General features: G+C 70.9%; 108 protein-coding genes, 1 tRNA gene and 3 pseudogenes (2 of these 112 cut by a window edge). 67 read left to right on the top strand and 45 right to left on the bottom strand.

The features are described from left to right. The 3 genes from HHX31_RS16745 to HHX31_RS16735 all read left to right on the top strand — a co-directional run. Nucleotides 1-602: the 3' portion of a bifunctional 4-hydroxy-2-oxoglutarate aldolase/2-dehydro-3-deoxy-phosphogluconate aldolase gene (locus HHX31_RS16745; RefSeq protein ID WP_211589794.1), read on the top strand. It extends 31 nt beyond the left edge of the window; 602 of the gene's 633 nt are visible here — the last part of the coding sequence; its start codon lies beyond the left edge, outside the window; the stop codon is at nucleotides 600-602. Beyond that, the gene (locus HHX31_RS16740; RefSeq protein WP_211589793.1) at nucleotides 599-1543 is read left to right on the top strand and encodes a sugar kinase; all 945 of its coding nucleotides are present in this window, start codon (nucleotides 599-601) and stop codon (nucleotides 1541-1543) included. The genes HHX31_RS16745 and HHX31_RS16740 overlap by 4 nt, the downstream gene beginning before the upstream one ends. A gap of 143 nt (nucleotides 1544-1686) precedes the next feature. Then, nucleotides 1687-2166, top strand: a complete 480-nt coding sequence (locus HHX31_RS16735; RefSeq protein ID WP_211589792.1) for a hypothetical protein — start codon at nucleotides 1687-1689, stop codon at nucleotides 2164-2166. 22 nt (nucleotides 2167-2188) lie between these two features. On the opposite strand, the gene HHX31_RS16730 is transcribed toward HHX31_RS16735, so the two are convergent. After that, nucleotides 2189-6409, bottom strand: coding sequence for a BTAD domain-containing putative transcriptional regulator (locus HHX31_RS16730; protein ID WP_169949187.1), 4221 nt, complete (start codon nucleotides 6407-6409; stop codon nucleotides 2189-2191). A gap of 222 nt (nucleotides 6410-6631) precedes the next feature. On the opposite strand from HHX31_RS16730, the gene HHX31_RS16725 reads away from it, so the two are divergent. The 3 genes from HHX31_RS16725 (at nucleotide 6632) to HHX31_RS16715 (ending at nucleotide 8502) form a co-directional block, all read left to right on the top strand. After that, on the top strand, nucleotides 6632-7210 hold the full coding sequence (locus tag HHX31_RS16725) for a peptidase inhibitor family I36 protein (RefSeq protein ID WP_169949186.1): 579 nt from the start codon (nucleotides 6632-6634) through the stop codon (nucleotides 7208-7210). Nucleotides 7211-7375: 165 nt separating this feature from the next. Then, on the top strand, nucleotides 7376-7924 hold the full coding sequence (locus HHX31_RS16720) for a dihydrofolate reductase family protein (protein ID WP_169949185.1): 549 nt from the start codon (nucleotides 7376-7378) through the stop codon (nucleotides 7922-7924). Between the two features lie 38 nt (nucleotides 7925-7962). After that, nucleotides 7963-8502, top strand: coding sequence for an NUDIX hydrolase (locus tag HHX31_RS16715; RefSeq protein ID WP_311931835.1), 540 nt, complete (start codon nucleotides 7963-7965; stop codon nucleotides 8500-8502). Between the two features lie 49 nt (nucleotides 8503-8551). Here the strand turns inward: HHX31_RS16715 and HHX31_RS16710 are convergent, their stop codons facing one another. Further along, entirely contained in the window at nucleotides 8552-9064 is a 513-nt protein-coding gene (locus tag HHX31_RS16710; RefSeq protein WP_169949184.1) for a MarR family winged helix-turn-helix transcriptional regulator, read from the bottom strand. Nucleotides 9065-9153: 89 nt separating this feature from the next. Here HHX31_RS16710 and HHX31_RS16705 point away from each other — a divergent pair, with 89 nt between their 5' ends. Beyond that, the gene (locus HHX31_RS16705) at nucleotides 9154-11421 is read left to right on the top strand and encodes an LLM class flavin-dependent oxidoreductase (RefSeq protein WP_169949183.1); all 2268 of its coding nucleotides are present in this window, start codon (nucleotides 9154-9156) and stop codon (nucleotides 11419-11421) included. Nucleotides 11422-11600: 179 nt separating this feature from the next. Next, a complete protein-coding gene (locus HHX31_RS16700; protein WP_169949182.1) occupies nucleotides 11601-12212 on the top strand; it encodes a DinB family protein in 612 nt (203 codons plus the stop codon). A 27-nt stretch (nucleotides 12213-12239) separates the two neighbouring features. On the opposite strand, the gene HHX31_RS16695 is transcribed toward HHX31_RS16700, so the two are convergent. Continuing rightward, nucleotides 12240-12830 (bottom strand): TetR/AcrR family transcriptional regulator, encoded by a 591-nt coding sequence (locus tag HHX31_RS16695; RefSeq protein WP_169949181.1) that lies wholly within the window; start codon nucleotides 12828-12830, stop codon nucleotides 12240-12242. Between the two features lie 272 nt (nucleotides 12831-13102). On the opposite strand from HHX31_RS16695, the gene HHX31_RS16690 reads away from it, so the two are divergent. Then, a complete protein-coding gene (locus tag HHX31_RS16690) occupies nucleotides 13103-13972 on the top strand; it encodes an alpha/beta fold hydrolase (protein ID WP_169949180.1) in 870 nt (289 codons plus the stop codon). Between the two features lie 116 nt (nucleotides 13973-14088). Further along, complete coding sequence (locus tag HHX31_RS16685) at nucleotides 14089-14880, top strand: metalloregulator ArsR/SmtB family transcription factor (protein WP_169949179.1); 792 nt, start codon at nucleotides 14089-14091, stop codon at nucleotides 14878-14880. Nucleotides 14881-14963: 83 nt separating this feature from the next. On the opposite strand, the gene HHX31_RS16680 is transcribed toward HHX31_RS16685, so the two are convergent. The 3 genes from HHX31_RS16680 to HHX31_RS16670 form a co-directional block, all read right to left on the bottom strand. After that, nucleotides 14964-15809, bottom strand: coding sequence for a carbohydrate ABC transporter permease (locus HHX31_RS16680; protein WP_169949178.1), 846 nt, complete (start codon nucleotides 15807-15809; stop codon nucleotides 14964-14966). Between the two features lie 10 nt (nucleotides 15810-15819). After that, a complete protein-coding gene (locus HHX31_RS16675) occupies nucleotides 15820-16776 on the bottom strand; it encodes a carbohydrate ABC transporter permease (protein ID WP_169949177.1) in 957 nt (318 codons plus the stop codon). Nucleotides 16777-16848: 72 nt separating this feature from the next. After that, the gene (locus HHX31_RS16670; RefSeq protein ID WP_169949176.1) at nucleotides 16849-18126 is read right to left on the bottom strand and encodes an ABC transporter substrate-binding protein; all 1278 of its coding nucleotides are present in this window, start codon (nucleotides 18124-18126) and stop codon (nucleotides 16849-16851) included. 741 nt (nucleotides 18127-18867) lie between these two features. Here HHX31_RS16670 and HHX31_RS16665 point away from each other — a divergent pair. Beyond that, nucleotides 18868-19353 carry a hypothetical protein gene (locus HHX31_RS16665; protein ID WP_169949175.1) on the top strand — a complete coding sequence of 162 codons (486 nt, stop codon included), beginning with the start codon at nucleotides 18868-18870 and terminating at the stop codon, nucleotides 19351-19353. Nucleotides 19354-19691: 338 nt separating this feature from the next. Here HHX31_RS16665 and HHX31_RS16660 read toward each other — a convergent pair whose 3' ends face one another. Together HHX31_RS16660 and HHX31_RS16655 are read right to left on the bottom strand one after the other, a co-directional pair. Further along, nucleotides 19692-20942, bottom strand: a complete 1251-nt coding sequence (locus HHX31_RS16660) for a hypothetical protein (RefSeq protein WP_169949174.1) — start codon at nucleotides 20940-20942, stop codon at nucleotides 19692-19694. 207 nt (nucleotides 20943-21149) lie between these two features. Beyond that, on the bottom strand, nucleotides 21150-22343 hold the full coding sequence (locus tag HHX31_RS16655) for an MFS transporter (protein ID WP_169949173.1): 1194 nt from the start codon (nucleotides 22341-22343) through the stop codon (nucleotides 21150-21152). An 87-nt stretch (nucleotides 22344-22430) separates the two neighbouring features. Here HHX31_RS16655 and HHX31_RS16650 point away from each other — a divergent pair, with 87 nt between their 5' ends. From HHX31_RS16650 to HHX31_RS16640, 3 genes are all read left to right on the top strand, one after another. Continuing rightward, nucleotides 22431-23111 carry a FadR/GntR family transcriptional regulator gene (locus tag HHX31_RS16650; protein WP_211589791.1) on the top strand — a complete coding sequence of 227 codons (681 nt, stop codon included), beginning with the start codon at nucleotides 22431-22433 and terminating at the stop codon, nucleotides 23109-23111. A gap of 223 nt (nucleotides 23112-23334) precedes the next feature. After that, nucleotides 23335-23655 carry a type II toxin-antitoxin system Phd/YefM family antitoxin gene (locus tag HHX31_RS16645; protein WP_249346036.1) on the top strand — a complete coding sequence of 107 codons (321 nt, stop codon included), beginning with the start codon at nucleotides 23335-23337 and terminating at the stop codon, nucleotides 23653-23655. Beyond that, entirely contained in the window at nucleotides 23652-24074 is a 423-nt protein-coding gene (locus HHX31_RS16640) for a type II toxin-antitoxin system VapC family toxin (protein WP_169949171.1), read from the top strand. The genes HHX31_RS16645 and HHX31_RS16640 overlap by 4 nt, the downstream gene beginning before the upstream one ends. A 227-nt stretch (nucleotides 24075-24301) precedes the next feature. Here HHX31_RS16640 and HHX31_RS16635 read toward each other — a convergent pair whose 3' ends face one another. Genes HHX31_RS16635 through HHX31_RS16625 form a run of 3 tightly spaced genes read right to left on the bottom strand, consistent with a single transcriptional unit; the run spans nucleotide 24302 to nucleotide 28297 of the window. Further along, the gene (locus HHX31_RS16635; RefSeq protein WP_311931830.1) at nucleotides 24302-26488 is read right to left on the bottom strand and encodes a bifunctional polysaccharide deacetylase/glycosyltransferase family 2 protein; all 2187 of its coding nucleotides are present in this window, start codon (nucleotides 26486-26488) and stop codon (nucleotides 24302-24304) included. Further along, nucleotides 26485-26991 (bottom strand): hypothetical protein, encoded by a 507-nt coding sequence (locus HHX31_RS16630; RefSeq protein ID WP_169949170.1) that lies wholly within the window; start codon nucleotides 26989-26991, stop codon nucleotides 26485-26487. The genes HHX31_RS16635 and HHX31_RS16630 overlap by 4 nt, the downstream gene beginning before the upstream one ends. A gap of 49 nt (nucleotides 26992-27040) precedes the next feature. Then, nucleotides 27041-28297, bottom strand: a complete 1257-nt coding sequence (locus HHX31_RS16625) for an ISL3 family transposase (RefSeq protein ID WP_211589790.1) — start codon at nucleotides 28295-28297, stop codon at nucleotides 27041-27043. A gap of 1852 nt (nucleotides 28298-30149) precedes the next feature. On the opposite strand from HHX31_RS16625, the gene HHX31_RS16620 reads away from it, so the two are divergent. The 18 genes and pseudogenes from HHX31_RS16620 (at nucleotide 30150) to xerC (ending at nucleotide 45255) form a co-directional block, all read left to right on the top strand. Further along, nucleotides 30150-30443, top strand: a complete 294-nt coding sequence (locus HHX31_RS16620) for a tyrosine-type recombinase/integrase (protein ID WP_249346035.1) — start codon at nucleotides 30150-30152, stop codon at nucleotides 30441-30443. A gap of 504 nt (nucleotides 30444-30947) precedes the next feature. Continuing rightward, nucleotides 30948-32519 carry a 3'-5' exonuclease gene (locus tag HHX31_RS16615; protein WP_311931828.1) on the top strand — a complete coding sequence of 524 codons (1572 nt, stop codon included), beginning with the start codon at nucleotides 30948-30950 and terminating at the stop codon, nucleotides 32517-32519. Further along, nucleotides 32516-33049: pseudogene (locus tag HHX31_RS35950) on the top strand (DarT ssDNA thymidine ADP-ribosyltransferase family protein); the annotation flags it as partial. The gene HHX31_RS16615 and the pseudogene HHX31_RS35950, both read left to right, overlap by 4 nt. 164 nt (nucleotides 33050-33213) lie before the next feature. Then, complete coding sequence (locus tag HHX31_RS16605) at nucleotides 33214-35058, top strand: ADP-ribosylglycohydrolase family protein (RefSeq protein WP_169949167.1); 1845 nt, start codon at nucleotides 33214-33216, stop codon at nucleotides 35056-35058. A 231-nt stretch (nucleotides 35059-35289) separates the two neighbouring features. Further along, nucleotides 35290-36132, top strand: coding sequence for a Scr1 family TA system antitoxin-like transcriptional regulator (locus HHX31_RS16600; protein ID WP_169949166.1), 843 nt, complete (start codon nucleotides 35290-35292; stop codon nucleotides 36130-36132). A gap of 96 nt (nucleotides 36133-36228) precedes the next feature. Next, nucleotides 36229-36645 carry an ATP-binding protein gene (locus HHX31_RS16595; RefSeq protein WP_169949165.1) on the top strand — a complete coding sequence of 139 codons (417 nt, stop codon included), beginning with the start codon at nucleotides 36229-36231 and terminating at the stop codon, nucleotides 36643-36645. An 8-nt stretch (nucleotides 36646-36653) separates the two neighbouring features. Next, nucleotides 36654-36920: a hypothetical protein gene (locus HHX31_RS16590; RefSeq protein WP_169949164.1), complete on the top strand. Its 267-nt coding sequence runs from the start codon at nucleotides 36654-36656 to the stop codon at nucleotides 36918-36920. A gap of 146 nt (nucleotides 36921-37066) precedes the next feature. Beyond that, nucleotides 37067-37909, top strand: coding sequence for a sigma factor-like helix-turn-helix DNA-binding protein (locus tag HHX31_RS16585; RefSeq protein WP_311931827.1), 843 nt, complete (start codon nucleotides 37067-37069; stop codon nucleotides 37907-37909). Continuing rightward, entirely contained in the window at nucleotides 37909-38775 is an 867-nt protein-coding gene (locus tag HHX31_RS16580; RefSeq protein ID WP_169949163.1) for a protein phosphatase 2C domain-containing protein, read from the top strand. Before HHX31_RS16585 ends, HHX31_RS16580 begins: the two co-directional genes overlap by 1 nt. A 326-nt stretch (nucleotides 38776-39101) precedes the next feature. After that, a complete protein-coding gene (locus HHX31_RS16575) occupies nucleotides 39102-39293 on the top strand; it encodes a hypothetical protein (protein ID WP_169949162.1) in 192 nt (63 codons plus the stop codon). 245 nt (nucleotides 39294-39538) lie between these two features. Further along, nucleotides 39539-39952, top strand: a complete 414-nt coding sequence (locus tag HHX31_RS16570) for a plasmid replication, integration and excision activator (protein WP_169949161.1) — start codon at nucleotides 39539-39541, stop codon at nucleotides 39950-39952. Further along, nucleotides 39952-40221: a hypothetical protein gene (locus HHX31_RS16565; protein ID WP_169949160.1), complete on the top strand. Its 270-nt coding sequence runs from the start codon at nucleotides 39952-39954 to the stop codon at nucleotides 40219-40221. The genes HHX31_RS16570 and HHX31_RS16565 overlap by 1 nt, the downstream gene beginning before the upstream one ends. Next, nucleotides 40221-40523 (top strand): hypothetical protein, encoded by a 303-nt coding sequence (locus HHX31_RS16560; RefSeq protein WP_169949159.1) that lies wholly within the window; start codon nucleotides 40221-40223, stop codon nucleotides 40521-40523. The genes HHX31_RS16565 and HHX31_RS16560 overlap by 1 nt, the downstream gene beginning before the upstream one ends. Nucleotides 40524-40611: 88 nt before the next feature. Next, nucleotides 40612-42039, top strand: coding sequence for an FtsK/SpoIIIE domain-containing protein (locus HHX31_RS16555; protein ID WP_169949158.1), 1428 nt, complete (start codon nucleotides 40612-40614; stop codon nucleotides 42037-42039). Beyond that, nucleotides 42036-42191, top strand: a complete 156-nt coding sequence (locus HHX31_RS16550) for a hypothetical protein (RefSeq protein ID WP_169949157.1) — start codon at nucleotides 42036-42038, stop codon at nucleotides 42189-42191. The genes HHX31_RS16555 and HHX31_RS16550 overlap by 4 nt, the downstream gene beginning before the upstream one ends. Further along, nucleotides 42140-43853, top strand: a pseudogene (locus HHX31_RS16545) (replication initiator). Before HHX31_RS16550 ends, HHX31_RS16545 begins: the two are co-directional and overlap by 52 nt. After that, nucleotides 43850-44095: a helix-turn-helix domain-containing protein gene (locus tag HHX31_RS16540; protein WP_169949156.1), complete on the top strand. Its 246-nt coding sequence runs from the start codon at nucleotides 43850-43852 to the stop codon at nucleotides 44093-44095. The pseudogene HHX31_RS16545 and the gene HHX31_RS16540 overlap by 4 nt, the downstream one beginning before the upstream one ends. A 92-nt stretch (nucleotides 44096-44187) precedes the next feature. Then, complete coding sequence (gene xerC, locus HHX31_RS16535) at nucleotides 44188-45255, top strand: tyrosine recombinase XerC (RefSeq protein WP_249346034.1); 1068 nt, start codon at nucleotides 44188-44190, stop codon at nucleotides 45253-45255. A gap of 59 nt (nucleotides 45256-45314) precedes the next feature. Here the strand turns inward: xerC and HHX31_RS16530 are convergent. From HHX31_RS16530 to HHX31_RS16510, 6 genes are all read right to left on the bottom strand, one after another. Continuing rightward, nucleotides 45315-45387, bottom strand: a tRNA-Ala gene (locus tag HHX31_RS16530). Between the two features lie 122 nt (nucleotides 45388-45509). Next, the gene (locus HHX31_RS16525; protein WP_169949154.1) at nucleotides 45510-46226 is read right to left on the bottom strand and encodes an HAD family hydrolase; all 717 of its coding nucleotides are present in this window, start codon (nucleotides 46224-46226) and stop codon (nucleotides 45510-45512) included. Between the two features lie 39 nt (nucleotides 46227-46265). Then, entirely contained in the window at nucleotides 46266-46385 is a 120-nt protein-coding gene (locus HHX31_RS33675; protein WP_208802288.1) for a DLW-39 family protein, read from the bottom strand. Between the two features lie 292 nt (nucleotides 46386-46677). Further along, complete coding sequence (locus HHX31_RS16520; protein WP_169949153.1) at nucleotides 46678-47076, bottom strand: ATP-binding protein; 399 nt, start codon at nucleotides 47074-47076, stop codon at nucleotides 46678-46680. A 142-nt stretch (nucleotides 47077-47218) separates the two neighbouring features. Then, the gene (locus HHX31_RS16515; RefSeq protein ID WP_169949152.1) at nucleotides 47219-48124 is read right to left on the bottom strand and encodes a helix-turn-helix transcriptional regulator; all 906 of its coding nucleotides are present in this window, start codon (nucleotides 48122-48124) and stop codon (nucleotides 47219-47221) included. Between the two features lie 79 nt (nucleotides 48125-48203). Next, nucleotides 48204-48452 (bottom strand): DUF397 domain-containing protein, encoded by a 249-nt coding sequence (locus tag HHX31_RS16510; protein ID WP_169949151.1) that lies wholly within the window; start codon nucleotides 48450-48452, stop codon nucleotides 48204-48206. A gap of 296 nt (nucleotides 48453-48748) precedes the next feature. Here HHX31_RS16510 and HHX31_RS35135 point away from each other — a divergent pair, with 296 nt between their 5' ends. Then, nucleotides 48749-49150 carry an ATP-binding protein gene (locus tag HHX31_RS35135; protein ID WP_169949150.1) on the top strand — a complete coding sequence of 134 codons (402 nt, stop codon included), beginning with the start codon at nucleotides 48749-48751 and terminating at the stop codon, nucleotides 49148-49150. Nucleotides 49151-49398: 248 nt separating this feature from the next. Beyond that, a complete protein-coding gene (locus HHX31_RS34370) occupies nucleotides 49399-49716 on the top strand; it encodes an STAS domain-containing protein (RefSeq protein ID WP_169949149.1) in 318 nt (105 codons plus the stop codon). Nucleotides 49717-49734: 18 nt separating this feature from the next. Here HHX31_RS34370 and HHX31_RS16495 read toward each other — a convergent pair whose 3' ends face one another. Further along, nucleotides 49735-50670, bottom strand: coding sequence for an aldo/keto reductase (locus HHX31_RS16495; RefSeq protein WP_169949148.1), 936 nt, complete (start codon nucleotides 50668-50670; stop codon nucleotides 49735-49737). A gap of 107 nt (nucleotides 50671-50777) precedes the next feature. Between HHX31_RS16495 and HHX31_RS33670 the strand changes: the two genes are divergently transcribed. The 9 genes from HHX31_RS33670 (at nucleotide 50778) to HHX31_RS16450 (ending at nucleotide 59568) form a co-directional block, all read left to right on the top strand. Beyond that, nucleotides 50778-52082 (top strand): NUDIX hydrolase, encoded by a 1305-nt coding sequence (locus HHX31_RS33670; protein WP_211589788.1) that lies wholly within the window; start codon nucleotides 50778-50780, stop codon nucleotides 52080-52082. 111 nt (nucleotides 52083-52193) lie between these two features. After that, the gene (locus HHX31_RS16485; RefSeq protein WP_169949147.1) at nucleotides 52194-52631 is read left to right on the top strand and encodes a CBS domain-containing protein; all 438 of its coding nucleotides are present in this window, start codon (nucleotides 52194-52196) and stop codon (nucleotides 52629-52631) included. Between the two features lie 2 nt (nucleotides 52632-52633). Then, a complete protein-coding gene (locus HHX31_RS16480; protein WP_396711157.1) occupies nucleotides 52634-53914 on the top strand; it encodes an ArsB/NhaD family transporter in 1281 nt (426 codons plus the stop codon). A 74-nt stretch (nucleotides 53915-53988) separates the two neighbouring features. Then, nucleotides 53989-54228 (top strand): heavy-metal-associated domain-containing protein, encoded by a 240-nt coding sequence (locus HHX31_RS16475; protein WP_249346033.1) that lies wholly within the window; start codon nucleotides 53989-53991, stop codon nucleotides 54226-54228. Continuing rightward, entirely contained in the window at nucleotides 54225-55154 is a 930-nt protein-coding gene (locus HHX31_RS16470) for a hypothetical protein (protein WP_169949145.1), read from the top strand. Before HHX31_RS16475 ends, HHX31_RS16470 begins: the two co-directional genes overlap by 4 nt. A 24-nt stretch (nucleotides 55155-55178) precedes the next feature. Beyond that, nucleotides 55179-57416: a cation-translocating P-type ATPase gene (locus HHX31_RS16465; protein WP_169949144.1), complete on the top strand. Its 2238-nt coding sequence runs from the start codon at nucleotides 55179-55181 to the stop codon at nucleotides 57414-57416. A 255-nt stretch (nucleotides 57417-57671) separates the two neighbouring features. Continuing rightward, nucleotides 57672-57971, top strand: a complete 300-nt coding sequence (locus HHX31_RS16460) for a hypothetical protein (RefSeq protein WP_169949143.1) — start codon at nucleotides 57672-57674, stop codon at nucleotides 57969-57971. A 154-nt stretch (nucleotides 57972-58125) separates the two neighbouring features. After that, on the top strand, nucleotides 58126-58599 hold the full coding sequence (locus HHX31_RS16455) for a MarR family winged helix-turn-helix transcriptional regulator (RefSeq protein ID WP_169949142.1): 474 nt from the start codon (nucleotides 58126-58128) through the stop codon (nucleotides 58597-58599). Between the two features lie 135 nt (nucleotides 58600-58734). Continuing rightward, the gene (locus HHX31_RS16450; protein ID WP_169949141.1) at nucleotides 58735-59568 is read left to right on the top strand and encodes an alpha/beta fold hydrolase; all 834 of its coding nucleotides are present in this window, start codon (nucleotides 58735-58737) and stop codon (nucleotides 59566-59568) included. Nucleotides 59569-59730: 162 nt separating this feature from the next. Here HHX31_RS16450 and crcB (HHX31_RS16445) read toward each other — a convergent pair whose 3' ends face one another. Genes crcB (HHX31_RS16445) through crcB (HHX31_RS16435) form a run of 3 tightly spaced genes read right to left on the bottom strand, consistent with a single transcriptional unit; the run spans nucleotide 59731 to nucleotide 61045 of the window. Beyond that, complete coding sequence (gene crcB / locus HHX31_RS16445; protein ID WP_169949140.1) at nucleotides 59731-60102, bottom strand: fluoride efflux transporter CrcB; 372 nt, start codon at nucleotides 60100-60102, stop codon at nucleotides 59731-59733. Next, nucleotides 60099-60440, bottom strand: a complete 342-nt coding sequence (locus HHX31_RS16440; RefSeq protein WP_169949139.1) for a DUF190 domain-containing protein — start codon at nucleotides 60438-60440, stop codon at nucleotides 60099-60101. Before HHX31_RS16440 ends, crcB (HHX31_RS16445) begins: the two co-directional genes overlap by 4 nt. After that, on the bottom strand, nucleotides 60437-61045 hold the full coding sequence (crcB, locus tag HHX31_RS16435; protein ID WP_169949138.1) for a fluoride efflux transporter CrcB: 609 nt from the start codon (nucleotides 61043-61045) through the stop codon (nucleotides 60437-60439). Before crcB (HHX31_RS16435) ends, HHX31_RS16440 begins: the two co-directional genes overlap by 4 nt. A gap of 369 nt (nucleotides 61046-61414) precedes the next feature. Here crcB (HHX31_RS16435) and HHX31_RS16430 point away from each other — a divergent pair, with 369 nt between their 5' ends. Beyond that, entirely contained in the window at nucleotides 61415-62608 is a 1194-nt protein-coding gene (locus HHX31_RS16430) for a hypothetical protein (protein WP_169949137.1), read from the top strand. Between the two features lie 36 nt (nucleotides 62609-62644). After that, nucleotides 62645-64450, top strand: coding sequence for an AfsR/SARP family transcriptional regulator (locus tag HHX31_RS16425; protein WP_169949136.1), 1806 nt, complete (start codon nucleotides 62645-62647; stop codon nucleotides 64448-64450). Here the strand turns inward: HHX31_RS16425 and HHX31_RS16420 are convergent. The 6 genes from HHX31_RS16420 to HHX31_RS35130 all read right to left on the bottom strand — a co-directional run bounded on the left by HHX31_RS16420 (nucleotide 64397) and on the right by HHX31_RS35130 (nucleotide 71942). Next, on the bottom strand, nucleotides 64397-65830 hold the full coding sequence (locus HHX31_RS16420) for an MFS transporter (protein ID WP_169949135.1): 1434 nt from the start codon (nucleotides 65828-65830) through the stop codon (nucleotides 64397-64399). The two genes, HHX31_RS16425 and HHX31_RS16420, sit on opposite strands and share 54 nt — an antisense overlap. 88 nt (nucleotides 65831-65918) lie before the next feature. After that, nucleotides 65919-67118 carry a cytochrome P450 gene (locus tag HHX31_RS16415; protein WP_169949134.1) on the bottom strand — a complete coding sequence of 400 codons (1200 nt, stop codon included), beginning with the start codon at nucleotides 67116-67118 and terminating at the stop codon, nucleotides 65919-65921. Then, nucleotides 67115-68380 (bottom strand): glycosyltransferase, encoded by a 1266-nt coding sequence (locus HHX31_RS16410; protein ID WP_211589787.1) that lies wholly within the window; start codon nucleotides 68378-68380, stop codon nucleotides 67115-67117. Before HHX31_RS16410 ends, HHX31_RS16415 begins: the two co-directional genes overlap by 4 nt. Then, on the bottom strand, nucleotides 68377-70527 hold the full coding sequence (locus HHX31_RS16405; protein WP_169949133.1) for a prolyl oligopeptidase family protein: 2151 nt from the start codon (nucleotides 70525-70527) through the stop codon (nucleotides 68377-68379). The genes HHX31_RS16410 and HHX31_RS16405 overlap by 4 nt, the downstream gene beginning before the upstream one ends. After that, on the bottom strand, nucleotides 70524-71732 hold the full coding sequence (locus tag HHX31_RS16400; RefSeq protein WP_169949132.1) for a radical SAM protein: 1209 nt from the start codon (nucleotides 71730-71732) through the stop codon (nucleotides 70524-70526). Before HHX31_RS16400 ends, HHX31_RS16405 begins: the two co-directional genes overlap by 4 nt. A gap of 84 nt (nucleotides 71733-71816) precedes the next feature. After that, nucleotides 71817-71942 carry a hypothetical protein gene (locus HHX31_RS35130; RefSeq protein WP_283244500.1) on the bottom strand — a complete coding sequence of 42 codons (126 nt, stop codon included), beginning with the start codon at nucleotides 71940-71942 and terminating at the stop codon, nucleotides 71817-71819. Nucleotides 71943-72114: 172 nt separating this feature from the next. Between HHX31_RS35130 and HHX31_RS16395 the strand changes: the two genes are divergently transcribed. The 5 genes from HHX31_RS16395 to HHX31_RS16375 all read left to right on the top strand — a co-directional run bounded on the left by HHX31_RS16395 (nucleotide 72115) and on the right by HHX31_RS16375 (nucleotide 77313). Beyond that, nucleotides 72115-72327 carry an aroma-sacti cluster domain-containing protein gene (locus HHX31_RS16395; protein ID WP_169949131.1) on the top strand — a complete coding sequence of 71 codons (213 nt, stop codon included), beginning with the start codon at nucleotides 72115-72117 and terminating at the stop codon, nucleotides 72325-72327. Next, complete coding sequence (locus HHX31_RS16390) at nucleotides 72324-75389, top strand: AAA family ATPase (RefSeq protein ID WP_169949130.1); 3066 nt, start codon at nucleotides 72324-72326, stop codon at nucleotides 75387-75389. Before HHX31_RS16395 ends, HHX31_RS16390 begins: the two co-directional genes overlap by 4 nt. Beyond that, a complete protein-coding gene (locus HHX31_RS16385; protein ID WP_169949285.1) occupies nucleotides 75389-76258 on the top strand; it encodes a S8 family serine peptidase in 870 nt (289 codons plus the stop codon). Before HHX31_RS16390 ends, HHX31_RS16385 begins: the two co-directional genes overlap by 1 nt. After that, nucleotides 76245-76871 (top strand): GAF domain-containing protein, encoded by a 627-nt coding sequence (locus tag HHX31_RS16380; RefSeq protein ID WP_169949129.1) that lies wholly within the window; start codon nucleotides 76245-76247, stop codon nucleotides 76869-76871. Before HHX31_RS16385 ends, HHX31_RS16380 begins: the two co-directional genes overlap by 14 nt. A gap of 157 nt (nucleotides 76872-77028) precedes the next feature. Continuing rightward, nucleotides 77029-77313 carry a DUF1540 domain-containing protein gene (locus tag HHX31_RS16375; RefSeq protein WP_169949128.1) on the top strand — a complete coding sequence of 95 codons (285 nt, stop codon included), beginning with the start codon at nucleotides 77029-77031 and terminating at the stop codon, nucleotides 77311-77313. On the opposite strand, the gene HHX31_RS16370 is transcribed toward HHX31_RS16375, so the two are convergent. From HHX31_RS16370 to HHX31_RS16350, 5 genes are all read right to left on the bottom strand, one after another. Continuing rightward, nucleotides 77294-79090, bottom strand: coding sequence for an IucA/IucC family siderophore biosynthesis protein (locus tag HHX31_RS16370; RefSeq protein ID WP_169949127.1), 1797 nt, complete (start codon nucleotides 79088-79090; stop codon nucleotides 77294-77296). The genes HHX31_RS16375 and HHX31_RS16370 overlap by 20 nt on opposite strands. Further along, nucleotides 79087-79659, bottom strand: coding sequence for a GNAT family N-acetyltransferase (locus HHX31_RS16365; RefSeq protein WP_169949126.1), 573 nt, complete (start codon nucleotides 79657-79659; stop codon nucleotides 79087-79089). Before HHX31_RS16365 ends, HHX31_RS16370 begins: the two co-directional genes overlap by 4 nt. Then, on the bottom strand, nucleotides 79656-80951 hold the full coding sequence (locus tag HHX31_RS16360) for a lysine N(6)-hydroxylase/L-ornithine N(5)-oxygenase family protein (RefSeq protein WP_169949125.1): 1296 nt from the start codon (nucleotides 80949-80951) through the stop codon (nucleotides 79656-79658). Before HHX31_RS16360 ends, HHX31_RS16365 begins: the two co-directional genes overlap by 4 nt. Beyond that, a complete protein-coding gene (locus HHX31_RS16355; protein ID WP_169949124.1) occupies nucleotides 80938-82434 on the bottom strand; it encodes an aspartate aminotransferase family protein in 1497 nt (498 codons plus the stop codon). Before HHX31_RS16355 ends, HHX31_RS16360 begins: the two co-directional genes overlap by 14 nt. 87 nt (nucleotides 82435-82521) lie before the next feature. After that, the gene (locus tag HHX31_RS16350) at nucleotides 82522-83547 is read right to left on the bottom strand and encodes an ABC transporter substrate-binding protein (RefSeq protein ID WP_311931826.1); all 1026 of its coding nucleotides are present in this window, start codon (nucleotides 83545-83547) and stop codon (nucleotides 82522-82524) included. A 132-nt stretch (nucleotides 83548-83679) separates the two neighbouring features. Between HHX31_RS16350 and HHX31_RS16345 the strand changes: the two genes are divergently transcribed. The 6 genes from HHX31_RS16345 to HHX31_RS16320 are packed head-to-tail and all read left to right on the top strand — an operon-like array spanning nucleotide 83680 to nucleotide 90045. After that, a complete protein-coding gene (locus HHX31_RS16345) occupies nucleotides 83680-84720 on the top strand; it encodes an iron chelate uptake ABC transporter family permease subunit (RefSeq protein WP_311931825.1) in 1041 nt (346 codons plus the stop codon). Next, on the top strand, nucleotides 84717-85757 hold the full coding sequence (locus HHX31_RS16340; protein WP_311931824.1) for an iron chelate uptake ABC transporter family permease subunit: 1041 nt from the start codon (nucleotides 84717-84719) through the stop codon (nucleotides 85755-85757). The genes HHX31_RS16345 and HHX31_RS16340 overlap by 4 nt, the downstream gene beginning before the upstream one ends. A gap of 56 nt (nucleotides 85758-85813) precedes the next feature. Then, the gene (locus HHX31_RS16335) at nucleotides 85814-86650 is read left to right on the top strand and encodes an ABC transporter ATP-binding protein (protein ID WP_169949283.1); all 837 of its coding nucleotides are present in this window, start codon (nucleotides 85814-85816) and stop codon (nucleotides 86648-86650) included. After that, nucleotides 86647-88752, top strand: a complete 2106-nt coding sequence (locus HHX31_RS16330; RefSeq protein WP_169949121.1) for a penicillin acylase family protein — start codon at nucleotides 86647-86649, stop codon at nucleotides 88750-88752. Before HHX31_RS16335 ends, HHX31_RS16330 begins: the two co-directional genes overlap by 4 nt. Further along, nucleotides 88742-89323, top strand: a complete 582-nt coding sequence (locus HHX31_RS16325; RefSeq protein WP_169949120.1) for a GNAT family N-acetyltransferase — start codon at nucleotides 88742-88744, stop codon at nucleotides 89321-89323. The genes HHX31_RS16330 and HHX31_RS16325 overlap by 11 nt, the downstream gene beginning before the upstream one ends. A gap of 14 nt (nucleotides 89324-89337) precedes the next feature. Next, on the top strand, nucleotides 89338-90045 hold the full coding sequence (locus tag HHX31_RS16320) for a (2Fe-2S)-binding protein (RefSeq protein WP_169949119.1): 708 nt from the start codon (nucleotides 89338-89340) through the stop codon (nucleotides 90043-90045). A 6-nt stretch (nucleotides 90046-90051) separates the two neighbouring features. On the opposite strand, the gene HHX31_RS16315 is transcribed toward HHX31_RS16320, so the two are convergent. Continuing rightward, entirely contained in the window at nucleotides 90052-90969 is a 918-nt protein-coding gene (locus HHX31_RS16315; RefSeq protein ID WP_169949118.1) for an RNA polymerase sigma-70 factor, read from the bottom strand. After that, the gene (locus HHX31_RS16310) at nucleotides 90966-92180 is read right to left on the bottom strand and encodes an NAD(P)/FAD-dependent oxidoreductase (protein WP_169949117.1); all 1215 of its coding nucleotides are present in this window, start codon (nucleotides 92178-92180) and stop codon (nucleotides 90966-90968) included. The genes HHX31_RS16315 and HHX31_RS16310 overlap by 4 nt, the downstream gene beginning before the upstream one ends. 198 nt (nucleotides 92181-92378) lie before the next feature. Between HHX31_RS16310 and HHX31_RS16305 the strand changes: the two genes are divergently transcribed. Genes HHX31_RS16305 through HHX31_RS16295 form a run of 3 tightly spaced genes read left to right on the top strand, consistent with a single transcriptional unit; the run spans nucleotide 92379 to nucleotide 95565 of the window. Next, entirely contained in the window at nucleotides 92379-93833 is a 1455-nt protein-coding gene (locus HHX31_RS16305) for a serine hydrolase (RefSeq protein ID WP_169949116.1), read from the top strand. Then, complete coding sequence (locus HHX31_RS16300) at nucleotides 93830-94909, top strand: histidine kinase (protein WP_311931823.1); 1080 nt, start codon at nucleotides 93830-93832, stop codon at nucleotides 94907-94909. Before HHX31_RS16305 ends, HHX31_RS16300 begins: the two co-directional genes overlap by 4 nt. Continuing rightward, a complete protein-coding gene (locus HHX31_RS16295) occupies nucleotides 94906-95565 on the top strand; it encodes a response regulator transcription factor (RefSeq protein WP_169949115.1) in 660 nt (219 codons plus the stop codon). Before HHX31_RS16300 ends, HHX31_RS16295 begins: the two co-directional genes overlap by 4 nt. Nucleotides 95566-95615: 50 nt before the next feature. Here the strand turns inward: HHX31_RS16295 and HHX31_RS16290 are convergent, their stop codons facing one another. From HHX31_RS16290 to HHX31_RS16260, 7 genes are read right to left on the bottom strand one after another with little or no spacing between them, the layout of a single operon-like run. After that, on the bottom strand, nucleotides 95616-95825 hold the full coding sequence (locus HHX31_RS16290) for a hypothetical protein (protein ID WP_169949114.1): 210 nt from the start codon (nucleotides 95823-95825) through the stop codon (nucleotides 95616-95618). A 56-nt stretch (nucleotides 95826-95881) separates the two neighbouring features. Next, on the bottom strand, nucleotides 95882-96550 hold the full coding sequence (locus HHX31_RS16285; RefSeq protein WP_169949113.1) for a response regulator: 669 nt from the start codon (nucleotides 96548-96550) through the stop codon (nucleotides 95882-95884). Continuing rightward, complete coding sequence (locus tag HHX31_RS16280) at nucleotides 96547-99132, bottom strand: DUF4118 domain-containing protein (protein ID WP_169949112.1); 2586 nt, start codon at nucleotides 99130-99132, stop codon at nucleotides 96547-96549. Before HHX31_RS16280 ends, HHX31_RS16285 begins: the two co-directional genes overlap by 4 nt. Before the next feature lie 6 nt (nucleotides 99133-99138). Next, nucleotides 99139-100002: a potassium-transporting ATPase subunit C gene (locus HHX31_RS16275; protein ID WP_169949281.1), complete on the bottom strand. Its 864-nt coding sequence runs from the start codon at nucleotides 100000-100002 to the stop codon at nucleotides 99139-99141. A gap of 14 nt (nucleotides 100003-100016) precedes the next feature. Continuing rightward, the gene (gene kdpB, locus HHX31_RS16270) at nucleotides 100017-102161 is read right to left on the bottom strand and encodes a potassium-transporting ATPase subunit KdpB (protein ID WP_169949111.1); all 2145 of its coding nucleotides are present in this window, start codon (nucleotides 102159-102161) and stop codon (nucleotides 100017-100019) included. Continuing rightward, nucleotides 102161-103822: a potassium-transporting ATPase subunit KdpA gene (gene kdpA / locus HHX31_RS16265; protein ID WP_169949110.1), complete on the bottom strand. Its 1662-nt coding sequence runs from the start codon at nucleotides 103820-103822 to the stop codon at nucleotides 102161-102163. The genes kdpB and kdpA overlap by 1 nt, the downstream gene beginning before the upstream one ends. After that, complete coding sequence (locus tag HHX31_RS16260) at nucleotides 103822-103911, bottom strand: K(+)-transporting ATPase subunit F (RefSeq protein WP_169949109.1); 90 nt, start codon at nucleotides 103909-103911, stop codon at nucleotides 103822-103824. The genes kdpA and HHX31_RS16260 overlap by 1 nt, the downstream gene beginning before the upstream one ends. Nucleotides 103912-104232: 321 nt before the next feature. Here HHX31_RS16260 and HHX31_RS16250 point away from each other — a divergent pair, with 321 nt between their 5' ends. The 7 genes from HHX31_RS16250 (at nucleotide 104233) to HHX31_RS35695 (ending at nucleotide 110056) form a co-directional block, all read left to right on the top strand. Further along, nucleotides 104233-104679, top strand: a complete 447-nt coding sequence (locus HHX31_RS16250; protein ID WP_169949107.1) for a DUF3147 family protein — start codon at nucleotides 104233-104235, stop codon at nucleotides 104677-104679. Beyond that, nucleotides 104676-105161 (top strand): DUF3147 family protein, encoded by a 486-nt coding sequence (locus HHX31_RS34365; protein WP_169949106.1) that lies wholly within the window; start codon nucleotides 104676-104678, stop codon nucleotides 105159-105161. The genes HHX31_RS16250 and HHX31_RS34365 overlap by 4 nt, the downstream gene beginning before the upstream one ends. Before the next feature lie 227 nt (nucleotides 105162-105388). Beyond that, nucleotides 105389-106663 (top strand): cytochrome ubiquinol oxidase subunit I, encoded by a 1275-nt coding sequence (locus tag HHX31_RS16240; protein ID WP_169949105.1) that lies wholly within the window; start codon nucleotides 105389-105391, stop codon nucleotides 106661-106663. Between the two features lie 43 nt (nucleotides 106664-106706). Continuing rightward, nucleotides 106707-107720 (top strand): cytochrome d ubiquinol oxidase subunit II, encoded by a 1014-nt coding sequence (cydB, locus tag HHX31_RS16235; protein WP_169949104.1) that lies wholly within the window; start codon nucleotides 106707-106709, stop codon nucleotides 107718-107720. 104 nt (nucleotides 107721-107824) lie between these two features. After that, the gene (locus tag HHX31_RS16230) at nucleotides 107825-108694 is read left to right on the top strand and encodes an MEDS domain-containing protein (protein ID WP_169949103.1); all 870 of its coding nucleotides are present in this window, start codon (nucleotides 107825-107827) and stop codon (nucleotides 108692-108694) included. After that, nucleotides 108684-109487 (top strand): STAS domain-containing protein, encoded by an 804-nt coding sequence (locus HHX31_RS16225; protein WP_169949102.1) that lies wholly within the window; start codon nucleotides 108684-108686, stop codon nucleotides 109485-109487. The genes HHX31_RS16230 and HHX31_RS16225 overlap by 11 nt, the downstream gene beginning before the upstream one ends. A 35-nt stretch (nucleotides 109488-109522) precedes the next feature. After that, a complete protein-coding gene (locus HHX31_RS35695) occupies nucleotides 109523-110056 on the top strand; it encodes a hypothetical protein (RefSeq protein ID WP_169949101.1) in 534 nt (177 codons plus the stop codon). A 122-nt stretch (nucleotides 110057-110178) separates the two neighbouring features. Here the strand turns inward: HHX31_RS35695 and HHX31_RS35690 are convergent. From HHX31_RS35690 to HHX31_RS16205, 3 genes and pseudogenes are all read right to left on the bottom strand, one after another. Further along, nucleotides 110179-110361 (bottom strand): annotated as a pseudogene (locus HHX31_RS35690) (theronine dehydrogenase); the annotation flags it as partial. A 54-nt stretch (nucleotides 110362-110415) separates the two neighbouring features. After that, nucleotides 110416-110544, bottom strand: a complete 129-nt coding sequence (locus HHX31_RS16210; protein WP_396711103.1) for a glycoside hydrolase family 15 protein — start codon at nucleotides 110542-110544, stop codon at nucleotides 110416-110418. A 235-nt stretch (nucleotides 110545-110779) separates the two neighbouring features. Then, a complete protein-coding gene (locus HHX31_RS16205) occupies nucleotides 110780-111160 on the bottom strand; it encodes a helix-turn-helix domain-containing protein (protein WP_169949100.1) in 381 nt (126 codons plus the stop codon). Between HHX31_RS16205 and HHX31_RS16200 the strand changes: the two genes are divergently transcribed. Next, the gene (locus HHX31_RS16200; protein ID WP_283244516.1) at nucleotides 111139-112101 is read left to right on the top strand and encodes an NAD(P)-dependent oxidoreductase; all 963 of its coding nucleotides are present in this window, start codon (nucleotides 111139-111141) and stop codon (nucleotides 112099-112101) included. The genes HHX31_RS16205 and HHX31_RS16200 overlap by 22 nt on opposite strands. A gap of 118 nt (nucleotides 112102-112219) precedes the next feature. Here the strand turns inward: HHX31_RS16200 and argG are convergent, their stop codons facing one another. After that, on the bottom strand, nucleotides 112220-112762 hold the 3' portion of the coding sequence (gene argG, locus HHX31_RS16195) for an argininosuccinate synthase (RefSeq protein WP_169949098.1). It continues 906 nt past the right edge of the window; only the last 543 of its 1449 coding nucleotides appear in the window; the start codon falls outside the window, past its right edge; it ends in the stop codon at nucleotides 112220-112222.

Genomic DNA, 112762 nt, shown 5'->3' with positions numbered 1-112762 from the left:
GCGCCCGGCGGCTCCTGGCCATCGTCCGGGGCGACGACCCGGCGGCGGCGCTGCGCAGCATCGCCGTCCTCGCCGAGGAGGGCGTGACGCTGATGGAGGTCTCGCTCAGCGGCGCCGACGCGCTGTCGGTCATCAGGCAGGCGGCATCCGCCCTGGGCGACGGCGTGCACCTCGGCGCGGGGACCGTGCTGACCGCGCGGGACGCCGTCGCGGCCCGGGACGCGGGCGCGACGTTCGTCGTCACACCCGGCCTTGGCGAGGGAGTGGACGAGGCGCTGCGCCTCGGCCTGCCCGTGCTCGCCGGGGCGATGACCCCATCCGAGGTGATCGCCGCGACCGCGCGCGGCGCGGCCGCCGTCAAGCTCTTCCCCGCCTCCGCGGGAGGGCCCTCCTATCTGCGCGCGCTGCGCGACCCGTTCCCCGCCGTGCCGTTCGTCCCGGTCGGCGGTGTCGGCCTCGACAGCGTGCCCGCCTATCTGGAGGCCGGCGCCGTCGCGGTCGGCCTCGGCTCGCCGCTGCTCGGCGACGCCCCGCACGGCGGTGACCTGGACGACCTGCGCCGCCGCGTGAGAAGGGCGCTCGACACGGTGGGCGCCGCGTGAGGGCGGACGTCCTGACCATCGGCGAGGCCATGGTCACCGTCCGCTCCGCCGGGCCGCTGCGCCTCGGCGGCGGCTCGCACGTGTCCATGGCAGGCGCGGAGGCCAACGTCGCGATCGCCCTGTCCCGCCTCGGGCACACGGCCCGCTGGGCGGGCGCGCTCGGGCACGACGAGCCTGGCGAGCTGGTCCTGCGCACGCTGCGGGCCGAGGGCGTGCTGACCGACCACGTCGTGCGGCGTACGGACGCCCCGACGGGCCTGCTGCTCAGGGACGTGGCCGCCGGGGGCCGGGCCCGCGTGCACTACTACCGGGGGAACTCGGCCGCCTCGACGCTGTCGTGGGCCGAGGTGCGCCCGGCCGTCGACGCGGGTCAGGCAGGCCTGCACCTCACCGGCATCACGCCGGCGCTCGGGCCCGCGCCGCTGGAGGCGGTCGCCGCCGCCGCCAGGCAGGCGCGCGGCTCCGGCGCCTGGGTGAGCCTCGACGTCAACCACCGTTCCCTGCTGTGGTCCAGGGAGGAGGCCACGCGGGCACTGCGCCCGCTGCTGCCGTACGTCACGGCGCTCGTCGCGTCCGACGACGAGCTGGACCTGGTGGCGGACGGCGACGGTGAACGCGACCGCGTGGCGGCCCTGCTGGACGCCGGTGTCGAAGAGGTCGTCGTCAAGCGGGGCCCGGCGGGCGCGAGCTACCACGACGCGCGGACCTCGTTCGACGTCCCGGCTCGTACGGTGCCCGTGGTGGACGTCGTCGGCGCGGGCGACGCGTTCACCGCCGGGTATCTGTCCGGACGGCTCGACGGGCTCGACGCGTACGGCAGGCTCGAACGGGCGACCCTGCTGGGGGCCGCCAGCGTCTCCTGCGCCGGGGACTGGGAAGGGCTGCCCACCCGCGCCGAACTGCCCGCCCTGGACCTGCCGGAAGGGGAGACACTGCGCTGACGCCGCCGGTGATCTCCGCGAGCCCCGGCGCGCCGATCCGATGGGCGAGCCACCGGGCGCGGCACGTGACGGGGATGGAACCTCGCGCCGCCTCCTGACGTATGGGGAACGACGTCGCGGGTTCCCTCATGGAGGAGGTCGGTGTGGCTATCAGACGGGGCCTGTGTGTCCTGGGCGCACTTGTCGCGGCAGCCGGATGCTCGGCGGGTGGCCAGGCGCCCGAGGCCGGGGACGCCGGGCGTCCGACCGGCCCGTGCGCGTCCGTCGTCAGCCGGGACGCGCTGCCGGCCTGGGCGCGCGGGGGCTTCAGCGACGACGGATCGGGGATTCCGCACGTGTTCGGCGAGCGCGGCGACATACTCGCCGTGCTGTTCGAGTATCCGCCGAAGGCGTCCACCGATCCCGACGAAAGCAACAAGATCCTGTGGGTGTCGCGGCTGCCGCAGGAGCCGATGCGGCCGCTGGAGATCGAGGCGCGTCTCGACGGGACGACGACCTCGGTGACCCGAGAGCTCACGGGAGGCGCCGGGCCCTCGGCGGTCAGCCTGCCCACGGCCGGCTGCTGGCGCCTGACCTTGAACTGGTCGGGGCACACCGACACCATGGCGCTCACGTTCGTCTGACCGCGCGCCGGCACGTGGTCCCTCAGCACGTCGGGCGGTAGTCGAGCGTGGGGAAGTAGGCGGCCCACTCCGCGCGGGTGAGGTCGCGGCCGATCTCCGTGCAGAGCCGCTCCACGAGCGCTTCGGGCCGGAGCCCCCAGCGGATGATCCGGCCGTCCTCGCCACCGGAGATCAGGTCTCCGCCTGCGGTGAAGGCGAGGCCCCTGATCGGAGCCGTGTGGCCGGTCAGCGTGGCCGACGGCCGCATCGTCCCGAGGTCCCAGACGACGATCGTGCGGTCGTCGCCCGCGGACGCGAGCGAACGGCCGTCCCGGCTGAAGGCGAGGACCTGGATCGGAGCCGTATGGCCGGTCAGCGTGCCGCGCCCCGCCCCGGTCCGCGTGTCCCAGAGCTTGACGGTGCGGTCGGCGCCCGCCGTGGCGATCGACGTGCCGTCCGGGCTGAAGGCGACGTCGAGCACCGAGCCCTGCCCGGTCCTGAGGGCGCGGACCTCCCGGTTCCGGGCGAGGTCCCAGACGGTGAGGTCACCGGCGGGGCCGGTCGTGGCGAGCAGCGGCTCGCGAGGGGCGAACGCCAGCGCGGAGACGAGGTATCCGCCCGGGAGCGGCGCCTCGACCGGCTTCGCCGGATCGCCGACGTCCCAGCGGAACCGGCCGAGCGCGGTGGCGACGAGGAAGCGCCCGCGCGGATCGAAGCCGACGTCGGTGGACGCGCCGAGCCCCTGGTAGGCGGCCTTGCCGAGCCTGCGTCCGCTGGCGGCGTCCCAGAGGGTAAGCGTGTGGCTGCGGGTGACGGTCGCGAGCCGGCGCCCGTCCGGGCTGAAGGCGACGGCCCGCACATGGTCGGAGTGGCCGCCGATCGTGGCGACCGGGTTTCCGCGCTCGTCCCACAGCCGGACGGTCCTGTCGCTGCTCGCCGACGCCACGAGCCGGCCGTCCGCGCTGATCTCGATGTCGTTCACGGCCTGGCTGTGTCCGCTGAACGGGGGAACGGCGCGCTCGCGGACCACGATGGTCCGGCCGAGCCCGCCCGAGGCGAGCGTCGAGCCGTCGGCGCTCAGGGCGAGGGACAGCGTCTCCGTGCGGCTTCTGTCCTGGTAGGTCGCGACGGGCTGCCGTCGCGCCACGTCCCAGATCGTGATCAGGCCGTCCTCGTCGGCGACGGCGATCCGGCCGGCGACCGGAGCGGACATGTCCCAGGTGTACGGCGAACTCTTCGGCAGCCCCGGCAGCCGGGTCACATGGTCGTGCGCGATCCGCCAGAACCGCACTCCGTAGTGCGACGAGCCCGTGGCGAGGGTTCCGTTCGCGGGATCGAAGCCCAGCCTGTGGACGTTCACGGCGTCGAGCGCCGCGACCTTCGCCCCGGAGGAGACGTCCCACACGAGGGGGTTCTCGGTTCCGCCCGTGGCCGACACCAGCGACGCCTGGTCGGGACTGAAGGCGAGCGCCACGACCTCCTCCCGGTGTCCCTTGAGCGTGCGCATGGTCCCGTCGCGCAGGTCCCACAGCTCGACCGCGCCCTTGCCCGCCCCGACCGCGATCCTCGTGCCGTCGGGGCTCAGCGCCATCGCGTCGGTGAGCCTGTCCTCCTGCCGCCGGAACACGGGCAAGCGGGAGGCCACGTCCCAGACGACGACCACGCCCCTGCTCGATCCGAGCGCGGCGTCCCTGACCACGGAGGCGAGCAGCCTGCCGTCGCGGCTGAACGCCGCCGCCCTGGCGTGGATCTCCCCCGGTCCCGTACGGGTCAGAGCACCTGGGAACGTGGCGACCCGCTCGCGGGCCCGCACGTCCCAGAGGGCGACGGCTCCGTCGGTGCCGGCCGACGCCAGGCGCGACCCGTCCGGGCTGAACACTAGGCCGAAGACCGCCGGCCCTTCCTGGTTGAGCTCGATGCGGCGGCGCGCGGCGGCCGACACGCTCAGCAGCGCGCCCCGTGTCTCGGGCTCGGGGTCGAGCCGGAACGCCGCGATCGCCAGCAGACCGGCGAGGTCGGGGTCGGTGCCGAGGAGCGATCGCGCCTGCAGCGACTGCTGCCGCGACAGGGCGACCAGTTGCTGGTGGGCGGCCTCCCTGCCCTGGAGCACGGCCACGCCGCCGCCGAGCAGGGCGAGCAGGAAGAGCACGGCCATCCCGGCCAGGAGGCGTTGCAGCAGCCGGGTGCGGCGCCGCGCCGTGGTGCGCTCGCTCTCCTCCAGCGCGCGGCTGGCCAGAAGGAAGGCGCTTTCGGTGTCGTTGAGCTCCTGCGGGTGATCATCGGCCCAGGTCCTGGCGACGAGAAGCTGGGCGCCCCGATACAGGGCCCCCTGGTCACGGCCCAAGTCCGACCACAACTGGGCGGCGTCGGTGAGCCGCCGGTGGACGAACAGGTTCTCGCGGTCGCCGGTGAGCCATTCGTGAAGCCGCGGCCAGGCCCTGATCAGCGCCTCGTGTGCCACGTCGACCGTCTCCTCCGCGAGGACGACGAGTCGCGCGGCGGCGAGCCGGTCGAGCACGCGTGCGGTGACGCCGGGGTCGGCGACGCCGACGAGTTCCGCCCGGGCGATGGGACGCCTGGTGTCCTCGGTGCCGTCTCCCAGCGCGGTCAGCCGGAGGAAGATCCGGCGTGCCGCCCGCCGCTCCGCCGGGGCGAACTCGCCGTAGACGCGTTCCGCGCTCTGCGCGATCGCGCCGCGTACGCCGCCGGCGGCCTGGTAGTCCGGCAGCGTGAGCCTCGATCCTGTGGCGTTCCGCCAGGTCTCCAGCAACGCGTGCGAGACCAGCGGCAGGCTGCCCGGTTCCTCGGCGGCGTCGGCCAGCACCGTGGCGAGCAGGTCGGGCGCCACGGTGAGCCCCGCCCGTGCGGCGGGCCGTACGACGATCTCCCGGAGGTCCGGCGACGACATCGGCCCGACGAGCATCTGCGCCTCCCCGCCGAGCGCCTCGACCAGGGCGGGGTGCTGGGTCAGGTGGGCGAGGAAGTCGGCGCGCACGCCGAGCACGAGGGCGACGCGGCCCGCGTCGAGGGCGATGCCGAGGAGCACCTCGACGAACCGGCGGCGCTCCGCGTCGTCGGCGCAGAGCGTGAAGGTCTCCTCGAACTGGTCGACCACCAGCAGCAGCCGGGCCTGCGACGTCCCGCGCAGTGCGACGGCCAGGGCGTCCGGATCCCGGGCCAGGTCGTCGCGCAGCGCCACCGGGTCGCCACCGGTCGCCTTCGCCACCACGTCGGCCAGCGTGTCCAGCGGGTGTTCGCCCGGCGTCATGAGCAACCCCCGTGCGGGCGTCCCCTGACCGTCCCCGTTCGGCATGGACCCCAGCAGGCCGGCGCGCAGCAGAGACGACTTGCCGCTTCCCGACGCGCCGAACACGCCGACCACGGGCAGCCGGCCGGCCAGTTCGCGGAGCCGTTCGACCAGGTGGGAACGGCCGAAGAACCACTCCGCGTCCTCCGGCTGGAACGCCATCAGGCCCCGGTATGGGCAGTCGTCCGTCTTCCGCCGCTCCGCGGCCGGGGCGAGTGCCGGGAGGAGGTCCTCGTCCCCGCGGAGCATCGCCTCGTGCAGACGCCGGAGCATGGGGCCGGGCTCGATGCCGAGCTGGGCGTTCAAGAGGTCGCGGGCCCGGCGGAAGACCTCCAGCGCCTCGGCCTGGCGCCCGGACCGGTACAGCGCGAGCATGAGATGCCCGTGCAGGCTCTCGCGGTACGGATGCTCCTCGACGAGGCCGGCGAGTTCGGCGGCCACCTCGGCGTGCCGTCCCAGCGCGAGTTCGGTCTCCACCAGCCGCTCGTACGCGATGAGCCGCGACTCCTCCAGCCGCCGGGCCTCGTCGGCGACGAGCGGGCAGTCGGCGAACTCCGCGAAAGCCGGCCCCCGCCAGAGGCTCAGCGCCGCGCGCAGCCGGTCTCGGGCGGTTTCGAGGTCGCCCTCATCCAGGGCCGCGCTCGCCTGTGCGGCGAGGCCGTGGAACCGGGTCGCGTCGAGCGCGTCGGTGACGATCGCGTACCCGCCGGGCCGTCCTGGCAGGACGTGGGCGCCGTACGCCCGCCGTAGCTGGTGGATGTAGAGGTGGACGTTGCGCCGCGCGGACGCCGGCGGCCGGTCGCCCCAGACGGCGGTGATCAACCAGTCGACGGACACCGGCTGGCCCGCTCTGGAGAGCAGCGCGGCCAGGGTGAGCCGGAGTTTCGGCGCGCCGCCGACAGAGACCAGGTGACCATCGCGGGAAACGCTGAGCGGCCCCAGGACGTGAAATTCCACTCAGATTCCGCCTCTGTCCGGACGAGTGCAGAATCCAGGATCTCCGCCCGATTTGTCAATGATCCAGTCAGGGCGGTGGACCCTGGCGGAGCCGGGACGATTCGCGGGCGAAATCGGCCTCTATCAGGGGCTATACGCCCCATATACCGGCCCATCTGATGCTCGACCCACTCCCGCCCCCTGTGCGGGGCGAACTCTCCGGTTTCGTTTTGTGGAGGCACCATGCGCAAATCGAGGATCGTCGCCGTCCTGCTGGCCGGCATCGCGGCCGCGGCGGTCACCCTTACGGGGACCTCCGTGCACGCGGCGAGCGCGGCGGACGACCCGTCCCTGCTCCACCGACAGGCCCGCTCGGACACGGAGCTGCGTCAGCAGGTGGAGCTTCAGCTCAAGGTCGCCCCGGGAGGCGTCCAGACGAGCCGCAACGAGGTCTCCTACGACAAGGGCAGGTTCGTGGTGACCTACGCCCTCCCCGGTCAGGCCGCCCTGGCGGCCGGGGTCGCCGACTGCCCGTCCGGCTCGTTCTGCTTCTACGACGGGAAGGACTACGGATACCCCCGGGGAAAGCTCCGCGACTGCGGCTGGCAGGACCTCGCCACCTGGGGATGGAACGACCGCACGACCTCAGTGCACAACAACACCAACTGGCAGCTGGCCTTCATCGAGCACGATGACCTGGGTGTTCCGGCGTACGGCCATGGCTACGACTACTCGCTCTGGAGCTCCAGCCCGCATGCGGGCTGGAGCTACGTGGGGAACGCGAACAACAACCGCGCGGACCACGTGCAGCTGTTCTGCTGACGACGCCCCGACCCGGGCGGGCTCCTTCCTGGCCCGCCCGGGCCCGAGTCCTCCAGCCCGGGGCCTGGAGGACTCGGGCGCAACCGACAAATAAATTTGTCTTGACAGCTGAACCTGTCGGATGGGAGCCTTGGGTCACACGAGCACGAGACAGAGGAGATTCAGATGCGCAAGATCGTCGCCAGCTTCTTCATGTCCCTCGACGGCGTCGTCGAGGCGCCCGACCAGTGGCACTTCCCCTACTTCAGCGACGAGATGGGCGCGGCCGTCGGCGCGCTGATGACGGAGAGCGACGCGATGATGATGGGCCGGGTCACCTACGACGCCTGGGCCGCCTACTGGCCCGGCAAGACCGACAAGGACGACCCCTTCGCCGACTTCATCAACAACATCCGGAAGTACGTCGTCTCGTCCACCCTCGACACCGCCGAATGGCAGAACTCCACCCTCGTCAGCGGCGACCTGACCGAGGAGATCACGAAGCTCAAGCGGCAGCCGGGCAAGACCATCGGCATCAGCGGCAGCACGAACCTCGTCCGCTCGCTGATGCGGCACGGCCTGCTCGACGAGCTCAGGCTGCTGGTCCACCCCATCGTGGTCGGCAAGGGCCAGCGGCTGTTCGAGGAGGGCCTGGAGATCCCGATGAAGCTCACCTCCTCGGAGACCTTCCCCACGGGCGTGCTGTCCCTCGCCTATCAGCCCACGGAGAAGTGACCACCACGGCCGTCCGGCCGTCGGTAGTATCCGGCCACGTGACCGAAGCGCAGCCCGTGATCCGCCAGGTTTCCTCTCGCGTCGTCTACCGCAACGCCTGGATGACCGTGCGCGAGGACGCGATCGAGCGCCCCGACGGCTCCCCCGGCCTGTACGGCTACGTGGTCAGGCCAGACTTCGTCCTGGTCGTGCCGGAGGAGGACGACGGCTTCCACATCGTGGAGGAGTACCGCTACCCGATCGGCCGCCGCACCTGGAGCTTCCCCCAGGGCGTGGCCGAGGCGGACACCCGCGAGGACGAGGCCAGGCGCGAACTGGTGGAGGAGACCGGGCTCCGGGCCGACCTGCTGCGTTATCTGGGGCGCATGGACAACGCCCACGGGATGACCGACCAGGGGTTGCACGTCTACTGGGCCACCGGCCTCACCAAGGGGGAGCCCCGCCGCGAGCACACCGAGCAGGACATGCGCCAGCGATGGGTGCACCACGGCGAGTTCGAGCGGATGATCCTCGACGGAGCCGTCAGCGACTCGTCGTCCGTCGCCGCCTACCTGCTCTGGCGGCTCCGCCGCGGCTGACCGCGTGGCCGTGGGGCACCGCCGCGCCTGATCCCGTACGGGAACCTGGTCACGGCTCCCGGGTCAGCGCGGCCGATCGCGCGACGGCGGCGCAGCGGTCCTCACCGGGGGCCGCCCCGCTGGCGGCGTGCTCGAGCAGCGCCATCAGCACCCGCCGGTCCTCGGCCGGGAGCCCGGCGAGCAGTTCCTCCTCGGCCCGCGCCACACGCGCGTCGAGGTCGGCGAGGACGCGCCGGCCGTGCTCGGTCGGCACGATGCGCCGCGCGCGGCGGTCGGCCGGGTCCTGCCGGCGCTCCAGGAGGTCGCAGCCCTCGAACCTGTCGAGCAGATACGTCATGACGGTGCGGTCGATGCCGAGGCGGGCGGCGAGCGCGGCCTGGGTGGGCGGGGCGTCGTGGACGACAGCGGACAGCACCTGGTAGCCGCGCACCCCGTGCGGCAGGTCACGTGAGATGTCCTCCACGCGCGCGCTCCACTCCCGCAGCAGCACGGTGAGGGACCACCCGAGCACGGACCCCGGCGTGGACGGCGTCGGGGTTCCGGTCTCTTCGTGCGTGGTCACACCGTCCACCCTAACCCGGAATACGCTGATCCTCCGACCAGTTGTGCCGCATATAGTCTGTGTCGCAGATTATTTCTTGGAGGCCCGGCATGACGGACTACGGCCACGATCTGGCTTTCGGCACGTTCCTCACCCCGCAGAACCGGGACCCCGGGGAGCCGGTCCGGCTCGCTCAGGCCTCCGAGGCCGCGGGGCTCGATCTCGTGACGTTCCAGGACCATCCGTACCAGCCGGGGTTCCTGGACACCTGGACCCTTCTGTCCTGGGTGGCCGCGCGGACCGAGCGGATCACGGTCTCCGGCAACGTGCTGAACCTGCCGCTGCGCCCGCCCGCCGTGCTGGCCAGGGCCGCGGCCTCGCTCGACCTGCTCTCCGACGGCCGGTTCGCGCTCGGCATCGGCGCGGGCGGCTTCTGGGACGCGATCGAGGCCATGGGCGGCACCCGCCTGACCCCGGCGGAGTCGGTGACCGCCCTGGAGGAGGCGATCGAGATCATCCGCGGCGTCTGGGACGTGCGCGAGCGCCGCGTCCTGCGCGTCGACGGCGCGCACCACCACGTCTCCGGGGCCAAGCGCGGCCCCGCCCCCGCCCACGACATCCCGATCTGGGTCGGCGCCTACAAGCCGCGGATGCTGCGCCTGGTGGCGCGCGTCGCCGACGGCTGGCTGCCCAGCCTCGCCTATCTCAAGGACGGCGACCTGCGGCGCGGCAACGAGGTCATCGACGAGGCCGCGGCGGCGGCCGGACGCGACCCGGCGCAGGTGCGCCGCCTGCTGAACATCGGTGGCGAGGTGTCCGAGACCCGCGAGGGCTTCCTGCGCGGGCCGGTCGATCAGTGGGTGGAGGAGCTGACCGCGCTGGCGCTGGAGGACGGCGTCGGCACGTTCATCCTGGGCTCCGACGACCCGCGGCTCATCCAGATGTACGGCGAGGAGATCGCCCCCGCCGTCCGTGACGCGGTGGCGCGCGAGCGGGCCGTCGCCGGCACCGTCCCCGCGGCCGCCCGCCGTGGCACGGCAGCCATCGCGCTACGCCGCGACGGGATCGACTACGACAAGGTCCCGGCGAGCCTCGCGGCCGAGGCCGTCGAGCCCGGCGACCGCGCGTACGAGTCCGTGCGGCACAACTACCTGCGCGCTGGGTCTCCCGGCCTGGTGCTGCGCCCCCGCACCGTCGGCCAGGTCGTCGATGGGCTCGCGTACGCCCGGTCGCAGGACGTCCCGCTCGGCGTGCGCTCCGGCGGGCACGGGATCAGCGGCCGTTCCACGAACGACGGCGGCATCGTGCTCGACGTCGGCGCGCTCGACTCGGTGGAGGTCGTCGACCCGGCCACGCGCCGGGTGCGGCTGGGCGCGGGCGCGACCTGGGGCAGGGTCGCGGAGGCGCTGGTGCCGCACGGATGGGCGATCAGCTCGGGCGACTTCGGCGGAGTGGGCGTGGGAGGTCTCGCGACGACGGGCGGCATCGGCCTGCTCGGGCGAAAGTTCGGCCTGACGATCGACCACGTCGTCGCCGCGGAGGTCGTGACCGCCGACGGGCGGGTGCTGCACGCCTCGCCGGAGGAGAACCCCGACCTGTTCTGGGGCCTGCGCGGCGCCGGGGGCAACCTCGGGGTGGTGACCTGGGTCGAGATCGAGGCGATGGAGCTCGGCGAGGTCGTCTTCTCCCAGATGACCCTGGACGCCCGCGACACGGCCGGGCTGCTGCAACGCTGGGGGGCGGCCGTGGAGAAGGCGCCGCGTGAGCTGACGAGTTTCCTGATCCTGTCCCCGCCGCGCCGCGGCCAGGACGCGGTCGCCCAACTCCTCACCGTCTACGCCGGCTCGGACACCGCCGCCGCGGTGAACGAGCTGGAGCGGCTCGCCGAGGCGGGCCCGCTGCTGGGACACGAGGGATACCTGCTGCCCTACTCGGGCGTGGTGCGGCCGGCCGACAGGCACCACACCGGCGGCGGCGACCCCGCCGTACGCTCCGGGCTGGTCACCCACCTGGACGGCGACGTGAGCCACGCGTTCGAGAGGATCGCGCGCTCCGGGCTGTCCTACTTTCTCCAGATACGCGCCACCGGCGGGGCCGCGCACGACCTGGCTCCCGACGCCACCGCCTATCCACACCGGCACCAGAACTTCGCGCTCACCGCCATGGGCATCACCCAGTCGGGTCTGGACGCCGCGTGGGACGCCGAGGTCGCGCCGTACACCGACGGTCTCTACCTGTCCTTCGACACCGACACCCGGCCGGAGAGGCTGGCCGACGCGTTCGGGCCGAACCTCGCCCGGCTGCGGCAGGTCAAACGCGCCTACGACCCGGACAACGTGTTCCGCGCCAACTTCCCCATCCACCCGGCCGACGGCTGAGCGTCCCGCTCGAACCGGGGCAGCCCACTCCCGGACGTGGCCGAGCAGTTCCGGCGGGCCCCGACGACGCGGAAGTCCGCGCGGTGGGTCCGGAGCAGGGAGAGCGGCCGCGGCGTCCGGGTGCCGGTGTTCGCCATGCCGGCGATCGTCCCGCCGGTTCAGGTCAGGAGGTGACCGCTATGGCTCCTAGCGTGGTCCTCGACCGAGAGCGGAACAACGGAAGGCAGACGACTGTGACCGTCAACGAGCTGAGCACTCCCGGCGTCACCGGCGCGCCCGCCACCAGCGGCGAGCGCGCGGACCTGCTGGCGGCGCTGGCCCAGAGCCGGCACTTCCTGCGCCTCACCACCAGGGACCTGACCGACGAGCAGGCGGCGCGGCGGACCACGGCCAGCGAGCTGACCCTGGGCGGCCTGATCAAGCACGTCACCCTGGTCGAGCGGAGCTGGGCGAACTTCATCCTGGACGGTCCCTCGGCGATGGGCGGCGCCTCGGCCATGACCGAGGCCCAGCGAGCGTGGTGGGCCGACCAGTTCCGGATGCTGCCCGGGGAGACGCTCGCCGGTCTGCTGGCCGACTACGCCGAGGTGGCCCGCCGTACGGACGAACTGGTGGCCACCCTGCCCGACCTGGACGCGACCCAGCCGCTGCCGGAGGCCCCGTGGTTCGAGGCCGGGGCGCGATGGTCGGCCCGGCGGGTGCTGATGCAGATCATCTCCGAGACGGCCCAGCACGCCGGCCACGCCGACATCATCCGCGAGTCCCTGGACGGCGCCAAGAGCCTGGCCTGACGCGCGGTTCCCGGGACGGGCACGGCCTCACGCCGAGGGCGTGCCCGCCCGCGGCCCGTCCGCGGTTCGTTCCGTGAGCCGGACCGCCGCCTTCCTCGCCGCGCTCAGGATCTCCTCGGAAAGGGGGGAGCCCGCCGTCGCCCGGGCGAGCAGCAGAGCGCCCACGAGCGTGGACAGGGCCGCCAGGCCGGTCTCCCCGGGAGCGATCCACCCGGCCATGTCGCGGACTCCGGCGGCGTAGGTGTCGCGCAGTCCCGGCTCCCGGGCGAAATCACCGGCGAACCCGGCCGCCGGGCATCCGCTGCCGTGATCGTCACGTGCTTCCGGCGACAGATAAGAGTCGACCAGCGACGACCACGCGGCATCGTGACCACCCTCGCCGGCGTCCAAGGCCGCGAGACGCCGCAGCATGTCGGAGAACGCCTCGGCCGCCGCCTCGTCGACGAGCGCCGCCTTGGAGGCGAACTGCTTGTAGAAGCCGCCCTGCGTCATGCCGACCGACCGCATGACGTCGGCGACGCTCGCGTCGTGCACCCCCTTCTCGCGGAAAAGCCGCGAGGCGGACTCCACCACGCGCTGTCGATTGGCCCGTGCCTCGGCCTGCGTGACACGACTCATCTTCGACCCCTCGTCGCTCCATCACGAGACCGTGTCGGAGGCCTGTGCGGGCCGGACGTGGGATACCTCACGAACCCTCCCTGCATGATCTTTAAGATTATGATTGTAATCTATGGGGGGTCGCGATGCCTCCATACGCGTGTCCGACTCCAGAGATGCGCGGGTTCACCACGGGGCCCGCTCCCCCCCCTCTGGCTACCCTGGTGTCCGCTTTTTCACGAGAAGTCCGATTACCCCAGGCCGAACGCCGGCCGGAACCCGAAGGATGACGAATGAGCCCCAGCACATCCCTCCCCCTCGCACAGGAGATCAGCATCGAGGGCACGAGGCAGGTCTTCCATGTCGCGGGCACCGGTCCTGTGTGCCTGGTGCATTCGGGCGGCCCGGGCATCGCCTGGCAGTACATGCGGATGCCGGCCCTAGAAGAGCACCTGACCATGGTCTACCTCGAACCGATCGGCACAGGATCCTCCGGCCGCCTCGACGACCCCCGCGACTACCGGATCGACACGTACGTCCGGTTCGTCCATGGCGTGGTCGAGCACCTGGGCGCACCGACCGTCTTCCTGCTCGGCCACTCGCACGGCGGGTTCGTCGTCCAGCGCTACGCGCTCGATCACCCGGACCGGGTCGCCGGAGCGATCCTCTACTCGACCTCGCCGGTCACGGGAGAGGAGTTCTGGTCGGACGCGATGGCGAACATCGCCCGGTTCCCCGAGCGGCTCCCGCACCGGCCCGCGGCCGGCGAGATCCCGGCGGCGTTCCAGCGAGCGGTGGCCGCGCAGGACGACGAGGCGTACACCACGTCCCTGAGGGAGATCCTTCCGGCGTACTTCGCCGACTACTGGGCGCACGAGCAGGACCTGGAGCCGTTGCGCGCAGCCCTGGAAGCGTGGATCGACCCGATGCGCGGCGAGGAGCCCGCGCCGTTCGACGTGCGGGACGAACTCTCCGGCTTCAAGGCGCCCGCGCTGATCGTCGCCGGCGTGCACGACTTCTTCGGCGGCACCCGCTGGGCGCGCGTCGCCCACGAGGGCATCGCCGACTCCCATCTGACGGTGCTCGAGAACAGCGGGCACATGGGCCATCTCGAACAGCCTCAGGAGTTCGCCCGCGCCGTCCTCCAGTTCGTACGCGCCTGAGCTCGCCTGGCGCAAGGCAGTCCGCAGGTCTTGACATGCAGCCATCTGGCTGCCTAAATAAAGGCACCCAGAAGGCTGCATATCGATGGGCTGACGACCCGGGCGGGAGGGCGGGCATGGACGAGGTGTTCAGGGCACTGGCCGATCCGACCAGGCGCGCGCTGCTCGACTCGCTCAACACCCGCAGCGGGCAGACGCTGCGCGAGTTGTGCGCCGGACTCGACATGGCCAGGCAGTCCGTCAGCAAGCACCTCGCGGTGCTGGAGGAGGCCGGCCTCGTCGCCACCGTACGGCGGGGCCGGGAGAAGCTGCACTACCTCAACGCCGCGCCGGTGCACGAGATCGCCCACCGGTGGATCAGCCGCTACGACCGGGCCAGGGTCGAAGCCCTGGCGGACCTGAAACTCGCCCTGGAGGAGACCTCGATGGACGCGCCGACCTTCGTCTACACCACCTATATCCGCACCACCCCGCAGAAGCTCTGGCAGGCGCTGACCGAGCCCGCCTTCACCCGCCGCTACTGGGCCACCGAGTTCACCACCGACTGGTCCGCCGGCTCGCCGATGACATGGGACAACCACGGCGTGCTGCTCAGCGACCCCGAGCAGGTCGTGCTGGAGGCCGAGCCCTACAGCCGGCTCTCCTACACCTGGCACGCCGTCACCCCTGAACTCGCCAAGCGCTTCGAGTGGGACGACGAACTGCTCGCCCGGCTCTCGGGCGAGGCCCGCTCGAAGGTCACCTTCACGATCGAGGAGACCGGGCAGGTCGTGAAGCTCACCGTCGTGCACGACGGCTTCGAACCCGGATCGAGCCTGGCCGAGATGGTCAGCCACGGCTGGCCGAACGTGATCGCGAGCCTGAAGACGCTGCTGGAGACCGGCGAACCGCTGCCCGCCGACGCGTGACCTCACCCGGCCCCGCCTCGACCTCCTGCCCTGTCTCGCCCCCAGCCCCGGCTCGAGCCCCTGCCCGGTAGGCGGCGGCGCCCTCAGCCCTTGAAGGCGCCGTTCATGATCCCGGCAACCATGCGCCGCCCGACGAAGACGAACAGGACGAGCAGCGGGAGGGTGGCGAGGAAGGAGCCGGACATGGCGAGCCCGAGGTCGATGTTGAAGCTGTTCTGCAACGCCTTGATCGCGATCTGGACGGTGTACATCTCCGGCGACTTCAGCACCACGAACGGCCACAGGAAGTCGTTCCACGCGGTGACGAAGCCCAGCAGACCGAGCACGAAGGCGGCGGGCCGCACCAGCGGGAACGCGACGCGCCAGAAGATCTGCCAGGTCGAAGCCCCGTCGATGCGGGCCGCCTGAAGGATCTCGTCACTGATCGCGGACGATATGTGCTGACGCATCCAGAAGATGCCGAAGGCGTTGGCCAGCCCAGGGACGATCAGCGCCTGGAGCGTGTCCACCCAGCCCAGCGACGAGATGATCATGTACTGGGGGACGATGGCGAGCTGGGTCGGCACGGTCATCGTCAGAACGACGAACAGGAACAGCGCGTTGCGGCCGCGGAAGCGCATCTTGGCGAACGCGAAGCCTGCCAGCGCGCACAGCACCGCCTGGCCCACGCCGATCGTCCCGGCCACGACCAGGCTGTTGACGATCGACCGGACGAACGGCACGGTCGAGAACACCAGGCCGGCGAGGTGGAAGAAGTTGCCGCCCGGCACGATCTCGGGCGGCAGATTCGTCGCCGTCGCGGTGTCGGTGGTGGCGACGATGAACATCCAGTACAGGGGGAACAGGCAGGCGAAGGCGGCGAGCGCGAGCAGCGCGTAGGTCCACCATCGGACACGCTCGCCGGAGCGCCGTCTCCTCGTAGTCTTCATGGTCGCCCCCTCAGCCCTTGACCGGGCGGATCCGGGTGGACAGGAAGTAGTTGAGGCCGGCGAGCACGACGACCATCACGAACAACGCCACCCCGACCGCCGCGGCGTAACCGAACTTGAACTGGATGAACCCCTGCTCGAACAGGAAGAGAGTGAGCGTCTGACACTGGCGGACCGGTCCGCAGGTGTTGGCCGCGCCACGGTTCATGAGCAGGGCCTCGGTGAAGATCTGCAGCCCGCCGATCGTCGAGGTCACGATCGTGAAGACGATGACCGGCCGTAACGAGGGGAGGGAGATGTGCAGGAACTGCCGCACACCTCCGGCTCCGTCGACGGCTGCCGCCTCGTAGATCGCTCGGGGAACCGCCTGCAGTGAGGCCAGGTAGAGCAGCGTCGTGTAGCCGAACCACCGCCAGGTCACCATGACGGCGATCAGCACATGGCTGCCAATCACCGACTGGGTGAAGTCGATGTGCTCGAAGCCCACCAGGCCGAGCAGCCAGTTCAGCAACCCGTAGTCGCGGTCGAACATCTGCACGAACACGATGGCCGTGGCGGCCACCGAGGTGATGTACGGCACGAGCATCGTCATGCGGAAGAACAGAGCGAGGCGCAGCCGTACGTGGTTGAGCAGGTGCGCGAGCACCAGCGCGATCAGCAACTGCGGCACGGTGGACAGCAACCAGATGCTCACGGTGTTGCGCGCCGCGTTCCAGAACCGCACGTCCCCGACCAGCCGGCTGAAGTTGTCCAGGCCGACGAACACGTGCTCGCCGATCGGGTTCCAGTCGAACAGCGCCACGTAGAAGGTGAACAGCAGCGGGATGAGGCCGAACACCGCGAAGAGCACGAAGAACGGGGTGATGTAGGCGTAGGGGGCGACGGTCTCGGTGAAACCGCGCCGCGCCGCCTGCACCGGCGGGGCCGGAGGCAGGCTCGCCTTGGTGGGGCTGATGCTCGTCGTCACGGTCTGCTCACTTCCCCGCCGCCGGCGCGTGCCGGAAGGGACGGCACGCGCCGGCGGCGCTCGTGAAGGGTCTCAGCCGCCGATCGCGGTCTTGATGTTGGTCACTGCCGCGTCCCACGCCTTCGCGGGATCACCCTTGCCCTGCTCGACGTTGGCGATGGCGTTCGTGAACTCAATGCCGATCGTGGTGCTGTCCGGCCCGATGAGGAACGGCTTGAGGCCGAGCAGCGAGTTGGTGTAGATCGTGCCGATGGGCGCGCCGGAGAAGAACGGGTCCTTGACCGAGGTGAGCTTCGGGTCCTGGTAGACCGACGGGGTCGAGGGCAGTGACCTGGCCTGAGCGAAGTGATCAAGCTGGCCCTGCGGCGACTGCGTGGCGGCGATGTAGTCCCAGGCGGCCTGCGGGTTCTTGGCGCCCTTGGGGATGGCGAGGAAGCTGCCGCCCCAGTTGCCCGAGCCGCCGGGGATCGTGGCGATGTCCCACTTGCCCTCGGTGTCAGGGGCGTTGTCGCGGATGGAGCCGAGCAACCAGACCGGTGCCGACACGACGGCGTAGTCCCCCCTCTTCATCGCGGCGCTCCAGCCTTCGGTGAACGTGCTCTGCTTGGCGGTGATCCCGGCGGCCACGGCCTTGAGCGCGAGGTCGAAGGCGGTCTTGACCTGGGGGCTCCGTTCGTACACCAGGTTGCCCGCGGGGTCGTAGTACTTCTCCTGCCCCTGGTTGACCACCTGCGAGTAGATGCTCCCGCCGGCGTTGTCGATGAACGCCTTGCCGGTGGCCGCCGTGTACTTCTTGCCGGTCTCGATGAAGGCGTCCCAGTCGGGCCAGAGCTTGCTCACCTCCTCGCGGTCCGTCGGCAGCCCGGCCTCCTTGAACAGGTCGGCCCGGTAGGCGATGGCCATGCCGCCGACGTCGGTCGGGATGCCGATGATCGCGCCGTCCTTGGTCGTGGACTGGCTGATCACCCAGTCGAGGTAGTCGCCCTTGATCTTGTCGGCGCCCATCGTGCGCAGGTCGACGAAGTTCTGCGGCTGCTGGACGAACTTGGGCAGGTCGTCGCCCTGGATCAGCACCAGGTCGGGCACCTTGCCGCCGGCGAGCGCGGTGGTGAGCGCCTGCGCCGTCTCCTGCGCGTTCCCCACCTCGGTCAGCTTGATCTGCACGTCCGGCCTTATCTTCTTGTACTCCTCGGCGGACCCCTTCGCGTTGATCCCGGTGAACGACCAGAACTCGAACGATTTGCCGTCCGATCCGCCGGAGGAAGTCCCGGACGACGAGCCCGAGCACGCTGCCATGCTGAGGGCCGCGGTAGCGGCGATCACAACCGCTGAGACGTTGCGGAACTTCACGGCGACCTCTTTTCGCTTGCTGTGGTCAGGGATGTGACGTGCGACCCGGCGCCGGGAGAACGCGCTGCGCTCGCCGGGCACCCTCCTACGTGTGCGGTACGGCGACGCTGCCGTATTGCTTCAGGCTCCGGACCGTGAGCGCCGGACAGATTCGGCACCGCCATGCCGACCTGGGTGTTTTGTCTGCAGAGCCTTCTGACCTCACTCTTTGCGGCATGAAACTTTCGGCGACGTCACGATCGTCGTTTCCACGGGACAGTAGGGCCCTCCCAACCTGACCGTCAATATTTCGGCGGTCAGGTGTCTGAAACTATCGGCTTACATGCTTTATGTTTCGGAGCGCATCTCGCCCCTGATCGACGCGGCGGAAGCAGCTTCCCCCCAGGTCGGCTCGGCGATCCCGCCCGCCTGGGGCGTCCGACTCGCGGCCACCGCGAGGCGCCCGAGTCACGAGTCGGCCCGCACGCGACGGCCGGGCAGCACGGGAGGCGGCCGCCGGGGACGGCGTTGGGGGACTGCCGGGTGGAATGAAAATCTCACCGGTTTCCGCCGCGATTACGGCCTCGCCGGACCAATCGCAACCTGGTGGAATTCCCGGCCCGCCCTCGCGAGAGCTGGTTCGGCAAAGGGTTATCGCCGGGCCAAATCAGTGCCTCTCGATCACCTGTCTGGACGCCGGGAATCCCCGAACATAATCTCCTCGGTGCTCCACTCACATCATCGGAAGAGGTGAGGTTGGAAGTGACACGTTCCAAAGCACGTGGTGCGGTCAGCTCTGTGGCCATGGTCATCGCCGCACTCGCGGCGATCCTGATGCCGGTCACTCCCGCGCACGCCGCCTACGGCCCGGACCAGACCGTGTCCCTCACGGTGAACTCGAACTCCGGACCGACGCTCATGCTCGCGCAGTTGACCGGCACGGTGGCCTTCGACGACGGAAACAGGAAGTTCAAGTACTCGCTCCGGCTGTGCTGGGGGAGCGGGGCCTACCCCAGGCCGAATTTCTCCGTCTCGATCAACGGCAGCACCGGGTTCTGGCCGACCGAGACAGGCACGGCGCCCGCTCCCTCCGGGTGCCAGCTGTACCTGGGCCTCTACGACGGCGAGTACACCCACCCCACCACCCTCGCGAACATCACTTTGAACGTGACGGGCGGCTGGTTCTATCCCGGCAACAACTACAACAGCCGCACCAAAACCGTGACCTACGACAACCCCTACAACTGAGCGTCCGAAAAGTCGCCACCCAGCGCGTACGACCTTGTCGGGCTGAGCCACTTCTGAGCAGGCGCCGTTTCTGAGTAGGCACCGTTTCTGAGCAGGCGCCGTTTTGGGCAGGGCGGTGTGCCGCGGAAATCAATAGAACGTAATTGCTCAGATGCACGCGCGCTCGCGGAACGACCTCCGCCGCGGACACCCGGGCCACATCGTCCCGGCGACCCCGGCGGAGGCGATCCGCTGAAACTCCGTCAGTCGACGCGCATCGCGGCGTGGGTGGACCGAGCCGCCCGCGGCACCCCTCTCACAGGCGGCTCTCCGAAGGCCGGGGTTCCGGAGGCCGGCCCTCACTGCTCCCGGCTCCTGTAGGTGGCCCGCAGATCGATCAGCTTCTCCCTGGCCACCTCGTCCAAGGCCCGGCGGTGATCCGGGTCCTCCTCCCAGGTGGCCTCCGCGCACAAGACCCTGGCCGCCTCGTGCGGCTCGGCGTCGCGCACCACGTACCAGACGGTGTCGCCACAGGCGCGCCTCTCGTGATCTTGGCGCAGGATCGTCACGATGCCGGAGACGAGGATCTGTCTGGTCCACGGGTTCCTGGCCAGAACCTGCCGATCCACGGTCAGTCCGTCGTCCATGAGCTCGCCGCCGAGCATGTCGTCCTCCCACCGCCACACGCGGCGGCTGACACCTGGAGGTACGTACAGAGCGCCACGGCCTTCGACGGGCACAGAGAACGTATGGGTGCCAGTGCGGCACAACTCCTTGGCGATGCGCTCGCCGTCGGCGTACTCGCGCAGCCGCTCCTCGCCCAGACTCGGCCCGGACGACGAGCCCCACCGCGCCTGCTCGGCGTAGTAACGGTCGATCAGCGGATCCTTGAACCGCCCCGCACGCCCGAGCGGCGGTGTGCAGGAGGCCGCGGTGAGGTCCGCACCGTCCGCGATGTCCACCCCCGCCGCGCGCAGCACCTCGTGGACGGTGACGCCCCTGTCCTCGGCCTTGCGGCGCAACCTGCGCAGCCAGCCATCGAAAGTGTCCAGGTCCGGGTCCGTACGCAGCGACGCCCAGTCGGCCACCTCCGAGACCGGCACCGGCACCTCCCGGCTCGCCGGCGGTTGCACGAGCTGCTCGGGCTCGAGGTCGATCGAGTAGTACAGAACCCCGCGCGCGATATAGGAGAACGGCGCCGCGTGCGTGATCGGGTCGAAGACGTCCCGTATCGGCCAGAACCTCAGCAGCCATGCCTCGTCGCACTCACCTGTGCCATGTCCGTCGCCCGGCTGCGGCTCACGCAGGTGCATGTCCACGCCGTACTCGAAACGCGGCGGCCCGATCAGGAAGTCATGGCCCCTGCCGTCCATCATCGTGACGATCGTGACCACGCCGCTCTCCGCGACGAACCTCGTCGAACTGACCGGCGTCCACGAGGAATCCGCGGGCCCAGGCTCGGCGTCCCAGGACTCCAGCCGCACGCCCGCGAAGAAGTGGTAGATCTCTTCGGTCGGGGAACTCCACGCCGGCAGGTCGGTGCCGTCCAGCCCGAACGTGTTGTACTGGACGTAGACCTCGTCGTCGAGCCTCCGCAGCAACTGTGCCATCTCAGCGCCTTCGCCTTTGGTGATCATCCTGGCCTGCCGGAGTATGGCCCATCGCACTGACAATCCGAGCCGCGCCGCACGCCCTGTCAAGAACCGGGCTTGATGGTCTCCATCAAGCCCGGTTCGAGACACTCTGCTCGGTGGCGTGCGGCCGCTGACACGGAGCCGGATCCGTTCGACGCTGACTCTTGTCGTCGCGACTGCTGGTCAGCGTCGCGCTTCAGCCGGCTGTGGCGCGGAGTCCTCAACGAAGCGAGGACGGCAAGCGAACCAACCGGCGATCACCCCTGGGACGGCGGTCGCCGTGAGCACCAGGAGCGGGACCGACCATGATCCGGCCGCCTCGCGCAGAAGGCCCAAACCGATCGGACCGAAGCACGCCAGCCCATAGCCGATGCCTTGCACGAAGCCCGACACGGCGGAGGCTGTCTGCGGGCTCTTGGTTCGACGGTTGATGAGGGTCATGCAGAGCGGGAAGGTGCTCACCCCGATTCCCAGCGCGCACACCCAGATCAGCGTCCCGCCGAGCGGGGACAGGAGCAGGCCCAGGTATCCCACTCCCAGGAAGATCGCGCACCCGACGACCACGACGAAAGGGTTCGTCATGCGCGTGGCCAGGTGCGGAACCACCAAGGCCGCGAGCATGCCCCATGACGAGTACAGCGCGACCATGGAGCCGCCCAGGGCCGCGCCGCCACCTGCGTCGGTGAGCACTGCCGGGAGCCAGGTGATGATCCCGTAGTTGGACAGCGACAGCATCGCGAAGAGGATCACCAGGCCCCAGACGGTCGACGATCGGCTGATCCTCGGTCCCGCCTCGGTCGCCGTCACGGCTGCGGGCGCGTGGTGATCGGCGGGCAGCCTGATCGCCAGGACGAGCCAGACCACACCCGCCACCGCGGCCGGTGCCGCCCAGATACCCACCGAGAGCCGCCATGTCCCGGCTTCCGCTATCGGGACCGCGAGGAGCGGGGCGATGAACTGGCCCGCCTGCATGAGGATCAGGTAAAGCGAGGTCGCCAGGGCCAGTCGATGGGCGAACCAGGCCTTCACCAACGGAACGACCACGACGTTCGCGGCCCCGATTCCGGCGAGTGCCAGCACGGTCGACAGGACCAGCAACGAGGGCGCCGGAGAGAAGGCACGCATCAGGAGCGACAGAGCCGTCAAGCCCAGCGCCACAGTGGCCGTGCGCTCAAGTCCGAACTTCCTCGTCACCGCTGGGGCGAGAAACCCGAAGATGCCGAAGGAGGCCGCCGGCACAGTGCCGAGCAGGCCCGCCAGCGTCACCCCGAAGCCGAGATCGGATCCGATGATCTCCAAGAGCGGAGTGAACCCGGTCACGGCGGTTCGCAGGTTGACCGCCGTCAGGGCGATGGCGAGCCCGGCCCACAAGGTCAAACGCCCACGTTGGAGCGGAACGACCGATGAAGATAGCGATGTCACGTTATACTCCGGTGGAAGTTCAGCAGATGATGGGATTATGGGATGAGTCGCGAAGAGTCTGGCACGCAACAGCCGATGCGTCGAGTGGGGCTCATCGAACAGGCTGCCGAGCGCTTCCGCGAAGAGGTGACCTCTGGACGCTGGCCGGTCGGTGAGCGCATACCGACCGAGGCCGCACTGGTGTCGGAGTTCGGGATCGGCAGGAACACGGTGCGCGAGGCGGTGCAGTCGCTGGTGCAGGCGGGTCTGCTGCGCCGCGAGCAGGGCCGCGGCACCTTCGTCATCTCCAGCTCCGAGCTGACAGGCACTCTCGAACGCCAGCTCGCCGGCGGCACCCGCCGCCACTACCTGGAGCTACGCCTTGCCCTTGACAGCGCCGCAGCGTCACTGGCCGCGCTGAACCGCTCAGACGCCGACGTCGAACTGCTGCGCGAGCTGCGCGACCGTCGGGAAGCGAGCTGGTCGACCGATGATCTCGACCTGCGAGCGAGCGCGGACCTCGCCCTGCATCGCGCGATCGTGGCAGCGACGCACAACCCTCTCTACGTCAAGCTGTACTCCAGCATGCTCGACATCTTCGCCGCCCACATGCGCGACGAGAAGAACGAGGACGAGGACGCGGCACACCGCCACCACCACGAACTGGTCGAGGCGATCGCGGACGGGGACGCCGACCGTGCTGCCATGAAGGTGGTCGCCATCTTCAAACTCTTCATGCGCTGAACCACGGGCGAGTCTGCGGACGCCGTCAAGCCGATCCGCGAGGAAAGCCAGGCGTCCCGAGCACGCGGTCCGTAAGTGCCTGCGAGCGCCCCCGGTTGACGTCCTTGATGGCCCGCTGAGGGCACGACTCCGCCGGTCCCGGGAGAGCTCTTCCCGATCAGGGATAGGCATCTTATGTGCTACTAGGTGGCACCAGATGGCACACTCTCGTCACCCTCATAGGGTGAGCACCTCTGAGCCTGAGCGTTCCCATCAGATCTCGCAGCGCGATCTCCGCAACCGGTCTGCGGAGATCATGGATGGCCTGGAGCGCGGGGAGCGGTACGCCGTGACTCGCAATGGCCATCACATCGGCGACCTCGTGCCGATTCGTCGGCGACGCCGGGTCGTCTCACGAGCGGAGTTCGCCGCGATGTCCCGAGGTATGCCGCGTCTCGATGACCGGAAGTACCGCGAGGACATGGACCGACACGTCAACGACGACCTCTACGACCCCTACGATCGCGCGTACGGCAGAGGCGAGTTCAGCGAGGGCGGGCAATGACCCTCACGCAAGGGCTGCTCGACACCGACATCCTCATCCTGCGCGCTGGGATCGACCCGGACGAACTGCCCGACGAAATGGCGATCAGCGCCATCACAACGGCAGAGTTGTCGGTCGGCGTACTCGTGGCGTCCGGACCGCAGGAACTCGCTCAGCGGATGAAGATCCTTCAGGCCGCCGAGGCTGAGTTCGACCCTCTTCCCTTCGACGAAGCCGCCGCCCGTGAGTACGGCCAAATCTGGACCGCCGTCATCGCCTCGGGCCGCAACCCGCGTCCCCGCACAGCAGATGTGATGATCGCTTGCGTGGCGATCGCCAACCAACTGCCGCTCTACACTTGCAACCCCAAGGACTTCAAGGGCCTGGATCATCTGCTCACAGTGGTTTCGGTCAGTCGACCGCGGTGGGACCCCTCTTGAGACGTGCTTTCGCCTGCCGGGATCGCATCAAGCCCAGCAGAGAAAGGGTCCCTGTCCTGGGCTTTTGAATGGACGGAGCCAAGGGATCGGACCCCTGACTTCCTGCTTGCAAATCGGCCTTATCACCAGGGGCAACGGCCCCGACCTGGGCGGTGCCCTCCAGTAGCTGGATGGCGCCGACACGCCACTCGTCATGCTCGAAGGCGATCCGGGCTCTCGCCGCGCCCTCACGGTGCCGCGAAAGTGCCCTGCCGACGCACCGTGTGCCAGCGCAGCCGCACCCCCAGCAGCGCGGTCGCCATCGATTGGAACACCACCAGATAGATGAGCTGCCGGTAGACCACCTGCTGCAGCGGCAGCGCCCACAGCGCCGACACCCGCTCCCCGTCCAGGCGCAGCGCGTACCAGCCGGCGGCGGCCTGCATCACGACGAACCCGGCCCACACCGCCACCGCGGGCAGCGGGTCGCCGACGGCCACGTGGTAGACGGCCATCAGGTCGACCACCGGCGCCAGCAGCGGCAGCAGCACGTGGAACAGCGCCAGGTAACCCAGGCAGCGGCGGCCGAACGGCCTCGGCTCGGCCAGGGCGCGGCGGTGCTTCCACATCGCCTGCATCGTGCCGTAGCACCAGCGGTAGCGTTGCCGCCAGAGCTGACGCAGCGACGCGGGCGCCTCCGTCCAGGCGATCGCCCGTTCCTCGTACACCATCCGCCAGCCCGCCCGGCAAAGCGCCATCGTCAGGTCTGTGTCCTCGGCCAGCGTGTCGGTGCTCACCCCGCCGACCGCGGCCAGCGCTTCGCGCCTGAACGCGCCGATCGCCCCCGGCACCGTCGGCATGCAGTCGAGCAGCTCGAACGCCCGCCGGTCCAGGTTGAAGCCGATCACGTACTCGACGTGCTGCCAGCGACCGATGAGCCCGCGCCGGTTGCCGACCTTGGTGTTGCCGCTCACCGCCCCCACGCGAGGGTCGGCGAGCCCGCGCACCAGATGCCCGATCGTGTCGGGCTCGAACACCGTGTCGCCGTCGACCATGACGAGGATGTCGTGGCGCGCGTGCCGGATGCCGGTGTTGAGCGCGACCGCCTTGCCGCCGTTCGGCTGCCTGATCACCCGTACGCCCGGCAGCCGGGCCGCGGCGACGGCCTCGGCGGTGCGGTCGGTGGAGCCGTCGTCCACCACCAGCACCTCCACCGGGCCGGGGTACGTGGTCGCCACGAGCGAGCGCACGGTCGCCGCGATCCCCGCCTCCTCGTTGTACGCGGGCACGATCACGCTCACCCCCGGCGGGCGGTCCCAGCCTCCGGCCCGTTCCGGGTCGCGCGAGCGGCGGGCGTGCACCCGGGCCAGCACCACCAGGAGCGCCAGCCGGGCCAGCGTCAGGGCCCCGGTGACGAACAGCACCCACCACAGCGCGGTCGTGAACGCCTCGGCCCCGCGCTGCGCCAGGCCGAGCGCGGTGCCGGCGATCCGCGCCGTCTGCCCGGCCGGGCGGTGGGCCGACGGCATGCCGAGCGCGGACGTCAGCGTCTCGGCGCGGTAGCCGGCCCGGTCCAGCTCGCCGAGCAGCCGGCCGACGGCCTCGACCGTCTGGGTGCGGTCGCCGCCGGAGTCGTGCAGCATCACCACCGCGCCGCGCCCTCCGGACGGGCGCGCGGCGCTGACGATGTGGGACGTGCCCGGCCTGAGCCAGTCCCGGGTGTCGAGGTCGGTCAGCGCGACCAGGTAGCCCTCGCGGCCGAGCGTCTCGAGGCTGTCCCACTGCCTGACGGTGATGGTGCCCGGGGTTGAGGAGTACGGGGGGCGGGCCAGCGTCGTCTGCAGGCCCGTGGCTCCGGCCAGCGCCTTCTGTGTGAGATTCAGCTCCAGCTTGACCCGCCAGGCGGGGATGGTGGCCAGGTCGGGGTGGGTGTAGGTGTGGTTGCCGAGTTCGTGACCCTCGGCGACGATCCGGCGGGTCAGCTCAGGATGGGCGGCGATCCGCGAGCCGACCGCGAAGAACGTCGCCTTGGCCCCCCGCGCCTTCAGCACGTCGAGCAGGCGCGGCGTCCACACGGGATCGGGCCCGTCGTCGAACGTCAGCGCCACCGTGCGGGCCTTCAGCCGGGCGCTGGACGGCTCGTCGCCGGTCAGGTTGAGCACCGGGCCGCCCCGGCGCAGCGGCTCCAGCCAGGCCACCGAGTCGCCGCCGACGGGCGCGGGCCCCGTCTCGCCGGAGACGTTCTTGACGAAGCCGTCGAGCACCAGCGCGCATCCCACCAGCGCCATCCCGGTGAGCAGCATCAGCCAGTGACCCGAGGGCTCGCCGCCCCGCCGGTGCGCCCGCCTCTTCACCCCATGACCGGCGTCACCTGCCCGCACGGGCTCGGGGATCGTGCCGGCGCGGGGACGGCGGCGGCGCCGGGCGGAGGTCACGCCGGTGCTCCGGAGGCGCTGGCGACCGGAGCCGGCGGCGGTTGAAGGGTGGGTTCGGGCTCAGGAATCGCGGTCACCTCGGGCTCGCGGGGCGGCATGATGTCGCGGATCGTGCCGAGCTCCGGCTCCACCGTCTCCGTCTCGTGCCCGGTCGCCGGCGCCGTCTCCGGCGGCTCGGACGTGCGCGACGGCCGCGCGGACGAGGTGGTGGGAGACGCTGACCGGCTCATCTGGCGCGTACGGGAAGGCGCGGCAGGCGTGCGAGGGCCGGGCTCCCGCCGGGACGCGGACCGGGACGGGGCCGGCGGGGTCATGGACGGAGCGGAGGACCGCTCGCGCTTGGCCGGTTCGCCACCGGAAGCGGTGTCGTCGAGGATCGCGCCGGACCGGCCTGCAGGCCATCCGGGCCAGCCGTCGTCCGACAGCGGCGTGTCCGTGAGCACCGCGCCCACAAGCGTCGCCGTCATCGCGAGGGCGAGCGTGCTCACCACGGCCGCGCCCACCGTGAACCATCTCCTCCGCCGACCGCTGTGGTCGACGAAGACCGCGCCGTCAGGAGGCGCGGATTTTTCTCGGGCAGAGACATGGGGGGACACATAGCCTGCTTTGAGGAGGAATCGGGCATAGCGTAGCTGACTCGCAGGTCCGCCCACCTCTCGGCCTACTCTCGAACCTCCGTTCACCGAGAGCCGGCAGGAGTTTCGCTTGAGGGTCGTCGTCGCGCCGCCGCCCGGCCGCGCTTCCCTGACAGGATGCGGTCTCGACGACACTGCCCCTCGGCCCCTCGACCAGAGCAGTAGCGGTGCCGGTTGTCTTGCGGCGAGCAGTGCCGTTTCCCGACCGAAAGGGGCTCTTCGAAGTTAAGCGGGGTTGAGGTCCGCGGCTTCGTCGGGTGGTGGCGCAGCGGGTGCGTAACCGCTGGTTTTCGGGGTTGCGGAAGCCGTAGGCGTCGCGGGCGACGGTTTTGATCACGCGGTTGGTGCCCTCGGAGCCGGCGTTGGTGATGCCGGTGTGGAGGAACGCGAGGATCTCGGGCCACCAGGTCTGGACCGTGCTCGCCAGGCGTTCGAGTTCGGGCAGGCCGGAGTCGGCGCAGCGGTCGTAGAAGCGGAACAGCCGGTCGGCGACGACGGTGCGATCGGGGTGGGGGCGCGCCAAGGCGAGCAGGTCGAGCAGGTCTTCCTTGGCGTTCCACGCGGCCAGGATCGGATCACCGATCCGCTTCGGGAGCGCCATCAGGTCATCGACCATCGGGTCGAGCTGGGAGGCGTGCATCCGGGCGGCCGAGCGGGTCAGACGGTTACGCAGTTCCCATTCGCGGTTACCCTTGCGCCCCCGCCTACCCCGCACCTGAACGGTGACGCGGCGGCGGACCTCGGTGACGGCCGCGTTGGCCAGCTGCACGATGTATAAGTGATCGACCACCAGCCTGGCCTGCGGTAACGCCGCCCGGACGGCGGACTTGAAGATGGTGCACATGTCGATCGCGACGAAGGCCGCGCCATCGCGCCAGGCCTGGGTGCGCTCGCCGAGCCAGGCGGTGACAGCAGTGCTGGTACGGCCTTCGACCTGGCCGAGCAGTCCCTGCCCGCCGGACAGGTCGACGAAGCCGACATGCCATCGGTCCACGGTGGTCTGCCAGCTGCCGGTGGTCTCATCCCAGGCCCAGCGGGGCCGGCCGCGGCGGATCTCATCGATCCCCAGCACCGTGACAGGACCGGGCTGATCCGGCAGCACCCGCTGGGCGTGCGCGGTGAACGCCGCCCAGGCCACCGGCCAGGACAGGCCGTGGTCGCGGGCCGACTGCACGATCGTTCTGCCACGGTCGGCGACGGCCGCCCCCGGCGGCCTGGCGTAAATCGCACCGTCAGCCGAGCGCGGGCCGGGACCTGCGCCACCTGCTCGGTGAACGTCCCCCGCGGGCAGGCCTGCTCGTCGCAGTACCAGCGGCGTTTACGCCAGCGCAGGTCACAGCGGCGGCCGGCGATCGGCAGGTCACGCGGCCGGGTGGTCACCCACTCCTTGACCCGGGCCGCGACCACCCCGCACTCGGGGCAGGCCCGGGCGCCCTCGTCGGCGGTGACCAGATGCACGATCGGCCCCTGCCCGCTCTGGTTCCCGTCCTGACCTGCTGCGACGACGTCGACGACGGCCAGGCCCTCCCAGGCCCAGCAGCCGGGTCGTATCGTTGACCATGCTCGCGGCTCTTCTGTTGTGATCTTCTGCCTAGACAACAGAAATGATCAACGGGAGCCGCGAGCTCCCTCAAGAGGCAATCCATCCCGGCAGCCGCGCGAGCAGGCGCAGCCGGGCCTCAACCCCGATCAAGTTCGATGAGCCCCTATAGGAGGACGGCACACGCCTGAACGTAGGGTCGCTTCACTTATCAAGAAACGGCAACACGTGTTCGACCTGGTCTCACTGCGGCTCGACCTGCGGGGGTCGTCCACTCCCTTCCGTCAGTGTCCACGGTCGTCCATCTCCGTCGTCACGCAGTTGGTCACGCACCCGGCCTTATGTCATTCTGACCTATAGGAGACCACTCAATCTGGTGGTGCAGTGAGCGGTAAAGGTCGCATCCGAAAACTAGCCTATAAGCTAGCCAATATCTGGATCGGTAAGTTAGACGACGCGTTCGTCGAAATAGACGCGTTCGCTTGGGTACAGAGATGGTCCGTCAGCGGAGATCCTTATCATCACCGTTACAGAGATCTACGCTTCGACCGGCGCATGGAAGCGCGCCCAGCAGTGGATGATGTTTCCGACTCGGCCCAAGTTCTCATGGAAGCGAGCGACCGCCTACGCCCCGATAACGATACGCCTCTCGTCGTAGCGCTCGATCGTCTATTCCTGAGACTGGGACCACCGCCGGATGCGGCCAGGCGCGTGAAGGGCGTTCCCGCTCAAGGGGACGGAGGGGTGAGCGAATGACTCCCGGCTCCGATCGTTTACCCACTGGGCTGGAGATTGCCCAACAGTGGGCCCAGCTTCCCCCAGAGCACTTGCGCCGTCGCGCTGAAGGCACTGGAACCTCAACTCGCACGCGAGCATGCATATCGCATGGCCAAAGAGAGGTTCGCGCATCGCCTGCTCATGGCCGGGCTCAGCATGGGCTTCGGGCTTTCCCTGGTAATGCTGGTAGCCGCGGTCCTGGTCGGTCTACAAGGGCAATCGTGGTTGGCGGCTCTGTTCTCTGGCCCCAGCATGCTGACGCTGGTCGGGATGTTCGTTCTGCGCAAGTTCGAATCTCCTCGCGGAGGAGCGAGAGAAGCGCCTCTTGAGCCTCCCTCATCCGCGGGCCCAGCTGCGGAGCCAGACGCGCCATTAGTGTGAAGTGTCGCCGAGCGATGGCCCCGGGGCATCTGACTTCCAGGACGCTATGTGCATATCAGTGCCGCGTGCCTCGTGTCCTGATCTCTCGAAGGGCAAGCCCGGCCTCGCGTGTACATGTTCCCGGTGACCTTCCGCGCCCGCTGGTTGCCCAACCCACACGGCTGGGCTCTGCCTGGGTCGATGGCGGGCGAGCGATCAGGACTTCCAGCCCCGCTACCTACGGCCCGACGCTTCCGCGGGCCACCTCTCGGAGCCTGAGCTCCCCGGGGTTTGGGCAGCGCCCCAAGGTCTTGCTGCTTCCCTGGAAAAGACTCTCATCTGCAAAACCATGCCGTCAGTTCGCCGCCGACCGTCGTACCGTGCTTGCCGGCCGATCGAGCCGTCGAACTTCCGGCGGAGCTTCGCCAACGCCTGCGCCAAGGCCAAGGTGCGGAAGGTCCACGTCCACGCGACTCGGAAGACCTGCGCGTCGCTCTTGGTCGCCCTCGACGTTCACCCGCGCGTGGCGATGCAGATCCTTCGGCACAGCCAGATCTCGGTCACGATGAACATCTACAGCGAGGTCTCGTCAGAGGAGACGCGCAAGGCGCTCAAGCGGCTCGGTGAGCAACTGGATTCGTAGCGGTTGCTGTATTTCGCTGCTGTACGAGATCGCAAAGGCCACTTCCTGATCACGGGAGGTGGCCTTTGACGTGGGGTGGAGCCTAGGGGATTCGAACCCCTGACTTCCTGCTTGCAAATCGGCCTGATCACCAGGGACAACGGCCGCGACCTGGGCGAGAAGCCGACCGCGAGTGACCATGAGTGCCCCCTGGTGACCGCCCTTAATGGCACGCTAATGGCACGACGCCCACGCCAGCGAACTGCCCAGACAGGGGGCCTGCGCGACCCGCCTCCTGGTCGCCCCTGTCCTCCTCGTAGCTGCCGACCCCCAGGGCGGGGCCGCCGTGTCAAGGGTCAGCGAAGCTGATCGCGAAGCGACGCCGTAGGCGCTCTTGACTCGGCGGACGCGTCCGGGACACTTGAGCAGCGAGGAGACGAAGATCATCAGGCTCTCAGTCCCTCTCAGGCTAACCGCTATGGCCAACACAACCATTGACATGCTCTCTTCCCCGCTTGTGGCGCTATGTCTCCTTTCTCCCAAATGGATATGAATCAACCTCCTCAAGCATCGTTTGGGCTACTTGCGCCTTTCGTGGCTTGTCATACTAATTACTCGGCATGCGCAGCACACGGCACGGAAGATAGAATGTCCCCTTATCCATCGACAGACCGTGGAATAGGGGAGTGTGCAGTGGGGTCGCTGCGACTTCGCGGGAGGCAGTCAGCCGTCGTCTACCTGGCCCCCGTAGGCCACACGGTCGTACTTGGGACTGCGGGCACAGGCAAAACCGTGATGGCAATGCTCCGATCGCGGTATCTATCGGATCCTAATACTGACAACTACGGCCCCGTTCTACTAGCAACTTATAACAATGCTCTCGTTTCATATATTCGCCGACAGCAAGGCAAGGACTTCGCACAGGTCCAAGTAGAGACCTACGCTCGATTCGCTAGAGGGTATCTAAATAGCCGAAATCTGATGCCCTCTAACTACAACAGCATCGTCAAGCCTCAGCGAAAGCGCGTTCTGATCGAAGCTGCAGTTCGGACTGTTGCTTCGAAGTATAAGCCGCACAAGTTTTTTGAGAACGACATCGACTTCTTCCAGGATGAGATTGCTTGGATTAGTGGGATGGGGATAGCAGACCTCCCCTCCTACCTCCAAGTCGATCGGGTGGGCAGAGGCACAGGACTCAATGACGGACACCGTAAGGTTATCTGGAGCATCCTAGAGAACTATCGCAGTCGTCGCGCCGCAGCAGGCTACTTGTATGACTGGAATGATATAGCCACCGCGGTCCGACGCGAGTTGGCAACCGATGAAACACCGCGCATATATAAGCACATTGTTATCGACGAAGGCCAGGACCTGTCGCCGGAGATGATCCGCTCACTTGTAGACGCGGTCGACCCGTCTGGTTCTGTAACATTCTTTGGCGACTATGCTCAACAAATTTATGGACAAGCGCTCTCCTGGCGCTCCTGCAGCCTGAATATCAAGAAAATAGAATTGTTTCGGGATAACTACCGAAACACCGCAGCCATCGCCCGGCTAGCGATAGCTATGAGCAAAATGCCTCACTTCGGCGGGGCAAAAGAGGACTTGGTTGAACCGATTGCTCCGACAGCCCAGGGAAGCCCACCTTCCGTCGTTGCGTGTAGGAACATCCAAGAAGAAATACGGTTCGTGCAAACGCAGGCTACAGCGTTATCGCAGATCAACAGTGTCGCAGTGCTAGCTCGCACCTGGAATGATGCGAAGCGTGCGGTTGCGGGACTGCGAGCTAAGCCAATCAAAGACGATATGAATAGGTGGGACGATTCACCGGGTATCTACTACGGGACATATCATTCCGCCAAAGGACTTGAGTTCGATGCAGTGATAATGCCATTTTGTGGTGCCACCACAGTCCCCCTCCCTGAAGTTGTCGCGGCTTTTGGCGACGAGGACTCGTTCGCGCGCGAGGCAAAGCTCCTCTATGTCGCTGTCACGCGGGCACGCTCGGATCTCATCATCACTTACAGCGCGGATCACGATGTTCTTACGCCGCTACTGCCGACCGAACCTGGGCTCTATGCGATGGTGACGCAATGACAATGTCGGTTGCTGCCGCTCTAGAACGGGTTGGGATCACCAGATTGGCGCACTTCACCCCAGCACAGAACCTGTTCCACATACTTGCTGACGGTGAAATCAAGAGCAGTCGGGACCTTGCAGCCGAATCGCGTGAATACTTCACCCCTACCGACTTAGAGCGACTTGATAAGCATCCGGATAAGGTATGCTGCAGCTTCGAATATCCCAATGGGTATTACTTAGCCAAGGCCACCAAGAGACCTCAATTTGCTAATTACCACGATTGGGTTTGCCTTCTCTTAGAGAAAGAGATTGTTCTCACACCGGGCACCTTGTTCAGCGCTCACAACGCTGCCACAGGGTACGGCGTTCACGCACGCAGCGGTGGCGAGGCCCTACTCTCCTGCTTCGCAAGCCGAGCCGGCGTCTGGGATCGCAGGCAGACGCACCACCCACAAGCATCTACTGACCTTCAAGCTGAGGCGCTTGTCCCAGGTCCGGTCCCCTTGTCGTACCTCCGTGCCATAGTGGTTCCCAGCGCCAAGGCAGCCCAGCAGGAGTGGGGGCGACTACGCTTGCTAGGAGTAGCAGCCAACGACTACCAGTGGGTAGTGGCACCGACGTTCTTCGACAGGGACGAGCTCACTAAGAGGCTGCGGTACGGCGGGGTGATCACCGAAACCGTCTGGCAGCCACCTCAGGACGGCACCTCGTGATTAGCAAGAAAACCGTTTCTTCAAACTTCACTGATAAGGTGGAGGGCGCGATACTAGGCGCCGCAGTGGGTGATGCGCTCGGCTGGCCCCAAGAGCAGCGTAGCGGTATTATCGGAGGAAAATCTGCTAAATCAGTTCCTCCCCGCCCCATCTTTAGGGAGTGGACTCGCCTTAGCGGCTCGCGCTTCAACAGATACGAAGACGTGGTTCGTCCGGGAGAGTACAGCGACGATACACAACTCCTGTTATCAGTTGCTCGCGCATGCTTCACTGACGAGTGGGTTGAGTATTTTAGCCGAGTAGAGCTTCCCGCATGGCCTGCGTATCAACGTGGTGGAGGCAGGGCCGTATTAAACGCTGCGCGTCACTGGGGTAGCTTCGATGCCCCGCCATGGTATGTACCAACGCGGTCTGGAGCTGGCTCCGAGGAGCAGACTTCAGATTACTTTTCCCGTGGCGCGAATGGCGTTGCCATGCGTATAGCACCGCATGCCATTGTAACGGCAGATATGGATTCACCCGGCCCACTGGTGTCGAGAGTACTAACGGATGGCATTCACACGCATGGCCACCCCCGCGCTCTCATGGGTGGACTCATCCACGCCCTATCGTTACGCTACGCTTTCCGTCTCAACGGCACTCTAGGCTATAGCGATCTCCTAAGTTTCCTGTATGCCGACTCTACATGGCAGGACCCCGAAGTACTTGAGGGTCTTCCGGCCGAATGGCGGTCTGCCTATCAATCGGTCACCCATAAGTCACCAGAAGCAGCTTGGCGCCAGACGGCTGACGAAACACGTGGTCTCCTCGAAATCGCGTTGCTGGCGTTGGAGCGCGGGGCCGCGGTAGATGACGAGACTACCCTGGGGCGCCTCGGATGCTTCGATAAGAAGCAGAACGGTGCTGGTCATGTTACTGCTGTAGCGTCTTCGTATATCGCATCGAGAACAGCGACGCGTCCGCTCAGCGGGCTATTGCTTTCCGCATTCTTGCCCGATGCCGACACTGATACTTTGGCTTCGATGACGGCGTCACTTTTAGGTGCTGTTCAAGGCGCTGAGTGGCTTTCTCCTCTAGCAGAACAGGTACAGGATTCTAATTACCTAAGGCGTATCTCTCGCACCCTCGCCGCCCAGACGTTAGGCGCAATAAGAGATAATGAGCTTTTACCGAAGCGGTCCATGGGTGGGTCAATTCGGCGCGAATCTGTGCGGTTCAGGGATGAGCTTGAGCGTAGCAATTCCCACACCACCGTCACTTTTATCGACGGGCGACAAATGCGACTCGAGGAACGCGAGATTCTCGTATCACATTCGCAGTCGAGCCGAGTTTTCAGATGGCGTCTTCGCGCTAACGATGGTCAATCAATAGTCGTCGATCGCATCCATCGTGCTGGCTCTGACAGCTTCCGCAGGATTGACAGCAGGTTTGCACCTACAGGTAGTGAATATAAGCAACAGGAGCTATTTCCTGAACCGTATCTCGACGACTCTCTTTATGATGCCGCAAACTTCACCACGCTGGAGGAAGCAACTTCTGCACTAGTCGTTGCCCAGAGAGAGATCAGCATTAGAGAGGAATTTGGTCGCCTCCAAGTTCTTGCCACCACATCCCCCCGGCAGGCCGTTGTGGCAAGCAGAAGAACAATGGAGAGAATTCTAGAAGCCGCCGAGCATAGCCGTTCGGGGCTTGACGCTGACTTACGCGCCAGGGCAAGAGATGTGTGGCGTCTGGCTGCGAGCGTCGCGCATGATGGTGATCATTTGAGCATAGAGGCTGCGGTGAAGTATGTGCAGGCAACAGAAAGAGTGGCCATTCAGGTAGCCAGATCGATGGCATGAAATTGCAGCGCCTATGCGCGGCGGCGAAGGGTGTGGTACTTGACTAGGCGTCTCTCACGGCACTCGCTGCCGGCGGGCGGGACCGGCCCCCAGGCCGCATGCCCGCCCGCCGAGCGGGCGTAGGGCCACGAGGCGGCGCGGAGCGCCGCCCTTGATCCCTATGAGCACAATTCAGCAGAGTTCCTACTGGCTCTGGGCCATCTGGTCGGGTGCCGGTGGTAGAACGCCAGCATGGAGGAGCGGCGGGATCGGTTGCGGGAGCTGGGTGAGCTGCTGCGGCGGCTGCGTAAGGATGCGAGGCTGACGGGCAAGGAGCTGGCGCAGCGCGCTGGGGTGGCTCAGCCGACGATCTCGCGAATGGAGACGGGGCGGCTGTTACCGACGCCGGAGACGGTTGAGCGGGTGTCCGCGGCTCTCCAGCTCGACCAGGACGCGCGGCGCGAGTTGGACGCGCTGCTCGTGCGGCTGCGTGACGAGGTGTCGCGGCTGAGGAACGGACTTGCCGGCAAGGAGGCGGCGAATGCTGCGCGGGTGCGCTCGTCGAAGTGGATGGCCGTTTTCTCCTCGGCGATGGTTCCGGCGCTGTTGCAGACGGCGGAGTATGCGCGGCTGGCGGTGGCGATCGGCCGGGATGCCGATGAGGACGATGCGGCCAAGGCCGCGGCCGTACGGGTTGATGCTCAAGCGGTGCTGTTTGAGGAGGGCCGGCGGTTCGCGTTCGTGCTGACTGAGGGTGCGGTGCGTACCTGGCCGGGGTCGCCGTCGTTGATGTTGGCCCAGCTCGATCGGTTGGCCCAGGTGTCGACGATGCCGCATGTCCGGCTCGGCGTCGTGCCGTGGAAGACAGAGGCTCCGGCCTTCCCGTTGCACGGGTTCACTATCTTCGACGGGTCGGTGAGTGTGCTGGAGAGCCTGACCGGTGACCTCACGCTGACGGAGGCGACCGAGATCGGGGCTCATGAAGAGGCGTTCGAGGCGTTCGCGAGTGCAGCAGTGTACGGGGATGAGTTGCGGGCGCTGCTGGGTGAGATCGCCTCAGACTTCCGAGAGCTGGCGAAGCAGCTCGATGAGTGACGCATTTATGCGCCGTATTCCTTGAGAACCGTCTAGCGTTGGTCATACGCTCACGTCGAAGGCATGTCTAGCCCCCTATACGACGGAGCGTGTCCCATGCCCCCATGGCGCCTATCCCGGCACTTCCTCGGCCGTCCCACCTCGGTCACCGAAGCCCGCCGCTTCATCACCGCAACCCTCGGCGCCTGGCCTGTCGTCGAGTCAGCCGAACTCATCGTGAGCGAACTGGCAACCAACGCCGTCCGGCACACCGCCTCGGCCCGCTTCGGCGGCAAGTTCATCGTCAGCATCCAAGCCGAACCCGATCAGGTCTGGCTCGGCGTCACCGACGAAGGCGGCCCCGGCCTTCCCCGGCTCGTCCGGCCCACCGACGACGAGGGCGGACGCGGCCTACTGCTCGTCGCCTCCCTGGCCGACAACTGGGGCGTGTACGGCAACCAGGCTGGCCGCACCGTGTGGGCGCTGCTCAAGGTCGACCCCATCGCAGCCGCCGCACAGGCGACGTCCCGGTGATGAGCTGCGTGAGCCCGCACATCCCCGATCGCCGGCAGCCCGGATGCAAGAAACTGGCCTGGTTCGAGCCCTCGGACGGAACGCGGGTACGAGTGATCGCCTGGACCTGCGACTGCCTGGCACTGGTCTATGAGCTGTGCCAGGCGGGCGGGCAAGGCTTCATCCGACGCACCCTCCAAAACGAGGACGCACCCGAGATCCGCGAAACCCACCGCTGGCCCATGGCACAGGCGCGTGACATCTGGGCGGCCCTGCTGACAGGAATGGCGCGGTGAGCCCGCGCGGGGTCCCCAACCGGCGATCAGCGATCCGCGCCGTGGACCCAACGACCGGCAAACCCCTCAAAACCGTACTGTCAAGAGGGATAGACGGCATTTCGTCTAGGGCCCTAGACTCGGCTGTGCACCATCAAGGAGGAACCGTGCCACCGAGCGACCTGGACAAAATCGCCGCCATCGACGATCCCTATCTCCTGCTCCGGGTCGCCACCGAACGACTCAACGCCGCCCAGCAAGAAGTCACCGAACTGGCCCGGCTCCGCCGCCGCGTCATCCAGGAGCTTCACGCCCAGGGCATGTCGTATGCGCAGATCGCTGAGAAGGCCGGTCTGTCGCGCGGGCGTATTCACCAGATCCGCCACACCGGCCCCGCCCCCGAGGGCGCGTTCCTCGGTATCGGGTCGGTGACCGTGGTGACCCCGCTGCGGCACGACGCCGCGACCGGCCGCTCCATGGTCGCACTGGACGACATGCGCGCCGGCAAGCGCCTGGAAGACCTCGCCCGGACCTTCGGCCTGACCGTCGCAACCGACAACGTCACCGTTGACGGGCAGATCGACCTCAACCGGCCCGGCCTGCTCGTCATATGCGGCCCCCGCATGTCTGAGGCCATGCGGACCGCGTACGACGCCGACCCGGTCATCCACTGGGACCGCGACGACAACGGCTGGAAGCTCGTCGACACGCGTACCGGCCGCGAATACCGCTCCGGCTCCCAGCTCGACCCACAGCAGCCGACCGACTCGGCCTTCCTCGGCCGGCTGCCCCGCCCGGACGGCAACGGGTCGTTCCTGGCCATCGCCGGTATCCACCCCAACGGCTCCCTCGGCGTCATCCACCTACTCGCCAATGAGATCGCCACATTGTGGGGGCAGGTCGGCGACCGCCGCTTCTCCTGCGTGGTCGGCGTCGAATACGACCCGCAAACCGGGGAACCAGTGCGGGCGGAACTGGCCAGCCCGCTCTACCGGCACGAGGACACCTGATGCGCGTCGCCTTCGCCAGCGAACCCGCCTACCCCGACCGGCCCAACGAAGACTTCATCGGCGCCACCGCCGACGCCGTCGTCCTCCTCGACGGCGCCAGCATCCCCCCAGGTGTCACCTCGGCCTGCTCCCACAGCGTGCGGTGGTACTCCCACACCCTCGGCTCCACCCTGCTCGCCGAGATGACCCAAAGCGCCGGCCCCCTGCCCGAACTCCTCGCCCAGGGCATCAAGCACGTCACCTCACTGCACGACTTCACCTGCGACCTGACCCACGGCGGCTCCCCCTCCGCCACCGTCATCATGCTCCGCCACACCGCCGACCACCTCGACTGGCTCGTCCTCGGCGACAGCACCCTCATCCTCGACACTCGCGCGCCCGAACCGCTAGTGCTCTGCGACGACCGGCTAGAACAGGTCGCCGCACCCCACCGCGCACGGCTCGACAGCCTGCGCGGCGGCACCCCCGAACACGCCGACGCCCGCCGCGAGTACGTCGAAACCCTCGGCCAATACCGCAACCGCGACGGCGGCTTCTGGGTCGCCTCCACCGACCCCCTCGCCGCCGACCAAGCCCTCACCGCCACCATCCCCACCGACCAGGTACACGCCACAGCCCTGCTCACCGACGGGGCCGCCGACACCGTCAGCCGCTATGGCCTAATGACCTGGCGACAGCTCCTCGACACCCTGGCTCAAGACGGCCCGGCCGAACTGATCCGCCGAGTCCGCGAGGCCGAGCGAACCGACCCTCACGGCGAACGCTGGCCGCGAAGCAAGCCCCACGATGACGCGTCCGCCGTCTACTGCATAGGCAGCAGCGTGGCGGGCCATCAAGTGTCTCTCTGCTGCGCCCCAGCTCTATGAGGGATCTGTTCCATAACAGCAGCCAAAGTTGTAGTAGCTGCGCACGCAACAGACCGCTATCCTGGCGTGATTGAAACACGAATAGGGCCCTGGCTTTGCCACGCCAGAACCCTCTTCGTATGGCTACGCCGACCCTTGAGAAGGCCCCGGCGCGCTAAGTACCCGTACAGCTAATTGCAGAGTACTTAGTGCCCACGTGGAGTGCAACACATGTGATGCACACGGTGATGCACAGATGCCATGCACGCGTGTGATGCACGCGTGTGATGCACACGTGTGACGGTGCCCCTCCTGGAGTCGGCTCAACAGTGGTTTCAGGAGGCTCTATGGGCAAGAACACCTCGTCCGGCGGTGGGCCGGACAACCCCGGCCCATCCGGGATCACCATCTCGGAGGGCGCCCTGGCCCTGATTGTTAGGGCCCTCGTGCTGATCGTGCTGACGCTGGCGGCCGCGTGGCTTATCGCTCACGGATTCGACCCGGCGTTCCTCGCAGTCATCGGCAAGCTCAAGGTGTGATCCTTCGTTTCCCAGGTACTGGTGGTCTGCCCTTCATCAGGCAGACCACCAGCCGTGGTGCCGGACCTGAGAAGCCATCGTTCCTGCCGCAGTTGCGTGGCTGAGAGAGTCGGCAAGGCAACTCGTCTACCCCCCTAGACATAGACACCTAGAGGGCTTATCTTGTACTGCGTAGGCCCCCTAGACAGTTCTCGTGGCGGACCGGCCGCTCACGTCTAGGGGGGTGGACAAGGAGGTGGTGAACGATGGCACTGCAAGGACCCATTCCGATCAGCTTCGAGCTGCTGTTCCCGCACGGCTGCTACGTCGTGGGCGAGGTCACCGCGGCGAAGGACTTCGACGCCAAGCGGGACACCCAGGCCAAGGACAAGACGACCGGTCTTCCCGTCTGGCAGGTCCCGGTGATGGACGCCGATCCCTCGCTGAAGGCCGCGCAGAAGACGGTGACCGTAAAGATCCTGTCGGAGGTTCAGCCGGTCGTCCCGCCGTCGCTACCTGGGGTGCCGCTGGCCCCCGCTGAGTTCGAGGGGTTGGAGGTCAAGCCGTACGTCCATCAGGCGACGGGGCGGCTGGCCTACTCCATCTCGGCTCGGGTGATGCGGGCTCCCCGCGCAGGGGCGGCCGGCAAGACCGCCAACGCTGCGAAGGACGCGGCGTGATGGGGCGGCGCACCGTGCGGCCCTCGGCCGTGATCAGCCTCAACACCGGGGGCGGCGCCTCGGCCAAGACCATGCCGTACCCGGCAAGGACCCCGGTGCTGGCGCTGGACTTCGGTACGACCTCGGTGCTGCTGACCACCTCGGACAGCGACCAGGTCAGCCCGGCCGATGTCGAGTTCGCCCGGCAGCTTGCTCGTGAGGCGGCCTCGTTCGCCCGGTCGGTCGAGCGGCGGTTTCACGGCCTGGCCAACGGGCGGGGGGTGGCCTGATGACGCACGGTCCCTACACCCACGTGTCGATGTCGATCGACCCCGGCCAGCGTCCCCGCATCGGCATCTCGTTCTACGCCTCGATCACTCGGGCGCGTGCGCGGGTGCTGGAGTCCGGGCGGCCGTACCTGGTCCTGGAGTCCGACGAGGCGGACGTGACGGTCTCGACCACCGGGGCCGGACCGGTCACCGCCGAAGACCTGGACATCGCGCGGCAGATCTTCAACGCCGCCGCCCGGTACCTGGCCGACTGCGAACGCATCCACGCCGAACACGATCAGGCCACCGACTCGGCGGCCTAACGCGCAAGCGGGGCCGCTGGAAGCGGCAACTTCCGGCGGCCCCTCGGTCTCTCCCTGACTGCGAATCAAGAGAAGAGGAGTTCAGCTTATGCTCAAGCGCCTTCCCGGTGGCGAGGTCCGCAACCTCGTATCCACCACTCCCGACACGGCGGTCGTGTTCAAACCGGCCGTCGTCCAGACCCCGGCGATCCTCACGATCCTGGTCGTCCTCGGCCGCCTGGTCGCCGGTCTCGTCCGGACCCTCCTCGTCCACCCCATCGCCGTAGCGGTGCTCGCCGTTCCCGGGGTGATCTGGGTCCGGTACGGCTGGCCCGTCGCGGTCGCCGCCGTCACCGTTCCCGTCTCGCTATTGTTCGGGTGGGTGCTGGCCGACCGGGCATCGTTCGCCCGCTGGGTCGGCTGGCGGCTGCTGGCCTTCTGGCGCCGGTTCTGGATCTACCGGCGTCACTGGCAACCCGTGATGATCGTGGCCGGGCTCGGCCGTCACCTCCAGAGCCGCGACTACCTGCCCCGCCTGCTCCGGGTCGAGTGCGACGGCTGGGCCGACCGCGTTACCGTGCGCATGCTGTCCGGGCAGGCCGTCAAGGACTGGGCCGACCGCACCGACCACCTCGCCCACGGCTTCGGCTCACCCTCCTGCCGGCTGGCCGTCGCCAAGGCCGGGCGGCTCGTGCTGACCTTCCCCCGGCGCGACCCGCTCGCCGAACCCCTGCCCGCCGTACCCATCCCTGAGTCGGCGGAGGTCGGGCCGGTGGAGATCGGCCGGTGCGAGGACGACACGCCGTACCGGCTCAAGGTCCACGGCACGCACGTCCTCATCGCGGGAGCGACCGGGGCCGGTAAGGGCTCGTGGCTGTGGTCGACCATCCGCGGCCTGCTCCCCGCGATGCGGGCGGGCCTGGTCCAGGTCTGGGCGCTCGACCCCAAGCGGATGGAACTGTCCTTCGGACGGGCGCTCTTCGGCAGGCGATATGCGGCCGACCCGAAGGAGTGCGCCGACCTACTCGACGAGGCCGTCTCGGTGATGCAGGAGCGGGCCGACCGGTTCGCCGGCCTCCAGCGCTCGCACACGCCGACCATCGATGACCCATTCGTCCTGGTGCTCGTCGACGAGGTCGCGTTCCTGACCGCCTACCAGTCCGACAAGCAACTCCGTCAGCGCACCACGGCGGCCCTGGCCACGCTCACCACGCAGGGCCGCGCGGTCGGCGTCGGGGTCGTGGCCGCACTCCAGGACCCCCGCAAGGAGGTCATGAACATCCGCAACCTGTTCCCCGACAAGATCGCGCTCCGTCTGGACGAGTCGGAACAGGTGGACATGGTCCTCGGCGACGGCGCACGCGACCGGGGCGCACTGGCCGATCACATCTCACCTATTCCAGAGCTGGGCGCGGGCGTCGGATACGTCCGGCTGGAGACCTCGCCTGATCCGGTGCGGGTCCGGGCCGCCTACGTCTCCGACGCCGACATTCGGCAGATGGTCGCCGAGTACGGCGGTCGAAGCGAGGCCGCATGAACGGCCTGGCGCACTTCCTCGACGGGCTGCGCTGCTCCATCTGCGGCGCGCTCAACGTCCTGTGGCTCGACCCCTTGTGCGGCCTGGTCGAGTGCCGTGAATGCGGCCAGACCGCCCTCACCATCCCCGAGACCGCAGAGGAGGACAGTTGATCGACCTCACCGACGCCCACCAGGCCGGGGGAGACCAGCCAATCTCCCCCGCTCGCCTCAACGACCGGTCCACTCCCCGCGCCGTCCGGATGGCTCAGCCGCTCGCGCGGGACGTGGTCGAGGAGATCGCCAAGCAGCACGGCGTTTGCATCCGCCCTGTGCCGCTCCGGCGGCAGGACATCCTCACCGGGCAGGTTGAGGTCATTGACGTGCCCTGCGGGGCCACGCTGGAGAGCAAGTGCCCGCCGTGTGCCAAGCGCAACCGGCAACTCCGGCGCGCAGTGCCGGGAGGGCTGGCACCTCGACCACGAACCCGTGAACCTCCCTGACAACACGGACGAGTATCAGCGTCACCTCGTGGAGCTGCGGGCCGACGCTCAGGCGTGGCGGGATGAGGTGGAAAGGGCCGGCGGCGACACCACCGACCTGGACGCCGCAATCGTGGAGCTGGACGAGGAGATCAACGCCGCAGGGATGCGGGGCAACGTCCTCGGCCGAACCTCCGGCAAACGGTCGCGTTCGACGAAACGGCGGCAGGACGCCCCGGATCTGCCCAAGCGGCAGATGACCAAGACCACGCTAGGGCGGACCTTCACCGGCTCGGACGGCAAGACCTACCGGCCGTCGATGTTCGTCACGCTCACACTTCCGTCCTACGGGCGGGTGCTGGAGGGCGCGCCGCTGGACCCCGACCGGTACGACTACGCGCGGGCGGCCCGGGATGCGCTGCACTTCTCGAAGCTCGTGGATCGGTTCGTGCAGAACCTCCGCCGGGTGGCGGGCTATGACGTGCAGTATTTCGCCACGGTCGAGCCTCAAAAGCGGCTCGCCCCGCATCTGCACATGGCGATCCGCGGCACCCTGCCCCGTGCGGAGCTGCGGCAGATCATCGCGGCCACGTATCACCAGGTGTGGTGGCCGTCCACGGACGAGGTGCGGTTCGAGGGGGACCACCTGCCGGTCTGGGAGGACGGGGCCGGCTACATCGACCCCGAGACGGGCGAGGTCCTGCCGACCTGGGAACAGGCCCTCGACGCTCTCGACGCCGACGAGGACGCGCACCCCCTGCACGTGCTGCGGTTCGGCGACCAGCTCGACATCCAAGGCGTTCTCGCCGGAACGCCCGACGCCGATCAGCTCATTCAGTACCTGTCGAAGTACCTGACCAAGTCGCTCGGCGACGCCCTCGGCACCGACGACCCCCGCCGCAAGGCCCACGCCGAACGGCTGCTCGACGCTCTGCGGTTTGAGCCGTGCTCGCCGACCTGCCCGAACTGGCTGCGCTACGGGATCCAGCCCAAGGGCGCCAAGCCCGGCATGGCTCCCGGCCGGTGCAAGGGCAAGGCACACAAGCCCGATCACCTCGGCTACGCGGGCCGCCGCGTCCTGGTCTCGCGGAAGTGGTCCAACAAGACGCTGACCGAGCACAAGCAGGACCGCCGCACCTGGGTCCTGGAAGCCCTCGGCCTGCCTGACGAGCCGGTCGACCCCCACCGCTACATGTGGCGACCGGTCAAGCCAGGTGATCCCGAGCTGGCCCCGATCGGCGTGCGGCTGCTGCGCTCGGTCCACGAACGCCAGCGCTGGCGCAACCACATGAACCAACTCGAAGCCCAGGCAGACGGCAGAGATTTTTCGGCAACTGAAGGGAGGGCCGCATGACGAATACAACCTCGCCCGCTACGCCGCTCCCGCCCGAGGCTCAAGGCCGTCTTCTCCGCGTCGAAGAGGCGGCCGAACGGCTGAACACCTCGGTTCGCTTTCCTCGTCGGCTGATCGCCGAACGCCGTATCTTCTTCGTCCGCGTCGGTCGTGGCGTTCGCATTCCCGAAGCCGCTCTCGAAGCGTTCATCGCGGCCGGGCTCGTCGAGCCGATGAAGGCCCCGAAGGGACGGGCGGCCTGATGGCGAACAGAGACGGTCACCGGCGTTTCGGCAATATCCGCAAGCGAGAGTCCGGCCGCTTTCAGATTCGCTATCCCGGCCCGGATGGGCGGATGCATACCGGCCCAATCACCTACGCCACGCGGACCGAAGCAGATCGCGCGCTGACCCTGATCGAAGCGCAGATGATCTCAGGGGAGTGGACGGACCCCGTTCGCGGGAAAGTCCTGCTCGGCGACTATGCCCGGACGTGGATTAAGGAGCGACCGGGCCTGCGGCCCAAGACGGTCGAGCTGTACACCTGGCTCCTGGACCGGCACATCGTCCCTGGCCTGGGCGGCGTGGCCGTGGGCAAGCTGACGACGCAGATGATCCGGTCGTGGCGGGCGAAGCTCATCGACAACGGCGTCTCGGTGTCCACCGCGGCCAAGGCGTACCGCCTGCTGCGGGCCGTGCTGATGACGGCCGTCGAAGAGGACAAGCTGCTCAGCCGGAACCCCTGCCGGATCAAGGGCGCGGACAACGAGCAAACCCCCGAGCGGCCCATCCTCACCGTGGCCCAGGTTTTCGAGCTGGCCGACAAGATGGCCGACCGGCGGTTCCGGGCGCTGATCCTGCTGACCACGTTCGCCAGCCTGCGATGGGGCGAGGTCATCGCGCTGCGGCGGTCGGACATCGACCTCAAGGCGCGGATAGTACGCGTGCGGGAACAGCTCATCGAGCTGGATGGCGGAGACATGGTGCTCGCGCCGCCCAAGTCGCGGGCCGGCAAGCGCACCGTCAGCATCCCCTCGGCGATCGTCCCCGCGCTGACCGAGCACCTGGCCGAGTTCGTCGACCAGGCCGACGAGGCGTTCGTCTTTCTTGGCAAGCGAGGCGGTTACCTGCGCGGCGGCAACTTCCGGCGTGAGGCCAAGTGGGCGGGAGCGCTCAAGGAAATGGGCGTCAAGGGCCTGCACTTCCACGATCTACGACACACCGGCAACACGCTCGCCGCGCAGTCGGGCGCGAGCCTCGCCGATCTCAAGGCCCGGATGGGGCACGACAGCGACCGAGCGGCGCTGATCTACCAGCACGCGACCCGCGACGCCGACCAGAGGATCGCCGATGCGCTGAGCGCTCGCGTGGAGGCCGACCGGAAGGCGGCCAACGGCAAGAAGGAGAGCAGCGCTGAGAGCTAATGGCCCGTTAATGGCCCGGACACCGCTTCCTAAGATCAGGGAGGCGGTGTTTTGGGAGGTGGAGCCTAGGGGATTCGAACCCCTGACTTCCTGCTTGCAAAGCAGGCGCTCTGCCAGCTGAGCTAAGGCCCCGTGGCATGCGATCCGTGTGAAAGCGCAGATCCACAGGCCGCCGGTGCGTACACCGTAGCAACAGGCCGCACCCGAGCGCCACTCGATAGCGTGTCGTGCCGCGGTGTGGGCGGGCCCGAGGTTCAGGGGGCCGGGGCGGCGACCGGAGAGGCGCTCACCCCGGTGCCGAGGACGAGCCCCGGGAAGTCGGCGATGGAGTCGATGATGTGGGTGGCGCCGCCGCCGAGCAGACGCTCCTTGCTGTGCACGCCGCCGAGCACTCCGGCGACTACCGAGGCGCCCGCGCGCCGGCCGCACAGCATGTCGCTCTCGGAGTCACCCGCGACGGCCACCTGCCGTACGTCGTCGACGCCGGAGCGCAGTACGGCGGTGAGCACCATGTCGGGGTACGGACGGCCACGTCCGGCGTCCTCCGGGCACAGCGCGAGGTCCAGCATGTCGACCCAGGTGAGGCTGCTCAGCACCCGCCCCAGGGTGGCCCGGCTGAAGCCGGTGATCAGGGCGATCTTCAGCCCGGCGTCGCGCAGCTTGGCGACGGCCTCGACGGCCCCCGGCAGCGGCACGAGACCGGACCTCTCGATGGCGTTCTGGTAGGAACGCTCGAAGGTCAGGTTCGCCGCCTGCGCCTGCGCCTCGTTGCCGGGGAAGATACCCCGGAAGATCTCGATCTTGGGGCATCCCCGGGACCTGTGCACATGCACCATGGCACGGGCATATGCGCTGGTCCCGGGGACGATGCCCTGCGTGGCGATCGCCTCGGCGATCGCCCGTTCCACCATGTCGATGTCACCGATCGTGGTCCCGGCCAGGTCAAGGCAGGCCAGCTTCACGGGGGCCATTCCCGCACCTCTGCCACGATCAAGCACCATCCCCGGTGGTCAGTTCTCGCTGCCGGTGGCCTCGGTCCACAGGTCGAGCTCCGCACGGTCGGCCTGCACCTTGCGCCAGACCAGGAGCCCGCCGACGGCGACAAGAGCGAGAACAAGCAGCTTCTTCACGGTGTGACCCCACTTCTCGACGGTCTCACCTGCCGGGTGAGACAACGCCCCGGTTCTACGGTTCCCTGCAGCCTAGCAAGGTCTCGACGTCCGACCCGGATTGCCCGGAATTCCAGTGAACCAAATTCATGATTACGGCTCGCCCGCGCAGCCCGGCTTCCGACCGGGGGCGGCGGAATGCCGAGAGCAGAAATGCCCAGCTCAAAGCGTGCCAATCCTGACCGCAGAGGAGTCGGAAGGCGGGTTTTCGGTCGGCCGGTGTCGTGCTCCGCTCTCAGCGGAAGCCAACGGTCTACGAGGGAAGCCGCACGCTGAGGCGGATCACCGTGCCGTCGGCGCCCGTACGCACGACCCGATCGGCGAGGCGGTCCATCAGCCACAGCCCGCGTCCCCCGAAGTCGAACCGCGTCGCCGGCTCCTCGCGCTCCAGCACCTCGTCGGGGATGCCCGGCCCCTGGTCGGTGATCTCGCACACCAGCGTCCCCGTCTCGCGCCACATGGCGATTCCCCGGGGCGGCGAGCCGTACCTGACGGCGTTGGTGACGGCCTCGTGCACCGCGAGCACGTAGTCTTCCAGGACGACGCCCTTGAGCCCGGCTTCCTGGGCCGAAACCATGACGAGATGCCGCACCCTGGTGACCGAACTTCGGTCGAACTCCAGGCTGAGCAGGCTGCTCGCCAAGGTTCTCACCGCCCTCCTGCTTGCCCCACAGTGTGGTAGTACTCCATTTACCGCGTACGGGCACCTGACACGTATTTTCAGGCACTGCTTACGCCACGGTCTCCTGCGGGCGTGCGGCAGCGGAGGTCACCCCGGCGACGCTAGCGCATCGTCACAGCTCCGTCATGAGCTGACACAGCATCCGCTCGGTGTCCGAGGCCGGCCTGGCCTGGATGCACAGGCGCTCCATGACCTCGAGGTAGCGGTCGATGTACTCGGGCTTCTCCAGATAGATGGCACTGGTGAGCTGTTCGAGGTAGACGACGTCGGGCAGGCCGACGCCCGCGAAGCGCAGGATGCTGAACGGCCCGCCCGCGGCGGCGTGCCCGCCGGCGCTGAACGGGATGACCTGGAGCGTCACCCGAGGCAGCGAGATCATCTCAAGCAGGTGCTCTATCTGGGCCTTCATCACCTTGGCGCCTCCGACGGGACGGCGCAGCACGGCCTCGTCGATCACCGCCCACAGCAGCGGCGGGTCCTCCCTGGTCAGCACCTCCTGGCGGTCCATCCGCAGCCGGACCCGGCGCTCGACCTCATCGTCGGAGGCCTCCTGGTGGCCGAGCCGCACCACGGCCTCCGCGTACTCCGGGGTCTGCAGCAGGCCCGGCACGAACTGCACCTCGTAGCAGCGGATCGCGCTCGCGGCCTGCTCCAGGCCGACGTACGCCTCGAACCAGGAGGGCAGGACGTCGTCGTACTTGTGCCACCAGCCGGGGGCGTTGGCCTGGGCGACGAGCGAAAGCAGCGCCTCGCGCTCGCTCTCGTCGGTGACTCCGTAGAGGGTGAGGAGGTCGGCGACGTCACGGCGGCGGAACCCGACGCGCCCGAGCTCCATCCGGCTGATCTTCGAGTGGGACGCGCGGATGGCGTTGCCCGCCTCCTCCAGCCGGATGTGCCTGCTCTCACGGAGCCGTCGCAGCTGGGTGCCGAGCAGGATGCGCAGGACGGTCGGGCTGCGGAGTGATCGTGATGCCAGGTCGAGCGGGTGAGGCACACCCTCCGCAGGGGCCGCAGTCATATGAGGTCCTTTGAGGTGCACCGATGGGTTTACGCCAGGTTCACGATACTCGTCACCCGGGCCCATGCAAGTGGTGAGATCATTTCTCCATACAGCCGAGGATGTCGTCGAATTCCCCCTCCTTGGCGGAGCGGAGGAATGCGGCCATGTCCTGTAGCGGCAGGATAAGCGCCGGTCCGGACGGGTGCCGGGAGTTGCGCAAGGCCACCCGGCCGTCGGGCAGCGCGGCGATCTCGACGCAGTTGCCGCTCGGATTGCTGTGCCGGCTCTTGCGCCAGGCCTGCTCTCCCAGGTGAGATGAGGGCATTCCGTTGTAGATCACGGACATGGGCGCCTCGTTTCGCAATCCGAACCAGCACCTACCGCACGCGTGCGTATGCACGTGCATCCGTACTTGCACAAGAGCATCAATGGGAGCACTATGACTTACTGAGTCATCCCCGCCACATGGTCGACATCAACCTCATAGGGCTCTCAATGACTGGTTATCGGACAGACCGTGCTTCTCTCGCAGAAGCCGAAGGCGTTGCCCGGGATCCGTGGCTCGGCACGCTTGAGCAGGTCTTTCCCGATGGCAGGCGCTGGCCGTGGACGGGTGGCGCGGAGCCGTGCGGAGTCCCCCAGGTGGCCGTGCACGAATTCCACCGTGAGAGCCTCGCCGCGCGCACCGCGCGGCATTTCGCCACCGGCGTGTTGCGAACCTGGGCCATGGAGGACGTCGCGGACGACGCCGCGCTCGCGGTCTGCGAACTCGTCACCAACGCGCTGCGCCACGGCCTGCGGCACCAGGCCATCCATCCCCTGCCGGTGCGCCTGCTGATGTTCCGCTCGTCGCGTGCGCTGCTGTGCGTGGTCACCGACCCCAGCAACGCCGCGCCGGTGCTGCGCGAGCCCGACTACGTGGCCGAGACCGGGCGGGGCCTCCAGGTGGTCGCCGGGGTCAGCCAGATGTGGGGCTGGGCGCCGCTGCGGCCCGTGGGCAAGGCCGTGTGGGCCGGTTTCACCGCCGAGGCCGCCGGCTACTGATCATTCCCCCGGGACGAGGCGCTCCAGGCCCGCACCCGGGGAACCGGGCGCCGATCTCCGGCTTCCGTACGATCCGGGTGGGCGAGGCATTGACAATCGCGCTGTCGGACGGCCACGCTCGGTGATTATCTCCGCTTCCAGCAGGGAGGTGGGACCGTGACGGCGTTCACCGTGTCCTGCTCCACGACCACGCGCCCGGGACCGGTGCGCAACGTTCCTCGCACCGGTGTGCCCTGCCGGTGCGCCTCGTGAGGCCGTCCAACGGCGACCACGGCGTTCTCTACACGGACAGTTACCTCAGCGTCAGGTGGTCCCCCGCGGACTCGTCCGTGATCCTGGCGGGCGAGGTGGACCTGTCGAACAGCGCCGCCCTGGCGACCGCGCTCGCCGCGGCGAGGAGCGAGCGCGGCGAGATCGTCGTCGACACCGGCGACCTGCGGTTCGTCGACCTGGCCGGGTTGCGGGCCCTGCTGGCTCCCGGATCCCCCGTGAAGGGCGGCACCGCCGTGCGGTTGCGCAACGTGCCGCCCTACCTGAGCCGCCTCATCGAGATACTCGACGCCTGACGAGCACGGTCCCCCCGGTCAGCGTGCGATCTCGTTCAGCTCCGCCAGTGCCGCCTCGTCCGGCCGCCACGCCGCCGCCGCGACATTGGCCTTGACCTGCTCGGGCCGGGTCGCCCCCGCGATCACCGACGAGACCGCCGGCTGCGCGAGCAGGCCGCCGATCGCGAGGTCGAGCAGGGTCACCCCCTGCCGCTCGGCGAACTCCCGGAGCCGCTCCACCACCGCGAACCGCGCGTCCGTCAGATACTGCGGCCGGCCCGCGAGCCTGGTGCCCGCCGGCGGCTCCTCCCCACGCCGGTACTTGCCGGTCAGCAGGCCGTTGGCCAGCGGGAAGTACGGCAGCAGGCCGACGCCGTGGTGCAGCAGCGCCGGGACCAGTTCCCGCTCCACCCCCCGGTCGAGCAGGCTGTACTCGTTCTGCGCGCTCACGAAACGCTCGAAGCCACCGGTGCGGGCGATCCAGTCCGCGTCGGTGACCTGCCAGGACTTGAAGTTGGACGAGCCGACATAGCGGACCTTGCCCTCCCGCACCAGATCGGTCAGGACCGACAGGGTCTCCTCGACCGGGGTGGAGGGGTCGGGGAAGTGCAGTTGGTAGAGGTCGATCCAGTCGGTCTTGAGGCGGCGCAGCGACCGCTCGACCGCCAGGCGGACGTACCGCCGCGAGCCCCGCGCGCCCCAGTCGGGCCCGTTGGCGCCGCGCACGTCCCCGCCGAACTTGGTGGCGAGCACGACCTGGTCACGCCGCCCCTTCAGCACCTCGCCGAGCAGCGTCTCCGACTCGCCGTAGATGTCCGCCGTGTCGATCAGCGTGACGCCCGCGTCGAGCGCCGCGTCGACCACCGCTCGGGTGGCGTCGAGGTCGAGCCTGCCGCCGAAGTTGTTGCCGCCGAGGCCCAGAGCCGAGACGACGAGCCCCGAGTCCCCCAGCCGCCGGTAGGTCATTTCCGTCATCGTCCACTATCCCCTTCTCGCGGAACCCCCATCGAAAGAGCTTCCCCCACCGTATTTCGGCCCCTTCGGGCAGCGGACGCCGGACCGTCCGCGAGAGGATTCCCGGCATGACCTCCGTACGGCACGGTGTCCGGGCCATTCTGTTCGACGGCGACGAGATCGTCCTGTTCCGCCGGGTACGACCCGAGCGCGAGCCGTACTGGGTGACGCCAGGCGGCGGGGTCGAGCCGGGCGACGCCTCACCGGAGGCGGCGCTGCGCCGCGAGCTCGACGAGGAGCTCGGCGCGACGGCGGGGCCCGCGCTGCACGTGTTCACCCTCGCGGAGCCGGGCCGCCTCAGCGACGTGTACGCCTGCCGGCTGGTGTCGCTCGACCTGTCGCTGCGCAGCGGCCCGGAGTTCCTCGACCCGGGCATCGGCCTGCACGAGGTGCGGCGGGTGCGCCCGGCCGACGTGCGCGGCCTCAACATGGTGCCGCCCGCGCTGGGGGAGTTCATCTCCGCGAACGCGACGACGCTGCCCGCCCTGCTCGACGCCGCGACGTACGCCCCGGGCCGCTACCGCCCGGTCGTCGACGTGCACCTGGTGCTCACGGACGGCGACAGGGTGCTGCTCGGCCGGCGCGGCGGCACCGGCTACGCCGACGGGGAGTGGCAGATCATGCCGTCCGGGCACCTGGAGGAGGGGGAGTCCGTGGTCGGCGCCACCGTACGGGAGGCCCGCGAGGAGCTCGGCGTCGAGGTGGACGGCTGCGAGGTGGTGCACGTGATGCACCACCGCAACCCGGGCGGTACGGCCCGCATCGGGATGTTCCTCGTCGCGCGCTCGGTCACCGGCACGCCCGTCAACGCCGAGCCGCACAAATGCGCCGAACTGGCCTGGTTTCCGCTGGACCGGCTGCCCGAGCGGACCGTGCCGTACGCGCGGGCGGGCGTCGAGGCCGTGCGCCGGGCGCTCGCCTCGCCCCCAGCGGCCTCGCCGCCGGTCGCGCCGGTCTTCTCCTTACACGGCTGGGATGTCCCCGGCCGCGCCGAACTGGCGGCCGAGGCCGTGCGCGCCGGGTTCGAGGAGATCACGGTCTGCCTGGTCGCCTGGCTCGACGGCGCGGTGCTGGTCCGTTCCGACGCCGAGACCGACCGCCTGCCCGCCACCGTGGTCCGGCCGGGCGAGGAAGTGGGGGAGGCGCTGTCGCGGCTCGGATCCGTGGGCGAAGCGATCTTCGCGGGGGCGGACGACTACGTCTCGGCGCGGGGGCGCGCCGGCCGCCGTCTCGGCTTCTCCACGCGGCTGACGGAGGCGCCCGAGGGCATGGTCCCGCTGCCCACCGGGTCTCTGGGCCGCCTGCCGTACGCCGAGGGGGTATTGGTCCGCCGTGCGTCGCCGGGGCTTTTGCACGGCTTGCCGGGCCGATAACCTGGTCCTGGCGTGCCGGGAAGTCTGGTCGGCGAAGAGGTCCCAACACCTGGGGCCTTGTCGGCGATCGGAGACCCGAGTGAATACCCACACGCACGAACAGGTGAGGTCATGCGCGCCCAGGATCTCGTAGTGCCGTTCCCCACCATCGGGCTCGACTCCCCCATCGCCGAGGCCGCGCGTCTCATGGCCGAGCGCGAGCTACCCGGGCTGATCGTGCTGGACGATCGTGGGGCGCCGGTGTCGATTCTGCCGGGCACGCAGGTGCTGAGCCTCGCCGTGCCGCAGTACTGCCAGGCCGACCCGGCGCTGGCCCGGGTGATCGACGAGGCGCACGCCGACGCGTTCGTCCGCGCGCTTGGCGGGCGCACCGTACGCCAGGCGCTGCCGGAGCGGCCGCGCGAACTCCCGGTGGCCGATCCCGACGCCACGCTCCTGGAGGTCGCCGCGCTGATGGCGCGCACCCACAGCCCCCTCGTCGCCGTGCTGGACGGCGGCCGCCTGCTGGGCGCGGTCACGCTCTCCACGCTGCTCAAGCGGCTCACGTGACCGTGACCGCCTGGGTGGCGGCGATCGTCTTCGCCGCCACGTACGTCCTCATCGCCAGCGAGAAGGTCCACCGGGTCAAGGCCGCCCTGGGCGGCGCCGCGATCATGCTGCTGGTCCACGCCACCGCGGCGGACTCCGCGTTCTTCTCGCAGGATTCCGGCGTGGACTGGAACGTCGTCTTCCTGCTGCTGGGCATGATGGTCATCGTCGGGGTGCTGCGGCAGACCGGCGTGTTCGAATTCCTCGCCATCTGGGCCGCCAAACGGGCGAGGGGCCGGCCGTTCCGGCTCATGGTGCTGCTCCTGGTGATCACGGCCGTGGCGTCGGCGCTGCTGGACAACGTCACGACCGTGCTGCTGATCGCGCCGGTCACGTTCCTCGTCTGCGAGCGCCTCGCGCTGCCGGTAGCGCCGTTCCTGATCGCCGAGGCGATGGCGTCCAACATCGGCGGCACCGCGACTCTCGTCGGCGACCCGCCGAACATCATCATCGCCTCCCGCGCCGGGCTGACCTTCAACGACTTTCTCGTCCACCTCGCGCCGCTGGTGATCGTGCTGACGGCGGTCTTCATCGGCCTGTGCCGCCTGCTGTTCCGCAGCGCGTTCCGGTACGACCCCGAGCGGGCGGCCGAGATCATGCGGCTGGACGAGCGGGCGGCCATCCAGGACAAGGTCATGCTGCTGCAGAGCCTGTCCGTGCTCGCCGTGGTCGTCGCGGCGTTCGTGCTGCATCCGGTGCTGCACTACGAGCCGTCGGTCGTGGCGCTGCTCGGGGCGGGGCTGCTCGTGCTCGTCACCAAGGTCACCACCGAGGACGCGTTGCGCGAGGTGGAGTGGCCGACGCTGGTCTTCTTCGCCGGCCTGTTCGTGATGGTCGGCGCGCTCGTGGAGACCGGTGTCATCGGCCTGGTGTCGCAGGCCGCGGCGGAGGCGACGGCGGGACGGCCCGGCGTGACCACCATGGTCCTGCTCTGGGCGTCGGCCGGGCTGTCGGCGATCGTCGACAACATTCCGTACGTCGCCACGATGAGCCCCATCGTCGCCGATCTCGCGCAGCACGTGCCCGGCGACCCCAACGTCCTGTGGTGGGCGCTCGCGCTCGGCGCGGACCTCGGCGGCAACGCCACCGCCGTGGGCGCCTCCGCCAACGTCGTCATCCTCGGCATCGCCGAGCGCAACGGCGCCCGGATCAGCTTCTGGCAGTTCACGAAGTACGGCCTGGTGGTCACCGTCGTCACGGTGGCCCTGTGCGTGCCGTACCTCTGGCTGCGCTACCTCCTCTAGAGACCTGCTTACGGCCTCGGCCGGGGCTCCCGGTTGACGCGGAAATACCCTAGGGGGGTATGGTGTTGACCGCGATGAACGACGAGCCAACAGGAGTGATCGCCATGACCAGCACCTACACCGTCACCGGCATGACCTGCGGCCACTGCGTCAGCTCGGTCAGCGAGGAGGTCGGCGGCGTCGCCGGTGTCACCGGCGTCACGGTGGACCTCGCCTCCGGGCTGCTGACGGTCGAGACCGACGGCGGCGCCGACGACGCGGCCATCGTGGCGGCCGTCCGCGAAGCCGGATACGACGTGGCGGGTGCCTCGTGAACACCCCGGCGAGGCTCGGCGCGTACGCCGCGGGCCTGGGCGTGATCTTCCTGGCGGCCCTGGGCACGGGAGCCGCGCTGGGCGCGGGCGAGCCCCGGCGCCCCCAGCCCCAGCACGCCGAGCCCCCGCACACGGAGTCCTCGCACGCCGAGTCGCAGCCCGTCCACGGTCACTCGGAGGGCTCCGCCGATCACGGCGGGGAGGCTTCCGGCACGGTGCCGGCAGGGCTGCAGATCTCCCAGGACGGCTACACGCTCGTCCCGCTGACCACGACGCTCACGCCGGAGAAGGCCGCCGGCTTCCGCTTCACCGTCACCGGGCCCGACGGCGCTCCGGTGACCGGCTACCAGGTGAAGCACGAGAAGAAGCTGCACTTCATCGTGGTCTCCCGCGACCTCGGCGGCTTCTGGCACCTGCACCCGGAGGAGGCCGGCGACGGGGTCTGGACGGTCCCGCTCACCCTGCCGGCCGCTGGGACCTACCGCGCCTACGCCGACTTCGCCCCCGAAGGCGGGCCCGACCTGACGCTCGGCGCCGACCTCAACGTCCCCGGCGCCTTCGAGCCCCGGCCGCTGCCGCCCGCGGAGCGTACGGCGCGGGTGGACGGATACACCGTGACGCTGGCGGGCGACCTCGTCCCCGGCCGGGTGAGTAAGCTCGATTTCACGGTGAGCAAGGACGGCAGACCTGTCGGCGATCTCGAGCCCTACCTGGGCGCATCCGGCCACCTCGTCGCGATCCGCGCGGGCGACCTGGCCTACCTGCACGTGCACCCGGAGGAGGACACGGCCGCGGCCGGGGTGACCTTCGCCGCGTCCGCGCCGAGCGGCGGCGACTACCGCCTGTTCCTCGACTTCAAGCACGAGGGAACCGTCCGCACGGCCGCCTTCACGGTTCGCGCAGAAGCGGCCGGGCACAGCCGATGAGCACGACGCGAGAAAGGAGTGGTGATGCCGGCGACAACCGGTGACCGGCCGACCGGCGCGGTCGAGCTATCGATAGGCGGCATGACCTGCGCGTCGTGCGCCAACAGGATCGAGCGCAAGCTCAACAAGCTGGAGGGCGTGACCGCGACGGTCAACTACGCCACGGAGAAGGCCAAGGTGAGCTTCCCCGTGGACCTCGATCCGCAGGCGCTGGTGGCGGAGGTGGAGAAGGCCGGATACACGGCGAAGCTGCCCGAGCCGCCGAAGCCGGAGCAGGCGACCGCGGAGCCGCCGGACGAACTCGCCTCCCTGCGCACCCGGCTGCTCGTCTCCGTTGTGCTCGCCGTGCCGGTGATCGCGCTGGCGATGATCCCCGCCCTGCAGTTCACGTACTGGCAGTGGCTGTCGCTCACGCTCGCGGCCCCGGTCGTCGTGTGGGGCGGCCTGCCGTTCCACCGGGCGGCCTGGACCAACCTGCGCCACGGCACGGCCACGATGGACACGCTCGTGTCGATGGGCACGATCGCCGCCCTGGGCTGGTCGCTGTGGGCGCTCTTCCTGGGCGACGCGGGCACCCCCGGCATGACGCATCCGTTCGCGTTCACGATCGAGCGCGGCGGCGGCTCTGGCGACATCTACCTGGAGGCCGCGGCCGGCGTCACGGCGTTCATCCTGGCCGGGCGTTATTTCGAGGCCCGGGCCAAGCGGCGCGCGGGCGCGGCCCTGCGGGCGCTGCTCGAACTCGGCGCCAAGGACGTCGCCGTCCTGCGCGGCGGCGCGGAGGTGCGCATCCCGGTCGGCGAACTGGCGGTGGGCGACCGCTTCGTCGTACGGCCAGGAGAGAAGATCGCGACCGACGGCGTGATCGAGGAGGGGACCTCGGCGGTCGACGCCTCGATGCTCACCGGCGAGTCGGTGCCGGTGGAGGTGCGGGCCGGTGACGAGGTGACCGGCGCGACGGTGAACGCGGGCGGCCGGCTGGTCGTCCGGGCCACCCGGGTCGGGTCCGACACCCAGCTCGCGCAGATGGCGCGGCTGGTGGAGGAGGCCCAGACCGGCAAGGCCGAGGTGCAGCGCCTGGCCGACCGCGTCTCCGGGGTCTTCGTGCCGATCGTCATCGCGCTGTCGGTCGCCACGCTCGGCTACTGGCTCGGCACGGGCGAGGGCGCCGAGGCCGCCTTCACCGCCGCCGTGGCGGTGCTGATCATCGCGTGCCCCTGCGCGCTTGGCTTGGCCACGCCGACCGCGCTGCTGGTCGGCACCGGCCGCGGCGCCCAGCTCGGCATCCTGATCAAGGGCCCCGAGGTGCTGGAGTCGACCCGCCGGATCGACACGGTCGTGCTCGACAAGACCGGCACCGTCACCGAGGGGAAGATGACGCTGGCCGGCGTCGTGGTGGCCGAGGGGCAGGACCCGGAAGAGGTCCTGCGGCTGGCCGGAGCCCTTGAGCACGCCTCCGAGCACCCGATCGCCCAGGCCGTCGCGCGCGGCGCCGCCGAACGGGTGGGCGTCCTGCCTGCGCCGGAGGACTTCGCCAACGTCGAGGGTCTCGGGGTGCAGGGCATCGTGGACGGCCACGCCGTCCTGGTGGGGCGGCCCGCGCTGCTGGCCGAGTGGGCCCAGCACCTGCCCGCCGAACTCGTGGAGGCGATGGACACCGCGCAGGCCGCCGGCCGTACGGCGGTGGCGGTCGGCTGGGACGGCAGGGCACGCGGCGTCCTGGTGGTGTCCGACACCGTCAAGGCCACCAGTGCCGAGGCCGTCCGCGACCTGCGCGCGCTCGGGCTGACCCCGGTGCTGCTGACCGGCGACAACGAGCGGGCCGCGCGTGCGGTCGCGGCGGAGGTGGGCATCGACGAGGTGATCGCCGAGGTGCTGCCCGCCGACAAGGTCGACGTCGTGAAGCGGCTGCAGGCCGAGGGCAGGACCGTCGCCATGGTCGGCGACGGCGTCAACGACGCCGCCGCGCTCGCCCAGGCCGACCTCGGCCTCGCCATGGGCACGGGCACCGACGTGGCCATCGAGGCCGCCGACCTGACCCTGGTCAGGGGTGACCTGCGGGTGGCGGCCGACGCTATCCGGCTGTCGCGGCGCACGCTGAGCACGATCAAGGGCAACCTGTTCTGGGCCTTCGCCTACAACGTCGCGGCCCTGCCGCTGGCCGCCGCCGGCCTGCTCAACCCGATGGTCGCCGGGGCGGCGATGGCGTTCTCCAGCGTGTTCGTCGTCAGCAACAGCCTGCGCCTGCGGCGCTTCCGCTGAAAAAGTCTCGCGACGAAAGCCTTGCCGCTGAAGGTCTCACGGCACAGAAGGTCTGACGGCCGGGTCGTCCACAGCCTGTGGACGGCCCGGCCGGCGGCCGTCGTGACATGATCGGCCGCCGCCCTCCTCGGTCATCCGCCTCAGTACCGGATTTTGACACTGCGCCGGGAGCGCCCTGAGTTTGTCCCAACCTGGGGCCGGATACGAACAGTGACGATCGAACACGATCAGTTACATCCGAGGTGAGGAATCTTCATGCGTCGCCCTATACGTCTGCTGTCCCTGGCCGCCCTGACCTGCGCGGGCCTGCTCGCCTCCGCCCCCGCGTACGCGGGGTGCGGCTGTGACACGCCGAAGACAGCGGTCGCCAAGCCCACGGCCGCCCTTGCCGCCGACGCCGGTCTCGACGTCGGCCTGGGCCTCGGTCTCGGTCTCGGCCTCGGCGTCGGCCTCGATGTCGGCCTCGACGTGAACGCCAACGCGAACGCGGGTCTCGGCGCGGGCGCCGGGACCATGAGCTGCGGCGCGCCCCGCGTGGTGCGCGCCTGCCGCTGACGGGCCGGGTGTGACCCGGCGCGGGCCGGGCGTGTCCCGGCCCGCGCCGGGCCACGCCCTCCGGGATTCCCTCGGGTCCCCTGTGCCCGGATCCCTCGTGCCCGATTGGACCGACCACGTGCACATCGTGGACCAGGGCTCATACAGTGGACGGATGACGAGCGACCAGAGCGAGCAGGGGCGCCCCGGCGTCCTCGACGACAAGATGTGCTTCGCCCTCTACGCGGCCTCCCGGGCCGTCACCGCCCTCTACCGGCCTCTCCTCGACGAGATGGACCTCACCTACCCGCAGTTCCTGGTCCTGCTGGTCCTGTGGGACGGCCCCGCCGAGGGCGTCGCGGTCAAGGAACTCGGCGCCGCGCTGCACCTCGACTACGGCACGATGACGCCCCTGCTCAAGCGCCTGGAGGCGCACGGCCTGCTGCGCAGGGAGCGCCGCGCCGACGACGAGCGCACGGTGCAGGTCACGCTGACGGAGAAGGGCGCGAACCTGCGGGAGCGCAGCGACGGCGTCTTCGCCGCGGTCGGCGGCGCGATGTCGCTCGAACCCGACGAGTTCACCCGCACCCTCGGGACGCTGCGCCGGCTCACGGACAACGTCACCGCGCACACGAACCGGCGCGACTGACCCTTCTCCCCACCTCCACCCAAGTGACGCGCGCCCAATTACCTTGCGCACAACTTAATCGTGGTCTAGTCTCTGGGGCGTACCGAGAAACCGGTCGCGGGGAACCCCGCGACGGAGAGTCAGAAGGAGCGCGTCATGGCGTACATCACGGTCGGCCAGGAGAACAGCACCGCCATCGAGCTCTACTACGAGGACCACGGCAGCGGGCAGCCGGTCGTGCTCATCCACGGCTACCCCCTCGACGGCCACTCGTGGGAGAAGCAGATCCCCGCCCTGCTCGACAACGGCTACCGCGTCATCACCTACGACCGCCGCGGCTTCGGCCGGTCGAGCCAGCCCACCGTCGGCTACGACTACGACACCTTCGCCGCCGACCTGAACACCCTGCTGGAGACCCTCGACCTGCGTGACGTGATCCTCGTGGGCTTCTCCATGGGCACCGGCGAGGTCGGCCGCTACCTCGGCACGTACGGCTCGGCGCGGGTGGCCAAGGCCGCGTTCCTGGCCTCGCTCGAACCGTTCCTGCTCAAGACGGAGGACAACCCGGAGGGCGTCGACGGCAGCGTGTTCGAGGGCATCTCCGCCGCCGTCACCAAGGACCGCTACGCCTACTTCACCGAGTTCTACGACGCCTTCTACAACACCGACGAGAACCTCGGCACCCGCCTCAGCGAGGAGGTCGTCCGGGCCAACTGGAACACCGCGGCGGGCGCCTCGTGGTACGCCTCGTCGGCGGTGGTGCCCACGTGGACGACCGACTTCCGTGCCGACATCCCCAAGATCGACGTGCCCGCGCTCATCGTCCACGGCACGGCCGACCGCATCCTGCCCATCGACTCCACCGGCCGTCCCTTCCACCGGGCGCTTCCCCAGGCCGAGTACGTCGAGATCGAGGGCGCTCCGCACGGCCTGCTGTGGACCCACGCCCAGGAGGTCACCGACGCCCTGGTCGCCTTCCTGGCGAAGTGACGCCCGAGGCGGCGACGGCCGCGTCCTGTTCGCCAACATCCAGAGCCCCGGCCTGGTCTTCGCGATCACCGGCCCCTGGACCCAGCAGCACGACGACCACGGGCACGGGCACCGCTGACCCCTCCGGAGCACCCGGCGCGCCACTCCGGCGCGCCGGGTGTCTCAGCTGAGTAGGGCGATCAGGCCGAATCCGGCGGCGGCGGCGAGGACACCGAGGACCAGGCTGCCGAGCGCGTTGAGACAGGCCCCCAGGACCGAGCCCTCCTCCAGCAGCCGCACGGTCTCGAAGCCGAACGTGCTGAACGTGGTCAGCCCGCCGCAGAAGCCCGTGCCGAGCAGGGCGACCACCTCCGCAGGCAGCCCGAGGTCGTCGCGCGCGCCGAGCAGCAGCCCCAGCACGAGCGACCCGGCCAGGTTGACCGACAGCGTGCCCCAGGGGAACACGCTGTCGTGCAGCCGCTGGACCAGCCGGTCGGCCAGGTATCGGGCCGGGGCGCCGACCGCGCCGCCGAGGAACACCAGCAGAAGGGTCACGACTCCGCACGCCCCACGTAGCGGTAGACCTCCACGGGGTCGACCATCACCAGGCCCTCGGTAACCAGTTCGTCCAGCTCCGCGAGGAACGCGCTGATCTTCTCCGGGACGTCCACGATGACGACCGCGACGGGCAGGTCCTCGCTCAGCGACAGCAGACGGCTCGTGTGGATGCGCGAGGAGGCGCCGAAGCCCTCGATGCCCCGGAAGACGCTCGCTCCCGCCAGGCCCATCGCGCGCGCCCGATGGACGATCTCGGTGTAGAGAGGCCGGTGCCGATACTGGTCGCTCTCCCCGATCAGGATGGTCAGGCGTTGTGCCGGGCCGTGCGCTCTCATGCGTTCCCCCTGCCATGCCGCCGTACGGGGATGCCCGCCAGGGCACGGGCGAGGACGATGCCGCACAAGACGGCGGCCAGCCCGGTGACCAGACTGGCCACGGCGTACAGGGCGGCCATCGGCAGCGCGCCGTGCGACGACCTGTCCACGATCTCGGCGGCGAACGTGGAGAACGTCGTGTAACCGCCGAGCACACCGACCCCGAGGAACGGGCGCACGTAGCGGCGCGGCGGCCAGACGTCCAGGACGAAGACCATCAGCGCGCCCAGCGCGAAGCAGCCGGTGACGTTGATGAGGAACGTCCCCATGGGGAACCCGGTGGGCGGCGCGGGGAAGGCCAGGCCGACCAGATGTCTGGCCACGCTGCCGATCCCGCCGCCGAGGGCGATCATCGCGAGGACGTCCCAGGTCCGGTGGCGGGCGGGGGCCGCGGGCGGACGGATCACGTCCCGTTCGTGGCGGAGGTCCGCGTCGGGGTCGACCGGCAGATCCGCCTCTTCCCGATCGCCGTGCACGCGCCGGCCCACGCCGTCCTCCTCGTCCTCGCCCCGGCCCGTCTCCCGGCCCGTCGCGGGCTCTCGCGACGGTCGGAGGAGTGAGCGCATCCAGTTTACGTAGGCCCCTGAACAGCCGGCGACGGCCGCGGCCGTGGCGGCGGGGGATTGGCGCGCACAACGGAACGTCCTAATCCAAGAATTGCTTCGGTCCGCAAACCGCGGGTTACATCAGAATAACGAACGAACCACCCGGCGGTCCCTGCTTTCCGGATCGCCACGCGGGCCGACCTGGCTTAACACGCAACTCCGACAGATGACGATAAACCTCGTTACCAGTTATAAGAAGTTCCATTGACAGCAAACTGGGGCCAATGTTGACTTATCAGGTATGGGCATGATCGCGAGGATGAATCGGGTGGGGGCGAGGCGACAGCGGAATGACGGATTGGGACGGCGCACAACCGCGGTAGCGCCTTGATGAGCACCACCGGCGTCCCGGCCCTGCCCGGCTGGTCGCGCCCCCCGCACCTCGTCGTCGACCTTCGCGGAGCACCCGGCTCGGTGTCGTGGCGACTCCCGGACACCGGACCCGCGGCGGCCCCCATCCCCTGCGTCGTGCTCGCCGACCGTGCGGGCTGCGCCGAGTTCGCCGTACTGCAGGAGACCCTGCACCGGCTCGGCGTGCCGAGCGTACGCGTCGACGCCGAGAGCGTGACCTCGCTGCGGCTGTCCACCGAGGTCGCCGGGGCCGGCCCGGACCCCGCCGCGCACGACGCCGCGGGGCGTGCCCCGGCCGCCGGAGGCCGGGCGTGCGGCGTGCTCGACCTGGACGGCCGCCGCATCGCTCCGACCGTCGTCTGGGCCCGTCATTTCTCCCCCCGGGCCATGCCCGTGACGCCGGGCGCCGCGCGGGCCCTCCTGCGGGCCGAATCGTGGGACGCGTTCGTCCGGCAGCTCAGCTCACTCGCGCCGGTGAGCCTGCCCGGCAACCGGCCGGGCCGTCTGGAGCAGCTCGCGGGCGCGGCCGCGGCCGGGATCCGCGTCCCCAGGACGGTCGTCACCACCCGTCCGGCGGAGGCGGCCGCCGCGATGCCGGACGGCAAGGTCGTGGTCAAGGTCGTCGGGGAGCACTTCGTCGAGACGGCGCCCGGCCTCCTGACCGGGATCTTCCCCGAGATCACGTCCCGTGCGGAGCTCCTGCGCCGGCCCGCCCTCGACTACCCGGTCATCGTGCAGGAACACGTCGAGCATGACGCCGAGCTGCGGGTCTACCACGTCGCCGGCGACGTGCACGGCTACGCCGTCGGCAAGCGTGCCCCCGACTCGCCGTGGCGAGAGGAGGCCGGCGTGACCGTCACAGCGGTCGCCGTCCCGCCCGCCGCGGCCGACGCCGTACGCAGGCTCGCGAACCTGTGGGGGCTGACCTACGGCGCCTTCGACCTGCTGCTCAGCGCGGGAGACGTGGTGTTTCTCGAGGTCAACGCCGACGGCGACTGGCGCTGGTTCGAAACGAAGGCCGGAGGGCGAGCGGTTTCCACGGCCGCCGCTCTCGCGGCGAGGACGCTCCACCTGGCGGCCCTGGGAGACGCAGGGCCGCCGCCCCCGCTCGAACTCGTCGATTTTCTGCTGCTGGACACCAGGACAGCCCGGACAGCCGGCTCCGGCCGCTGACCAAGCCCCCGAACCCCAGGACCAAGGAACGCGCGGATGGGTGACGTGACTGCGCCTGAACTGCATTGCTCGATCCTCGGCCCGCTCGAGGTCCGCGTCGCGGGCCGCAGGGCCGTCATCGGCGCCCCGAAACAACGCCTACTCCTGGCGATACTGCTGTGCCACGCGAACGCGGTCATCGCCTCCGACCAGTTGGTCGACGCGTTGTGGGGCGAGAGGCCGCCGCGTACGGCGCGCAAGAACCTGCAGGTCTACGTGTCCGCGTTACGCAAGGTCGTGGGCGACCGCATCAGCTTCCAGGGGTGGGGCTATCGCATGCGGGCCGATCGCGATGATCTCGACCTGCTGCGCTTCCTGGAGCTGGGCAGGTCGGGGCGCGCCGCGATCCGGAGCGGCGACCTCCCCACGGCGGCCGCGCTGCTGGGCGACGCCGTCGGCATGTGGCGGGATCGGCCGCTGGAGGAGTTCTGCCACGTCCCACTCGTGGCCGCGGAGATGGACCGCTTCACCGAGCTCTACCTGTCGATCTACGAGGACTGGGTGGAACTGGAGATCGAGCTGGGCCGTCACGTCGAGGCCCTCAACTCCCTCGACGTCGTGGCCCAGCGGTATCCCACCCGCGAACGCATCGCCGCGGCCAGGATGACCGCGCTGTCGCGGTGCGGGCGGGCCGCGGAGGCGCTGGCTCACTTCGAGGGCCTGCGCAGGCACCTCGCCGCCGAGATGGGCATCGACCCGAGTCCGGTGATCAGGCAGCTCTACCAGTCCATCCTCAACGGTGAAGGTCCTCCGCCCGCCCGGCTCCCCGGCATGACCGACGGCGCCCGGCCCCGGCCCGTACGCGTTCTGGCAAACCGGCTGCCCCGCGACATCGACGACTTCGTGGGCCGGGAGCAGGAGATCCGGCGCATCCTGGACGAGGGCTCGGCCGTCACCGTGATCACGGGCGGGGTGGGCACCGGCAAGACCACCCTCGCCGTCCACGTCGCGCACATGCTGGCTCCCCGCTACCCGGACGGCGCCCTGGTCATCCCGCTGCGCCGGCACGGCGACCCCCGGTCGGCCGCGGACATCCAGCGGGAGATCCTCAAGGGCGTCGGGATGGACGTCGGCAGCGTACGCGAGGACGACGTGCTGGCCTCCGTCTGGCGGTCGTGGCTCGCCGACCGGAAGGTCCTGCTGGTCCTCGATGACGCGCCGGACGAGCCGAGCGTCCGCATGCTGCTGCCGGGCACCGCGTCGAGCAGGGTCCTGGTGACGAGCCTGAGCAGGCTCAGCGGGCTGGAGTCGGTGGCGCGGATCGGGCTGGCGGATCTGTCCGCGAGCGAGGGCGTCGAGTTCCTGAGCCGGCTCGCCGGCCGCGACCGGGTCCACGGCGATCTGTCCGCCGTGCGGCGGCTGTTCCGCGAATACGGGCTGTCGCCCCTGGTCCTGCGCCTGCTCGGGGGGCGGCTCGCCCGGCTGCCGCACCTGCCGCTCGGCATGCTGGCCGACCGGCTGGATCGGACCGAGAACGTGCTGGACGAGTTCGCCGCGGGAGACGTGTCGCTGCGCCGGCGGTACGAGGACTACTACGCCCGCCCCTCATGGCCGCACCGCGCCGCGTTCCTCGCCCTCGGCGGGCTCGCCGGCCCGGTCTTCGGGCACGACGAGCTCGTCGCGGCGCTGGACGGCGCCGGAGGACCCGGCGAGCGGGTCATCGAGTTGCTGCTGGAGTCCAACGTCCTGTCGGTCGCGCCGATCGGGACCGATGCCGAGGTGGTCGCCCACTCCCTGGCGTACTCGATGTCACCGCTCGCCCACCGATTCGCGGCCGAGCTCGGCGGGAACGGGCGCCGCTGAGCGCCCGGAGTCGTCCGCCCCGGAACCGTCCGCGCCCGCGTCGGTGCGGCCGGCGTCCGGGGCCGCGGCGGAGTCCGGGCCGGCGGAGTCCGGGGCGGACTCCGGGGCGGCGGAGCCGGGCTCCGCATCGTCGTCGGGCGGCACGTCGAGCCCGCGCAGCGTGGGGTTGACCGAGGCCACCGCGCACCCCGCCGCGAGCAGGCCGCCCAGGACCACCAGCGCGCCCGCGCCGCCGGCGTACTCCGCCAGGAGGCCGCCGAGCAGCGGCCCGACCGGGGTCAGGCCCATGCTGGCCATGGTGAACAGGGACACCAGCCGGCCCATCATCGCGTCAGGGACGAGCCTCGCGACCAGCACGCGCAGGACCACGTTGAGCGCCGGCACCGCGACCATCGCGAGGAACAGCGGGACCACCGGCCAGTACGGCCCGAACGGCAGAGTGGTCGCGCAGATCGCCAGCGCGAAGAACCCGACCACGACCAGCATGAGCTTCCCCGGCGGCAGCAGGCGCCCGATCTTGGCCGCCAGGGTCGCGCCGAGCAGACCGCCGAGGCCGAGCCCGGCCAGCACCACGCCGGTCGCGGTCGGGTCGCCGCCGCGCGCCCCCACCATGACGATGACGGGCAGCAGCAACGCGTTCGCGATGAGGTTGGCGACCAGGGAGAACGCCAGCCCGGCGCGCAGGCCGGTCTGCCGCCACAACCAGCCCGCCGCCTCCATGACGTCCGCCCGGATACCGGTCTTACGCTGCTCCGTCGCCCCCTCCGGACGCCGCGGCACCCGCGCGAGCACCACGCACACCAGCGAGATCAGGTAGGTGAGCGCGTCCACGAGGAAGGGGAAGGCCCTGCCGAGGCCGAACAGGAAGCCGCCGAGCGGGGGCCCGGCGAGGGAGGCCGCGTGTCCCCGCGCCTCCTCCTGGGCGTACGCCTCGGGAAGCTGCTCGGGGGCCACGACGGCGCGGATCGCGGCCGCCCTGGCGGGGCTGAAGAACGAGTCGGCCGCGCCGTTCGCCACCGCGACCAGCACGATCTGCCACAGTGCGGCATGACCGGCCATGATGGCCACGGTCAGCGCGGCCAGCGTGAGGAACCTGACCGCCTCCGCGGTGATCGCGATACGGCGCCGGTCCCATCGGTCCACCCACGCCCCGGCGGGCAGGGAGATCAGCAGGTTGGTGGTGATCCGGCAGGCGCTGACCAGCCCGGCCACCGCGGCGGAGCCTGTGATGCTCAGGATCAGCAGCGGGAAGGCCACCCAGGTCAGCGTCGTCCCCAGCTCCGACGCCGCCGCGCCGATCCAGAGCATCTGGAACCGGAAATTGCGGCGCAGCGGCGGCAGCTCTCTGTGCTTTTCGCTTCGCTCGCTCCGCTCGGTCATGCTGCCACCTTCGTGAGTAGGTGCTCCGAGCGTCCCAACCGGCGGTTGACGGTCAGTAGGGACGCGGTATGGACCCGGTATGCGGCGCTCAGCCGTGCGGCCGTACGGGCAGCGCGGCCAGGCCCCTGTTGAGGTGGTTGCCCTGCCACACAAGCCGCTCGGGCGCGACCGCGAGTGACATGCGGGGGAACCGGTCGAGGATCGCGCGCAGCGCCACGGTCAGCTCCAGCCTGGCCAGCGCGGCGCCCATGCAGAAGTGCGTCCCAAGGCCGAACGTCAGGTGCCGTGTGGCCGTGGCCCGGCCGACGTCGAGCACGTCGGGATCGGCGTGCCGGTCGGGATCCCGGTTGGCCGCGGCGATCGACAGCAGGACCCGGCCGCCCGCGGGGATGACCGTGCCGGCGACGAGCACGTCCTCGGAGGCCGTCCGTATCGTGCCGAAGGGCCCCGGCGTCTGGAAGCGGAGCAGTTCCTCCACCGCGTGCGGCAGCGTTCCCGGCTCCGCGCGCAGCGCCGCGAGCGTCCCCGGCCTGGCGAGCAGCGTCGCCATCGACATCCCGATCATCTGGGCGGTGCTCTCGTAACCGGCGAACAGCAGCGTCGCGCAGAGCGAGACCACCTCGTCGCGGCTCACCGGACCGCCCGGCTCCCACGCGTCGACGATGGCGGAGATGACGCCGTCGCCGGGATCCCGCTGCCGGGGGCCGGCCAGCCGCCGCGCCACCTGTTCCCTGAAGTAGGCGTCGAGCCTGTCGAGGTTCGCCTGCACCCTGGCCCGGTCCCGGACCGGCCTGGCGAAGACGGATTCCGCGCACGCGTACAACTCCGGCTCGTCGGCGGCGGGCACCCCGAGCAGCGCGCGCATCACCCGGAAGGAGAAGGCGTGCGCGAAACGCATGAGGTCGGCCGGGTCGTCCCGCCCTGCGGCGTCGAGCAGTTCCGCGGCGGCCGCCTCCGCCACCGGCCGGTACGCCTCCACGCGAGCCGGGGTGAGCCAGGGCGTGACGAGCCGGCGCAGTCTCGTGTGATGCGGCGGGTCGTGCCCCACCAGCGTGACGTCCAGAGCGCGGCGCGCGGGCGGGTAGGGCTCGGTCCTGCCGCCCCGCATCGACAGGCGGGGGTCCAGAAAGGCCGCCCGGACGTCCTCGTCCCGCGTGATCATCCACATCGGCCTGCCTGCGGGCGTCCTGACCCGCGCCACCGGGCAGCCCGCGCGGAACGGCGCGAGGCGCGAGTAGGGATCGGCGGGGAACCCGTGGTCGAAGGGCATCGGCGGGACCGTCGTCATGTGCGCGCCTCCACGGTTTCCTCCCGCTCGGCCGTGCGGAACCTCTCGTCGTGCACGTCGCGGCCGGCCCCGGACGACTCCGCACGGCCAGGCTCGGGCGCCGCGGGCCCGCGGGCGGTGACCGCCGCGACCACCCGATCGGCCGCAGAACGGGCCCCGTCCCGCGGCAGCCCGCCGCCCACCCGCCGTGCGCGCTCGTGCAGCGCGCCGTCGTCGCGGGCCGCCGCCAGCACCGCGGCGCCCGGCCCCGGCTGATCGCCGCAGGGGAACCGGACAGCCACCCCGGCCCGGACGCACGCCTCCGCGAGCAGCGGCTGCTCGGAACCGGCGGGCGCGACGGCGAGCGGCTTGCCGTGCCGCAGCGCGGCCAGCACGGGGGACGTGGTGGCGTTCGTGAGCACCAGCGCGGCCCGCTCGACCAGCGGCCCCATCCAGGGCTCGCGGACCACGAGGATGTCGGCGCCCGCCGCGGGGCTGGGCTCGCCGCTGCGGGCCCGCTCCACCACCGCCTGGAACGGACCCCCGGTGAACGCCTCGTTCAGCGCCGGCCACAGGCTCTGTCCGCCGAACTGGCGTCCCAGGTGCACGTAGACGACCGGTTTGCCCACTCGGCTCAGCCGGCGGTCGATCCTGTCGACCTCGCCGGGGTCGACCGCGGGCTCCCATTGGCACGGCCCGACGTGCCGCACCCCCTCCGGCAGCACGGCGCCGGGATACTCCAGCGCGGGACCGCCGCGCAGCAGCAGGCCGGAGCCGATCAGCGGCCGTTCCGCCCTGCGGTCGCGGCGCGGTGGCAGGCCGGCCAGCTCGCGCAGCCCGCGGTAGTGGCGCAACGTCTCCCGCAGGCGCCACTCGCGCGCCACCACGTGCCGCGGCTCGCCCTCGCCCCCTGCGGCGTACGGCCACAGGTGGGCGGCGAAGCCGAGCACGACGACCGGCAGGTCGAGCGCCTCGGCGGCGAGCAGCGCGCCGTGCCCGAGAACCGAGGTGACCAGCACGTCTGCCCGGAACTCACGGGCGACGTGCCGCACCGCCCGATACTGCGCCGCACCGCCGAGTGCCCAGCGGCCGACGGAGAAACCGCCCGTCCCCTCGTAGCCGGCCGCGTCCAGCGCCGCCAGCCCCGCGAGGCCCGCCGTGGGCACGGCGCCGGACCGGCCGAGGACGAGCACGCGGTGCCCCCGGCGGCGCAACTCCCGTCCCACGGCGAGCGCGGGGTAGAGGTAGCCGGGATCGCTGAACGGGCACAACAGGACGTTCATGCCGGTGGCTCCAGGCCGAGATGCGCGGCGAGGAAGGCGATCACGTCGGTGAGCAGCGCCGCCTTGCGCGAGGCCGCTCTGGCGCCGTGGCCGACATCGCGTTCCAGCCGGAACAGCACCGGTCCGGGCCCGGACGACGCGTGCTGGAGCATCGCGCACATCTTCCGCGAATGGCACGGGTCCACGCGGGTGTCGCCGTCCGCGACCGCGAACAGCACGGGCGGATACCGCACTCCCGGCCGGACCGCGTGATAGGGCGAGTAGGCGAGCAGCGCCCGGAACTCCTCGGGATCCCGCACGCTGCCGTACTCGGCCCGCCAGCTCGGCCCCATGCCGAGGCGCTCGTACGCGAGCATGTCCAGCAGCGGCGCGACGCAGACCACGGCGGCGTACTTCTCCGGGTGCTGGGTGAGCGCGGCCCCGGTCAGCAGGCCGCCGTTCGACTCGCCCATGATCCCCAGCAGGCCTGGGGCGGTCCAGCCGTGCGCGAGCAGATGGTCCGCAGCGGCGTCGAAGTCGTCGAAGACCCGCTGCTTGCGCACGCGGGTGCCGGCCTGGTGCCACTCCTCGCCCTCCTCGCCGCCGCCGCGCAGGCAGGCGACCGCGAAGACGCCGCCGGCCCGCACCCAGGCCAGGGCCTGCGGCATGTACCCGGGGGACATCGGCACCCCGAATCCGCCGTACCCGGTGAGGATCGCCGGGCGTGGCCGGTCGGGCTCGCCCGTGGGCGACAGGACGAACATGCGGACCGGCGTGCCGTCGTGCGAAAGGAAGGTCACGTGGCGCGTGGTCACGGCCGGACGCGGCCCGCGCGGGCCGGGCGCCCACCGGCCAGGCCCGGCGTGATCCGGCTCAGCGTGATCCGGCTCAGCGTGGTCCGGCGCGACCGTGCCCGTACGGGCGTCGTAGCGGAGCACGAGCGGCGGTGTGGTGTGGTCGCAGTACACGAACCACGCCTCGTGGCCGCCCTCCGGCCGCACCGAGAACGGGCCTGCCTCCCCGCTCCCCGGCAGCGGAACGCGCCCCAGTTCGCGGCCGTCGGCCAGGTCGTGCACCGTGATCTCGGAGACCGCGTGCCGGGTCCAGCACACCAGGGCGAGCGGGCGCGCCAGTTCCGGGCCGGTCAGCGGCACGAAGCCGGACAGCACGGCGTCCGGCCGCTCGGGGACGAGCGTCCGCCACGTCGCGGGGCCCGGATCGGCGGCGGTCGTCACGACGACACGGCCCCGCGGCGCCTCGTGCCCGGTGTGCAGCCACATCGGGTCGTCCGGGCCGGCTCCGGGGGCGATCCGCAGGGCGCCGCGGGCGGGCAGGCCCACCTGCACGGGCCGCCAGTCCGGGCGCTCGGGCGGGCAGACGGACAGGTCCGCGAGCCACACGTCGGTGGCCGGGCCGGTGCCGACCGTCGCCGTCACGGTCAGCCAGCGGCCGTCCGGGGTGACGGCGACGGTGTAGAAGGAGGTTTTGTCCCGGCCGTCGCCGAAGACGACGACGTCATCGGCCGGGTCCGACCCGACGCGATGGAGGTAAACGCGCCGGTGGTAGCGCTCCTCGCCCGGGTTGAGCTCCGGGGGGAGCCGCCGCACGTAGTAGAACGCCCGGCCGCCGGGCAGCCACGCGACCGATGCCCGCCGCACGCGGTCCACCGGTCCGTCCACCACCTCCCCGGTGGCCACGTCGAGCACGCGCAGGAGCGACTCCTCCGTGCCGCCGGTGGAGAGCTGGTAGGCGAGCAGGTCGCCCTCGGCCGACGGGTGCCACGCCTCCAGCACCGTACGGCCGCCGGGGTCGAGGGCCGCCGGGCTGACCAGCGGGCGGGTGACCCCGTCCTCCTTCACCATCAGCGTGGGCTGGTCATCGCCCGGCTCCCTGCGGGTGAAGAAGACGCGATCTCCGCGCGGACGGGGCGCGGACGACAGCGCCACCCGGCTGAGGCGGACCAGCTCGGCGTGCCACGCCGGCAGGTGTTCCCAGCCGGCCCGCTCGTGCCGCCACAGCGCGTCCTGGGCGGCCGTCCACGCGAGGGTCCGCGCGTCCAGGGGGTCCTCCAGCGCGCGGTAGGGGTCCGCGACGACCACGCCGTGGAACTCCTCCGCCACGTCGGAGCGGGGCGCCTCCGGATAACGCGCGGCGATCTCCGTCGTCATGCCGCGCCCGCCCCGAGCCGCCCGGTGGCGCTCAGGTAGTCGAGCAGGGCCGCGTCCACGGTGTCCTGGAACCTCGTCAGCTCGGACAGGTCATCGGCGTACTGGTAGGACTCCTCGCAGGAGATCCACCTGTCCGCGGTCCGTTCTGCCGGCAGGTAGCCGTCGGTGAGCGTGCCGACCTGCCAGTCCGGCTTGCCCGCGGTCTCCCAGCAGCTCGACAGCGTGCCGTCCGCGTTGACCACCGCGCCGTACCTGCCGTCCGGGTACGAGCACGCCTGGCAGGGGGTGTGCGCGCGGGGACGGGGCACCGCGAAGCCGAGCTCCAGCGCGCGGCGCTGCCAGCGGTGGAAGCGGGCGGCCATGTCGCCGGAGAAGGCGAGGTCGTTGTCGTAGCCGACGCCCACGTCGCCGACCCGGGCGAAGTAGAGGGAGCAGCGCGACGGGTCGAGGTCCCGCCCGAGCCGCTCGACCAGCGTGTCGATCCCCCCGTAGTTGTGGTGGGAGACGTTGACGCGGATCCCGCATTTGATGGGCGTGGCCGCGGTCATCGCGGCCATGGCGGCGACGATGTCGTCGAAGGTGCCGCCGCCCGTCGCGCGGCGCACCCGGATGCGGTCGTGGTCGTCCTTGTCGCCGTCGAACGTGACCTGCACGTCCCGCAGGCCGAGGTCGGCCAGCCGCCGGGCGAGCGGGACGGTCATCAGCGTGCCGTTGGAGGTCATGCTGGCCCAGCGCAGCCCGAGGCCGCCGGCCCGCGAGAGCAGTTCGACGCACCCCCGGGGGTTCAGCAGCGGCTCGCCGCCGAAGAGCATGAGCACCAGGCCGTCCAGGCCCGCCTCCGCCTGCCGGCGGCGGGTGAAGTCGACGATGGTGTCGATGGTGGCGGACGTGAGCCGCGAGTAGGCGATCCGCGGCGGACGGCTTCCGCCTGCGGTGTCCTGCGCGGTGTTCTGGAAGCAGTAGGCGCAGCCGAGGTTGCAGTTGGTGCTGGTCAGCACCGTCAGCGAGTAGCTGCGGAAGGCCGGCGGCCGGAACAGCCCCCGATCGCGCAGCACGCGTTCTGCCTCGGGGCGCAGTTCGCCCGCCGGAGTGAGGTGATGCGGCTTCAACCGGGCTATACCGCCGGGGCCGAGAAACCACCAGCCGTGGTCTCCCCCGATCACGCGCGGCCGCGCCTCGGGTCCCCGGTGCTGACCTTTGTTCATCGGATCTCCGCGTGCAGACGAGGGCCGGGCAGGGGGGTCCCCCGGTCCCGCCCGGAGACCGGGGGGACCGGGAACCGAGGCGTCTTACTGGGCCTTCTCCTGGTGCATCACGCACCAGGGGGTCTCCTCGCCCTCCTCCTCGGAGTGCGCGACGACCTCGGGGGCCTCGGTCTCCTCGGGCTCGGGCAGGTTCTCGTTCTGGTCCGTCATGGCGACGCTCCTCTCGGTCTCATGGCCGGGTGCGAGGCACACGCTAGGAGCGGTCAGTTCAGGGCCAGTATGGCGACGGCATGGCGTCGCCATACTGGCGCTGAACCCTCCGTCCCTACCGTTGGCGACGTACGGCAAATGGGACAGGTCGCGCACGACCAGGAGGTGGCCGATGAACAGTCACGAGGTGCGGAACGGACCGGCGTCCTTCGACCCGCTGACGGCCCTGCGTGAGGCGGGCCACCCGGTGGACATGCTCAACGAGCGGCAGCGGCAGGTGTTCGCCGAGCTGAGCAGGCCGGAGGTCGAGCTGCTCAACTCGATCAAGACCCGCCTGGACGCGGCCGCCGGCGAGGTCGAGGGGCAGGAGTTAAAGCTCGTATGAACGCCGGGGCCTCCCGCCCTGCGCGCCGGAACGTCGTCGTCGTCTTCATCGACCTGATCGGCTCGACGGAGCTCGCGGAACGGCTCGACCCCGAGCTACTCCGGGACATCCTCGACCGGTACTACCAGGCGTGCACCTCCGGCATCAGCGAGCACGGCGGTGTGGTGGAGAAGTACATCGGGGACGCGATCATGGCCGCCTTCGGCATCGTCGGCGGCCGCGAGGACGACGCGCTGCGGGCGATCCGCGCCGCCCACACGGCGCTGCTGCGGGTGCGGGCACTGAGCGACGACCTGGCCCCCACGCACGGCATCCGGCTCGACGTGCACTGCGGCGTCAGCGCCGGGGAGGCGGTGGTCATCGCCACCCCTGGAGCCCACATGCGGGTCATCGGCGACACCGTCAACACGGCCGCCCGCCTGCAGTCCGCGGCGGGCGCCGGGGAGATCCTCGTCGGGGACGAGGTCGCCCGCATGGTCCGCGCCCAGGCGCGGCTGGAGCCCGTGCCGCCGCTCACGCTCAAGGGCAAGAGCAGCCCCGTGCGGGCCTGGCGGGTGACCTCGCTGGAGCCCGAGGCCGCCCGCGACGACGACCAGATCCCGCTCGTCGGCCGCACCGCCGAGATCGAGCGGCTCCGCACGGCCTACCGGAAGGCGGTGCGGGACCGCCGGTGCACGGTGGTGACCGTGCTCGGCGTGCCGGGCATCGGCAAGTCGAGGCTCGTGCGCGACTTCGTCCACGGGCTGCCCGCCGAGGTCACCGTCCTGACCGGCCGGTGCCGCTCGTACGGCGTGGGCATCACCTTCCGGCCCGTCGTGGAGATGGTGGAGTCCCTCGGCGACGACTGGCACGGTGTCCTGCCTGAGCTGGCGGCGGCGAGCCGCTCCGCCCTTCGCGGCCTGGTGGCCGCCGACGCCGCGCACGCGCCGCGCACCGGGGAGGACCCCGGGGTCGAGGAGATATCACGGGCGGTGCGCGCGCTGTTCGAGGCGCTGGCCGGGCGCGGGCCGCTGGTGGTTGTCTGGGAGGACCTGCACTGGGCCGAGCAGACCCTGCTCGACCTGATCGACGGCCTCACCTCGTGGCTCGCCGACGTGCCGGTCCTGCTCGTACGGGTGGCCCGTCCCGAGCTGCTGGAGACGCGGCCCGCCTGGGCGATGGGCACGGACCACGCCGTCGCGTTCGAGCTGAGGGCGCTCGACGCCGCGCAGATGGAACTGCTGGTCGCCGAGCTGGCCGCCAACCGGCTGCCGGAGGCCGAGGTGACCGCTCACGACATGGCCGCCGGCCAAGCCCTGTGCCGGCGGGTCGCGGAGAGCGCCGACGGCAACCCGCTGTTCGCCGAGTTGCTGCTGGAGACGGTGGCCGAGGAGGGGGAGGACGCCCCGCTGCCGCCCACGATCCAGGCGCTGATCGGCGCGCGCCTTGACCGGCTCGACGACGGGGAGCGCGACGTGCTCGAACGCGCCGCGACGATCGGTCACGTCTTCACCCGCGACCAGCTCGACGTCGTCTGCGCGGCCGACCCGCCGGTCCCGCTCGACGCGGGCGGGCTGCTCGGGCGTCTGCTGCGCACGCGCATCATCCGGCGCGGGGGCGCGCCCGGGTCGTTCCACTTCGCGCAGACGCTGACTCGGGACACGGTCTACGCCATGACCCGCAAGGATCTGCGGGCCACCTGGCATCTGGCCCTCGCCGACCGGATCTCCGGCCGGGCCGCCGTCTCGTCCCCCTCTGAGGAGGGTTCGCACGGCGACCTCGCCCACCACCTGGAGACCGCCTGCCTGCTCAAACGCGAGGTGCGGCCGGACGACCCGCTGCTGCCGTCGCTCACCGAGCGGGCCGCCCGCGCCCTCGTCGGGGAGGGCACCAGGGCCCTCCACCGCAAGGACCTGCCCGCCGCCATCGCGCTCCTGGAGCGGGGAAGGGACCTGCTGCCGGCCGGGCACGCCGACCACCGGGCGCTGGCGGTGCGCATCTGCGACGCCGGCCTGGCCCGCGGCGAGTCCGACCGGCCGTACGCCGCGCTGGACGTGGCCGAGCGGATGCTGCCGGACGACCCGCGCACCCGGCTCACCTGCGCCATCCAGCGCGAGATGCTGGCGGTGCGCTTCGGCGGGCGCCCCGCGTCGGCCGAGCGGTTCCGTGCGCCGCTGGCCGCCGACCCCGGCGACGACCTGGGCTGGTGCCGTTTCCACCACCTCGAGGCGCTGCTGCACATCGGCGAGGGCCGGTCGGGGGCGGCCGAGGCGGCCCTGCTCGACGCCCTGGCGAGGGCACGCTCCCTCGGCGACAGGTACGAGGAGAACCGCCTGCTCAGCGGGCTCTGTGAGCTGGCGCAGTGGTCTCCCACCCCGCTGGCCGAAGGGCTGAGCCTGTGCGCCGGGCTGTCGGTCAGGTTCGGCGCCGACCGCGCGATGCTCCTGCCCGTCCTGGTCACCGAGGCGCGGCTGCGCGCGCTGGCCGGCGACGTCGACACGGCCCTGGCCATCCTCGACACCGCCGACGGGCACGCCGTCGATCTCCACCTCGGCCTCGCGGCGACCGCGGTCCTCCAGGTGCGCGGTCTGGTGGAGTCGCTCGTCGGGCGGCACGACGCGGCGGAGGCGCTGTTCCGCCGGGCGGCGGCGGACCTCCATCGCGCGGGCCAGTCCGAGCCGGCCAGGACCCTGGAGCTCTACGCGGCCCGCGAACTGCTCAGGCAGGGGCGCCATTCCGAGGCCGCCCGGGAGATGGAGCGGCTGCGGGACGAGGGCGGACGGCTGCAGGCCCGCGGAGAGCTGATCCGGCTCGCGGTGAGCGCCAGGATCGCGGCCCTCGACGGCGACCACGGCACGGCGGGCGCCCTCGCCGTCCGCGCGGAGGAGTTGCTCGCCCGCACCGACGACCCCTGCCTGCGCGGGGACGTGCTGGCCGACCTGGCGGAGGTGCACCTCGCGGCCGGGCGGACCGGTCCCGCGGCGCGGGCCGCGGCCCGCGCGCTGCGCGGCTACGCGACCAAGGGCGCGGAGTTGCCCGCCCGGCGGGTGCGCCGGTTGATCGAGGAGGAGAGACGAGCGTGATGCAGCCCCCATGGCGCCGGGAGCAACGCGAGCACTTCCCCGGGGTGCCCGCCTGGAGCCTGGCGACCTCCCGGCTCGCGCCGGAGGAGTTCGGCGTGAGCCGCCTGGAGGACGTCACCAGAGAATGGGCCTGGGGTGACGCCGACGGAGCGGGCGTGCGCGTCTGCGTGCTCGACACCGGCGTCGAGGCCGGTCACCCGCGGGTCGGCGGCCTGGAGCGTTCGCTGGTGGTCGCCGACGACGGCGCGGACCTGACGGTCGTCGACTGCGACCCGGTCGACCCGGCGGGCCACGGGACCGCCTGCGCCGGCGTGATCCGCTCGATCGCCCCGGCCGTCTCGCTGACCTCCGTACGGGTGCTGACCGACGGGCGCTCGGGCAGCGGGGCCGCCCTCATGGCCGGTCTGCGCTGGGCCGTCGAGGAGGGGTTCGACCTCGTCAACCTCAGCCTGTCCACCACCAGGAGCCAGTTTCTGCCCGTGCTGCACGAACTGGCCGACCGCGCCTACTTCCGGCGCTGCGTGCTCGTGGCCTCGGCGCACAACATGCCGGTCGTCAGCTTCCCCTGGACGTTCTCCTCGGTCATCTCGGTGGCCAGCCACGACGAGCCCGACCCGATGACCTACTACTACAACCCCGCGCCGCCGGCGGAGTTCTACGCGCGCGGCGTCCGCGTGCCGGTGGCCTGGCCCGGCGGCAGGGAGATCCGCAGCACCGGGAACAGCTTCGCCGCGCCGCACATCACCGGGATCTGCGCGCTCATCCTGAGCAGGCACCGGTGGCTGACCCCCTTCCAGCTCAAGTCCGTGCTCTACCTGGCCGCCAGCAACGTCGTCGTATCCGAGGGAGACGCGCATGTCCGTGCATGAACGGCGCTCCGACAGCGAAATCACCGAGCGCAGGCTGCTGCAGTCCACCGTCGAGGTCGCCCGGCACGTCTTCGCCTCGGCCGCGGCGTCCGTCTTCCTGGTGGACCAGGAGACCGGCGATCTGGTCTTCGAGGCCGTGTCGGGAGAGGGGGAGCAGCACCTGGTCGGGACGCGCTTCCCGGCCGGCACCGGCATCGCGGGCTGGGTCGCGGCGAGCGGTCAGCCGATGATCGCCGATGAGGCGGCGGCGGTGCCGCAGTTCGCCCACGACGCCGCCGAGTCCACCGGGTACGTCCCCCGCAGCATCATGGCCGCGCCGGTCATCCTGCAGGAGAACTGCATCGGCGTGCTCGAGGTGCTCGACCGGTCCGCCGACTGGCGTGGCGACCTCGCCGACGTGGACCTCCTGGCGCTGCTCGCCGCCCAGGCCGCGTACGGTCTGGAGCTCCTGCTGCGGCTGCGGCGGGCGGAGACCGCGGTCCCGGCCGTGCCCGGCGACGAGGACGTCCACGTGCTGCTGCAGCGGATCTCCGACCGGGTGCCGCGAGGCGGCCGTGCCGCCGACCCGACCGCCCTGAAGCTCCTCGCGGTGGCCGAGGAGCTGCTGCACTAGTCGTCGCATTGAGGGGATTCCCCCGGCCACCGCGTGCCCGCCGCTCTCCCCTGGCGTGCCTTGGCCGAGTCCGGGACCACGGCGGAGATTGCCTGCCTGGTCCCCGGCGGTATGAGCCAGGACGAAAGCCACGACCCGTCAGGGAGGACAGCCGCTCATGGAAATGCCCGTCGTCAACCGGTGCGAGGCCACCTCGTGCGCGTACAACCGCGACCACATGTGTCACGCCACCGCGATCACCGTCGGAGACGTGTCCCACGCCCACTGCGACACGTTCTTCACCGCGACCACGCCGGGAGGCGACCCGTCCACGACCGGCCGGGTGGGCGCCTGCAAGATCTCCGACTGCCAGCACAACACGCAGCTCGAATGTCAGGCGCCCAGCATCGAGATCGGCCGCTCCCTGGACGAGGCCGACTGCCTCACGTACGCCCCGGCGTAGCGCTCGCCCGCGGTGCGAACCCGGCGATGGGGTTGACCAGGTCTCCGGCCATCTGCAGCGCGGCCGACGGGTCCGCGAGATCCAGCATCTGCCGGTTGTTCCGCAGTTGCAGGCGGTTGAGGCACGACAGGGCGAAGGTCCCGGCGAACAGGTCGTAGCGCCGGAACCGCTCCGCCAGATGGGGAACGGACCGCTGGTAGGCCGTCGCGGACGCGGCGACGGTCCGCCAGAAGGCGTCCTCGTCCAGCACCCCGCCCGTGACCAGTGCGGCGTTGAGGAAGCGCAGGAAGCAGTCGAACACGTCGGTGAAGATCGACAGCAGCCGGTGGTCCTCTGGCACCTCGGCGCGGATCCTGGCGACCTCGGGCGGCAGGTCCGCGTCCGGGTCCATCACCACGATCTCCTCGGCGATGTCCTTGAAGATCACTCGTTCGACCGCGCCGCCGTCCAGGACCAGGATGACGTTCTCGCCGTGCGGCATGAACGCCAGGTCGTACGCGTAGAAAGCGTGCAGCAGCGGGACGAGGTAGGCGTCGAGGTAGCGCCGCAGCCACTCCCGCGGGCCGAGGCCCGACTGCTCGATCAGCGCCGCCGCGAACGACCGCCCCTCCTCGTCGACGTGGAGCAGGGAGGCCATGGTGGCCAGGCGCCGGCCGGGTTCGAGGCCCGCGACCGGGCTCTCCCGCCACAGCGCCGCCAGCATCTTCCGGTACGGCGAGTAGCGGTCGGTGGCCGACTCGTACAGGCGGTTGCGGTAGCCGACGGCGGCCCGCTCCCGGATGATCGTCAGGCGGGTCGCGCGGAGGACCTCGTCGTCCCTGATCAGGCCGGCGAGCCAGTCGTTGATCGCCGGTGTGCCCTCCATGTAGGCCGCGGACAGGCCGCGCATGAAGCCCATGTTCAGCACCGACAGGGCCGTCTTGACGTAGTGCTTCGCCGGCGCGCTCGCGTTGAAGAACGTGCGGACGGACTGCTGGGCGAGGTACTCGTCGTCGCCCGGGCCCAGGCAGACCAGCCGCCGCTGCGCGACCTCCGCCGCGAACGTCACCGAGATCCTGTTCCACCACTGCCAGGGGTGCACCGGCACGAGCAGGTAGTCGGCCGGGTCGAGCCCGAGACCGGTGAGCGTGCCAGCGAAACGGGCCAGGACCTCGTCGCCGAGTTCCGCGCGCGTCAGCCGTTCGTAGTCGATGTCGCGCGAGCAGGTGAACGTGGTGTGGTCGCGGTGGGCGGCCAGCCAGATCAGCCGTACGGGCGCGGCGGTCTCGGGGGCGTACCCGTGGTGGTCGTCGATCCCGTAGCCGATCCTGCCGCTGTTGGCCACGAAGCACGGATGGCCCTCGGTCATGGCGGCCTCGATCTCCTGGAAGCCGGCCTTGGCCAGCTCGGCCGCGCCGACCGGCCCGCGGCTCAGCTTGTACGCGAGGCTCGCCAGCGTCGAGCTGATCTCCTCCAGGTAGACCGGCAGGATCTCGTCGGTCAGCCCGAGCGGGCCGCGCATCTCGGTGACGAACTCCAGCGCGTCGAGCGGCAGGGTCTCGCCCGGGTCGCGGTGGCGGGTGATCTCGCCGATGTGCCAGTGGTCGAGGGACATGACGGTCGCGGTGAAGCGATACTCCACCGCGCCCTCGCGCACGGCGAACCGGCCGTCGCCGAGCGGGCGCGGGGTGAGCAGCCGCTCGTGGGCGAACTCGGCGAGCGCCTTGCGCACCAGCCGCCGGTTGGCCCGCTCCCACAGCTCAGGCGTGAGGTGGGAGACCGCCTCGATCGGGTTCACGCCGTCGCCTCCCCGGTCGCCGCCATGAACCGCTCCCGGGTGCAGACGCTCAGCAGGGCGTCCTTCTCCGGCTTGGCCACCGTGCCGGCGACCTCGAAACCGACGGCCGCGTTGAGCGCGTGGACCGCCGTGTTGCGCACGTCGGGCTCGACCACGACCCGGCGGGTCGCGGGATCGGCGAACAGGAACGCCATGACCGTCGTGATCACGGCCGTGGAGAAGCCGTGCACCGGGGTGGCGGCGGGCGCGCACAGGAAGTGCATGCCGACGTCGCCGTCCTCGGCCTCGTAGAGCCCCGCGAGCTCGACCCTGGCGGGGTCGTAGCGCTCGGCCAGGAACGCCGGGCTCCCGTTCACGAGCCCGAGGAACGCGTCGCGGTGCGGGTGTCCGACGATCTCGCGATACTCCTTCTCCACGTCGGCCACATCGGCGTCGAGCATCATCCAGAACACCGCCCTGGGATGGGTCACCCAGGCGTGCACGGTCGCGGCGTCCGCCTCCGGGTCGAGGCGGCGTACGGCGAGCTCGCCGACCCGCTCGTCGGTCCGGCGGAACAGGATGTCACTCATGCGACCACGCCCTCGGGCGCGCCGAACTCCTGGAAGGCGATGGCCTTCTCGATGGGGTAGTGCTCGCGGCCCAGGATCTGGCTGATGATCCACGAGTTGCGGTACGGGCCCATGCCGAGGTCGGGGGAGGTGACGCTGTGGGCGTGGGCGGCGCCGTTCTGCAGGAAGATTCCCCGGCCGGTGACGTCGATGCTGTAGTTCCTCGCCACGTCGAACCGGCCGTGCCGGTCCCACCGGATCCGGTCGCGCACGGGTTCGAGGAAGTCCGGGGGCGTGTAGCGGTAGCCGGTGGCCAGCACGAGGCCCTGGGTGACGAGCGCGAAGTCGCGCTCCTGCTCCACGTGGCGCAGCCCGAGCGTGTACTCGCCCCGGCCCTCGTCATAGGCCGCCTCGCGCAGCTCGGTGCAGGTCAGCAGCCGGGTGGGGATGGGCCCTTCCACGGTCTTGGCGTACAGCAGGTCGAAGATCTCGTTGATCAGCTCCGCGTCGATGCCCTTGTAGAGGCACTTCTGCTCGGCTTCCAGGCGGTAGCGGGTGTCCTCCGGCAGCGCGTGGAAGTAGTCCACGTATTCGGGGGAGGTCATCTCCAGGGTCAGCTTGGTGTATTCCAGCGGGAAGAACCGCGGCGACCTGGTCACCCAGTTGAGCCGGTAGCCGCGGGTGTCGATGTCGGCCAGCAGGTCTCGGTAGATCTCCGCCGCGCTCTGCCCGCTGCCGACGACCGTGATGCTCTCCTTGGCCTGCAGCGCGGCCTTCGCGTCCAGGTAGCCGCCGTTGTGGACGAGGTCGCCGCCGAGGCCCCGGCAGGCCTCCGGCACGTACGGCGGGGTGCCGGTGCCGAGCACGAGGTGCGGGGCCCGGTGCTCGGTCTCCTCGCCGTTCTCCCCGGTCGCGCGCACCACGTAGTGCCCGTCGGCCTCGTCGTACGTCACCGAGGTCACCCGGTGGCCGAAGCGGACGCTTCCCAGCCGCCCCGCGGCCCACCGGCAGTACGCGTCGTACTCGGCGCGCAGCTGGTAGAAGCTCTCGCGGATGTAGAAGGGGTAGAGCCTGCCGGTCTCCTTCAGGTAGTTCAGGAAGGAGTAGGGCGAGGTCGGGTCGGCCAGGGTGACGAGGTCTGCGATGAACGGCGTCTGCAGCGTCACGGAGTCGAGCATCATCCCGGGGTGCCAGGCGAAGCCGGGCCTCGCCTCCAGGAACACGCCGTCGAGATCGGCGATCGGCTCGGTCAGGCAGGCCAGGCCCAGGTTGAACGGCCCCAGCCCGATCGCGACGAAGTCATGCGTGGACATGCGTTGCTCCCGGATGGTCGGCGGGCGGGGCGAGCTCGTCCACGTAGCGCCGGGCGTGCCCCGCGAGGAGGTCGAGGACGTGCTCGATGTCGTCCAGCGTGGTTTCGGGGTTCAGCAGGGTGAGCTTCAGATAGTGGCGGCCGTCGACCCTGGTGCCCGCGACGACGGCAGCGCCGGAGGCGGCGAGGGCCTCGCGGGCGTACAGGTTGGCGTCGTCGGCGAGCTTGCGGCCGGGGCCCTCCGGCGGCAGATAACGGAAGACCAGCGTGCTCAGCGGCGACCGCGTGACGATCTCGAAACGCGGGTCGGCCGAGATCAGGGCGTGCGCCTCGGCCGCGCGGTCGACGACCTCGTCGAACAGCTCGCCGACCGCGTCGGGGCCCATCACCCGCAGCGTCAGCCAGAGCTTGAGCGCGTCGAAGCGGCGGGTGGTCTGCAGGCTCTTGTCCACCTGGTTGGGGATGCCCCGCTCGGCCATCCGCAGGGGGTTGAGGTAGTCGGCGTGGTGGGCCGCGTGCCGCAGGACCGCGCCGTCGCGCACCAGCACCGCGCTGGAGCTGACCGGCTGGAAGAAGGACTTGTGGAAGTCGACGGTGACGGAGTCGGCCCGCTCGATCCCGTCGAGCAGGTGCCGCCGTCTGCGGGAGACGAGCAGCCCGCAGCCGTACGCCGCGTCCACGTGCAGCCACACCCCGGCGGACCGGCACAGGGCGGCGATCTCCGGCAGGGGGTCGATGGAGCCGAAGTCGGTGGTGCCCGCGGTGGCCACGACGGCCATGACCACCAGCCCGGCGCGGCGGCAGCGGTCGAGTTCGCGGGCGAGCGCGGCCGGGCGCATCCGCCGTTCCGCGTCGGTCTCCACGGTCACGACGGCGTCGGGGCCGAGGCCGAGCAGGTTCGCCGCCTTGCGCACGCTGAAGTGCCCGGCCGCGGAGGTGATCACGCGCAGCCGCGCCAGCGAGGCGCCCGTACGGGCCTCCTCGCGGGCGAGCAGCAGGGCGTGGAGGTTCGACTGGGTGCCGCCGCTGGTGAAGACGCCGTCGGCGGCGGAGCCGAAGCCGATCCGGCTGGCCGTCCACTCGACGAGGCGGCGCTCGATGAGCGTGCCGCCCGCGCTCTGGTCCCACGTGTCGAGCGAGGAGTTCACCGCCGACAGGACCGCCTCGCCCAGCAGCGCGGGGATCACCACCGGGCAGTTGAGGTGCGCGAGATAGCGGGGGTGGTGGAAGTAGACGGCGTCGCGCAGGTAGACCCGTTCGACCTCGTCGAGGGCGGCGGCGGGGTCGCGCAGAGGCCGTTCGAGGTCGATCGCGGCGATCTCCGGCGCCAGCCGTTCCGGGGACACGCCGCTGAAGGGCCGGTCAGCGTGCCGGATCCGCTCCGCCACCCGCTCCGCACCGGCGGCCATCGCCCGCCGGTAGCCGTCCACCGTGCGGTCGTTGAAGAGGTACGACCGCGCGGCCCCGGCATGGGGATAGGTCATTGTCATCCTTACCGCTAGAGGTTAGGTTAGCCGAACCTAACTGACTGGAGTGGACACGTGTCCCCGGATGATTTCTCCGATGCGCGGTCAGCCGAGCTTCTTGGCGTTCTTGATCGCCGTCGCCAGGTTCTCCAGGATCGGGGCCGCTCCGGCGTACGAGAAGCGCGGCACCGGGTCCCAGCCGATGATCTGGCCGGCCTCGACCGCGGGCAGCTTCGCCCAGGCCGGCTTGGACGTCAGGTCCTTGGGCTGCAGCGCCGTGCTGCGGTTGTCGAGCAGGATCAGGTCTGCGTCGTACTTGTCGGCGTTCTCCCAGCTCAGGTTCTCGTAGTAGCCGCCGTCACCGGGCTTCTCCGGCTTGACGACCTCGACCCCGAGCTGGGTGAAGTACATGAGGTCGGTGTTGACCTCGGGGTTGGAGACGTAGAGCACGTCGGGGCTGCCCGACGCCGCCAGGACCTTGATCCCGGGGTTCTCGGCGACCGCCTTGCGCACGCTCTCCGCGGCGGCCTCGAACCGGGCCTTGGCGTCGGCGACCTTCGGGGCCTTCATGTCCGCCCCGAGCGACTCGGCGAGGGCGGCGTACCGCTCGATCGGCTGGGTCATCGGGACGCGGGCCACGCTCACGGTCACGGTCGGGGCGAGCTTGACGATCTTGTCCTTGCTCTCGTCCGGGACGTACCACAGGGCGCCGGGGTCGTACATGTGCGTGACGAGAAGCTCGGGCCGCAGCCCGGCGTACTTCTCGATGTTGAACTCGCCCCAGACGTTGCCGAGGATCGTCACCTTGTCGACGTCGAGGTCGCCGGCCTGCGGTTCCGGCGAGCCGTCGGCGCGCTTGGTCTCGCCGAAGACGCCGACGATCTTGTCCTGCACCCCGTAGTCGGCGAGCGCCGCCGCCGTGCCGGTGAACGCCACGATCCGCGACGGGACGGCCGCGGCCGTGACCGACTCCCTCCTGTCGTCGGTGAAGGACCACGACTTCGCGGTCTGCCCCTCGGTGGCGGGCGCCGGGTCGGTCGACCCGCAGGCGGCGAGCGCCAGCGCGAGGACGGCGGCTCCGCCCGTCGCGAGAAGGCCGCGGCGGGTCAGGGGGGAGTTCAGGTTTCGCACGGTTCGTCTTTCTCTCATGCGGCACAGATGAGCACTGGGCCTTGGGGCTGATCGATAGTTAGGTTACCCTTACCTAAGTTCTTGTCCAGAGGGCCGATGAAATTCGTCCCCCGCCCCCCACCGGAGCAGTTCGTGGTCGTCACAGAGTCCTCGCAGATCAGCGGGGCTACGAGGGCGCCGGAAAAACGCGCGGAAAACGGCCGGCGCGCAGCGGCGCTGCTGGGCTCGGCGATCGCGCTGGCCGCCGTCCTCGTGCTCAGCCTCGGGCTCGGCGCGCGGCAACTCTCCGTCGTGGAGGTCTGGCACGGACTCGTGGACGCCGACTCGGCCGCCTACACGGTCGTCCACGAGATGCGGCTGCCGCGCACCCTCCTCGGGCTGCTCGCCGGAGCCGCGCTTGGGGTCGCGGGCGGCGTCATGCAGGCGCTGACCCGCAACCCGCTGGCCGACCCCGGGCTGCTGGGGATCAACGCGGGCGCCTCCGCCGCGGTCGCCACCGCCGCCGGGCTGCTGGGCGTGGCGTCGTTCCAGGGCCGCGTCTGGTTCGCCCTGGCCGGCGCGGCGGCCGTGTCCGTGCTGGTGTACGCGGTGGGCGGCGGGCGCGCGGCCACCCCGGCGCGGCTCGCGCTGGCGGGAGCCGCCATCAACGCCGCGCTCTACTCGTACGTGAACGGGACGATGCTGCTCGACTCCGCCGCGCTGGAGACCATGCGCTTCTGGACCGTCGGCTCCCTCGCGAGCGCGCAGGGGGCGACCGCGGCCATGATGGCGCCGTTCATCGCGGCGGGGCTGCTGCTGGCCCTGGCCCTGGCCAGGCCGCTCAACGCGCTCGCGCTCGGCGACGACTCGGCGCGCTCGCTCGGCGCGCACCCCGCCCGGGTCCGCGTGGGCGCCATCGTGACGGTGACGCTGCTGTGCGGGGCGGCCACCGCCGCCTGCGGGCCGATCGTCTTCGTCGGGCTCATGGTGCCGCACCTCGTCAGGGCGCTGACCGGCCCCGACCAGCGCTGGATGCTCCCCTGCTGCGCGCTGCTCGCGCCCGTGCTGCTGCTCGGCGCCGACGTGCTCGGCCGGCTGGTGGCCCGGCCGGGCGAACTGCAGGCGGGCATCGTCACGGCGGTGCTGGGCGGCCCGCTGTTCCTCTACTTCGTGCGAAGGAAGGTGCGCGCGTGAGTGCGCCACAGCCGATCGCCCCGGGGCGCGTCGTCGCCGGGGTGGCCCTGCGGCCCAGAGCGGTCGCCGTGGGAGCCGGCTGCCTGCTGCTCGCGACCGCGTTCGGCGTGCTCGCCATCGGCGGCGGCGACTACCCGATGAGCCCTTCCGACGTCGTACGCACCGTGCTGGGCGGCGGCGCCCCCGCCGAGGACTTCATCGTGCACGAACTGCGGCTGCCCCGCGTCGTCACCGCGCTGCTCGTGGGCGCGGCGCTCGCGCTGGCGGGCGCGGTCTTCCAGTCGCTCGTACGCAACCCGCTGGGCAGCCCCGACCTGCTCGGCTTCACCCAGGGCTCGGCGACGGGCGCGCTCCTCGTGGTCGTCACGGGGGGCAGCAGCGCGGCGCTCGCGGGCGGCGCGGTGCTCGGCGGCGTCGTCACCGGGATCGTCATCTACGCCCTCGCCTGGCGCGGCGGCCTGCACGGGCACCGGCTCGTGCTGGTGGGCATCGGCGTCACCGCCATCCTCACCGGCGTCAACGGGTATCTGCTGACCAGGGGAAGGCTGATGGAGGCGGCACGGGCCATGCTGTGGCTCACCGGCAGCCTGGACGGGCGCGGCTGGGAGGACGTCCTCCCGCTGCTCGTCGCGACCGCGGTGCTCGCGCCGGTGGTGCTGCTCGGCTGCGCCCGCCCCCTGGCGATGACCGAGATGGGCGACGACCTGGCGCGCGGCCTCGGCGTACGGGTCCAGGGCATGCGCCTGGTCCTCGTGGGGTCGGCCGTGCTGCTCACGTCCCTGGCGGCGGCCGCCGCCGGGCCCGTGTCGTTCGTCGCGCTCACCGCCCCGCATCTGGCCAGGCGGATGACCGGGGCGCCAGGGCCGAACCTGCTCGCCGCGACGTGCACGGGCGCCGCGCTGCTGACCGGCGCCGACCTGGCCGCGCAGCGGCTGTTCGCCGGCCACCAACTGCCGGTCGGAGTGGTGACGGGAGTGCTCGGCGGCGGCTACCTCGTCTGGCTGCTCGCCGCCCAGCGGAAGGCGGGACGGATATGACCGAGACCATCGTGGACAGGACCATCGTGGACAGGACCATCGTGGACAAGAACGGCATGGCGGGCACCCACGAGGACGGGCCGCGCCTGCGCGGCGACGGGCTGACCCTCTCCTACGACAGGAGGGTCGTCGCCGAGGGCCTCGACGTCGCCATCCCCGACCGGTCGTTCACGGTGATCATCGGGCCCAACGCCTGCGGCAAGTCCACCCTGCTGCGGGCGCTGGCGCGCACCCTCAAGCCCGCCGCGGGGACGGTGCTGCTCGACGGGCGTGACATCACCTCGCTGCCCGCCAGGAAGGTCGCGAGGACCCTCGGCCTGCTCCCCCAGACGTCCGTCGCGCCCGACGGCATCACGGTCGCCGAACTCGTCGGCCGCGGGCGCTATCCCCACCAGCGGCTGCTGCGCCAGTGGTCGGCCGGCGACGAGCGGGTGGTGCGCGAGTCGATGGAGGCCACCGGGGTCGCCGACCTGGCCGGGCGTCTGGTCGACGAGCTGTCGGGAGGGCAGCGCCAGCGCGTGTGGATCGCGATGGCGCTGGCCCAGGAGACGCCGCTGCTGCTCCTGGACGAGCCGACGACCTACCTGGACATCGCCCACCAGATCGAGGTCCTCGACCTGTGCGCGCGGTTGCACGAGGAACGCGGCCGCACGCTCGTGGCGGTGCTCCACGACCTCAACCACGCCGCCCGCTACGCCACCCATCTCATCGCGATGCGCGAGGGCAGGGTCGTGGCCGCGGGCGAACCGGGACAGGTCATGACCGCGGGCCTGGTCGAGGAGGTCTTCGGGCTGCCCTGCCGGGTCATCGACGACCCGGAGACCGGCACTCCCCTGGTCGTCCCCGCCGCCCGCCACCGCTCGGGCGCCCCGGCGGCGAGGGCGGCGTCATGAGCAGGCTCTACCGGGACGCTTGGGGCATCCCCCACCTGCGTGCGGACGACCCGTACGAGCTGGCCTTCGCCCAGGGGCGCGTCACGGCCCTCGACCGGGCCTGGCAGATCGAGGTGGAGCGGCGCAGGGCGACCGGCACGTCGGCGGAGGTCCTCGGGCCGGAGGCCGTGCCCTGGGACCGCTTCGCCCGCCAGGTCCGCCTCGCGGACACCGCGCAACGCTGCCTGCGCGCGCTGGACGACGACACGGCGGCGTGGGTGCGCGCCTACGTGGACGGCGTCAACGCGGGGCTCCCCGAGGGGGCGCGCCGCACCGCCGAGTTCGGCGGGGCGGCGCCGGGCGAGGCCGGGATCGCGCCGGGCCGCTGGGAGCCGTGGACGCCGATGGCGATCTGGCTGTCCCACCACATCCTGTTCGCGCACGTCCCGGCGAAGCTGTGGCGCGACGCGGTGACAGAACATCTGGGCCCCGAGGCGGTCGCGCTGTTCGCGGCCGACGGGCCTGGCACCTCGGGCAGCAACGGCTGGCTCGTCCCCGGCGACCGCACCGCCACCGGCTCGGCCCTGATCGCGGGCGACCCGCACAGGTTCATCGAGGACCCCGGCTTCTACCAGCAGATCCGCCTGGCCTGTCCCGAGTTCGACGTGGTCGGGCTGGCCGTGCCCGGCGTGCCCGGCATCGCCCACTTCGGGCACGCGGGCTCGGTCGCCTGGGCGATCACCAACGCCATGGCCGACTACCAGGACCTCTACCGCGAACGGCTCCGGCGGGTGGACGGCCGCGTCGAGGCGCTCGGCCCGGACGGCTGGCGTCCGTGCGCCGCCCACGTCGAGGTCGTCGAGGTCGCGGGGGAGGACCCGGTCGAGACCGAGGTCGTCGAGACCGAGCGCGGCCCGGTCGTCGCCGGCGGGCCAGAAGCCCCCGGCGGAGCGGCGGTGAGCCTGCGATATCCGCCACGGGTGCGCCACGACCTGGGGTTCGCCGCGCTGCCGGCGCTGCTGCGCGCGAGGACCGTGGCCGACGTCGACCGGGCGCTCGACCGCTGGGCGGAGCCGGTCAACGTCGTGCTCGCCGCGGACACCGGCGGCGGCCTGCTGCACCGCGTCGCCGGTGTCGTGCCGGTGCGCCACCCGGACAACGGCCTGCGGATCGTGCCCGCCTGGGAGGCCGGGCACGAGTGGAGCGGCCGGTACGCGCCGACGCCGCGCCGCGCCGTCTCCGGCGTCACGGTCATGGCCAACGAGCGAGGGCTCGCCGCGCCGCTCGGCGTCGAGTTCGCCGCGCCGCACCGCGCCGCCCGGATCGGCCACCTGCTCGACGGGTCGCCGCGCTGGTCGGCGGGGGACATGGCCGCCGTCCACACCGACACCCTGCTGCCGGACGCGGGCGCCCTCCTCGACCTGCTCGCCGGGCTGGACGGGCTCGGCGCCGAGGCCGGATGCCTGCGGGACCGGCTGCTCGGCTGGGACCGGCGCATGGACGCCGGCAGCACCGGCGCGGCGGACTACGCCGCCGTCCGGGCGGAGGTGGTGCGGCGCCTGACGGCCCATCCCGCCCTGGCCGCCCTCGCGGGACTGGACGCGCGGGCCCCCGAGGTGTTCCGGCCGTGGCTCGCGCTCGCCCCCCGCGTCGCGTACGCGCTGGAGGGCCTGCTGACGACCGGCCGCCTGCCCGGCCTGGACCGGGCGGCACTCGCGGACCTGGCCAGGGCGGCGATCGAGGACGTGGCCGCGCGCGGCGAGACGACCGGCGTCCGGTGGGGCGACCTGCACCGGCTCGCCCCATGGCGGGCGCTGCCGCACCCCCCGCTCCAGGAAGACGCATCGGAAGAGGTGGCGTCGGGTCTTTCCGGCGACCACAACTGCGTGCTGTCCACGTCGAGCGTGCCCGGCGTCACCCACAACTGCGCCCGCGGCCCCGCCGCGCGCTACGTGTGGGACCTCGCCCGGCGCGACGGCAGCCTGTGGATCGTCCCGTTCGGCGCGAGCGGCGTGCCCGGCGACCCCCATCGGCGCGACCAGCACCCGCTGTGGCTGCGCGGCGAACTGGCGCCGGTGGTCACGGACTGGGACCGGCTCATCGAGGAGCGACATGACCACTGACGCGCGCCCGACGGCTCCCGCGCGGCGCGAAGCCGTCTGGGAGCAGGTCGTCGAGGGCTTCGGCGCCGTCCGCGTCGTCCCCGTGGACCCGCAGGCCGACGCCGGCCTGATCCACTCCTGGGTCACCGAGGAGCGTGCCCGGTTCTGGGGCATGCTCGGCGCGAGCCGCGAGCGAGTGCTGGAGATCTACGGCTATCTCGACGGCCTCACCACCCACCACGCCTATCTCGTCCACCGCGACGACCGTCCTGTGGCGCTCTTCCAGACGTACGAGCCGGGGGCCGACCAGGTCGGGGAGTGCTACGACGTCCAGCCGGGCGACTTCGGGATCCACCTGCTCGTCGGGCCTGCGGCGGGGGAGGGCGAGCGCGGCTTCACCGGCGCCCTGCTGTCCGTGCTCGTCGCGTACGTGTTCTCCGACCCGGGCCGCACCCGGATCGTGGCCGAGCCGGACGCCCGCAACGACAAGATGATCGCCCGCTTGGTGCGTACCGGCTTCACCCTCGGGCCCGAGATCGACCTGCCGGACAAGCGTGCCCGGCTGTGCTTCCTCACCAGAGACGACCGCTGACACAAGGAGTGCGTGTGCTGCTCGACGCCCTTTCCGACCATCTGGAAGGCCTCGCGGCGGAGCGGGACGGCGTGCTGGGGGTCCCGCCCCGGCTGATCGCCGACGACTCCCCCGGGTGGATCCCCGCCTCGTCCCTCGTGCGGGAGCCGTACGAGGGTCTGCTCGCGCTGGTGGACGAGACGGCGGCCCGCTGGAGCGCGCCGCGTCACGTGGCGGCGGCGCTGCTGTGGAAGACGTACGGCTACTGGCACACGATGCCGATGGCCCTGGGCTGGGGTCTCGGCCGCCGGGTGCCGCTGATGCGCCTGGCCGACACGATGCTCAAGCCGTCCGCGGCCGGGGTGACGGTGGCGGCGTCCCGGGTGACCGTGGCCGTGCTGCCCGGCGACCCGCTGGCCGGGACCGAGGGCACCGTCGTCGTCCCCGACCTCACGACTGCCATCAGGGAAGCGCTGCTGGAAGGCCAGCATCCGATCATCAGAGCCCTCAGTGCCGCGACCAAGGTGGGCGAGCGCACCCTGTGGGGGTCCACCGCGGAGGCGTTCGCCCATCCGCTGCTCACCCTCGGGTCGTACGACGACGTCGCCCGGCTGCTCGCCGAGATCGGGCCGCCGGTGGCGGGACTGCTGGAGCCCGACGGCGACGGATACCGCCGCCGCACGTGCTGCCTGTGGGTGACGCTGCCCGACGCCGACCCCTGCTCCACCTGCTGCGTACGCTGACCGGGCTCACCGCGTGCGGAGGCTCCGGGCGGTGCCGTCGGCGATCGCCTGGAGTTTGTCCGGGTTGGCGACGTTGTGAATGGTGGTGATCCGGCCGCCGGCGTCGAAGTCGAAGGTGACCGTGGCGATCACACGGCCCTGACCGCGGAAGACGATGCCGGGACCGCCGTTGATCTCGGCGAGCTGTGCGTCCATGTCGGCGGGCTCGACGCCCTGGTAAGCGACGTCGCCGATGGCCGCGAACCAGGCGGCCACCGTCGCCGCGCCCACGACCGGGCGCATGGCCTGGCGGACCTTGCCGCCGCCGTCCGTCCACAGGGTGACGTCGGGAGAGAGCAACTCCATCAGCGCGTTGACGTCACCGCCGGTCGCGGCGGCGAAGAAGCGCTCGGTGACCGCGCGCTGCCGCGAACGGTCGGCGGCGAAGCGCGGCCGCCGCGCCCGCACGTGCTCCCGGGCGCGGTGCGCGGCCTGCCGCACCGCGGCCTCCGTACGGCCGACCGCCTCCGCGATCTCCGCGTGGCTGAAGCCGAAGACCTCCCGCAGCACGAACACCGCCCGCTCGATCGGGCTGAGCGTCTCCAGCACCACGAGCATCGCCATCGACACCGACTCGGCGTCCACGACGGCCTCGGCGGCGTCTCCGCTGGTCAGGACGGGCTCCGGAAGCCACGGCCCCACATAGGCCTCACGCTTGCGCCGCGTGGAGCGCAGCCGTTCCAGCGCAACGTTCGACACGATCCGCGTCAGGTACGCCTTCGGGTCGGCCACCCGCGAGCGGTCGGCCGCCGACCAGCTGATCCAGGCGTCCTGGACCGCGTCCTCGGCGTCGGCCGCGGTGCCGAGGATGCGGTAGGCCACCGAGAACAGCAGGTTCCGATGCCGGACGAACACCTGCTGGCCGGGGTCGGAGGTCTCGGTCACCGCGCCTCCCGGGTGAAACGGCCCCCGCGAGGCCAGAACGCGCCCGAGGCGGGCATCTTCTTCATGCGGCCCCACGTGGGCCAGGGGGAGGCGGTCACGGTCTCCTTGTATCGGACCGCGAGGCGGCCGGTCAGGTGCAGCCGCCGGGGGCTGTCGTCGGGGTGGGTGAACTGCACGACCGCGTCGTGCCTGCCCAGGCTGACCGGCGTGTGATAGTAGCCGAAGCGGAACGGCCTGGGCCGCCTGCCCTTCAGCGTCCGGACGATCGACACCGCGGCGTGCACACCGGTCGGCATGCCGCCCTGGCAGGTGCCGTGCATGACACCGTACCCCTGGCGGATCGCCGCCGCGTCGCCCACGGCGTACACGTCGGGGTGGGAGACCGAGCGCAGCGCGGCGTCGGTCACGATGCGGCCGCGTGCGTCGACGGTCAGCCCGGCGTCGGCCGGCAGCGGCGGCACCCGCGTGCCGCTCGCCCACAGGACCACGTCGGCCGCCACACTCCCCCCTCCGGCCAGCTCGACAGTGCAGGCCAGTTCGACACTGCCGGGCAGCACCTTCACCACCTCGGCCCCGCTGCGCACGGTCACGCCCAGGCGCTCCAGCGCGGCGTGCAGATACGCCTTGGCCTTGGGGTTCATGGCCGCGCCGGGCTCGGTGCGGCCCAGCAGCACGACGTTCAGCTCCGGGTGGCGCTCGGCGATCTCCGCGGCCGACTCGACGCCGGTCAGCCCGGTGCCGGCGACCACCACCGTGCCGCCGCCCAGGCGCGACAGCCGGCCGGCCAGCGCCTCGGCGTCCCTGGCGCCGTCCAGGGCGTACGCGTGCTCCCCGGCGCCCGGCACCGCCGTGGTGTCGGCCACGCCGCCCAGTGCGTACACCAGGGTGTCGTAGGTCAGGACGCGGGTGCCGTCGATGCGCACGGTCTTCGCGTCCGCGTCCAGTTCCGTCACCCGGCCCCGCTCGAAGTGCGCGCCCGTGCCCTCCAGCAGATCCGGGATGCTCAGCTCGTCGAGCCGCTGCCCGGTCGCCGCCACGTGCAGCCGCAGCCGCTCGGTGAACCGCTCCCGCGCGTTCACCAGGGTCACCCGCACGTCGTCCCTCCGCCTGACCCGCGACGCGAGCTGAATCGCCGCCGACAGGCCCGCGTACCCCGCGCCAAGGATCACCACCCGGTGTGCCGCCGCGCCGTCTTCTTTCCGTGCGCTCATCGCTTCCGCCTCCTCGATCGGCCGCTGACGACCACTGGATGGAATCGGCGAGCCCATACGTGACATACGTCCGATGTGACGCTCGCCACTGCCGCGCGGCTGAGGGTGAGCGACGCGAAGGGGCACTACTTTCGTAGGGGGTGATCGTGGCGGATCGCCGGATCTTTTCCCGGCTCCCGGTTCCTAGCGTCTTCTCGCATGAAACGGAAACTCGCCGGCCTGGCAGCGGGAGCATGCCTGGCCGTCCTCCCCCTGGTCGTGTCCCCTCCCGCCTCCGCCGCCGTGGCCCGCACGGTGGCGGAGCCGTCCGCGGCGGCCATCGACGCCTATCTCGCTGACTCCTTGGAATCCACGGCCCTGCCGGGGATGTCCGTCGTCGTCACCCACAACGGCAGGATCGTGCACGCGGCCGGGTACGGTCACGACTCGGCGGGCCGCCCGATCACGGCGGAGACCCCCATGCGCGTCGCCTCGGTCAGCAAGTCGTTCACCGCCATGGCCGTCATGACGCTGGTCGACGACGGCAGGATCACGCTGGACGAGCCCGTCGCCCGGCGGCTGCCCGAGTTTCGCATGGCCGACCCGCGAGCCCGCGCCATCACGGTGCGGCACCTGCTGAACCAGACGTCGGGCATCTCCGACGGAACGGTCGACCTCCGCGCGGCGGAGTCCGCGACGACCCTCTCCGGGTACGTGGCCGCGCTGGGCACCGGCACCCTGGCCGCGGACCCCGGCACGCGCTGGGCGTACTGCAACGTCAACTACGAGGTGGCCGCCCGGCTGGTCGAGGTCGCCGGCGGCATGAGCTTCGGCGAATACCTGAAGCGTCGCGTCTTCGGGCCTCTCGGGATGACCGGCAGTGCCGTCGGCGACCGGGTGGTCACGCCGTCCAGGGGATACAACTCGGTGTTCGACGCGTGGGTGCCACGGCAGGAACCGCGCGACTTCGGCGGCGGCTCCGGCGGCGTCGTCACCAACGCGGCCGACATGGGCAGGTGGCTGATCAGCCAGAACGGCCGGGGCAGGCAGATCGTGCGGCCGGAGAGCCTGACGACCATGCACACCTCGTCGGGCGTGAGTGACTACGGGATGGGCTGGGGCCGGGAGACGGTGAACGGCGCCGAACTGCTCACGCACGCCGGCAACCTGTTCACGTACACGGCCGTGGAGGCGATCGCTCCTGACACGGGATACGGCTTCGCCGTCATGACCAACAGCGCCGGCCTCTACGACGACACCTACGACGTGCTCACCGGGCTCGTGGCGATGAGCCAGGGCAGGACTCCCGAGATGCCGGGCGGCGGCCGGCAGTGGACAGAACTGGTCCTCGGCCTGGTCACGCTGGCCGCGGCGGGGCTGGGCGTGCTGGGCGCGCTGCGGTCGCGCCGCTGGGCGGGCCGGCGCGCCGGGAGTCCCGCCCTGCGGATCGGGCTGCGCGTGATCCCGGTGCTGTTGCCGGTCGCGCTGCTCGCGCTGTATCCGACGCTGATCTCGTTCCTCATGAACGGCCGCACCGTCACCTGGGCGCAGCTCACCTACTTCGCCGCGCCTCTGACGATCGCGTTCGCCGTCGCGGCCGTCTCGGGTGCGGTCACCGCCGTGCTCCGGCTGCTCCGGCTGCTCAAGCTGAGATCGGTAGTGTCGTCGCGGTGAGGAACCGTACGATCCTGGCGGCGATCGCCGTGGCCGGCGTCGTCAACGGGCTGCACCTCGACCACGTCCCGGCCTGGCGGCAGTCGCTGTTCGCCATGCTGGCCCTCGCCGCCTATCTCCACGGACGTCACCTGCCAGAACGGCGTGACTGGCTCGTGCTGGTCGTCGCCGCGATCCCCGGGGCCGTCTTCGTCGTACCGGACTTCTGGGTCGGCGCGACCGCGCTGATGGCCCTCGGGATCTTCGTGGTGCTCCCGTGGCTGGCCGGTCGCTTCCGGCGGCAGCAGGCGGAGCTGGTGCGGGCGGGCCTGGAACGGGTCACCAGGCTCGAACGCGAACAGGAGTTGATCGCGGAACGCGCCAGGCTCCGCGAGCGCGCCCGCATCGCCGCCGACATGCACGACTCGCTCGGCCACGAACTCGCGCTGATCGCGCTGCGCGCCGGAGCGCTCGAACTGGCCGCCGACATGATCGGGCGGAACCGGGAGGCGGCCGCTCGGCTGCGGGAGTCCGCGGTCACCGCGACCGACCGGCTCCGCCGTACCGTCGGGGTGCTGCGCGCCCCCGCCACGGACGACGCGGGCCGGGTCCCCACCGAGCCGCCGGACGAGACCGTCGAGGCGCTGGTGGACCGGGCGCGCGGCGCCGGGATGGCGGTGGATCTCCGGTACGACGGAGCGCGCGGCAGCCTGCCGCCGCTGGTGGACAGGGCCGTGCACCGGGTGGTGCAGGAGTCGTTGACCAACGCCGCCCGGCACGCGCCCGGCGCCGATGTGCTCGTCCACATCGAGCGGAGCGCGGAGGCGGTCGTGGTCACGGTCCGCAACCCCGTGGCCGGGGCCGTGGCCGGGCCGGCGGGCGGCGGAAGCGGTCTGGCGGGTCTGCGCGAGCGGGCGCGTCTGCTCGGCGGCACGCTGCGCGCCGGGCCGCAGGACGACGGGTTCGCCGTCACGGCCCGCTTCCCGAGCCGCCCCGAGGAAGCCGGCCCTGAGGAAGCCGGCCACGAGAAAAGCCCCGAGGAAGGCCCCGGCCGGGGTGGCGGCGAAGGGCGAGGGAAGATCGAGGTGCGCCGGTGATCCGCGTGGTGCTGGCCGACGACGAGGCCATGATCAGGGTGGGTGTGAGGTCGATCCTCACCACCGATCCGGAGATCACGGTGGTGGCCGAGGCCGCCGACGGGCACGAGGCGATCGAACTGGTGCTCGCGCACCGGCCACACGTCGTGCTTCTCGACATCCGCATGCCCCGGCTCGACGGCCTGGCGGCCGTGGCCGAGCTGCGCGCCGCCGCTCCCGAGGTCGCGATCATCATGCTGACCACGTTCGACGAGGACGAGTACGTCTCCCGGGCCCTCGCCGAGGGAGCCGCCGGGTTCCTGCTCAAGGCCGCCGACCCGCGCGAGCTGATCATCGGGGTGCGGGCGGTCGCCGGTGGCGCGGCGTACCTGTCGCCGAGGATCGCGCACAAGGTCATCACGCGGCTGAGTGGCGGCCGGCTCGCCAGGGCGGCCACCGCGCGCAGGCAGGTCGAGACCCTGACCCCGCGGGAGCGCGAGGTGCTCGCCCTCGTCGGCCGCGGAATGTCCAACCAGGACGTCGGCCGCGAGCTCTTCCTCTCCGAGGGCACCGTCAAGTCCCACGTCAGCGCGATCCTGCTGCGGCTCGGCCTGGACAACCGCGTCCAGGCCGCGATCGTCGCCTACGAGGCCGGCCTGGTCTACTCCGATTCCTGAGCCGTTGCTCCCGCCTCGGCAGGGTGCCGCGCGCGACGCGGCCGGCGTCGTCAGCCCGCGAACGTCTCCGGCTGGGCAGCGGCGGATTCGTTTCGCCGTACGGCGGCGGCCCGGGCTGCGAGGAGCGCCGACAGGGCCTCGCAGTCGTCCGCGGTGAGCGGCGCGAAGGGGAGCAGGTAGAGCCTGCCCCCGGGACCGTCGACCAGCTCGACCGGCAGGGAACGGGTGGGCACCTCGATCGGCGCGGTGGTGGGGGTCATGATGCAAGCGATTCTTCCGCACGCGACCGACATTCCCGCGCTCCCGCGACGGCGCGTCAGGGGACGAAGCGGTAGCCCATGCCCGGCTCGGTGATCAGGTGGACGGGATGGGCGGGGTCCTTCTCCAGCTTGCGCCTGAGCTGGGCCATGTACTGGCGCAGGTAGTGCGTCTCCTTGACGTACCGCACGCCCCATACCTCGCTCAGCAACTGCCGCTGGCCGATCAGCTTGCCGGGGTTGCGGACGAGCAGTTCGAGGATGCGCCACTCGGTCGGGGTCAGCCGTACGTCGCCTGAGACGGTCTTGCCCGCCAGGTCGACCTCGTGGTCCCCGATCCGCACGCGGGCGGGCTCGCTCTCCCTGGAACCGGTGCGCCGGGTGACCGCCCGCACGCGGGCCAGCAGTTCGTCCACCCCGAAGGGCTTGGTGACGTAGTCGTCCGCCCCGGCGTCCAGCGCGTCGATCTTGTCCTGGTTGCCGGTGCGCCCGGACAGCACGATGATCGGCACGGTGCTCCACCCGCGCACTCCGTGGATGACGTCGACTCCGTCCATGTCGGGCAGCCCGAGGTCCAGCACGATCAGGTCGGGGCGCCGGTCCGCGGCCTCGCGCAGCGCCGAGCCGCCGTCGACCGCGACGGCGACCTCGTATCCGCGCGCGGCGAGGTTGATCCGCAAGGCGCGCAGGATCTGCGGCTCGTCGTCGACGACGAGGATCCGGCTCATGGCGCTCCACCGCCCAGCTCCAGCGGAAGCCCGGGCGTCTCGTCGGTGTGCACGGCGACGGGCAGGGTGACGACCATGGTCAGCCCTCCCCCTGGGGTCTCGTCGGGTGTCAGCTCTCCTCCCATCGCCTCGGTCAGCCCGCGTGCCAGGGCCAGGCCAAGCCCGACCCCGGTGTGGTTGTCCCTGTCCCCTTGACGCTGGAACGGCAGGAAGATCCGGTCGTAGGCGTCGGGGGGCACGCCGGGCCCACGGTCGATTATCCGGATCTCGGCCCGCTCGCCGTACCTGCTGGCGGTGACGAGCACGCTCTCCCCCGCGGGGGTGTAGCGGACGGCGTTGGCGACGACGTTGGCGAGCACGCGTTCGAGCAGCGCCGGGTCGGCGACGACCTCGGGGAGGTCGTGCGGGATGTCGATCCTCACCTCGCCCGCGAGCGGCCCGAGGTCGTCGAGCGCCCGGGGCACGATCTCCTCGACGGCGACCGGCTGCGCGGCCACGCCCAGCACCCCCGCCTGCAGGCGGCTCATGTCGAGCAGGTTCGCCACCAGGCGGTCGAGCTTGGCCAGCGACTCGTCCGCGGTCTCCAGCAGTTCGGCGCGGTCCATGGCGGACCACTCGACGTCGGTGGCGCGCAGGCTCTCCACGGCGGCCTTCGCGGCGGCCAGTGGGGTGCGCAGGTCGTGGCTGACCGCGGCGAGCAGCGCGGTGCGCATCCTGTCGGCCTCGGCGAGCGACCCGACCTGCCCTGCCTCCTCCTCCAGCCGTTCCTGCCGCAGCGCGACGGCCACCTGCGCGGCGAACGCCTCGATCACCCGGCGCTCGGATGCGTCGAGCAGCCGGCCGCGCGCGGCGAGCACGAGGTCGCCGCTGTCGACGTCCACGTCGGCGTCGGCGGCGTCCGGGCAGATGCACGGCTCTCCTCCCGACGTGGCGATGATCCGCCAGGACGCCGGGTCGGACCGGTCGTCAGGTCCCTGCCCCGCCTCGCGGCGCCGTTCCAGCAGCGTGACCGAGGCCAGGCCGAACGTCTCCCGCGTACGCGCGAGCAGGGAGAGCACGGCGGCCTCGCCGCGCAGCACGTGCCCGGCCAGCGCGGACAGGATCTCCGCGTCCGCCCCGGCGCGGGCCGCCTCCCTCGTACGGCGGGCCGCGACATCCACGATCATGCTGACCGCCGCCGCGACGAACACGAAGACGACCAGGGCGAAGAGGTTCTCCGGGTTGGCGATCGTCAGGGTGTGCGTCGGCGGGGTGAAGAAGAAGTTGAGCAGCAGGGAGGCGGCGACCGCCGCCGTGATCGCCGGCCACATGCCGCCGATCAGCGCCACGCCCACGACGCTGGTCAGGAACAGCAGGATGAAGCTCGGCAGCGCCAGCGTGCCCCGGAAGGGCAGCAGGACGACGGCGAGCAGCGGCAACCCGGTGAGGGCGGCGGCCCACCCCGCCAGCCTGCGCCTGCGGGTGAGCGCCGCCCGCGACCGCTGCGGGCTCTCCCGCCCCTTCTTGGCGTGCTCGTGCGTGATCATGTGGACGTCGATCGAGCCGGACATCGCGGTCGTCTCTACGCCCACCCCCCTGCTGAAGACCTGGGCGAACCGGCCGCGCCTGGAGGCGCCGAGCACGAGCTGGGTGGCGTTGACGCCGCGGGCGAACTCCAGCAGCGCCCGCGGCACGTCGTCGCCCACCACCTGGTGGTAGGTGCCGCCCATGCTCTCCACGAGGGCGCGCTGGCGCGCCAGCAGCGCGGGATCGCCCCCGTCCAGCCCGTCCGCGCGGATGACGTGGACGGCGAGCAGGTCAGCGCCCTTGGTGCGGGCGGCGATGCGGGCGGCCCGCCGGACGAGGGTGTCGCCCTCGGGGCCCCCGGTCAGCGCGACGACGACCCGCTCGCGCGCCTCCCACGTGTCGGCGATGCCGTGCTCGGCGCGGTAGCGGTCGAGCTGCTCGTCCACCTCGTCGGCGAGCCACAGCAGGGCCAGCTCGCGCAGCGCGGTGAGGTTGCCGACGCGGAAGTAGTTGGCGAGCGCGGCGTCCACCTTCTCCGGCAGGTACACGTTGCCGTGCGCGAGCCGCCGCCGCAGCGCCTCGGGGGTCATGTCGACCAGCTCGACCTGGTCGGCCCGCCGTACGACCTCGTCGGGCACGGTCTCGCGCTGCGGGACGCCGGTGATGTGCTGGACGACGTCGTTGACCGACTCCAGGTGCTGGATGTTCACGGTGGAGATCACGTCGATGCCGGCGTCGAGGAGCTCGACGACGTCCTGCCAGCGCTTGGCGTTGCGCGAACCGGGCACGTTGGTGTGCGCCAGCTCGTCGACCAGGGCGACCTGGGGCCGCCGGGCGATGACCGCCTCGACGTCCAGCTCGGTGAAGACCACCCCGCGGTACGTCAGCGTCCTGCGGGGCACGATTTCCAGCCCTTCCAGCAGCCGCTCGGTGCGCACACGGCCGTGGGTCTCCACCAGGCCGACCACGACGTCCGTGCCGCGTTCCCCGCGGCGGTGCCCCTCGCAGAGCATCGCGTACGTCTTGCCGACCCCCGGTGCCGCGCCGAGGTAGATCCGCAGCCGCCCGCGTGGCATGGCCGCTCACCTCTCCCTGTCGAGGGCCAGATTGAGCTCCAGCACGTTCACCACGGGCTCCCCCATGAAGCCGAGGGCACGGCCGGTCGTGTGCGCCCTGACCAGTGCCCGCACCCTGCGCACGTCCAGCCCGCGTGCCCCGGCCACCCGTGGGGCCTGCAACTCGGCGTACGCGACGGAGATGTGCGGGTCGAGTCCGCTGCCGCTCGCCGTCACCGCGTCCGGCGGCACGACCGCGTGGGCGTCTCCCCGCACCGCCACCGTACGTCCGGCCGAGTAGTCCTCGCCGCGTCGGCCGCACTCGACCCGCACGCCCTGGTACGCGGCGACGAACGGCGCGGCCGGGCACGGCTGGTTGACGCTGACGACCCGGGTGGGCGCGCCGACTGCGGGGAAGACCTTGAGCACCGCGCCGACGCCGTCCGGGGTGCAGTACGGCCTGGCCCCGCTGACGCCCTCCAGTTCGCCCACCGCCTTGGACCGGGCGCACACCTGGGTGAGCAGGGAGGCCCTGCCCTTCCTCGCGGCCTGGTCCGCCGCCCGGGGGTCCGGCGGCAGGTCGACGACGTCCTGCGGGCCGAGGTTGCTCGCGCCCGAGGCCAGCGGGTCGTAGCCGCCCGCCGATGGACGGCTCTGGAAGTACTTCCTGACCGGGGCCCCGTCCCTGCCGGTGAAGCTCTGGCCGATGAGGGCGCTGCCCACGTCCCTGCCGTCCGCGCGCACGATCGAGCCGCCCGCGCGGTGGGGGAGCAGGACCCGGGCGACGCCGGTGACCAGCAGGGGATACAGCCCGCCGAGTATCACCGTCAGCACGGCGAGGACCCGGACCGCCGCGAGGTGCGGGCGCAGCGGCTTCGGCAGGCGTTCCATCAGGTTTCCAGCCATCAGGACATCCCCGGGAGGAACCGGACAAGCAGGTCGATGAGCTTGATTCCGACGAACGGCGTGACGACGCCGCCGAGACCGTAGACGTAGAGGTTGCGGCTGAGCAGCTTCGAGGCGCTGGACGGCCGGTAGCGCACACCGCGCAGGGCCAGGGGGATGAGGGCCACGATCACCAGGGCGTTGAAGACGACCGCCGACAGGATGGCCGACTGCGGGCTGTGCAACCGCATGACGTTCAGCGTGTCCAGGCCCGGATAGACCGCCGCGAACACGGCCGGGATGATCGCGAAATACTTGGCGATGTCGTTGGCGATCGAGAACGTGGTCAGCGCCCCCCGCGTGATCAGCAGTTGCTTGCCGATCTCGACGATCTCGATGAGCTTGGTCGGGTTGGAGTCGAGGTCGACCATGTTCCCGGCCTCCTTGGCGGCGGAGGTGCCGGTGTTCATCGCCACACCTACGTCGGCCTGCGCCAGCGCCGGGGCGTCGTTGGTGCCGTCGCCGGTCATCGCCACCAGCCGCCCGCCCTCCTGCTCCTTGCGGATCAGCGCGAGCTTGTCCTCCGGCGTCGCCTCGGCCAGGAAGTCGTCCACCCCCGCCTCGCGGGCGATGGCCCCCGCCGTCATCGGGTTGTCGCCCGTGATCATGATGGTGCGGATGCCCATCCGGCGCATCTCGTCGAACCGCTCCCGCATGCCCTGTTTGACCACGTCCTTGAGATGGATCACCCCGAGCACCCTGGCCGTGCCGCCGCGCACCTCGCCGACGACGAGCGGCGTGCCGCCCGAGGCGGAGATCCCGTCCACGAGGTGCCCAACGTGCCCGGTGGGGTGGCCACCGTTGTCGCGCACCCACTTCATCACCGAGGTCGCGGCGCCCTTGCGGACCTGCCGGCCGTCCACGTTCACCCCCGACATGCGGGTCTGGGCGGTGAACGCGATCCACTCCGCGTGGGCCAGCTCTCCCGGCCGGCGTTCACGCAGGTCGTAGGCTTGCTTGGCGTGCACGACGATCGAACGCCCCTCGGGGGTCTCGTCGGCCAGGCTCGCCAGCTGCGCCGCCTCGGCCAGGTCGAGCTCGGGGACGCCCTCTGCGGGGACGAACTGCGACGCCTGCCGGTTGCCCAGCGTGATCGTGCCGGTCTTGTCCAGCAGCAGCGTGCCGACGTCGCCGGCCGCCTCCACCGCCCGCCCGCTCATGGCCAGCACGTTGCGCTGCACCAGGCGGTCCATGCCGGCGATGCCGATGGCCGACAGCAACGCCCCGATCGTGGTCGGGATCAGGCAGACCAGCAGCGACACGAGTACGACCCCGCTCACCCCGTCGGCGCCGAGCGCGGCAGTGTCCGGCATGCCGGGGTTCTGGGCCTTGGAGTAGATCGCCAGCGGCTGCATCGTCACCGTGGCGACCAGGAAGATCACCGTGAGCGCGGCCAGCAGGATGTTGAGCGCGATCTCGTTGGGGGTCTTCTGCCGGTCCGCCCCCTCGACCAGGGCGATCATCCGGTCGACGAAGCTCTCCCCCGGCTTGCCGGTGATCCGTACGATGATCCGGTCCGACAGGACCTTCGTGCCGCCCGTGACGGCGGAACGGTCACCGCCTGACTCGCGGATCACCGGCGCGGACTCCCCGGTGATGGCCGACTCGTCCACGCTGGCGATGCCCTCGACCACGTCGCCGTCGCCCGGGATGACCTCGCCGGCCTCGACGACCACCAGGTCGCCCTGCCGCAGGTCCTGGGCGCCGACGACGTCCCACGCGCCCGAATCCCAGGTGCCCGAATCCCAGGTGCCCGGATCCCAGGTGCCGGGTTCCCGGGGTTCTCGCAGGCGCCGGGCCGTGGTGTCGCGCCTGGACGCCCGCAAAGTGGCGGCCTGGGCCTTGCCCCGCCCCTCCGCCACCGCCTCGGCCAGGGTGGCGAACACCACGGTCAGCCACAGCCAGACCGTGATCGCCCAGGAGAACGCCGAAGGGGTGGCGATCGCCAGGCCCGTGGTGAGGAACGCGCCGATCTCGACGACGAACATGACGGGGTTGCGCCACAGCGCCGCCGGGTTGAGCTTGCGTACGGCGTCGGGCAGCGACCGCACGAGCTGCCGGGGATCGAGCAGGCCGCTACCCCCGCGCCCCGCCGGGCCCGGCATCAGGACAGTCCTTCCGCGAGCGGCGCGAGCGCGAGCGCCGGCAGGAACGTGAGGGCGACGAGGATGACGGTGACTCCGGCCACCATCCCGACGAACTGCGCGCGGTGGGTGGGCAGCGTCCCCGCGGAGGCCGGCACCGGCGCCTGCCTGGCCAGCGACCCGGCCAGGGCGAGGATGAAGACGATCGGCAGGAACCGGCCGAAGGCCATGCACAGGCCGAGCGCGACGCACCACCAGGGCGAGCCCCCCGAGATCCCGGCGAAGGCCGACCCGTTGTTGGCCGCCGCGCTGGTGAACGCGTAGAGGACCTCGGAAAGCCCGTGCGGCCCGCCGTTCAGCATGGCCGCGAGACCCGCCCGATTGCCCATCGCAGCGGCCGTGCCCGCGAGCACGAGTGCCGGGGTGACCAGAAAGTAGAGCGAGGCCAGCTTGATCTCGCGCGCGCCGATCCGCTTGCCGAGATACTCCGGCGTACGGCCCACCATCAGACCGGCGACGAAGACGGTGATCACCGCCAGCACGAGCATGCCGTACAGGCCGGATCCCGCGCCGCCCGGCGCGACCTCGCCGAGCATCATGTTCAGCATCGTCATCATGCCGCCGAGCGGCGTGAACGAGTCGTGGGCGGAGTCGGTGGCGCCGGTCGAGGTCAGCGTGGTGACGGCGGCGAACGTGGCCGAGCCGGGCACGCCGAAGCGGACCTCCTTGCCCTCCATCGCCGCGCCCGCGGCCTGGGGGACCGTCGCCGCGCCGGAGAGCTCGAAGACGTTCGTCGCGAGCACGCTCACCAGGGCGATCACCACCATGACGGCGAGGATCGCGTGCCCCTGCCGCACCTGGCCGACCAGGCGGCCGAACGTGCGCGGCAGCGCGACGGGGATCGCCAGCAGCAGGACGATCTGCAGCCAGTTCGTCCAGCCCGACGGGTTCTCGAAGGGATGCGCGGAGTTGGCGTTGTAGAAGCCGCCGCCGTTGGTGCCGAGCTCCTTGATGGCCTCCTGACTCGCCACCGGGCCCCCGGTGATCGCCTGGGTGCCGCCGGTCAGCGTCGTCACCCCGTGTGGCCCCGCGAGGTTCTGCACCACGCCCCCCGCGACCAGGACCAGCGCGGCCACGAACGCGATCGGCAGCAGGACCCGGAACGTGCCGCGGACGAGATCCACCCAGAAGTTGCCGATGGTGTCGGCCTGCCTGCGGGCGAACCCCCGCACGAGCGCGACCGCCACGGCCATGCCGACCGCCGCCGACACGAAGTTCTGCACCGCGAGCGCGGCCATCTGCACCAGATGGCCCATGGCGACCTCGCCCGGGTACGCCTGCCAGTTCGTGTTCGTCACGAAGCTGACGGCCGTGTTCCAGGCGACGTGGGCGGGGACCGGGGGCCGTCCGAGGCCGAGGACCAGCCGGTCCTGCAGGCGCTGCAAGCCGTACACGACCAGCACGGAGACCGCGGAGAAGGCCAGCAGGGCCCGCGCGTAGACGGCCCAGGGCTGCTCGGCGTCCGGCCGCACGCCGGCGAGGCGGTAGACGACGCGCTCGGCCGCGCTGTGGCGCGTGCCGGTGTAGACGCGGTACATGTAGTCGCCCAGCAGCGGGTAGACGACGGCGAGCACCGCGACGACGGACAGCACGAGCACGGTCCCCGCCGCTGCCGCGCCCATCAGAAGCGCTCCGCGAACAGCAGGGCCGCGACCATGAAGACCAGCAGCGCCGCGGCCACCCCCAGGCCGACGGCGTTGGTCACGCTCACAGGCGGTCCACCGCCCGCACGACCAGTCCGAAGATCGTGAACACCGCGATCGTCAGAGCGACGAAGATGACATCCGCCATCCGCACTCCCCGGTTGTGGTTACGTCCGCCGGCGTACGACGGTCTCAGCACAAGGAAAGTCCGATTACGGGGGAATTCGGCAGGTCTTGACGGCTTCCATACGGGTTCGAACCGAGTATTGACGACCTCTGTACGCGGCCCACGCCGGGGGTTTCGGGCAGGTCCCCGCCGGAAATCAACGCGGTTCGACCGGCGAGCGGCGCCCCCCGGACACGTGTCGGATCGGCGGAGGGGGCGCGGCGTGGGTGAGGTCACCGGCCTGGTCGTGGAGGTCGTCCTGAAGGCGCTGGCCGGAGGCGTCTTCGTGCTCGCCTTCGCGGCGCTGGCCCAGACGCTGACGCCCAAAAGGCTCGCCGGGGTCTTCTGCGCCGCCCCTTCCGTGGCCCTGGCCAGCCTCATCGTCACCGCCGGAATCGCCGGGGCGCCCGGCGTCCTCGCCTCGGCCCGTGGCATGCAGATCGGCGCGGTCGGTTTCACCCTCTACTGCCTGATCGCCGTTCCCCTGGTGCGCAGGTGGGGCGCGTGGTGGGGAGCGTTGGCCGCGCTCGCCGTGTGGGGCGTCGTCGCGCCCGCGGGATACCTGCTGGCGCCGCAGGGCCTGCTCGGCGTACGGACCACGGGGGTCCCCGCGCCGCTGCCCCAGCCGCCGTCCCTGGACCTCGGCATGCCATCGGTGCGCCTGTCGTGAGCGCCCGTCGTGGCGACGGCCAGGCTCCCGGCGACGGGTGCCGTAACGAGCACCATGACGAGCACCATGACGAGCACCGTGATGAGCACAGCGACGGACGCAGGGCGCGGCTGCGGCTCGGTGAGCTGAGGCGGCCGCCCTGGCGCGACTGGGCGGTCCGCTTCGCGTTCGGCGCCGGAGTGTCGGCGCTCGCCGGGGTGGTGTCCGTGCTGGCCGGCCCGCGCGCGGGCGGGCTCTTCCTCGCGTTTCCGGCGATCCTGCTGGCGAGCGTCACCCTCGTCGCCAAGGAGGAAGGTGAGCGCCAGGCCGGGCAGGACGTCGGGGGCGCGACCTTCGGCGCCCTCGGCCTGATCGGCTTCGCCGTCGTCGTGGCGGCCACGGTGACCGTCTGGCCGCTGTGGCTGTCCCTCACGATCGCCACCGCGACCTGGGCGGCCCTCTCCCTGAGCCTGTACGCCGCCGTGACCCGGCTCCGCCGCTGACCTGGCCCACGACCCGATTTCACGAGAGCGTCCGGCTGACGGCGGCACTCGATCACCGCCCGGCATCCGTCTCGGCCGCCCGGTGCGAGGCGGCCGATCACCTGCCGCGAAGCGTGGCGGTGAGGGATATGATCCATCAGCTCTTGCGGATTTTGCGAGGAAAGGGCTGATTTGTCACTCCTTCACCCACCCCGCACCTCGCCCCGCCGGGTGACGGGCGGACACCGATGACGGACGAGGCGCTGGCGCGCCTCCAGTTCGCGACGACGGCCGGTTTCCACTGGCTGTTCGTGATGCTCACCCTCGGCCTCGCCCCGCTGATCGCGGTCATGCACACCCGGCACGCCCTCGGGGGCGCGCCGCTCATGGAGCGCATGACCCGGTTCTGGGGCCAGATCTACGTCGTGAACTACGTGCTGGGCATCGTCACCGGCCTGGTCATGGAGTTCCAGTTCGGGCTCGCCTGGAGCGGGCTGGCCGACTACGCGGGCAACGTCTTCGGCGCCCCGCTCGCGCTCGAGACGATCGTCGCCTTCTTCGCCGAGTCCACCTTCCTGGGCATGTGGATCTTCGGCTGGGGGAAGCTGCCCAAGGCGGTGCACGTCACGTTGATCTGGCTGGTCACCCTCACCGCGTACGCCTCGGCGTACTGGATCATGGTGGCCAACGGGTTCCTGCAGCACCCGGTCGGGCACGAGGTGCGCGGCGGCGTCGCCCGCCTCGTCGACTTCGGCGCCATGCTCACCAACCCCAACGCGATCAACGCGCTGGTGCACGCCGCCACCGCCGCGCTGATGACCGGCGGCGTGTTCGTGGCGGGGGTGAGCTCCTACCACTTCCTCAAGCGCACGGCGGAGCGGGAGTTCTTCCGCGCGTCGCTCCGGCTCGGCCTGTTCGTGGCCGCGCCCGCGGCGTCGGTGGCGCTCTACTACGGCTTCGTGCAGATTCCGACGCTCGTGGACACCCAGCCCATGAAGGCGGCGACCCTCCAGGGCCATGTCGACGACATCGGCTCCCTGCGGGTCGAGGACGTGCAGGCCCAACTGGTGCAGCGGTTCGGCGCGGGGGACTACCGGCCGCCCTCCTGGATCGCCACCGCCTTCGACGTCATGCAGGACACCGGTTATCTGATCTTCCTGCTGGTCGTCGTGGCCCTCGTCCTGCTCCACCGCGACCGGTACCTCCGCTTCCGCCCTGCGGCGTACCTGATGCTGGTCGCGATTCCCCTGCCCTTCGTCGCCGCGTTCGGCGGATGGCTGCTGCGCGAGGTGGGACGCCAGCCGTGGCTGGTGTACGGCGAGCTCACGACGGCCGCCGCACGGTCGCCCGTCGGCTCGATGACGGCGTCCCTGGTCCTGTTCTGCGGGGTCTTCCTCGCACTGGCGGTCGCCGACTGGGCGCTGATCGCCCGGTACGCCCGCCGCGGCCCGGCCGACACCGACCTGGGCGGATCCCCCAGTGACGGGCAGGCGGACCGGCCCGCCGCGTCGCTCGCCCTGTAGCAGTCCTCCCCGAAGTAGCCCGCACTGTGAAAGAGGAGCCCCCGTGACTCTCGGACCCGCGTGGCCCGCCCTGCTCGGGCTGCTGCTCGCCGGCTACTTCGTCCTGGCCGGTCTCGACTACGGCGTGCAGATGCTCACCCCCCGGTTCGGCCGTGACGACCGCGAGCGGCGGGCGCTGCTCAACGCCTTCGGCCCGTTCTTCCTCGGCAACGAGGTCTGGCTGGTGGTCGCGGCCGGGGTCCTGTTCGGCGCCTTCCCCTTCCTGGAGGGGCGGCTGCTGCCGGGGATGTACTTCCTGTTCGCGGCGATCCTGGCCGCGATCGCCGTCGGCAATGCCGCCGTGCAGTTGCGCGGTCACCACCGGGGCGCCTCGGCGCGCCGGCTCTGGGATGGGTTGATCTTCCTGGGCGGGCTGGTCCCCGCCGCGGGGTGGGGGCTCGTGACCGGCCGCCTCCTCGCGGGGGTGCCGCTTGACGCCAGGAACGCCTTCTCGCTCGGACCCGCCGACTTGGTCCACCCCTTCGTACTGCTGTGCTCCGCCACGACCACGGCGGTGTTCGTCGCGCACGGGGCGTCGTTCCTGGCCTGGCGGACCGGCGGCGAGCCGGGCGCGCGGGCGGCGAGGGCCGGCCGCCGCGCCCTGCTCGTCGCGGCCGTGGCTGCCGCCGCCGTCATCGTCGCCGGCTTCCTCTCCTCGGCGCGGCACGCCCTCGTCAACGCGTGGCCCGCCCTCGTGGCCGGCGTCGCCCTGGTGGTCGTGCTCCTCGTCGCGGCGGCGCTGCTGCGGGCGGGTCACCCAGGCCGCGCCTTCTGCGCGACCTCGTGCGCGGCCGCCCTGCCCGTCGTCGCCCTCGGCGCGGGCCTGCATCCCTTCGCGCTGGTCTCCTCAAGCGCCCCGGGCACCGGCCTGCGACTGGCGGAGACGATGGCGGAGGCGGGCACCCTGCGGATCCTGGCGGGCTTCGCCGTGGTCCTGGTGCCGCTGCTGGTGATCTCCCAGGCCTGGAACTGGTGGCTGTTCCGCGACCGGGCCGGCCGTACGCCGATGCACCTGTAGCTCCTGCCTCCGGTCGATACCGATCTTGACGAGTGCCGGTTACTAGGATGGGTAGCCCGATGAGACGGTAGGCGAACAGGAACCCGCCTGGGGGTGGTGGATCGGTGACCGTCAGCGCAGAGGTGCAGATCACGGATCTGGCGATCAACGACCACGCCTGTCTGACCTTCGGCGAGCCGGAGGAACTGCTCGACCTCACCGCGGCGTACGTACGTGACGGGCTGTCGGGCGGGCTGCGGGTCGTCTGGCTGTGCGAGGAGCCGCCGGCGGCGATGGCCGAGCTGAGCCGCCGCGGGATCGCCGTGCGGTCCGCCACCGCGAGCGGGCGGATGGACGTCGTCGCCTCCCAGGAGGGCCTGCTTTCCGGGCAGGCCTTCAGCGTGGATCACGCGATGGGGTGGCTGATCTCCCAGATGGAGCTGACCGCGCGCGAGGGCTACGCGGGGCTCCGGGTGGCCCTCGACATGGGCTGGGCGCTGCGGCCGGTCTGCGGCGTGGAGCAGCTTCCCGCCTTCGAGGAGAAGATCGCGACGGCGCTGCCGGACAGCGGCGTGTCCGTGCTCTGCCAGTACGACCGCGAACGCTTCGACCCGGTGACCCTCGCCTCAGTCTCCCCGTTCCACACGCGCGCGGTCGCCACGGCCACCTACCACGACGACCCGCTGCTGCGCATCTGCCGCCAGTACGCGCCGCCCGGCATCCGCATGGCGGGGCAGATCGACCGGGCGGCCGAGGACCCTCTGGCCCTGGCGCTGAGCGAGGCGATCAGATCCGACGGCCCGGTCACGATCAACATGGCCGAGCTGTCCTTCATCGATCTGTCCTGCACCCGGACGATCATCGACGCGGCCCGGAGCCTGGCGCCCGCCCGCACGGTCGTCCTCCGCTGCAACCCCGCCATCGCGCCGAGATTCGTGCTTCTCGGCGCGCAGAGCCTGCCCGGGATCAGCCTGGTGACCGCGCATGAGCGATGACGGGACGATGATGAACCCCTCCCGCCTCGCCTCCGGCGCCGAGCGCGGGCGGCAGAAGCCCGCGACACCGGTGCCGATCCTCGACCAGCCGTTCGACCACGGCTCGCTCTACCCGCTGCGGGAGACGTTGCTGGCACACGCCGTGCACGCCGGGATGCCCCACGGCCGTGCCGTCGACCTGGTCCTCATCGTCCACGAACTCGCCACCAACGCAATCTTCCACGGGCCGGGAACCGGACGTTCGGTGATCTCTCAGCTCGGCGAAGTGCTGCGGTGCGAGGTGAGCGACACGGGCGCGTCCGGGCGCGACGCCGCCACGTGGCCAGTCCGGCACGGCCACGGCCTGTGGCTCGCCCGCTATCTGTCCGACCGGTTCACGATCGACTCCGGCCCGGAGGGAACGGTCGCAACGGCCGACTTCGCCCTCCCAGCGCCCGCGGCGCGCCGGTCCGCCGCCCTCCGGCCGCGCCACCTCGACTCGCACGTCATCCTGGAACTGGACGGCGCCCTCGACGAGCATGCCGCGCCGAAGGTCACCGAGATGGTCGGCGAACTCGTCTCCCGTACGCCGTCCCTGCGGCTGGTGGTGGATCTTTCCGCGGTGACCTACTGGGACAGCACGGGCATCACGGCTCTGATCATCACGCAGCAGCGGGTGTCGGCCACGGCGGGGATGGTTGTCCTGACCGGCCTCGCGCCGGACTTCGCCGAGCGCCTCGGCGAGCTGAGCCCGCTTCCGCTCACGACCTCGGAGACGCCCGCCAAGGCGGTCCACCTGTTTCCGCCTCCTTGAGGCGGCACCTGTGCTGAGATATCCGGATGAATCGGGTGAGGCAGGCAGTAGGCGAGATGCTGATCTACCTCTTCGCGGCCTTCCTGATCACCGGTGGCGTCCTGGCCTTCTCCTACGTGCCGAGCGGCGCGATGGTCACCTACGACGGCGGCTACGCGCCGCTGCGGGGCACGGAGATGTCCTCCGCCTACCACTCGATCCTCGACCTCAGCTTCGACGACCCCGGCGGCCTGTTCGCGCGGCAGGTGCACCACCGCTGCACAATCCTGCTCGGCCTCGGGACCGTCGTCTGGGCGCTGCTCGGCAGGTATCGGTACGCGCTGCCGGTGCTGGGCCTGGCGGCGCTCGCCGCGCTCGGCGGCTGGGGATCCGCCGACGACCTGCTGTCAGGGACCTTCCTCGCCAGGGTGCCGATCCCCGTCTGGTACGGCCTGCACCTCCTGGTGGCGGTCGCCGTGGCCGTCCTGCTGGTGGTCTCCTCCCGCCGGGAGGCCGCCCAGCAGCCCAGGACGGCCGGCTTCGTGGCGGTGACCCTCGGCCTCACCGCGATGCTGATCTTCACGCTGTGAGCGGGAGAGCCGTCACAACTCGACGACGGCCTTGACGTCCTCCGGCCCGGCGGTGAAGGCGTCCGGAACGACTCCAGCGGCACCCTGCGGGTGATCAGCCGGTTCAGCCAGGCGAGGTCGGCCTTGGCCAGGGCGTCGGCCGCGGTGGCGTAGTGGCCGCAGTTGGCGTTGACCGAGCCGATGAGCACGTCGGTCTCCAGCACAATGTCGCGGTTGAGGCTGCCCGCGTCGAGCGTGATCCGGTGGCCGGCTGAGGAGACGCCGGTGAGACAGACGATGCCGTACGGCGCGGTGTTGGCCGCCACGGCGAAGATGACCGGCCCCGCGCCGGTCGCCTCGATCACCACGTCGGGGCGCACCTAGCGGGTGGCGCGCCACCGATCCGCGGGCCCCTCCAGGCCGAATCGTTCGACGGCCCGCACGGCGCGGTCCAGGCCGGCCCACGCCATGACCTTGGAGTGCACGAAGTGGCGGCGGTCGCCGCGCACCTCCCCAGCCCGTTGTCCGGGTCGTCCGTAGTGGCCTTCCAGGACAGGGCCGAGCCACCCGGGGCAAAGAACACGTATGCGCTGGGCAAAGAACCGCTGATCGTGGGGGCGGGGCTTCACCGCCTACCCACCTTTTTGTGGGTACTTGTCGGCTGGGGCCGAGCGGCGTGAAGCTGGTTGCGGGCAGCCGGAAGGCGGCCCGATGCCAGGCGGGAACGGGGGTGACGGCGGTGTGTCAGGAGACCGGCAGGGGCCCTGCCTGCGCTTCCCCGGACGGCGCCTCCCGGGCCAGCCTCTCCAGGCGGCGATGTCCCCAGTCGGACAGCGGCGCCAGCGCCTGGGAGAGCTCCTGGCCGAAATCGGTCAGTGAGTACACCGTCTTCAGCGGGCGGCCGTCGTGCACCTCACGGTGCACCAGCCCGTCGGCCTCCATCTCCCTGAGCGTCTGAGTCAGCACCTTCTCGGTGAGGCCCGGCAGCCGCCGGACCAGCTCGCCGGGGCGACGCGGAGCGGATTCCAGGAGCCAGAGCAGGATCGTCTTCCACTTGCCGTCGATCACGGCGATCGCGGCGGTGACCCCGCAGACGTTCGGGTCTGCGGCACGGCTACGCGTCATCTTTCCATTCCGTTCAGCGCCATCGCTTTCATGCATGCAGGAGTCGAGACATGAGCCAGCACGCCCACCAGTCTGCCGTCACCGTGCTCGGCCTTGGGCCGATGGGCCAGGCCCTGGCCGGGGCCTTCCTCAACGCCGGCCTCCGGACCACGGTCTGGAACCGGACGCCGGGCAAAGATCTGCAGTTGGCCGAGCGGGGCGCGTACGGCGCTCCCACACCGGAGGCGGCTGTCGCCGCGAGCGAGCTGACCGTGATCTGCGTGGTGAACTACGACGCGGCGGACGCCGTCGTGCGGCGCGAGGCGGTCGCCGGCGCGCTCGGGGGACGCACGCTCGTGAACCTGACGGCCGACACGCCCGGCCGCGCCCGGAGCACCGCGGCCTGGGCAGCCCAGCACGGCATCGAATATCTCGACGGCGCGATCATGACGCCGACCACGACCATCGGCACCCCGGCCGCGGTGTTCCTGCACAGCGGCCCGGAGGAGCCATACCGGCGGCACCGGCCGGTGCTGGAGGCCCTCGGCGGCACGCACACCCATCTCGGCGAGGAGATCGGCCGGGCGGCGGCCTACGACATCGCGTTACTCGACGTCTTCTGGACCGCGATGGCGGGCTACGCGCACGCGCTGGCGGTGGCGCGGGCCGAAGGGGTGACCGCGCGGGAGCTGGCGCCGTTCGCCAAGGGCATCGGCGCGATCCTGCCGCCCATCTTCGAGGAGGCGGCGGCGGAAGTGGACAGCGGCGGGTTCTCCGGCGAGGGCAACCCGATCACCTCGGCGGCCTCGTCCATGGCCCACGTCGTCCATACCTCCGAGGCCCACGGCATCGACGCGAGTGTGATGCGCGCGGCCGAGGGCTGGGCCCGCCGCGTCATCGCAGAGGGCCACGGCGCCGACGGGTTCACCCGGATCACCGAGCTCCTCACCGCCCACGCTTGACCTGGCTTCCGGACGCCCCCGGTCCGGCTTGCCGACGTACCCGGCTTGCAGACGTCCCTGGCCCGGCTTGATGACGTCGAAGGGCGCCCGGCGACACCGGGCGCCCCAGTCGTGGTCGTCAGTCGGTGCCGAGCTCCATGGCTGCCTGGTCGAGCAGTTCCTCCTCCGTGGGGGCCTCACCGCGAGAGGCGATCACCTCGGCCCCGCCTTCGGCCATGGCGCCGATCAGCCCGGTCGAGGCCGCCTGCGCGGCGCCGATCAGGGCCGGCTGCTGGGTGCCGACCATGCCGAGCCTCGCGTACTGCTCCAGCTTGGCGCGGGAGTCGGCGATGTCGAGGTTGCGCATCGTCAGCTGCCCGATGCGGTCGACCGGGCCGAACGCGGAGTCCTCGGTGCGCTCCATGGAGAGCTTGTCCGGGTGGTAGCTGAACGCCGGTCCTGACGTGTTCAGCACCGAGTAGTCCTCACCGCGCCGCAACCGCAGGGTCACCTCGCCGGTCACCGCCATTCCGACCCAGCGCTGCAGCGACTCGCGCAGCATCAGCGCCTGCGGGTCCAGCCAGCGGCCCTCGTAGAGCAGCCTGCCCAGCCGCCGCCCCTCGATGTGGTAGCTGGCGAGGGTGTCCTCGTTGTGGATCGCGTTGACCAGCCGCTCGTAGGC

Origin of the sequence: Microbispora sp. H11081 (assembly GCF_012999535.1) — a bacterium.
In the GTDB taxonomy this organism is placed as follows: domain Bacteria; phylum Actinomycetota; class Actinomycetes; order Streptosporangiales; family Streptosporangiaceae; genus Microbispora.
Note: the sequence above shows the minus strand (reverse complement) of the source record. Positions and strands in the feature narration are given on the sequence as shown.

Excerpts from the sequence above, each read along its gene's own strand:
- HHX31_RS16420 (WP_169949135.1), bottom strand. The coding sequence starts at position 65,830 with ATGACCGAGCGGAGCGAGCGAAGCGAAAAGCACAGAGAGCTGCCGCCG.
- HHX31_RS16555 (WP_169949158.1), top strand. The coding sequence starts at position 40,612 with ATGCTCAAGCGCCTTCCCGGTGGCGAGGTCCGCAACCTCGTATCCACC.
- HHX31_RS16640 (WP_169949171.1), top strand. The coding sequence starts at position 23,652 with ATGACCCTCACGCAAGGGCTGCTCGACACCGACATCCTCATCCTGCGC.
- xerC (WP_249346034.1), top strand. The coding sequence starts at position 44,188 with ATGCATACCGGCCCAATCACCTACGCCACGCGGACCGAAGCAGATCGC.
- kdpA (WP_169949110.1), bottom strand. The coding sequence starts at position 103,822 with ATGGGCGCGGCAGCGGCGGGGACCGTGCTCGTGCTGTCCGTCGTCGCG.
- HHX31_RS16225 (WP_169949102.1), top strand. The coding sequence starts at position 108,684 with ATGAGCGATGACGGGACGATGATGAACCCCTCCCGCCTCGCCTCCGGC.
- HHX31_RS16475 (WP_249346033.1), top strand. The coding sequence starts at position 53,989 with ATGAACGACGAGCCAACAGGAGTGATCGCCATGACCAGCACCTACACC.
- HHX31_RS16380 (WP_169949129.1), top strand. The coding sequence starts at position 76,245 with ATGTCCGTGCATGAACGGCGCTCCGACAGCGAAATCACCGAGCGCAGG.
- HHX31_RS16355 (WP_169949124.1), bottom strand. The coding sequence starts at position 82,434 with ATGACCTATCCCCATGCCGGGGCCGCGCGGTCGTACCTCTTCAACGAC.
- HHX31_RS16550 (WP_169949157.1), top strand. The coding sequence starts at position 42,036 with ATGAACGGCCTGGCGCACTTCCTCGACGGGCTGCGCTGCTCCATCTGC.
- HHX31_RS16240 (WP_169949105.1), top strand. The coding sequence starts at position 105,389 with ATGACGGACGAGGCGCTGGCGCGCCTCCAGTTCGCGACGACGGCCGGT.
- HHX31_RS16415 (WP_169949134.1), bottom strand. The coding sequence starts at position 67,118 with ATGACGACGGTCCCGCCGATGCCCTTCGACCACGGGTTCCCCGCCGAT.
- HHX31_RS16725 (WP_169949186.1), top strand. The coding sequence starts at position 6,632 with ATGCGCAAATCGAGGATCGTCGCCGTCCTGCTGGCCGGCATCGCGGCC.
- HHX31_RS16360 (WP_169949125.1), bottom strand. The coding sequence starts at position 80,951 with ATGTCCACGCATGACTTCGTCGCGATCGGGCTGGGGCCGTTCAACCTG.
- HHX31_RS16485 (WP_169949147.1), top strand. The coding sequence starts at position 52,194 with ATGCGCGCCCAGGATCTCGTAGTGCCGTTCCCCACCATCGGGCTCGAC.
- HHX31_RS16385 (WP_169949285.1), top strand. The coding sequence starts at position 75,389 with ATGCAGCCCCCATGGCGCCGGGAGCAACGCGAGCACTTCCCCGGGGTG.
- HHX31_RS16565 (WP_169949160.1), top strand. The coding sequence starts at position 39,952 with ATGGGGCGGCGCACCGTGCGGCCCTCGGCCGTGATCAGCCTCAACACC.
- HHX31_RS16430 (WP_169949137.1), top strand. The coding sequence starts at position 61,415 with ATGAGCACCACCGGCGTCCCGGCCCTGCCCGGCTGGTCGCGCCCCCCG.
- HHX31_RS16705 (WP_169949183.1), top strand. The coding sequence starts at position 9,154 with ATGACGGACTACGGCCACGATCTGGCTTTCGGCACGTTCCTCACCCCG.
- HHX31_RS16580 (WP_169949163.1), top strand. The coding sequence starts at position 37,909 with ATGCGCGTCGCCTTCGCCAGCGAACCCGCCTACCCCGACCGGCCCAAC.
- HHX31_RS16440 (WP_169949139.1), bottom strand. The coding sequence starts at position 60,440 with ATGAGAGCGCACGGCCCGGCACAACGCCTGACCATCCTGATCGGGGAG.
- HHX31_RS16515 (WP_169949152.1), bottom strand. The coding sequence starts at position 48,124 with ATGACTGCGGCCCCTGCGGAGGGTGTGCCTCACCCGCTCGACCTGGCA.
- HHX31_RS16410 (WP_211589787.1), bottom strand. The coding sequence starts at position 68,380 with ATGAACGTCCTGTTGTGCCCGTTCAGCGATCCCGGCTACCTCTACCCC.
- HHX31_RS16305 (WP_169949116.1), top strand. The coding sequence starts at position 92,379 with ATGAAACGGAAACTCGCCGGCCTGGCAGCGGGAGCATGCCTGGCCGTC.
- HHX31_RS16660 (WP_169949174.1), bottom strand. The coding sequence starts at position 20,942 with ATGGCACAGTTGCTGCGGAGGCTCGACGACGAGGTCTACGTCCAGTAC.
- kdpB (WP_169949111.1), bottom strand. The coding sequence starts at position 102,161 with ATGCCGGGCCCGGCGGGGCGCGGGGGTAGCGGCCTGCTCGATCCCCGG.
- HHX31_RS16650 (WP_211589791.1), top strand. The coding sequence starts at position 22,431 with ATGAGTCGCGAAGAGTCTGGCACGCAACAGCCGATGCGTCGAGTGGGG.
- HHX31_RS16450 (WP_169949141.1), top strand. The coding sequence starts at position 58,735 with ATGGCGTACATCACGGTCGGCCAGGAGAACAGCACCGCCATCGAGCTC.
- HHX31_RS16400 (WP_169949132.1), bottom strand. The coding sequence starts at position 71,732 with ATGAACAAAGGTCAGCACCGGGGACCCGAGGCGCGGCCGCGCGTGATC.
- HHX31_RS16455 (WP_169949142.1), top strand. The coding sequence starts at position 58,126 with ATGACGAGCGACCAGAGCGAGCAGGGGCGCCCCGGCGTCCTCGACGAC.
- HHX31_RS16310 (WP_169949117.1), bottom strand. The coding sequence starts at position 92,180 with ATGAGCGCACGGAAAGAAGACGGCGCGGCGGCACACCGGGTGGTGATC.
- HHX31_RS16615 (WP_311931828.1), top strand. The coding sequence starts at position 30,948 with ATGTCTCCTTTCTCCCAAATGGATATGAATCAACCTCCTCAAGCATCG.
- HHX31_RS16510 (WP_169949151.1), bottom strand. The coding sequence starts at position 48,452 with ATGTCCGTGATCTACAACGGAATGCCCTCATCTCACCTGGGAGAGCAG.
- HHX31_RS16395 (WP_169949131.1), top strand. The coding sequence starts at position 72,115 with ATGAACAGTCACGAGGTGCGGAACGGACCGGCGTCCTTCGACCCGCTG.
- crcB (WP_169949138.1), bottom strand. The coding sequence starts at position 61,045 with ATGCGCTCACTCCTCCGACCGTCGCGAGAGCCCGCGACGGGCCGGGAG.
- HHX31_RS16460 (WP_169949143.1), top strand. The coding sequence starts at position 57,672 with ATGCGTCGCCCTATACGTCTGCTGTCCCTGGCCGCCCTGACCTGCGCG.
- HHX31_RS16375 (WP_169949128.1), top strand. The coding sequence starts at position 77,029 with ATGGAAATGCCCGTCGTCAACCGGTGCGAGGCCACCTCGTGCGCGTAC.
- HHX31_RS16560 (WP_169949159.1), top strand. The coding sequence starts at position 40,221 with ATGACGCACGGTCCCTACACCCACGTGTCGATGTCGATCGACCCCGGC.
- HHX31_RS16620 (WP_249346035.1), top strand. The coding sequence starts at position 30,150 with ATGCCGTCAGTTCGCCGCCGACCGTCGTACCGTGCTTGCCGGCCGATC.
- HHX31_RS16685 (WP_169949179.1), top strand. The coding sequence starts at position 14,089 with ATGGACGAGGTGTTCAGGGCACTGGCCGATCCGACCAGGCGCGCGCTG.
- HHX31_RS16600 (WP_169949166.1), top strand. The coding sequence starts at position 35,290 with ATGGAGGAGCGGCGGGATCGGTTGCGGGAGCTGGGTGAGCTGCTGCGG.
- HHX31_RS16325 (WP_169949120.1), top strand. The coding sequence starts at position 88,742 with ATGACCACTGACGCGCGCCCGACGGCTCCCGCGCGGCGCGAAGCCGTC.
- HHX31_RS16425 (WP_169949136.1), top strand. The coding sequence starts at position 62,645 with ATGGGTGACGTGACTGCGCCTGAACTGCATTGCTCGATCCTCGGCCCG.
- HHX31_RS16540 (WP_169949156.1), top strand. The coding sequence starts at position 43,850 with ATGACGAATACAACCTCGCCCGCTACGCCGCTCCCGCCCGAGGCTCAA.
- HHX31_RS16690 (WP_169949180.1), top strand. The coding sequence starts at position 13,103 with ATGAGCCCCAGCACATCCCTCCCCCTCGCACAGGAGATCAGCATCGAG.
- HHX31_RS16280 (WP_169949112.1), bottom strand. The coding sequence starts at position 99,132 with ATGCCACGCGGGCGGCTGCGGATCTACCTCGGCGCGGCACCGGGGGTC.
- HHX31_RS16390 (WP_169949130.1), top strand. The coding sequence starts at position 72,324 with ATGAACGCCGGGGCCTCCCGCCCTGCGCGCCGGAACGTCGTCGTCGTC.
- HHX31_RS16525 (WP_169949154.1), bottom strand. The coding sequence starts at position 46,226 with ATGGCCCCCGTGAAGCTGGCCTGCCTTGACCTGGCCGGGACCACGATC.
- HHX31_RS16495 (WP_169949148.1), bottom strand. The coding sequence starts at position 50,670 with ATGACGGAAATGACCTACCGGCGGCTGGGGGACTCGGGGCTCGTCGTC.
- HHX31_RS16330 (WP_169949121.1), top strand. The coding sequence starts at position 86,647 with ATGAGCAGGCTCTACCGGGACGCTTGGGGCATCCCCCACCTGCGTGCG.
- HHX31_RS16365 (WP_169949126.1), bottom strand. The coding sequence starts at position 79,659 with ATGAGTGACATCCTGTTCCGCCGGACCGACGAGCGGGTCGGCGAGCTC.
- HHX31_RS16720 (WP_169949185.1), top strand. The coding sequence starts at position 7,376 with ATGCGCAAGATCGTCGCCAGCTTCTTCATGTCCCTCGACGGCGTCGTC.
- HHX31_RS16570 (WP_169949161.1), top strand. The coding sequence starts at position 39,539 with ATGGCACTGCAAGGACCCATTCCGATCAGCTTCGAGCTGCTGTTCCCG.
- HHX31_RS16465 (WP_169949144.1), top strand. The coding sequence starts at position 55,179 with ATGCCGGCGACAACCGGTGACCGGCCGACCGGCGCGGTCGAGCTATCG.
- HHX31_RS16205 (WP_169949100.1), bottom strand. The coding sequence starts at position 111,160 with ATGACGCGTAGCCGTGCCGCAGACCCGAACGTCTGCGGGGTCACCGCC.
- HHX31_RS16700 (WP_169949182.1), top strand. The coding sequence starts at position 11,601 with ATGGCTCCTAGCGTGGTCCTCGACCGAGAGCGGAACAACGGAAGGCAG.
- HHX31_RS16575 (WP_169949162.1), top strand. The coding sequence starts at position 39,102 with ATGGGCAAGAACACCTCGTCCGGCGGTGGGCCGGACAACCCCGGCCCA.
- HHX31_RS16695 (WP_169949181.1), bottom strand. The coding sequence starts at position 12,830 with ATGAGTCGTGTCACGCAGGCCGAGGCACGGGCCAATCGACAGCGCGTG.
- HHX31_RS16335 (WP_169949283.1), top strand. The coding sequence starts at position 85,814 with ATGGCGGGCACCCACGAGGACGGGCCGCGCCTGCGCGGCGACGGGCTG.
- HHX31_RS16290 (WP_169949114.1), bottom strand. The coding sequence starts at position 95,825 with ATGACCCCCACCACCGCGCCGATCGAGGTGCCCACCCGTTCCCTGCCG.
- HHX31_RS35130 (WP_283244500.1), bottom strand. The coding sequence starts at position 71,942 with ATGACGGACCAGAACGAGAACCTGCCCGAGCCCGAGGAGACCGAGGCC.
- HHX31_RS16275 (WP_169949281.1), bottom strand. The coding sequence starts at position 100,002 with ATGGAACGCCTGCCGAAGCCGCTGCGCCCGCACCTCGCGGCGGTCCGG.
- HHX31_RS16680 (WP_169949178.1), bottom strand. The coding sequence starts at position 15,809 with ATGAAGACTACGAGGAGACGGCGCTCCGGCGAGCGTGTCCGATGGTGG.
- HHX31_RS16285 (WP_169949113.1), bottom strand. The coding sequence starts at position 96,550 with ATGAGCCGGATCCTCGTCGTCGACGACGAGCCGCAGATCCTGCGCGCC.
- HHX31_RS16405 (WP_169949133.1), bottom strand. The coding sequence starts at position 70,527 with ATGACGACGGAGATCGCCGCGCGTTATCCGGAGGCGCCCCGCTCCGAC.
- HHX31_RS33670 (WP_211589788.1), top strand. The coding sequence starts at position 50,778 with ATGACCTCCGTACGGCACGGTGTCCGGGCCATTCTGTTCGACGGCGAC.
- HHX31_RS16595 (WP_169949165.1), top strand. The coding sequence starts at position 36,229 with ATGCCCCCATGGCGCCTATCCCGGCACTTCCTCGGCCGTCCCACCTCG.